The sequence below is a fragment of the Rheinheimera oceanensis genome (genome assembly GCF_018831085.1).
Taxonomy (GTDB): domain Bacteria; phylum Pseudomonadota; class Gammaproteobacteria; order Enterobacterales; family Alteromonadaceae; genus Alishewanella; species Alishewanella oceanensis.
In genome coordinates this window covers 1-115,343 of record NZ_JAGPNM010000009.1, presented here as the reverse complement: position 1 = coordinate 115,343, position 115,343 = coordinate 1, and the positions used below count along the sequence as shown (strand labels likewise).

Sequence of the window (115,343 nt, the reverse complement as noted above, 5' to 3'; positions counted from 1 at the left end):
GGCCTCAGGCATAGGGCGCTGGTCAATTTGCGCATAGTGCTGTTGTATCAGGCCGTCAACCATCGCCAGATCGGCCAGTCGCTCGGTTAATTGCTCATCGTCCAGCAGTTGCTGGCGCACGGTATCCATCTCTGCTGCGCTTAGCTGTGCGTCTAAAAACGCCGATAACATTTCATCTGACAGCATCATGCCAGGCCTCCGTTCAGTTTTAGTGCGTTAACCATAGCCACGCGGGCGCGGGCCAGGCGGCTCATAATAGTGCCGGCCGGTATTGCCAACACAGTGGCGGCTTCCTGATAACTTAAGCCCCGCACTGCCACCAGCGATAAGACCTCGCGCTGCTCATCGGGCAGGGTGTTCATGGCGGCGTTAACTTCACCTAGCTGAATTTCGTTCAGCATATCCTGTTCGCCGTCGCTAAAATTTTCCTGCTGTAAATCGACCTGTTGTGTTGCCTGCTGGCGCACCTTTTGCGCGCGGTAGTCATCGATCCACAAGTTACGGCAGACTTTAAATGCCCATCGTGGCAATGGTACGCCCTCGTCTGGCGGCGTATTTAGCAGCCGTAATACGGTGTTTTGCAGCAAGTCATCGGCGTCAGCCATGCTGCCTGTCAGTGAGTAGGCAAAGCGCCGCAGCGCCGGTAACAGCTGTTTTAGTTCTGCTTTCATGATTAGGTTATACTCCTGTTTACCCTGATAACGGTTCAACAGCAAAAGTTATTCCAGCCTATACGGAATTTTTTTTTCTACCAGCCGTTACTGTTGTAACTACTGACTTAAGTTGCAGGGCATAACATGCAAACACCACATTTTTCAGCGGCCTTATTGCTGATATCGGTCTTACCCGGTTACAGCCAGGTGTTGCCGGTTGAACCGCTACCCCAGGTGGTAGCACCCGTAACCGAGCGTGTGCAGCGTCAAGCTGAGCTGTTGCAGCAGCAAGCGCTGCAACAGACGCAACATCAACATCTGCTGCACCAGCTGGCAGAAAAGGCGGCTTTGCCAGATCCACTGACGATTTTGCCCAAAACGCTGGATGTGCTAAGTCATAGCGGCCAGCTGGGCTGGCGCGAGGTAGAAGTAGAGCTCGGCTTTCGCGCGGTAGAACGCGAGTGGTTGTTGTTGCTGTCGGCCCAGGAGTGGCAGCAGTTAAGCGCACGTTGGCCGCAGCTGCAGCAGTTTGTACATACTAGCACCGAGCTGCAGGCGCTGGGGTTGCTGCTACTGCAGCTGAAATTGCCGGCGGAGCTGGACTCGGCCACAGCCCTGAGCCGGCAATTTAACGCAGAGTTAGCCCGTTTTATCGGACGCAATCATCTGTATCAGCCGCAGCTGAGCGATACAGCAGATGGCACAGCGGCAGCCCTGCCAACTGCGATGTGCGAGCAACCGGTAACGCTGGGGATGGTAGATACCGCGGTAGCCACCGGGTTGCCGGCGCTGGCAACGGGACAATTTCGCCTGCTGCAGCAAAACTTCTTACCGGCCGACATTACGCCCACCTACAGCCATGGCACAGCAGTGGCCAGTGTGCTGGCCGCCCGGGCTGACGGTAACCCTGCCTTATTACCGCAGCTGACGCTGTACAGCGCCAGCGCCTTTTACGCCAGCAGTGATTTTTTGCAATCTGCCACTCTGGCGCATGTGTTAACGGCGCTGAACTGGTTAGCAGGTCAACAGGTTAAGGTGATTAATATGAGCCTGACCGGGCCGGATAATCCGGTGCTGGCATTGACTGTGGCGCAGCTGGCACAGCAGCAGGTAGTGTTGGTAGCGGCAGCTGGTAATGGCGGGCCGACAGCTGCGGCATTGTATCCGGCGGCCTATCCTGACGTGATCGCAGTGACGGCGGTCGATCAGCAGTTGCAGCTGTATCGCTGGGCAAATCAGGGTGACTATATCGATTATGCAGCTGTCGGCGTAAAAGTGCCGGTACTAAGCGTTAGCGGTGCTGTGACGCACCAAAGCGGCACCTCGTTAGCTGCGCCGGTCGTCAGCGCAGCGGTAGCCTGTTTACTGGCAGAGGTGCCGGAACTGACGCTGGCACAGATCAAACAACAATTAACGCAGCGGGCCCGCGACGTCGGCCCGCCAGGTAAAGACAGTCAGTTTGGTTTTGGCTTGCTCAGCGCGCCGTTAAAAGCTCAGTTGCAGTGACACCGAACTGCGGGTTTCGTGGTAATTGGCACTGTCCAGCGTTGAACTGAAGTCGCTGTATTCCAGCGCTGTCAGGATGGCAAACTGGTTATTCAGCTCAAATTGCCAGCGTGCTTCCAACTGGCTATGAGTGTCATTGCGCGTTGCCAGCTCTGCGCTATGGTGGTAGCTGCGCCGGCTGAGTTTAGCAGCCAGTTGCACTTGTTGGTTAAATTGCCACAGGATGAAATTATCCGACAGCCTGATACTTACGCCGGGCGCCTGGTAGCGAAATGTTACAGCACGGCTGTGTTCCTGCTCATACTGCAAACCGACCGAGATAAAACGTTTACCGGCATTAAAAAACCAGAAAGAGTCAGTACTGAGTTTCACACTGCTGGCATCACGCCCGGCTAGCTGGCTGAATGCTTTATCCGCTACGGTCAGTGCCGGGCGGATAAACCAGCTGTCATCAACGCTATGCATGGCGTAGACACTGGCCTGGCTCAGCGTTAATAACTTAACGTCAGCTAAGTCGGCCCGAGCGTAGTAAACATGGCTGCCAAGTACGGTTTGGCCTAACTGATAGCTGGCATCCAGATAAGCTAAATGCAAACGGCTGTCGAAGCTGTCCGACTGCTGATAATGCTTATCCCTTATACTGTAGCCGCTGCGCAGGCGCACCGCGGGCTTTGCTTGCCAACTGGCCGTCAGCTCAGCTTCCAGTAGGCGGGCGGTATCGGCCTGGCCACTGGCTTGCTCCAGCTCTTTAACGTTGACGTTAGACTGATGTTCAGCACCGGCGCGGGCCTTGCCGGAAAATGCCCAGCCGCTGGCATTGGCAGCCGCTGGTAGGTAAGGCAAGCAGAAAAGGGCAGCCAGAGCGCCAAGGCGGGCTGTTACTAGCATGATAACTCTCCAGAGCAGCAAAAAGCGCACCGGCCAGAGGCCGGCGCCTGATGATTTACAGACCGGTAGCCAGCGTAATGCTGCTACGCACAGTATTTGATACCTCAGCGCTTACGGCCTGACTCACGCTTTGCGCTACGCTGGCCGAGGCGTCTTGTTGCAATGCCTGATTAACGTTACCGAGAATTTGTTGCTGCACCGTGCTGGCAACGTCAGTAGCCTGGCTGGCATTTGCTGCAATATTACTGCTGATTTGCTGGGCGAGATCCGCCACATCAGTGGTTTTTGATAACAGATTAGTGCTCAGCTGCAGGCTGTTTTGTATTTGAGTATCCACGCTGCTATCAGCATGTGCTGTTGCTAGCAGCGTGGGCTGTACGGTTTGGCTGGCACCGGTGCCGGCCTGTAACTGGCTTTGCTGGTTAGTACTGGTATTACTGTTGGTGTTGTTGCCAACAATGGCCGGCTGGTTAACCGTCAGCTGCAACTGGCTGTCGTTAGTGCTTTGTGCCGATAGCGACATATCGGCGCTGGCGAAAGCAGAACAACAGGTAAGGGCGATCAGGCTTGGTGTAAGTAAGGTTTTCATCTTTAAGTCCTCTTTATGTCGTCAGTGACATAGCGATAACGCGACAGCCTGAGGTTTTATTCCGTAGCGGGTAAACAAATCTTGGCTATTTGGTCTTACCAATTTCGTTGCCCATTTTGTAATCAATCATTGTTGAGTACCTGAACATAACGCGCTAGGGTGGTGCAACGTGGGTAACAGAGGCAACGACAATGGATCATTACGCAGCACTGAAAGCCAATGTTGGCTTGCTGGGAACAAAGCTGGGCGACACCATTCGTGGTCAGTTGGGCGAGGCTGTACTGGAGCGGGTAGAGCAGATCCGGTTATTATCCAAGGCTGCGCGTCAAGGCGATGAAGCGCAGGCTGATAAACTTAAACAGGTACTACGCAGCTTAACCGATGACGAGCTTTTGCCGGTTGCACGGGCTTTTGCCCAGTTTTTAAATCTAGCTAACCTGGCCGAGCAACACCATACTGTCAGCCGTATTGGCCATGCCAGCATTGAAAAGCCGGAGCCACTGGATGAGTTGTTTAGCTTGCTGCAGCAAAAACAGCTGGAGCAAACTAAAGTTGAGCAGGCCGTGGCCAGCTTATCAATAGAGCTGGTGCTCACTGCACACCCGACCGAAGTATCGCGCCGCACTCTTATTCATAAACTTACCGAAATCGCTGCTTGTTTAACTGAGCTGGAGCAAGAACTAAGCGCAGCGCAGCAGCAAAAAGTAGAACTGCGCTTAAGTGAGCTGATTGCCCAGGCCTGGCACACCAATGAAATTCGCGAGCAGCGGCCAACACCGGTAGATGAAGCCAAATCAGGCTTTGCCGTGATTGAAAGTTCATTATGGCAGGCCATCCCGGACTTTCTGCGTGAACTGGATACCAAATTAGTAGATGCCACCGGCAAAGGTTTAGCACTGGATGCCGCACCGGTAAAATTTTCCTCCTGGATGGGCGGAGATCGTGACGGCAACCCTTTTGTTACCGCTAAAGTTACCCGTCAGGTGCTGTTGCTCAGCCGCTGGAAAGCGGCAGACTTATTCGCTAAAGATCTGGATATGCTCGGCAGTGAATTGTCTATGTATCAGGCTAACCCGGCACTGCGCGAAGCTGCAGGCGAGGCCAGTGAGCCTTACCGTTATATCCTGAATAAACTGCGGGCCGGTTTACTACACAGCCGTGACTGGTTAACCGAAGCATTAAAGCATGACCGTTTGCAGCGGCCACAGGATTTAATCTGGCATAACCAGCAATTACTTGAGCCGTTACTGCTGTGTTATCAGTCATTACTTGACTGCGGTATGGCGGTTATCGCCAACGGCAGGTTGCTTGATACCATCCGCCGTGCTTACGCCTTTGGCTTAACCCTGCTCAAACTTGATATTCGCCAGGATGCAGGCCGTCATGCACAGGTATTTGCTGAATTAACCCGGCACCTGGGGCTGGGTGATTATGCCGCCTGGGATGAAGACGCCCGCCAGGCGTTCTTGCTGGCCGAGCTGGCAAACCGGCGGCCGTTGTTTCCGAAAAGCTGGCAGCCGTCTGCTGATGTGCAGGAAGTACTGGACACCTGCGATATTGTTGCCCGCCATGGCAGCGAAGCGCTAAGCACTTATGTTATTTCCATGGCCGGCAAACCGTCAGATGTGCTGGCAGTACAACTGCTGTTAAAAGAAGCCGGTATCAGCTTTCCGATGCCGGTAGCCCCCTTGTTTGAAACCTTAAGTGATTTGCAAAATGCGCCGGATTGTATGCGCAAACTGCTTAGCATCGACTGGTACCGTGGTTATATTAACGGCAAACAGGAAGTGATGATTGGCTACTCCGATTCGGCCAAAGATGCCGGGGTATTCGCTGCGGCCTGGGCGCAGTACAGTGCTCAGGAAGCGTTGGTTGCCATTTGCCAGCAAGCCAAGGTGCAGCTTACGTTGTTTCACGGCCGTGGCGGTACTATCGGCCGTGGCGGTGGCCCGGCGCATGCCGCTATTTTATCGCAACCGCCCGGTTCACTGGCCGGTGGCTTGCGGGTAACCGAGCAGGGCGAGATGATCCGCTTTAAGTTTGGCCTGCCAAAATTAGCCGAGCGCAGCCTGGCGTTGTACGCCAGCGCCGTGCTCGAAGGTATGTTATTACCGCCACCGGTGCCAAAACAAAGCTGGCGCGATTTAATGCAGCAACTGGCAGATGACTCCTGCGAAGTTTACCGCGGTGTGGTACGGCACAATAAAGACTTTGTGCCCTATTTCCGAGCTGCCACGCCCGAGCAGGAGCTGGGCCAGTTACCGCTTGGCAGCCGCCCGGCCAAACGTAACCCCAGCGGCGGCGTGGAGAGCCTGCGGGCCATACCGTGGATTTTCGCCTGGTCGCAAAACCGTTTAATGTTACCCGCCTGGCTCGGGGCAGGCGGGGCTTTAGCCAACGCTGCCAAGCAGGACAAAGCCGCTTTGCTGGATGAAATGCAGCAACAATGGCCATTTTTTGCTACCCGCATGTCGATGCTGGAAATGGTGTTTTTAAAAGCCGACAGCGAAATAGCAGCTTATTATGACAAAGTGCTGGTACCAGATGAGCTGAAGCATTTAGGCCAAAGCCTGCGCAGCCAGTTGGCTGATGATCGCCAGTTGCTGCTCAAGCTTATTCACAGCGATACGTTGATGGCAAAAGAAAGCTGGATTAGAGAATCGATCATGCTGCGCAATACTTATGTAGACCCGCTGCATATTCTGCAAGCCGAACTGTTGTACCGTGTGCGGCACCAGCCCGAGCGGGTAAACCCGATGATTAGCCGGGCGTTAATGGTGACTATTGCCGGTATTGCCGCCGGTATGCGAAATTCAGGCTAGAGACTCGTGTGTTACCAGAAAAACCGGCATAATCTGCCGGTTTCTTTAGCTAAGGGATAACATTTACTCACACCGACACGCCGTAAATCTTATCCCTCCCCAAGCAGCAGGTTATCGTTACGATGGGTTTATACGTTTTTCTCGCGTTGGTATCAGCAGTAGCGATGGCCAGCAGCGGTATTATTGCCCGCTTTAGTGGCTTAGCGGCAGCAGAGCTGACCTTTTATCGTCTATTTGTTGGCGGCTTGTGTTTGCTGCTGTTTGTTACGCTTACCGGCAAGCTGGCTGCACTAAAAGGCAAGCCAGACTGGCGTATGGCGGTTAACGGCGTACTGCTGGCCGGTTTTATGCTGAGCTTTTTAACGGCTATTGAATATATCAGCCTGGCTAACGCCATTATGCTGGTGTACCTGGCGCCACCGCTGTCGGCTTTTATTGCCCATTGGTTGTTACAAGAAAGGCTCGATTTACCCGACAGCAGCCTGATTGTGCTGTCATTTCTTGGCTTTGCCATGTTGCAGCAATTTAAGTTTGATCTGGTGTTAGACACCGCGCAGCTGCCGGGCCTTATTTTTGGCTTGCTGTCGCTGTTTGCTTATAGCGGTTTTTTGCTGCTAAACCGCCGCGCTTTGCCTGCACATTCGCAATTATTGCGCACATTTTACCAGCTAATAATAGGCGCTTGTTGCGTGCTACCATTTCTTACCGGCATAAGCTTACCCAAACCGGATGATATTATCTGGATAGCACTGGCGGGTATTTTCCCCGGTTTTATCGCGATATACTGCGCCATCATTGCGCTGGAGCATTTACCTACCCGTGTTTATGCTACGCTGGCTTATCTGGAACCGGTTACGGTAATCATTGCCGGCTGGTGGCTGTTTAACGAAAGTTTAAGCACACTGCAGCTTGGCGGTGTGCTGTTGATTATTATTACCGGTTTGCTGCTGGCGCTACGGCATAAACCGGCGAAGGCTGTGGTGGCTGTAGCTGAGGCTGTCCGGCTATAAATTAACCACGCGGTACAAAGTCCAGTACAGTGGCGTTAATACAATAGCGCGGGCGGCCATTGGGGCCGTCGTTAAATACATGCCCCAAATGAATACCAGATACTTTGGCGCGAATTTCAGTGCGGCGCATGCCGTAGCTGTTATCCGGTTTTTCAATTACTGCGCCGTTTACCGCTTTGGTAAAGGACAACCAGCCGGTGCCAGAGTCAAAACGGTCACGGGTGTCAAACAGTGGCGCCCCGCTTAGCTTGTCGGTAAAAACGCCATCCGGGGTATTTTTAAAAATTTCATATTGCTGGCAAAAGCGGCTATCGGTGCCTTTATCAAATGCCACATCAAAGGCCTCGGTATTACCCAGCTTAAACTTACCCAACAACAGATAAAACTCGTCTGGGCTTAAGTAGCCCTGGCGGCCAAATACCTCTTTGCCGTCTTGCAGCAAAATAATAGTTGGCGTAGCCCAGGTTGGGGTTGTCAGCGTTAAGCCGTTAACTGCGTTGGCATAGCGAAAATGCAGCGGAATATCACCCTGATAATGGTTTGCCACCTCGGCTTTAAACTTTTCACAGTACGGGCAGTAGTTTTCAGCATCTATCACCAGTATGTGTTTGCCGCTGAGCAAAGTGCTGTTATCCACCGCTGCCGTTTGGCTTTTATTGTCGCTGTTAAAACGCACGCCGGTGGAATGATCAGGGCAGTAGCCGTTGGGGTTTTTCGCGATATAGTCCTGGTGATACTGCTCGGCCGGGAAAAATTCGCGCAGCGGTTTTATTTGCGTGGTAATGGCACCGTAACCGGCTTGGGTGAGCAATAACTGATACGCTGCCTGCACCTGCCGGGCGGTGTCAGCTTGTGCCTGGCTGTTAGTCAGGATAATTGAGCGGTACTGAGTGCCAATGTCATTACCCTGGCGGTTTAGCTGGGTCGGGTCGTGCATTTCAAAGTAGCGTTGCAGCAAAGTAGTCAGGCTGATTACTGCCGGGTTAAAGGTAATTTGCACCACTTCGGCATGGTTGTTGGGGTTATGCTGGTTGCGTTTTTGCGTAATGGCGCGGTATGTGGGCTGTACGCCATTACCATCGGCATAGCCGGATACGGCATCTATTACGCCATCCATAGCTTCAAAGCGTTTTTCTACGCCCCAGAAACAACCGGCGCCCACCACGATAGTGTCGGTATGGCGTGTGGCCGGCATAGTGTTGTCCTGTGCCTGTGCTGTACTACCAAGCAGCATTAACGCTGTAAAGAGTTTTAATAACGTGGATTGGGCCATAATTACCTCTGCCTGTTGTTACGTTTTGCTGCTTACGTAACAGACAGGCAAAAGGTGCATTTGCTTTCAGGCGTGTGGTTAATTCAGTCTGGCGAAATTGGTAACATGCTGCAGGGTTTGCTCAATATCGTCGCTGCTTATTTGTAAATGGCACACCCAGCGTACGCGTTTAATAGCACCGTTGGTGCTTTGGTAATTGCTGCTGGTAAGCCTGATACCGCATTCTGCCAGATAGGGTAATAGGCGGTCTGCCAGTTCAAGGCTGATGTCGGTAAATAAAATATTGCTCTGTACCGGCAAAACGCTAAGTTGGCCCTGCAGTGCCGGTAGCTGCGCCGCTAATACGGCCAGGCCATCGGCTAAACGGCGGCAATTGGTGTGATCGTCGGCCAGTCGGGTGATGTTGTTTTCCAGCGCATACAGACCGGCAGCGGCTAAGATGCCGGTTTGGCGCATACCACCGCCCAGCATTTTGCGCACCCGTTTCGCCCGGGCGATAAAATCAGTTGAGCCCAGCAATAACGACCCGACCGGGCAACCTAAACCTTTAGATAAACACAGCGATACTGAATCAAAACCCATGCACAGTTCACGCGCCATTTGTTGTGGCGTTAAGTTGTGTTGTGGTGCCAGTACCACAGCTGCATTCATCAACCTGGCACCGTCTATATGGCAGGCCAGGCCTTTGTTTTTTGCCAGTGCGGCCACATCACGCATATAGCTAAGCGGTAATACCTTACCGCCAACAGTGTTTTCGATGACAATTAAACGGGTGCGGGCAAAATGCGGATCGTCGGGTTTTATTGCACCGGCAATATCGCTTAGCAACAAGGTGCCATCGTTTTGCAGTTCCAGCGGTTGCGGCTGAATAGAGCCCAATACCGCCATACCACCGCCTTCCCATTTGTAGGTATGCCACTGCTGGCCAACAATGGCTTCATCACCACGCTGGCAATGGCTCATCATGGCCATCAGATTGGTCTGGGTACCGCTGGGCGCGAACAGTGCGGCTTCAAAGCCAAGCATTTCGGCAGCGTAGCGTTGTAATTCCAGCGTGGTAGGGTCGTCGTTAAATACGTCATCGCCTAAAGGCGCGTTAAACATACGCTCTTTCATGGCAAGAGAAGGTTGGGTTACGGTATCGCTGCGAAAATCCGGCATTTTATGCTCCGCGGTAACAGAAGGTGCTCAGCGTAAAACGATGTTGCCGCTTGTGCAATCAGAACAGGTTAAAGCGCAGGTTTTTTCGCCGGAAAGGAGTGACTAAAAGCAGAAGCAAGCCAGAAAGAATAGTACGAACCGGCTTGCCCACGTCAACGCGCCGTAAACCCTTCCGTGGGGGCTCGACTATGAACTTCATCCTGAAGTTCACCCTGCGGGCTAGCGGAGCTGTTCAAATTCGTTCCTGACGAATTTGTCAGCATCCCTGCCTTCAACGGTTGACTTAGAGCAAGTCGATTCGTACTAACTCAGCGATTAATAAAAGCTGATTTTAAAGTCGACACCAAAGGTGCGCGGTTCGTTAACAAAACCGGTCAGGTTGCTAAAGTCGATAGCACCTTTCAGGTTGTCCTGATCAGTAATATTGCGGCCAAACAGGCCTACTTCGTAATTACCGTCGTAGTTAACATAGGCTATGCGTAAACCGGCTTCGTAGTTATTGTTTGATTTAAACTCGGCTGATTCATACAAAAACAGGTTGGTTTTACCCTGTAACTGATAATCGCCGTAAATATAAATTTCACCACCCTGTACCGGGAAATCATAACGGGCGTTTAACGTCAGAATAGTTTCTGGCGCCTGTGGGAAGGGGTTACCATTAATTAAGGCTAAATCCTGCGCGTTAAGCGGGTCCAGCACGGTACACAGGCCAGAGCCGCATGGTGCTACTGTTAAACTGTCGTCTTTAAGTTCAGTTTTATTGTAGCTAAAACCACCGCCCAGGCTCAGGTTGGCCAGTACGCGGTAATCAAAATCAACCTCAAAGCCATAGCCTACGCCTTTGTCGGCATTAATCAGCTGGTTGCCCTGGGTTTCACCACCAATGGCAGATAACTGAATATCGTCAATAGTGTAGTAAAACACCGCACCGTTCAGGCGCAGGGTGTTATCCAGTAAGTCTGATTTGGCGCCTACTTCAAATGACGTAATGGTTTCTGAATCAGCAACTGACGGCGGTGCTTCAAATGCCACATCACGGCCCTGAATCGACTGGGCACGGAAGCCTTCAGCTACGCGGGCAAATAAACTGGTTTTATCGGTTAAACGGTAGTTGGCGCTTAATTCCCAGCTGATTTGGTCGTCAGATACTTTGATCGGGTCATACTGCTGAATTTGTGCAGCACCGATAACCAGAGCAAAGCCGTCAACATTCTGCTGGCCTACCGAGAAGGTTTTTACATCGTCGGTATAACGGATACCGGCAGTAACATCCAGTTTGTCGGTGAATTTATAGGTGGTTTGGCCAAACAGCGCCCAACTGGTATTGCCGTGGAACACTTCAGTGGCACCAAAGAAACCGTCAATGCTGTTTACACCAAAGGTTGAGTCGAAGTAAAAACCACCGGCTTGCCAGCTTAGCGGGCCAGAGGTGTCGCTGGCCAGGCGGATTTCCTGTGTGTACTGTTTTAAATCTTTTAACTGATCTTCAGTGACCGCATTGTCCGGGTTAGCAGGACCGGCCTGGCCGGGGTTGCCGCCGTCAATATCACCGATACCACCACCATCTGCGCGCTCCAGTGCTGAAATGCTGGTAAGTGTCATGCCATCAAAACGGAAGTCAAACTTCAGTGAGGCGCCCCAGGCGTCGTAGCTCTGGCGGTTATAGCCGGGTGCATCATAAGCCACAGTATCGCGGTCATAATTTTCGTTTAACTTGTCGCTACCCGGGGTCAGTATATTTTTGCGAAACAGGCTGGAAGTACCATCGTAGTTACGGGAATGTACATTTAACAGTGCATCGAAGTCGGCTGTTTCATATAAAAACTGCAACCGGCCGGCACGTTCATTGTAGCCGCCCATAACGTCGCTTTCGCCGGTGTAGCTGTTGCTTACCCAGTTGCTACGGTGTTGGGATAACAAAGAGATACGGGCAGAGAGTTCGTCGGTTAAACCGCCACCTGCCGCACCTTCGAGGTTAAACTGGCCCAGGGTGCCAGCAGTGGTTTTAACATAGGCATCAAAATCCTGGCTTGGCTTTACGCTGTCAAATTTAATAATACCGGCCGTAGTATTGCGGCCGAACAACGTACCTTGCGGGCCGCGGATCACTTCTACCTGCTGTACATCAAACAGCGGGAAGCTTTTTAGAATCACGTTTTCCATCACCACGTCATCCATAATAATGGATACCGGTTGCGATGCAGCTAAGTCAAAATCGGTATTACCTAAACCACGGATATAAAAACGTGGTGCAGCACGGCCGTTAGAGGTTTCGGCATACAGGCCCGGCACCTTAATGGCCAACGCTGTAATGTCATCACCGGAAGAGAAAATAGTGTCAAACTTTTCGCCGGACAGGGTGGCAATAGAGATTGGCACTTCCTGAATACTCTGGCTGCGCTTTTGCGCGGTAACAGTAATGGTTTCCAGTTCCTGTTGTTTGCCGCCTTGGTCTTTGTCACTTTCCTGTGCCATTAACACAGGAGAAAAACCAACAGCTGCACTAAACAGGCCGGCCTGAATGGCCGCTGACAATACCGACTTAGTAAATAGCTTCATTAAGGTGAACCTTTTATTGAGGATTACGATTGTTTTGTATGCTTGTTGTAACGAACACTTTGCTGGAGTGACCACAGCAGTTGTTACGTTTATACCGGCTTAATATAGCATTTTGTCGCAAAAAATACTCAACTTAGCGTAGTTTGACGGTTAATTTGTCGGCAGTTTGATCAAAAGCCGTGTAGGCTCGTATCGATACACAGATGCACTATGTGAGAGCGGTATATATGAGAGAGTTATATACGTGAGAGCTATATACGTAAGAACAATGCACAGGGTAATTTTTCTGCTGTTTTACTGCTGCATACTGATAAACGGGCATGCAGCAACCACTGGCTGGCAAACGGCAAAACACCTTAAAGCTGAACTGGTCAGTGAGTATCAGCAGGTAACGCCTGGGCAAACGGTGCGGCTGGCGCTGCATTTTGTGCCGGATGAACATTGGCATACCTACTGGCAAAACCCCGGCGACTCCGGCCTGGCTACCAGTTTAAGCTGGCAATTACCCGATGGTGTAACGGCTGGCGACATTCAATGGCCAACCCCACACGCTATTACCATACCGCCGTTGGTAAATTACGGCTTTGAGGGCAATACAGTTTTACTGTCTGATCTTAGCATTGCGGCTGATTATGCATCGGACACTATTGCTATTCAGTTGCAGGCCGACTGGCTGGTATGCGAGGAAGTTTGTATACCGGCTGAAGCACAATTTAGCCTGACATTAGCTGTGGGCAGCGACGCGATCTTGGCAGATGAGCAGAGCGCTTTATTTCGCCGGGCAGAGCAGCAACTGCCACAACCGCTGAATATCAGCGGCCAGTTTGATACCTCCGGTGGGGCTTTTTCTGCTCTGATTAACTGGCAGCAGCCGACAGACATAAGCGCTTTTTTTGTGGCTGCAACAGAGCTGGTTGATCACGCAGCTGCACAGCAAATCAGCCAGCAAGGGGCACAGTTGTTGTTGCAGCAACCGCTAAATACCTATTTTTCCGGCGTGGCTGATCAAATTGAATTGGTATTGGTAAGTGCAGACAACGCCTACAGCGTGCAACTGACAAAAAGCGTACAACCGGCAGGCAATGGGAAAACTGCAGCTGAAATTCTGGTAACTCAGGGCCAGCAAAACAGCACGGCGCTGTGGTTAATTTTACTGATGGCCGCTACCGGCGGCCTGATCTTAAACTTAATGCCGTGCGTATTTCCGGTGCTGTCGCTAAAAGCGCTGAGTATTGCCGCCAACAGCACACAACAGGCACAGCAAAAACGTGACGCGCTATTTTATAGTGCCGGTGTGGTACTCAGTTTTGTTGCCCTGGCACTGCTGCTTATTGTGCTGCGCGCCGCCGGGGCCGCGATTGGCTGGGGTTTTCAGTTACAAAGCCCTTACATGGTGGCATTGCTGGTGTATTTGCTGTTTGCGCTGGGGTTAAGTTTATCCGGCGTTGTGCAGTTTGGCCTGGGGCTGATGAATACCGGCGGCGCACTTGCCACGGCTAAAGGTGGCAAAGGCTCGTTTTTTACCGGCGTGCTGGCAGTAATAGTCGCCAGCCCTTGTACCGCACCCTTTATGGGCTCTGCACTGGGTTATGCGGTAACCCAAAGTGCGCCGGTGGCACTGTTAGTGTTTGCGGCCTTAGGGTTGGGTATGGCATTGCCGTTCTTGCTGCTGGCATTTATACCGGGCTTTGCCCGTATTTTACCCAAGCCCGGCGCCTGGATGGACACTTTAAAGCAGGTGCTGGCGTATCCGTTATATTTAAGCGCCGTCTGGCTGCTGTGGGTATATGGCCGCCAGGCCGGTGTTGATGCTCAGGCATTGCTGTTAATTGGCCTGGTGTGTGTGGCCTGTGCATGCTGGCTGTGGGGCCGTAAGCAACTGGCTCAGGCTGGCCGTGTTGGTGCAGGTATAGCGTTGTTATTGCTATTGCTGGCACTGGTGTTACCTGTACTGGCGCCACAACCGACAGCACCACAGGCACAAAACGGTGATACACAACACTGGCAGCCGTGGTCTGCCGCTACACTTAAGCAACTGCGGGAGCAGGGTAAACCGGTACTGGTTAATATGACCGCAGACTGGTGTATTACCTGTCTGGTAAACGAGCGGGTGGCGTTAAACACCGACAGCAGCAAAGCCGCGCTGGCACTGTACGATGTTACTTACTTAAAAGGCGACTGGACACTGCGTGACAGCGCCATAACCGAGTACTTACGTTTGTATCAGCGCGATGGTGTACCATTGTATGTGTTGTACTGGCCGGGGCAGCCGCCACAAGTATTACCACAGATTTTAACCCCTGACACTTTGCCGCAGACGTTAGCGCAGCTAAGTAGTCAACCTTAACGGCCTGACAGGCCAGGAAAATACAGGAGTAAGCACTATGAAATTACGTCATCTGGTACTGGCTGCTTCAGCAGCCTTATTGTCGCTGGGTTTAAGCGCTGCACCACAGGTGGGTGCTCCGGCCCCTGACTTTACCGTAGTGGACACCAAAGGTAACAGCCATAGTTTAAAAGATTTTGCCGGCAAAAATGTGGTACTGGAATGGACTAACCATGATTGCCCGTTTGTCGTAAAACACTACAGCGGTAATATGCAGGCACTGCAGAGTGACCTGACTGCACAGGATGTGGTATGGCTTACCGTTATTTCATCGGCACCGGGCAAGCAGGGCCACGTTAGCCCGGCCAAAGCAGATGAGCTTACTGCCAGCCGCGATGCAGTACCTACGGCTGTGGTATTTGATGAAAGCGGTGTGGTAGGTAAAGCCTATGACGCCAAAACCACGCCACATATGTATGTCATTGATAAAGCCGGTATGTTGCAGTATATGGGCGGGATTGACAGTATTCCGTCTGCCAAAGTAGATGATATCAGCAAAGCCACACCACTTTTTGCTAACGCCGCCAAAGCTGTGCTGGCCGGTGCAAAACCCGACCCGGCCGTTACCAAACCTTATGGTTGTAGTATTAAGTACTAATTAGCTGCCAACACAGACACCACAGCCAGATAAATGGCTGTGGTGTCTTTTTGATGGAGACTTTTTAATATACCGGGTTAATTTTGCTGGTATCGAACCAGCGTAAGCACTTGTTCTATACCCGCAAGCTCGTTGCGCTGCATAATCAGCTCGCGGCCCAGTTTCAGCGCTTTGCGTTCGCTTTGTCCGCGCAGGGTGTCGTCGCTGATACTGTCTAAATCGGCAACATGCGCCAGGCCAACTGTGCGGCGGATCAGCTCACACCCGGCATACCCCAGAGTATCGGTAAATACCTGCTGTATAAAGCGTTGCTGATACAAGCTGTTTTGCAGTGTCGGTTCGCGGCATTCATTGCTCATTAGTTGTTTAAACTGCTTCTCAAACTCCTGCCACAGAATTTGCACCTGTGATAGCAGGTAGTCCTGATGCTGCTGGCGTGCGGCGGTATCCTGCGTCAGGCCGAAATGACCAAGATAGTTCAACAGCAAATTACCGATCAGGCTACCAACATCAAAACCAACAGGGCCATAAAAACCAAATTCAGCGTCGATCAGTTTACAGTTATCATCATTAATAAAAATACTGCCGGTGTGCACATCACCATGCAGTAAAGCCTGGGGCTTAGACAGAAAACCGGCTTTTAGCTGTGCTACTTCGGCCTGTAGTGCGTCGTCATGCCATAGTTGCAGGGCATCGTTACGTATTTCACTGTGGATATTATTGCGCTCGTGGTTGCAGTATGGGTCGGTAAAGAATAAATCCTCGGTAATCAGGCACAGTTCCGGGTTTAAAAACTGGCCAACCTGCTGCTTCTTGTTCGGGCCTGTGAGTGCGAAATCACTGGTGTAGTAAAGCGTGTTTGCCAAATAGGTTGCCAGTTGTGGCGCCAAATGTGCAAATTGTTTACCGGCTATCAGCTCGGTACGTGCAATGCGGTAATCTTTTAAATCCTCCATCAGGATCGCGGCCAGCGCAACATCATAATGCAGTACTTCTACTGTATGGTCGGGGCACAGTTTGCGGTGTTTTAACAACACTTCGGCTTCAATGCGGGCGCGGTCTACAGTCAGCGGCCAGCTTTCGCCAACACAGCGGGCATAGGGCAGCGCCTGTTTAACAATCAGGCTGGTGCCTTTGTCGTTTTCAACCCGGAATACCAGGTTCAGATTACCATCACCGAATTCTTCGCAGCTTAATTTACTGTGATCGCCAAACAGGCCGCTGTGCTCATCGGCAAAGCGCATTGCATCGTCAGTGGTAAAGGTACGGTAATCTGTCATCCTGGCTCTCATTGCTTGTGTTGAAAATAGCAGGGCTGCATAATCGCAAACCTTATAGACGTCTGCAACGCCAAACAGGAATAAGCTATGAAAAACTTAACAGCACTGAGCCTGAAAACCAGACAAGGCGAGTTGTATGTGCTGGATCAGACCTTACTGCCGCAACAACAAAAATGGCTGCCTTGCCAGACAGTTAACGACATGGTTGTTATGATTAAAGCGCTGCAGTTACGTGGTGCGCCTGCTATTGGGATTGGCGCCTGTTTATTGCTGGCATATCGCGCCAGCGTAGGCGATAGCCGTGAGCAGTTGTTACGGGATGCCGAAGTGCTGCGCGCAGCGCGACCCACGGCAGTTAACCTGATGAATAACCTTGACAGCATGATAGCTGCACTGCAACAAGCCGATTTTAAAACTGCCGCCATTGATTGTGCCGGGCAATTGTTTGCGCAAGATGTGCAGCTATGTCTGAATATGGCGCGCCATGGCGCAGCACTGGTACAGGACGGTGAGCAGCTGTTAACGCACTGCAATACCGGTGGCCTGGCCACAGCTGGTGTAGGTACAGCGCTTGGTGTAGTTAATCTGGCACATCAGCAGGGTAAAAATATCCGCCTTTGGGTAGATGAAACCCGGCCATTGCTGCAAGGCGGTCGCTTAACTGCCTGGGAATGTCAGCAGTTGGGCATTGCATATCAGCTTATTTGCGACAATATGGCGGCGATGTTGATGGCCCGTGGCCAGGTTGATCGTATTTTTGTCGGCTCCGACCGCATTGCTGCCAACGGTGATTTTGCCAATAAAGTCGGCACTTACTCGCTGGCTGTGCTGGCGCATTATCATAAAGTGCCATTTTATGTGGTTGCACCGCACACCACGGTAGATTTAGCCTGTGCAGATGGCAGTGCTATCCCGATTGAGCAGCGTCATGCCGACGAAGTTCGTGGTGTTAGCGGATCTTTTGGCAAAACCATATGGGCACCGGAAGATGCGGCAGTATTTAACCCGGCGTTTGACGTAACACCCGCGGCACTGGTAACCGGCTGGGTGCTGGATACCGGCGTGTACTCACAAGCGGATATCGCCGCTGGGGTGTTAATGCAGTTTGCTTGAAGCGTGGTTGCGATAGCAAACGGCTGGAACCTCGAATTGGGCGGCACAGAGTGTTTGAGGGAGCGCGCAAGCGCGAGTGACAAATTCGTCCGGAACGAATTTGAACAGCTGTAGCTGGTTCGTGTAGGGCAGGAAGCCCGCAGTAGTTGCTGTGACGAGCCAAGGCGAGTGTTGTAGCCGTTGCTGTTACATTCACAAAGCTCAGATAAAAAAAGCAGAGTTACACCGGGGAGTAGTAACTCTGCATACACACGGGGGAGTGTAATCGTTTGCCGCAGTTAACAGGCGCTTACTCTGTTTACTGCCGGGGTTTCCTTACAGGTTAATGCAGGCGCTTACTCTGCAATAACCTTTGTTGCTGTTACATTGCAGAGGTTACTTACTCTGCTGACACCATCGCAATGTCCAAGCCATTGTTGGCTTTGTTCAGTGCTAACTCTAACCGTTGCAGGTTGTGCAGGTTAACATCGCTGCGGCTTAACTCAGCTGCACGGCTAAAATCAGATAGTGCGGCCAGGTTGTTGTTTTGCAACAGGCGCAGTACGCCACGATTAGTCAGTGCGTAAGCACGCATTTCGCGCTTGTCGCTGCTGCTAACGTGATGAAACTGTTGAGCTGCCGATACCGCTTTGTCGCATGCACCTGATGCCTGCTCCAGTTTACCGCTTTTGGTAAAGCCAACGCACAGGCTCATCTGGCGTGAGAAGTTGTCCACTTCAGCACTGCTGTTTAAGGTTTCGCTGATACCCTGATCGAATTGACCAGCCTGTAAAGCGGCTACGCCAGGAGTATCTTCAATAAGTACCATTTTATAGCCATTGGTGTTGGCTGATGCGAGAAATGAACCTGAGGCCATCAGCATCAACGCCAAAGAACTGCCTAATTTAACTGATCTCGCTTTCATAGTGTGTTGCTCCCAATTTCCCATCCAGGCAGCCGCTATCGGTCTGCAGGTGTAAGTTTGAGCAAAAGCACTAAACTTGACAAACGATAAAAAAAAATGCGACAGGTGAAAAAAATTCACCTGTCAGCCACTAATGTTTGTCATACAACCAGAACTGGCAGAGATTTACTTATCTAAATGAAAACTCTGTAGGATCCAGTCAATTAATAACTGAATTTCGTCGCGGGTAGGGTCGTTATCGTGGCGCACCAGATAGTAGCGGTCCCGGCTAAGCAATTCTTGCTCGAATAAGCGCTGCAGGCTGCCGTTGGTAAACCAGCCATTGCTGATGGGCAGTGGGATTAACGCTACACCTAAGCCCTGTTGTGCTGCGCGGGCGACACTGAACATACTGTCCAACTGAATAATTTGTTTTGGCCTGAAATTATGGTAACCAACGTGCTCTGCCCAGCGATGCCAGGCGTAAGGGCGGGCCTGATGCAACAGCAGCGGCACCTTTTCCAGAATGCGATAACCTTTACTGTGCCACTGCTGGTACTGCTGGGCATTACAGGCTGGCACATAACTTATGGGGAATAAATCGTAAGCGATGCTCTCTTCCGGCTTTTTACCCGACAGAATAATCGACAGATCGGTATATTTTTGGCTGTCGCGGCGTGATTTTACCGTTTCCAGTTTCAGGTTAATGTTAGGATATTGCTCTGACCAGCCAATAAGCCGCGGCACAAATAATTCGCTGGCAAAAAATTCCGGCATCGAAATACTGACTTCCAGCATGCGCTGTGCCTGGCTGAACTCGCCTATTGTAGCTGCCAGTTGTTGCATAAGAGGTTGAATAGACTGGTAAAAGCGTGTTCCGGTTTCTGTCAGCACTATGGCGCGGGTTTGGCGTTCAAATAATTGCAGGTTGAGGTTGTCTTCCAGTTGTTTAATCTGGTGGCTTACTGCAGAGGGTGTCAGGTACAGCCGTTTTGCTGTTTCTTTAAAGCTTAAACAGTCTGCCGCGACACAAAAACAACGCAGGCCGCGCATGGGTGTATGCATTGGCATTATGTGGCACTCGATCTCATTTGGTATCGCTGGTTTTAGTGGATGAAGGTTGCATTATCATTAACAACACTGAATTCTTGCTTAATATACTGCATAAACTGCACCAAAGCTGATCATCAGTAAAATCATAGCTTAGTGATTTGCGATGGTTGCTGAATGCGCCAGTTTAGCGCAGCGGCTGCATTAAAATACAGCTGCCGGCAACAAAAAATGTAGATGAATTGTTATTTAAATCAGTAAGCTGGTGCTGATTTATGCCAGTAACGGAAAATTACTGGCTATGGTACTGCCGGTAAAGTTTGCTACCCAGCCGTCGGCATTATTAAACAACCTGATGGCGGTAAATTCCGGCTCACTGCCCATGTCAAACCAGTGCGGGGTAGCGGCAGGTACGCTAATCAGATCGTTTTGTTGGCACAATACCTGGTAAACCTTACCGGCAATATGCAGACAAAACAGACCCTGGCCACGGACAAAAAAGCGTACTTCATCTTCACTGTGGGTATGCTCTGCCAGAAATTTTTGCCTGAGCGCGGCTTTATCCGGGTGGCTAGCGTTAAGTGAGATAACATCAACCGTAACATAACCCCGTTCGGCTTTTAGCCGCTGAATATCTGCTGCATAAGCCTGCAGGATGTCTTCATTGCTGCTGTGTGCGGTTATAAGGGCTCCGGCTTGCCATTGTTCGAAACGGATACCGGCTTTGGCCAGCTCAGCGCTGATATGCTGGCTGTTGCTGCTGTCAAACAATGGGTAAGCAGCGTTGTCGTTGTTATAAACAGTCAGGCGGCTCATGGTATTTGCTCCCGGATCTCGTTAAAGCTATGGGCGATGGGGTGATCGGCTGCCGGCTGGTCCTCGCGGATTAATTGCACTGTGGCAATACCCAGTGCTCTGGCAGCATCAAGTTCGGCTACAACATCAGACAAAAACAACACCTGTTTCGGCGGTAGCTGCAACTGCTGCAAAATAGCGGCATAAGATGAAATATCACGCTTGGCGCCAATACGGGTGTCAAAATAGCCATTAAATAACGTCGTTAAATCGCCATAATCGCTATACTGAAACAACAATTGCTGAGCCTGCACAGAACCCGAGCTATAGACATAAAGCTTAATACCCAGGTTATGCCAGTGCTGTAACTGTTCAGCTGCATCTGCATACAGATGGCCGGTAAAAGCCCCGCTCTGGTAACCATGCTGCCACACCATACCCTGTAAGGTTTTTAACGGTGTTACTTTTTTATCTTCGCTTATCCATTGCAGCAACTGGGTAATAATTTGCTCTGTACCGGCGGCAGGCTGCTGCATCAGCTCGCGGCAGGCCGCCAGAGCTGTTGCAACGTCTGGCTGTGTAGCATTAGCCCGGATAAAGGCGGGCAATTCACGGGCGGCATAGGGGAAGAGTATATCGGTGACAAAACTTATCCGGCTGGTAGTGCCTTCAATATCAGTAATAATGGCGGAATACTTCACGGTTTACCTTGCTAGCTTTAATCGTTCCAGCTCGCAGTTTATAAGAAACTCCCAGCCTTCTAAATGCCTTTTTGCCTGTTCCAGGCTGTAACCCCAAACATACAGGCCATGGCCACGCACCAATAAAGCAAAATTCAGTGGTTGCTGTTGCCAGCGCTTAGCTACTTGTTGTGCCAGTGCCGGTATATCCTGGGTATTGTCAAACAGCGCCAGCGGGCAGGGGGTTTCGTGGCTGTTATTACCGCTAATGGCTTTTTGCATTTCGTAGCCCTGAAAGTTATAGCTGTCGTGGTTTATCAGCCGCGAAAACACGGTAGCGTGCACGGAGTGTGTATGTAACACGGCTTTAATCCGGCTGTCCAGCTGGTAAAGCTGTGCATGCAGGGCCGTTTCGGCAGAGGGCGTGCCCGGGCACGTTAGCTGGCCGTTCAGCCAGCTAACGGGAAGTAAATCGTGCGGGCTTAACTCGCCTTTGTCCTTGCCTGATGCAGTAATCAGGGCACTGTGCCCGGTACTGCGGACGGAAAAATTACCGCCGGTAGCAGGCACCCAGTGCCTGCTGGCGATCCACCGGCCTAACGTGCATAAAGCTATGGCATTGGGGTTAAGCTGATGCTGCTGCGCAGAGTCGTTCATTATTCTCAGACCTGGTTATTACACGTTTAAACGTTTAGATGTCTATACATAAAACGGGCTAAATGATAGCATTCAAGCCGGTTTTCGCAACTTTTTCTTGCCCGCATGACATTCAAAAGCAAACTGCCAGCCGTTGGCACTACTATCTTCAGCCAGATGTCGCAATTGGCTGCGCAGCAACAAGCTATTAATTTATCCCAGGGGTTTCCCGATTTTGCCCCCGACAGTTTATTGCTGCAGTACCTGAGTGATTACAGCCAGCAAGGGCTTAATCAATATGCGCCGATGCCGGGTATAGCACCGTTATGTGAGCAAATAGCGGCTCTGGTACAGCGTTGTTATGGCCGCATAATATGTGCCGGGCAGCAGGTAACGGTAACCAGCGGTGCGACAGAAGCCTTGTTTGTTGCTATTAGTGCCGTAGTAATGCCGGGGGATGAAGTGATTGTCTTTGATCCGGCCTATGACAGCTATGCACCGGCCATTCAGTTAAACGGCGGTGCAGCAGTGCATATTGCGCTTAATGCACCGGACTACCGCATTAACTGGCAACAAGTCGCTGAGGCAATAACACCGCGTACCAAACTGATTATTGTTAATAGTCCGCATAACCCGACCGGTATGGTCTTTAATAAAGCAGACTGGCTGGCCCTGCAGCAACTGGTTTTAGCGCATAATTTGTACTGTGTCAGCGACGAAGTGTACGAACACATGGTGTTTGATGGCATACCACAGCTAAGTGCTAACAATTTTGCTGATCTGGCGCAGCGTAGTTTTATCATCTCGTCTTTTGGTAAAACCTTTCATGTTACCGGCTGGAAACTGGGTTACTGTGTCGCGCCCGAGGCGTTGACAGCAGAATTTCGCAAAATTCATCAGTATGTCACCTTCTCCAGTTTTACTCCGGCACAGCATGCTATCGCAGGCATGTTGCAGCATCAGTCACAGCAGGTTAGTGGTCTGGCGGCGTTTTATCAGCATAAGCGTGATCAGTTTGCCAGCCTGTTACAAGGCAGCCGGTTACAACTATTGCCTTGTCAGGGTACTTATTTTCAGCTGGCCGATTATAGCGCTGTTAGTGAGTTGGACGATGTGGCGTTTTGCCGCTGGCTGACAATAGAGCACAAAGTTGCGGCGATCCCGTTGTCAGTGTTTTATAACCAGCCCTCACAGCGCCGAATTGTCCGTTTTTGTTTTGCAAAACAGAGCAGTACCTTAGAAGCTGCGGCGGAGGTGTTATGCCGGATATAACAACAGTACTTAATATTGCGCTGGTGCAAACGGCTCTGGTCTGGCAAAACCCTGCAGCAAACCGGCAACAACTGGCCGGGCAAATAAGCCGCATTCAGGGAGCCGATATCATTCTATTGCCGGAAATGTTTACTACCGGCTTTTCGATGCAAAGCCAGCATATAGCTGAACCTGAAGGCGATACCCTGTACTGGCTGCAGCAGCAGGCTCAGCGGACAGGCGCTGCACTGGTGGGCTCGGTGGCAACCCGCACCGGCAACGGCTGTGTGAATCGCTGCTACTTTGTTACGCCTGAAGGCAATATCAGTTTTTACGACAAAAAACATCTGTTTCGCATGGCAGGTGAACATCAGGCTTATGTTGCCGGTGAGCAGCGGGTAATAGTGAACTGGCGCGGCTGGCGCTTTTTGCTGCAGGTGTGCTACGACCTGCGTTTCCCGGTATTTAGCCGCAACCGTAATGATTATGATATCGCACTGTATGTTGCTAACTGGCCAGCCGCACGACGGCATGCCTGGCGTACATTGTTGCAGGCGCGGGCAATAGAAAACCAGGCCTTTGTGCTGGGTTGTAACTGTGTTGGTACCGATGGCAATAGTGTGGAATATAGCGGCGACAGCCTGATTGTCGACTACCAGGGGCAGATTGTCGCAGATCATGCCCCGGCACAAGCCGGTGTGTTGCGTGCTGCGCTAGACTATGCGCAGCTTAAACAGTACCGGCAACTATTTCCGGCCCATCTTGATGCTGATACTTTTGTGCTGAGCTAAGCTTTTACAGTCCTGCAATATTTTCATTTACCGGTATTACAAGGAGCGGCTATGTCGCGCTTACACCCCACCGCAGTGATCTTCAGCGGTTTTTTCTTATTGGGTAACCTGATTATTCTCTGGGGTATGCTACTACCCGACATGGCAAAAGCGTTAAAAATGGCACCGGCGATCAGTGGCGTGTTTTTCAGCTTAATGTCAGCAGGTACTATTGTTGGTGCTATCATTGGCGGAAAATATGTGCAGAAGTTTCATTTTCTGCGCCTGTTTGCATTTTTAGCCATTACTGAATCGATTTTGTTAAGTCTGTTATCGGTAGTGGCTAACTGGCAGCTGTTGCTGCCACTGATTGTACTGGTGGGGCTGACTTATTCGGTAATGTTTACCATAGGCCATACTCTTATAGCCCGGTTGTTTGCCAATAAACGTGCTGCCATGATGGGATTAATGGATTTTATGTTCAGCCTTGGCACCTTAACTGCGCCGTTATGGGTGGTGATGCTGTACTGGGTGCTGGATGACTGGCGTTGGCCAATCCGCATTATTGCACTGTGTTTACTGCTGGTTGGCTTGTACAGCTGGCAGGTTGCCAGAATGCAGCCTGTGCTGGCCGGGCGCAGCCCTGGCGGTGGTAAAAGTCTGTCTTATATTACTGTGCTGCGCCAGCCTGTTTTTTTATTACTGTTACTGGTGATGGTTGGCTACGGCGCGGCAGAATGGGGCCAGGGCAACTGGTTTGTCAGCTACGCGGTAGATGGTTTAGGCTATCAGGCTGAAAATGCCCGTTTACTATTAGCCTGGTTTACCGGTGGTATGGTGTTAAGCCGGCTGGGTTTTGCGCTGCTGTTGCGCTGGTTAAGCAGTGCCCGGCTAATGTTGCTGTTAGGCGCTTTTACAGTAGCCGGCGCTTTTGTAGTTAAGTTAAGCGCGGGTAGCGAATTGCTGGCACTGGGTAATTTGCTGCTGGGGCTTGGTGTGGGTGGTTTATTTCCGCTGATGCTATCTACCGCTATGGATCTGGACAGCGACAACGGTCCGGTGTTATCCGGCATTGCCAGTATCGGTAGCTCAATTGGTTTCCAGTTTGCCGGTTTGTTAACCGGAGTTTGGGCGCAGCAAGCAGGTATTGCACAGGCATTTTGGCTGATACCACTGGCCAGCCTCTGGTTATTTGGCTGTTTGTGGCTGTTTCAGCGGCGCTTAGACAGGGCTTGACCACAGCGGTATTCGCAGTAACACTATACGGCCATAACTAACATGAGTTTAACCAGTGAGCGAAATTAACTGGGCTGCCCTGCAACAGGCAGCACAACAAGCCGCCGCACAGGCTTATGCGCCTTACAGTAAATTCCCCGTTGGCGTAGCAGTGTTGGCCGAAAGTGGCAAAATTTATACCGGCTGCAATGTTGAAAACGCCTCATACGGAGGGACAGTGTGCGCTGAGCGCAACGCTATAGCTGCCGCCGTGGTAGCAGGCGAGCGCAAATTTACGGCTTTAATGGTGTACACACCACAACAGATGTTAACGCCGCCTTGCGGTATCTGTCGTCAGGTTATCGCCGAATTTTTCAGTCCCAATGCACCTATAGCCAGTTGCAACCATTTGCACCAGCAACAAAACTGGAGCTTAGGCGAATTATTGCCAGCCGCTTTTACGCCAACCTATCTGGCCAACAGCACTAAAGTTGGAGCTTAATAGATGATCCCGCAGGAAATTATTAAAACCAAGCGTAACGGCGGCAATTTAAACCAGGCTGAAATTCAGCAGTTTGTCCGCGGTTTAACTGACGATAGCTTCAGTGAAGGCCAGGTAGCTGCGCTGGCGATGGCTATTTATTTAAATGGCATGCAAACCGACGAAATTGTTGCGCTAACACTGGCGATGCGTGACAGCGGCACTGTGCTTAACTGGCAGGGTAAGTTAAATGGCCCGGTGGTAGATAAACACAGTACCGGCGGTGTCGGTGATAAAGTTACTCTGATGCTGGCACCTATGGTAGCCGCCTGTGGCGCCTTTATGCCCAGCATTGCCGGCCGCGGTTTGGGCCATACCGGTGGTACGGTAGATAAGCTGGAAACTATTCCCGGTTATAGTTGCACCCAACCGCTGGAGAAAATTCAGCAGTTATTGCCTGAGCTCGGTTGCGTTATCGTCGGCCAGAGCAGCCAGTTGGCACCGGCCGACCGGCGTTTATATGCTATTCGTGATGTTACCGCTACGGTGGAATCGATACCGCTTATTACCGCCTCTATTTTGTCGAAAAAGTTATCCGAAGGTTTAGATGCGCTGGTAATGGATGTAAAAATAGGCAACGGCGCCATTATGCGTAGCGTTGATGATGCTTCGGCACTGGCCACCAGTATTGTTAATGTAGCAAATGGTGCCGGTGTGCCCACGCGGGCATTGCTGACCGATATGAACCAGATCTTAGGCACTACAGCCGGTAATGCGCTGGAGGTGATCGAAACACTGGATTATTTAACCGGCAAATACCGTGAGCCAAGGTTGCATCAGGTTACGCTGGAGCTGGGTGCCAATATGTTGCAACTGGGCGGGCTTTATCAGGACAAAGCCAGTGCTATTGCTGCGCTGGAGCAGAGCTTAAGCTCTGGTAAAGCCGCAGAGATTTTTGCCAGAATGGTAGCCGCTTTAGGCGGCCCGGCCGACTTAATTGAAAAACCACAGCAGTATCTGGCTGCTGCGCCTGTGGTACAGGATATTATTGCCCCACAAGGTGGTTATTTGAGTTACCACAATACTGTGGGCCTGGGTATGGCGGTGGTGCGTTTAGGCGGTGGCCGTTCGCACCCCAGCCAGCAAATTGACCCTGCGGTAGGCTTTAGTCATATTCTGCCCGCAGGCAGCAAGGTGCAGCAGGGCGATGTGATTGCCAAAGTGCATGCAGGTAGTAAAGAAGCTGCGACAGGTGCAGCAAATGAATATCTGGCTGCACTGAGTGTGGCAGCAGCAACAGAGCCCTGTCCGCTGGTACATCATACTATTGGTTGAGAGAATGGCCGAATGAGCAGCTGATTGACGTTGCGCCCCGTTATTGACTACAGTTAAACCAGTCAATAACGGGGCGCATTCATGTTATTACGTTGTTTGCTTCTGCTGCTGATCAGCAGTGCATACGCTAAACCACAACTTACCTGGCTGCAAACCGACTGGCCGCCGCATCAGATCGTCAGCGGCCCGTTTCAGGAGCAGGGCACCTTTGACTTGCTGCAACAACACATCATGGCGGCGCTGCCGCAGTTTAGCCATCAAACCCGTTTGGTTAGTCTGGCACGATTGGAGCAGATTTTTCAGCAGTCAGAAACCGGTAGCTGTGCGTTGGGAACCTTATATTCAGAAGAACGCGCGCAAAGCCGGTTGTTTTCCGTACCAATGGCAGTAGGGCCGGCGCTGGCAGTAGGTTATATTGCAGGTAAATTAACGGCGCATCCGGCTATGCAGGCTGAGGGTGTTGATATCCGTATGCTGGCGCTGGATAAATCCATCCGGGGGGCGTTTCAACCCAACCGGCTTTATCCCGATGTCGTTGCGCCGCTGCTGCAGCACCCCGACAGTAATCTGAGCAGCCACGCCTTTACCAGTGAGATCAATGCTGCAGGCTTGCTGCTTGGTAACCGGGTAGACTATGTGGTGGAGTATCCGGAACGGATGCAGTATTACAATCAGTTGCTGCCTGAATCCGCTAAGCTGGAACACCGGGCAATAGTTGGGGCTAATGTTGCCAGCGTGTCTTATATTACCTGCAGTCAGGATAGCATTGGCCAGGCGGCAATTGAGGCAATTAATCAGGTGTTGCCGGTATTGTGGCAAAGTGCTGAGTATCAGCAGGCGATGCAGCGCTGGCTGGACAGCAGTGCCCAACGCAGATTGAGCACTGATCTGCAGCAAATGTTAATGCAGTTTAAGCCGCGGCCGGACGATGCGGTTGATACGGGCCACTAAACTGACCACCAGCATTTTGATCCAGCCGTGCAGTGCGACCTGATGCATACGGTACAATGAGATATAAGCCAGCCGGGCAATACGGCCTTCTATCATCATTGCGCCGCCCACTAAATTGCCCATTAAACTGCCGACGGTACCAAAACGGCTTAATGAAATTAGCGAACCGTGATCTTTGTAGCTAAAGTCGCGCAGGGGTTTGGCATTCAGCTCAGCCAGAATATTTGTCGCCACCAGGCTGGCCATCTGATGGGCCGACTGGGCCCGTGGCGGCACCCATTTATTGTCTGGCAGCGGGCAACCGGCACAATCGCCAATGGCGTAAATGCGGTTATCCAGCGTGGTTTGCAGTTTGCTGTTTACCAGCAGTTGATTAATGCGGTTATTTTCCAGACCGGCTAAATTATGCAAGAAATCCGGGGCTTTAATGCCGGCTGCCCACACCATCAGTTCAGCATCCAGGTGCTCGTCACCCAATTGCAGCCCGTTAGCATCGGCAGCGGTCACTTTTGTACTGGTGCGCACTTTTACACCGAGCTTTTGCAGCTCCTTTAAGGCTGCTGCGGCAATACGCTCCGGCAACGCCGGCAAAATACGGGGCCCGGCTTCTATTACACTGATATTTAACCGGTCTTTGCGTAAATCGGCAAAGCCATATAAATTCAGTTCAGCCGCGGCATGATACAGCTCTGCTGCCAGTTCAACCCCGGTAGCACCAGCGCCTACGATAGCGATATTCAGTTTATCTTTGGGATGGCCGGGTGAATTCAGTTTTAAATAGGCATCCAGCAAATGACGCTGAAAACGCTGCGCCTGGGACGGGCTGTCTAAAAAGATACAATGCTCCGCCACACCTGGCGTATTAAAGTGGTTAGATACGCTGCCAATGGCCAGTACCAGGTAATCATAGGCAAGCTGGCGCGCTGCCAGTACCTCTTCGCCATCATCGGCATATACCGGTGCTAACGTAACGGTTTTTTGCTGCCGGTCCAGGCCGTAAAAGCTACCCAACTGAAAATCAAAACCATGGCTAGCGGCATGAGCCCGGTAACTAAGCTGGTCAATTTCCACGTCCAGTGTGCCGGTGGCAACTTCATGCAGCAGCGGCTTCCAGATATGAGTATGGTTGCGGTCAATCAGGGTGATATGCGCTTTGCCTTTACGGCCAAGTTTATTGCCTAAGCGGGTTGCCAGCTCGAGGCCGCCAGCCCCTCCGCCAATAACCACTATGCGCGGGCGTGTCATATGCTACTTCCTTCTGTGAAAAATAAAGCTGTACAACGTCTTGCCGTTAAACCACAGGCAAGAAAAAACCGGCACGAAGGCCGGTTTTGTCAGTTAACTTTTTTGCCGTTTCATGGCTTCGAAGAACTCGTCATTGGTTTTGGTCATGAGCAGCCGATCTATTAAAAATTCCATACACTCGGTTTCATCCATCGGGTTGAGAATTTTGCGCAGGATCCACATTTTTTGCAGCTCTTCCGGCGACGCCAGCAACTCTTCACGGCGGGTACCGGAGCGGTTAAAGTCGATAGCCGGGAATACACGGCGCTCGGCAATTTTACGCGACAGGTGCAGTTCCATATTACCGGTACCTTTAAACTCTTCGTAAATTACTTCGTCCATCTTAGAGCCGGTATCGACCAGCGCAGTAGCGATAATAGTTAAGCTGCCGCCTTCTTCGACATTACGTGCTGCACCAAAAAAACGTTTCGGTTTATGCAGAGCGTTGGCATCAACACCACCGGTTAATACTTTACCTGAGCTGGGAATAACGGTGTTATAGGCGCGGGCTAAACGGGTAATAGAGTCAAGCAGGATAATAACGTCTTTTTTGTGCTCAACCAGCCGTTTTGCTTTTTCGATAACCATTTCAGCAACCTGCACGTGGCGGCTGGCAGGTTCGTCAAAGGTAGAGGCAATAACTTCACCTTTAACCAGACGCTGCATTTCGGTCACTTCTTCCGGGCGCTCGTCTATCAACAGCACCATCAATACGCAATCCGGGTGGTTAGCGGCAATAGACTGGGCGATGTTTTGCAGCAAAATCGTCTTACCGGCTTTAGGTGGTGCCACGATTAAGCCGCGTTGGCCTTTACCGATAGGTGAAGCTAAATCCAGTACCCGGGCGGTAATATCTTCGCGGCTGCCGTTACCACGCTCCATACGCAAACGGGAGTTAGCATGCAGTGGGGTTAAGTTTTCAAATAAAATTTTGTTACGTGCCTGCTCCGGGCGGCCGAAGTTAACTTCGTTTACCTTTAACAGCGCAAAGTAGCGCTCGCCTTCTTTGGGCGGGCGGATAAGGCCGGAAATGCTGTCACCGGTGCGCAGGTTAAAGCGACGGATCTGGCTGGGTGAGACGTAAATGTCATCCGGGCCCGCTAAGTAAGAACTGTCGCTGGAGCGCAGAAAACCGAAACCGTCCTGCAGGATTTCCAGTACACCATCACCGAAAATTTCTTCGCCGTTCTTGGCGTGGGATTTTAAAATGGCGAAAATAATGTCTTGTTTGCGCAGACGGGCCATGTTTTCCTGGCCCATAGACTCAGCCAATTCAACCAGCTCGCTAATTGGCTTCAGTTTCAGTTCTGTTAAATGCATATTGATTGGGTTTCTTGTTGATATATAAACAGGGTAATGCTTATCGGTTCGATAAAATAAGGTTTGGAAGTGGTTTTTTCGACAGACAAGCGTGGTTTTGAACGTTTAATTGGCTACACAATAGCAGTTGGCTACTGGTGCGTCCAGCATTGAAACAGAAAAAGGCGTATAAAAATACGCCTTTTTTCAATTTATTCAGATGTTACCGTCAAGAAACTCTTTTAACTGAGTTTTTGACAGGGCACCAACCTTAGTGGCAGCAACCTGACCGTTTTTAAATAACAGCAGGGTAGGAATGCCCCGAATACCGAATTTGGGCGGTGTGTTCGGGTTGTGGTCAATGTTCACTTTGGCCACGGTGACTTTACCGGCATATTCTTTTGCCACGTCTTCCAGAATAGGAGCGATCATTTTACATGGACCACACCATTCCGCCCAAAAGTCGACTAAAACCGGTGCATCGGCTTTTAGCACGTCGGTTTCAAAACTATCATCAGAAACCTGTAAAATATTTTCGCTCATTAATGTCTCCGCTAGTACGATGCAGCCCGGCTGCAAAAAAGTGTTATCAATTTAAACGTGGCTGTTCCTTATTGCAAGCGTAACGGTTATGCTTAGCGCCGTATGAATAAAACTCACTTAACTTCACATAAATTCGCCGATTTCGCATTGGCGCCACAGGTTCTTGACGCGTTAACTGCGCAAGGTTACGGCTATTGTACGCCTATTCAGGCCCAATGTTTACCACTAGCGCTTGCCGGTAAAGACATAGCCGGCCAGGCCCAAACGGGTACCGGTAAAACACTGGCGTTCTTAACCGCTACTTTCCACCATTTACTTACCCATGAGCCCAAAGGTTCTGGTCAGCCGCGTGCCATTATTATGGCTCCTACGCGTGAGCTGGCAGTACAGATCCACCAGGACGCAAAAATACTGGCCGACAAAGCCGGTTTACGTCTTGGCTTAATTTATGGGGGCGAGGGCTATGATACTCAACGGCAGTTGCTGGAAAATGGCGTAGATATTTTAATTGGTACCACAGGCCGCTTAATAGATTATTTAAAACAGGGCCTGTACGACTTATCCCAAATTCAGGTAGTGGTGCTGGATGAAGCTGATCGTATGTTCGATTTAGGCTTTATTAAAGATATCCGCTTTATGTTTAACCGTATGCCGCCGGTGACAGAGCGCTTAAGCTTGTTATTCTCAGCTACCTTGTCTTATAAGGTACAGGAACTGGCGTTTGAAAAAATGAACCAACCGGTGCATATCCATATTGCACCGGAAGAAATGACCGGCAGCCGCATCAGTGAAGAGCTGTTTTATCCATCAGACGAACATAAGCTGCCGTTGCTGCTTACGTTAATGGAAGAGGAATGGCCGGATAAAGCCATTGTATTTGCTAACACCAAACATTGGTGTGAGGAAGTATATGCCTGGCTGGAAGCCGATGGCCATCGCGTTGGTTTGCTTACCGGTGATGTGATACAGAAAAAGCGTCTGCGCATTCTGGAAGACTTTACCAGCGGCAAGCTGGATATTCTGGTAGCGACAGACGTTGCGGCGCGTGGCCTGCATATTCCTAAAGTAAGTCATGTATTTAACTATGATTTGCCGGACGACTGTGAAGATTACGTACACCGGATTGGCCGTACCGGTCGGGCTGGCGAAAGCGGGAAAGCCATTAGTTTTGCCTGCGAGCGTTATGCGTTAAATCTAACTGCGATTGAAGATTATATTCGTCACCCTATCCCGGTAACTCAGTACGATGCCAGTGCCCTGCTGGATGATATTAAAACGCCGAAGCCGCGGGTTCGCCGCCGCGCCGGTCAGGCCAGAACCGGCAGCCGCAGTGGTCCGGGCGGACGTAGCAGTAATGGCGCAAGAGCTCCTCGCAACCGTCCTCGTTGAGCCGGCGCTGTCTGCCGACCAATCACCGCATCAGGATATCTATGCGGTGATTGATCTTGGCTCCAACAGCTTCCATATGCTGATGGTCAAGGTTGTCGGCGGCTCGGTACAGGTAATAGGTCGGGTAAAGCGCAAAGTACGCTTAGCTGCTGGTTTAAACGAAAACCTGGTACTGAGCCGCAAAGCAATGAAGCGCGGCTGGGAATGTTTAGCCCTATTTGCAGAACGGCTGCAGGATATCCCGCCGCAAAATATCCGCATTGTTGGCACCGCTACCTTACGACTGGCCAAGAATGTTAAAATCTTCCTCAAAGAAGCCGAGGCCATCTTAGGCCAGAAAGTTACGGTTATCAGCGGTGAAGACGAAGCCCGCATTATTTATCTTGGTGTAGCCCATACCTCAAACAGTGACAGTAACCGCCTGGTGATCGATATCGGCGGTGCCAGTACTGAAGTGGTTATTGGGGCTGGTTTTACGCCGCAACTGTTGTCCAGCCTGAATATGGGCTGTGTTACATATCTGGAACGCTATTTCAGTGATGACGAGCTAAGTGAAGATAATTTCGGTCAGGCCATAGCTGCAGCAGAGCAAGAGGCCGCTTCTATTGCCGAACAGTACCGGCAAACAGGCTGGCAACTGGCAGTAGGTGCATCCGGTACTGTGCAGGCGATGCAGGAAATACTGGTTGCCCAGGGCAAAGATGAAGTGATCACCTTAAGCCGGCTGGAAGATATTATGCAGCAGGCTCTGGCGTGTGGCAGGATGGAACAATTGACCATTGTTGGCCTGGCGCAAGAGCGTAAGCAGGTATTTCCGTCCGGGCTGGCGATTTTAATTGCGTTGTTTCGTAAACTGCATATCAGTGGTATGACTTTGTCTGGCGGTGCGTTGCGTGAGGGCGTGTTGTACAGCATGTTACCTCAACTACAACATACTGATGTACGCAACCGCACTGTGGCCAGTTTGATGGTGCGTTATTTTATAGATCAGCGCCATGCCGAGCGGGTAGCTGAAATGGCCTGTGAGCTGGCAAATCAGCTACAAAGCCGCTGGGATTTACAGAAGTTTGAAGGCCACAGCATGCTCAGAAGTGGTGCTTTATTGCATGAGCTGGGTTTGCTGATTGAATATAAAAATCACCATCACCATGGTGCTTATATTATTAATCATTCCGATTTACCCGGTTTTACCCGCGCCCAGCAGCAGTTGGTAATGGCATTGGTGTACAACCACCGCGCCGATATCAGCCGCGAAATTATTGCCCGTCAAACAATGACATCGGTACTGTTAACAGTACGTTTAACGCGTATTTTGCGTCTGGCAGTGATTTTATCTATGCGTCGGCGGCATGAAGTATTACCGCAGGTGAATATCAGCAGCAAAGGCGAGCAACTAACGTTGAAAATGCCAGACGGCTGGCTTGAACAGCATCCGCTAATGCGGGCTGAGCTGGAGCAGGAGATGCAGTACCAGCAACAAACTGGCTGGGAGCTGATGATTAAGTAGGCTGCTGAGCGGGTAAATATTACCGTAAAGTGTGTAATTTTTGCGTAGCAGCCCGCTGCCAGAAGTCAGAAAAACGGGCTGCTAAATAAGTGCTAACACATCAGGATTGATCATTTTACAGTATGATTCCGCACGCAATTGGGCTCCCGCTGTTGCCTGAAGGTGCGGTTGTGTAGTCATCAGCTTGTTGATGCACAACCAATGAGCGATTTTTCAAGTCATCCAGCGTCATCCGTCCGGCGGTTACTTGCTGTTGGTTACCATTATTATCAACACGAATCATCGGTAAATCGCCAAGGTGGCCTTGCCCGTCCGGGCCGGCATGCTTATTCGTATCCGCCGGATCGAAATGGCTGCCAGCACTGGCGGCTGCCTGGCGTTCGCCATCTTTTATTGCCGGCTCACAGCTGGGATTCTGGTGAACATGAAAACCATGTTCACCCGCCTGCAGCCCCTTTAATTCGGGCTTAAACACCAAACCGTCTGCTGTTTCAGTAATGGTAATACTACCTGCACTGTCACCCACACCCTCTGCAGTGACTTTATTCATCCGTACTTTAATGCTGTTGCCAGCGTGCCCGCCAGCATTGCCGGGCACCGGTGCCGGCGTGCTAACACCACCTGGTGCCGACGGTGGGTTTGGATCCGGGTTGCAGCCCAGTAGCAGGCCAGCAGCGAGTAACGACAGGGGCAATATCCGCAGTTTCATAATACCTCCTTCAATATTGGTTAAGTAACAAGAATCCTCGTTATCAGGTGCAAATTTAGCGCCAATACTGGTAGCCGCAAAAATGGCATGAGCTTTGCCTTTTTACAGAAATAGCAGATAGAGCAGCCAGGAGACATGTCATGCCTTATAACACGCGCAACGAATTACCCGATAGTGTGAAGGACACTTTACCCGGCCACGCTCAGGATATTTATCAGGCGGCGTTTAACAATGCCTGGGATGAATATGCTGATCCGGATAAGCGCCGCGGCGATGACAGCCGGGAAGAGGTTGCTCACAAAGTAGCCTGGGCAGCGGTAAAGCAGAGTTATGAAAAGAATAAGGCAGGGAAATGGGTGAAAAAGTAACTGACATTGAACGGAGCCCGGATGCCTTATCTTAACGTGGGTGATGGTCATCAGTTGTACTATGAGCTGCAGGGTGACCCTGCAGCAGACGTACCGCTGTTGTTCATACATGGCGGCCCCGGCGCCGGTGTCAGAGCTGATGATAAACAGCTGTTTGCCAGGTTAGAGCGGCCGGTGATTTTCTTTGATCAGCGGGGCTGCGGCAAAAGCAAATTTGAACACCGCCTTAGCGCTAACACGACCAGGCATTTAATTGCAGACATAGAATTGCTTCGCGGTACTCTGGCAGTAGAGCAACTGATACTGGTTGGTGGTAGTTGGGGCAGTACTTTGAGCTTGCTTTATGCCATCCGCTATCCGCGACATGTAGTAAGGATGGTGCTGTGGGGGATCTTTTTATGCCGCCAGCAAGAATTGGACTGGTTCTACCTGCATGGTGCAAATCAGTTGTATCCGGAAGAGTATCAGCGCTTTATTCAGCAGGTAAATTATGCCAGTGACCCTGTCGCCGCTTATTTTGAAAAGTTATCCGATGCTAGTCAACAACAGCAAGCCGCTGCCAGCTGGGCCAGGTGGGAAGCAGTGAATTCTTTTCTGATGCCAGACGAGGCCCAAATAGCACGTTTTAGCGAAACAGACAGTTGCCTGCCGATGGCGCTACTTGAAAGCTATTATTTTAAACAACAGGCATTTTTGCCACCAGACTATATTTTACGTAACAGTATACGCTTGCAGGCTATACCGGTAGATATTGTACAGGGCCGTTACGATACCATTTGCCCGTGTGATGCGGCCTGGCGGTTGTCTAACCGGCTGGCGCAGGTTCAGCTGCATATTTCACCGCTGGCAGCACATGATGCTGCTGAGCCGGAAAACTTCCATATTTTGCGCGCCCGGTTACTGGAGCTGGAGCCGGTAACCGGATGCTAACGGCATAGGTTCATCAGACGTACAGCTTGGCAAACTATAACTGTTAATGAAGAGTAAATATGTAAGGCGGCAATATAATCTTTAAAGGATCTGTCATTGTGACATCAGACACTGCGCAAAGCCGTAAAACGGCTAACAGCAATGTAAAGCCTCACGGCAAAATGCCAGCGCTGCTGGGTGTGGCCGGCAGTTTGTTGTTCGTAGCCGTAGTGCTGCTATTGCTGGTGCATTTCGGTGTGCACAAAGAAGTGTTGCATCTGCTGGAATGGTTTAAGCAACAGGGCGTCTGGGCACCAGCGCTGTTTATGTTAATTATGGCCGCTGTAGTGGTATTGCTGCTGCCCGGAGCGCTATTTACCGTTGGTGCCGGTTTTGTTTTCGGTGTTGTGGCCGGCTCAGTCTATGTGTTGCTCGGCACCACCTTGGGCGCAGTGCTGGCATTTTTGATTGCACGCTACTGTTTTGGCCAACGGGCCAGAGAATTTGTTATGGCGCGGGCGAAGTTACGGCTGGTAAACGACGAACTGACACCAAACGGCTGGAAGATAGTACTGCTAACCCGGCTGATCCCATTTTTCCCGGGTAAAATTTCTAATTACTTTTTTGGCTTAACCCAGTTCTCGCTACGGGGGTATGTCGGTGGATCCTTACTGGGGTTTATTCCGTTTACTGTGCACAACGTTTATCTGGGCTCATTGATTGCTGATATCTCCAGTTTTGATTTTGCCTCACGCGAGCGCTCAGTATGGGAGTGGGGGCTGTATGCCGGAGGTTTACTGGCTGCTGTGGTAGTGATTATTTATCTTAACCGTCTGGCCAGCCGGGCGCTGGCGCAGTATACCGAACAAGATACACAAAAGGAGCCTGACTGATGACCTGGCTAAAATGGCTGCCGTGGCGTTATGTGGTGCGCTATGTTGCGCACAAACATGGCTTTATTGATCCTGTTGCCTTGCTGGCGAGGTTGCATAACTTTGCCCAGCCGTCAGAAGTCGGTGAGCCGATTGAGCTGCTGCGGGCCGGTGTGGTGTTTCATGCCCGCGGCCTGATTAACAGCCGGGTAATCCAGCATAACCTGGATTGGGTGTGGCCGTACTGGATTGAGCGGCAATTTGACCCTTATGATATGTCGTTTATCCCGCGGGCCTTTTCCATTACCCATATTAACCTGACCCATCGTAACTGGACGGCGATAGGTTTGCCGGATTGCCCTGAACTGCCGATCGTTGACCCCAGAGGTTTGCTTACCCCCTTTCTGGATGGCTGGTCGCTGGACACCTGGATTATGCCACAGCAAGGTGAGTATTTGTTGCCGTCCAGGGCTGTGCAGTGCCAGCAGCAACTGCGGATGGCCGGCGATATCAGTATCCGTACAGAAACGATATTGCAGGGTATGGCGCTGGTGAGCCAGGCATCAGTTGAGCTTGAAGACGGCATTGCCGTATGTAAATTGCGGGTGCGGGCGAAGTCTGATAAGCCGGGCTACCTGGTGCTGGCGCTGCGGCCACAAAACCCGGAAGGTATCAGTTTTATTCACCGTGTAAGGCTAGATCCAGAGCGGACTGCCTGGCAGGTTGATGACAATAAGCGGGTAGAGTTCAGCCGTAAAGCTGAGCGGCATCATGTCTCAACCTATCGGCAGGGTGATGTTTATATTCATCTGAACGATGCGCAGGAACAGAACGACGGTGTTTGTGATGTTGGCATGGTTACGGCTGCGGCGCTGTTTCCGCTGCCGGCTGACGAGTGGCAAGAGCTGGTCGTGTCTGTACCGCTGACAGCAGAACGCAACGAACAACTGCAAACAAATGCCTGGCGGCAGGAGCAACAGAAAACCTGCAAGCTGACATGTCCGGATGCACACTATCAGTTTTTATATGACGCGGCTGTCACGTCGCTAATTTTGCACTCGCCGGCAGATGTTTATCCCGGCCCTTATACCTACAAAAGGTTTTGGTTCCGGGATGCAGCTTTTATTATTCATGCCTTACTGTGTGCTGGCCTGACTGAGCGTGCCGAGCGGGCACTGAATCAGTTTCCGCCGCGCCAGACATTGCTGGGCTATTTTCGTTCGCAGGAAGGCGAGTGGGATGCTAACGGAGAGGTATTATGGATCCTCAGACGCTATTTTGATATGACCGGCCGTAAAATGCCTGCCGACTGGTATGGTCCGGTGCAAAGTGGCGCGCGCTGGATTAGCCGTAAACGTTTGTCGGATAACCTCGATGCTCCACATGCCGGCTTGCTGCCGCCGGGTTTTAGCGCCGAACACCTTGGACCAAACGATTATTATTACTGGGATGATTTTTGGGGCGTAGCCGGTTTACAGGCTGCTTCGGCCTTATTTGGCAGCGCAGAAGAGCTGCAGCAACAACAGGAGTTTAATCAGGCGGCTACCCGCTTTAGTGCAGCGATAGATAAAAGCCTGGCGCAGTGCGAAGCGCGCTTAAAGCGTCCCGGTATGCCGGCATCGCCCTATCGCCGGCTGGATGCCGGAGCCATTGGTTCACTGGCAGCAGGTTATCCGGCACAGTTATGGGCGCCTGACGACCCCCGCCTGCTCGATACAGTCGAATTTTTGTTGCAGCGCTGCTTTGTTAAAGATGCTTTTTATCAGGATATGATCCATTCAGGGCTAAATGCCTATTTAACCCTGCATGTGGCACAGGTGTTATTACGGGTGAAAGATCCGCGCTATCTGACATTAATGGATGCGGTAGCCGCACTGGCGTCCCCTACCGGACAATGGCCCGAAGCAATCCATCCGGCTACCGGCGGCGGTTGTATGGGCGATGGCCATCACGTCTGGGCGGCTGCAGAGTGGTTGCTGATGATCCGTAACTGTTTTGTCCGTGAGGAAGGACAGCATCTGGTGTTATGTGGCGGTGTGCCACAGCGCTGGCTGGCTCCGGAGGCACCTATCTACTTTGGCCCGGCCCCCACCAGCTTTGGCAGTATCAGTATAGAGATCACAACCTGTGCAGAAGAGGGCGTTGTAGTGAAATGGCAAGCTGACTGGCATAACGGCAGTGTACCTGCAATGGAAATAGCTTTGCCCGGGTATCAGACAGAAACAGCACAGGCTGTAGCAGGCTCTGTGACCCTAAGTAAACAGGAGTCGTAGCAGATGAATATTGCAATATTCACCAACACCTTTACCCCGCATGTTGGTGGGGTGGCACGCTCAGTTGAAGCCTTCGTTGCCGAGTATCGCAAACTGGGGCACAAAGTGCTGGTGGTAGCGCCGGAATTTGCCGATATGCCCGAAGATGAAACAGATGTAGTACGTATTGCTGCAATCCAGAATTTTAATGCCAGCGATTTTTCTGTAGCCCTGCCGTTCCATGATCAGCTCAGTGCAACACTGGATGCGTTTGCGCCAGACATTATTCATTCTCAGCATCCGTTCCTGTTAGGTATGACAGCACTGCGCACGGCCCGGTACCGCAAGCTGCCCTTGGTGTTTACGCACCACACTTTATATGAGCAGTATACCCACTATATACCCGGTGATTCTGTCACTATGCAGCGCTTTGCCATTGAGCTGGCAACCCGTTATGCCAATTTATGTGATCAGGTTATAGCCCCCAGCCTGAGCATTGCTGAAATGTTGCAGCAGCGGGGTGTAACTACCCCTGTTACTGTGATCCCTACCGGCGTTTGTACCGGGCGGTTTGCCAAAGGGAACGGTGATGCAGTACGACAGCAAAGCGAGATCCCGCCAGATGCTTTTGTTATAGGCCATCTTGGGCGGTTGGCACCAGAGAAAAACCTTGAGTTTTTAGCCCACGCAGTGGCAAATGCTGCCGTTGAATGTGCGCCAGTGCATTTTCTGGTGGTGGGCCAGGGCCCGTCTGAAGAGGCGATCCGGCAAGTTTTTACTCAGGCCGGTATTAGCAACAAGTTGCATATGACAGGTATTTTACAACAACAACAGTTAACAGATGCACTGCATGCCATGAACATATTTGCATTTGCTTCAGGCAGTGAAACTCAGGGCATAGTACTGGCTGAGGCTATGGCTGCCGGCTTGCCAGTGGTTGCATTAGATGCATCCGGTGTGCGTGAAGTGGTAAAAGACGGTAAAAATGGCGTGCTGTTGTATGACAAAACTACCGCAGTATTCAGTGCTGCGCTGCGCCGGTTAGTAGAAGCACCGGTGCAGCAACTGGCAGAACTGCAGCAAGGAGCCAGAGAAACTGCTGAAACATTTTCCATGGCAAGTTCGGCTGAGAAAGCGCTGCAGTGTTTTAATGCTTTGCTGGAAGATCAGCCCGTTGCCGGCAGAGCAGAGCGGGACTGGGAAGATGTTCTGGAATGGGTCAAAGCTGAGTGGGATATCCTGCGCAGTGTAGCGGTGGCGGGTACTACTGCCGTCGGCAGCACCTTGTTTGCTGACAGTAAAGAGTAAGGATGTTGGGGTGACATTATAACAAGCTGATAAAAAGGAGATTTATGCTTAGTCGTATCGAAGTTTGGTTCCGCTGGGCCCGGCGCAGCCTGAGCCGCAGCCACTGGCTGGCAAAGCTGTTACAGTTACCTGTTTCAACCGGCTCGGGGGTACGGCCAGGACTTCTTATGTTGCAGGTTGATGGACTGTCACAGCCGGAATTGCAACGCGCCTTAGAGCGGGGTGAAATGCCCTTTTTACGCCGCCTGCTAAAGAAAGAACATTACACCTTACATGCACATTATTCCGGCTTACCTGCTACCACACCAGCGGTTCAGGCTGAACTGTTTTATGGTATTAAAACTGCCGTACCGGCATTTTCATTTTGCGACCACTGCTCTGGTAATAGCGTAAAAATGTTGCAACCCGACACTGCGGCTCAGGTGGAGGACGCACTTACGAAAAAAAGTGCCGCGGCACTGCTAAAAGACGGCAGCGCTTATTCAAATATTTATACCGGGGGGGCTACAGAGTCGCACTTTTGTGCATCGGCTTTGGGGTGGGGGCCGGCACTGCGCAGTGCAAACCCTTTAGTGTTGATGGTACTGATTATTACCAACTTATACAGTGTGCTGCGGATTATTGGCCTGTTTTTCCTTGAGCTGGGGCTGGCATTGGCCGACTTTTTCCGCGGCTTAATCAAAGGGCATGATTTTTTCAGTGAGCTGAAGTTTGTGCCTACCAGGGTAGCAATTTCTATCGTGCTGCGTGAGCTGTGCGTTATCGGCGGCAAAATTGATCTCAGTCGGGGCATGCCGGTGGTGCATATCAACTTTCTTGGTTATGACGAACAATCACACCGGCGCGGACCATCGTCTTTGTTTGCACACTGGACACTAAAAGGCATTGACGACAGTATCGCCAGGCTGTGGCGTGCGGCTAACCGTTCTAAGTGGCGCAAATATGAGGTTTGGATCTATTCCGATCATGGGCAGGCAAAGGTGCGGCCTTATCATCAGCTACGGGGTTATTCGTTAGAGCAGGCGGTAGATCAAAGCTTTGCCAGGTTACATCCGCAGCCTGTCAGGCCCAGTGTACGTAAAGCTGACAGCATTCAGACGCAACGGGTCAGATTACTTGGTGGCAATAAAGTACAGCGCTTACTTGCGGTGCATGGAAGCCATACCAATGTTGCCCGGCCTAAAGCAACAGAGAGCGCAACGGAGAACGTTGCTGAGGCAACAATTCAGGTTACTGCGCTTGGTCCGGTAGGGCATATTTATTTTCCCGTGCCACTGACAGAGCAAGACAGCCGCTTTGTTGCTACTGCATTGACGAAGGAGCATAAAGTGCCGCTGGTACTTCAGCTTGAGGCGCCTGACCGGCTAAGGGCGACAACAGATGACGGTGATTTTTACCTGCCACAGGATAGCGCGAGGCTATTCGGTGCTGAGCATCCGTTTCTGGACAGCCTCAGTGACGATCTACTGCGGCTGTGCCAGCATGCTGATGCCGGAGATCTGGTGGTAATGGGTTGGCGCAAAGGCGTAACGGCGCAATCATTTGCTGATGAAAATGGCGCCCATGCCGGTGCTACGCCAGAGGAAACCAACGGCTTTGCTTTATTACCGGCAGATACGTCTTTAGTGTCTGGCAATAACAGCTACCTGCGCCCGTGTGATTTGTATCATGCCGCTTTGCACTATCTTGGTCGTTCGCAGCAACCGCAAGCGCCCAGCCGCTCTGTACGGCCGGCAGAACAAACAGGCACCTTAAGGGTAATGACTTACAACGTACATAGCTGCATCGGCCTGGATGGCAAAGTGGATGTAGAGCGTGTGGCCAGAGTGATTGCGCAGGCTAATCCTGATGTGGTGGCCCTGCAGGAATTGGATGTTGGGCGTGACCGTAGCCTGGGTTTAGATCAGGCTCAGCTTATTGCCCGTTATCTGGAAATGGAGTTTCATTTTCATCCTGCCATGCATATGGAAGAAGAGCGTTACGGCGATGCCATTTTAACCCATCTACCGCTAAGGTTAATTAAAGCCGGGCCTCTACCGGGGCTTGCTGACAAGCCGAAACTGGAACCGCGGGGGGCTATTTGGGCTGCAGTGCAGTTTAATGGGCAGGAAGTACAGATTATTAATACCCACCTGGGGCTGCAACCCCGCGAGCGGTTGGCACAGATTGACTGTTTGTTAGGCAACGACTGGCTTGGCCATCCAGACTGTCGTGGACCAGTGGTACTGTGCGGTGACTTAAACGCGCAGCCCAACTCGCAAGTGTGCCGGCGTATTTCCACCCAGCTGAAGGATTCGCAAACTTTGCTGGCGCAGCACCGGCCAGCAGGTACTTTCCCCAGCCGGTTTGCGGCATTACGTATCGATCATATTTTTATCAGTAAGACACTGGCAGTAACTGCTATTGACATACCCGGATCGCAATTGGCCAGGGTAGCGTCGGACCACTTACCCTTGCTGGTGCAACTGCAGATCCCGCGCGGTGCAGGCGCTGCGGTTGTTTAAGCTTGCTTGAGCCAAATGGCTGCTTTTTTAGCGAAATAGGTCAAAATGCCATCAGCTCCGGCACGTTTAAATGCGAGTAATGATTCCATAATAACCGGTTGCTCCGCCAGCCAGCCATTTTGAATGGCAGCCATATGCATAGCATATTCGCCGCTTACCTGATAGGCGAACGTTGGCACGCCAAACTCATCTTTTACCCGACGTACTATATCCAGATAAGGCATACCGGGTTTCACCATTACCATATCGGCGCCTTCTTCCAGATCCTGTGCCACTTCGTGTAAGGCTTCGTTACTGTTAGCCGGGTCCATCTGGTAGGTTTTTTTATTGCCACCTTTTAAATTACCGGCAGAACCCACTGCATCGCGAAACGGGCCATAATAGCTTGAGGCATACTTGGCTGAGTAGGCCATAATGCGGGTGTTAACAAAGCCTGCGTCTTCTAGCGCTTCACGAATAGCGCCAATGCGGCCGTCCATCATATCTGAGGGGGCAATTACATCTGCGCCAGCTTGGGCGTGCGACAATGCCTGCTTTACCAGTGCCGCAGTGGTAATATCATTCATGACATAACCGTTGTCATCGATAATGCCATCCTGACCATGAGTGGTAAAAGGGTCCAGTGCTACATCAGTGATAATACCTAGCTCTGGCACCTGTTGTTTTAGCAATCGCACCGCGCGTTGTGCTAATGCATCCGGGTTCCATGCTTCTTCAGCCTGCAGTGACTTTTTATCTGCTGCGGTAACCGGAAACAGTGCAATAGCCGGAATACCCAATTCGGCCAGTTCTTTTGCTTCAACCAGCAACAGGTCGAGGCTAAGGCGCTCAATACCCGGCATAGAGGCTATGGCCTCACGTTTATTATCACCTTCAATAATAAACATCGGATAAATTAAGTCGTTCACCGTCAGTTGGTTCTCCGCCATTAAGCGGCGACTGAAATTATGTTCACGCATGCGGCGTAAACGGCTGGCGGGGAAAAAACGGTTAGTATTCATGTAGCTCTCCTGTACGCTCAGGGCTAATTCTGCGTTGCCCGGGCGGATAACTCTGTACCTGATTTCTACCGTTTGCTTTAGCACTGTATAAGGCTTTATCGGCGAAATTTATATATTCGTCACAATCACTTTGTGTCGTCGGAATCGCACTGTAACAGCCTGCGCTGAGGGTAACTGCGGGCTGCTGCGTACTGTTGTTCAACTGCTGGCGAATGTGCTCAGCTAAATCTGCTGCGCCATCCAGATCGGTGTTGGGTAGTATCAGGGCAAACTCTTCACCGCCATAACGGCATAGTTTGTCGCCAGGACGTTTGACCCATTGCTGAATTAACCGGGCGACGGTTTTTATCACCTGATCTCCGGCCAGATGACCATGGTTGTCATTAACTTGTTTAAAGTAATCAATATCCAATAAAACCAACGCAAGTGGACGTTGTTCGCGGCGGCTACGTTTCAACTCTGCCTGCATCTGCCGGTTAAAATAGGCGCGGTTAAATACACCGGAGAGTGCGTCAATTTCAGTTTGTTGTTGTAGCAACCGGTTTTTTTCTGCTAATTCTTCCAGCGCAATTTGCAGCTCAAAACTGTGGCTGCGTAATTGCCTTTCCAGTTCTGCGGCGGTGCGTTGCCAGCGCGTTAGTTTAATCGCGCCGAATATGCCGGTTATACCAATGCCGGTTATGATACCTATAAAAAAGTACGGCAATAGTTCAGGCATAAGTAGTACTCAATCCGGGCTGAAAACCAAACAAGTGCTGGCAGTTTTGCCTGGTCAGCGTTGCCAGCTCATCCATAGTACAGCCGGTTAGCTGTGCCACCATTTTAGCAATTACCGGCAGGTAAGCGGGTTCATTGCGCCGGCTTTTGGGTTTAGGTTGCATAGTGCGGGGTAGCAGATAAGGGGCATCGGTTTCCAGCAGCAGCCGGTCAGACGGTATGTAGCGTAGCGCCTGCTGCAGTGCTTCACCGCGGCGTTCATCACATACCCAACCGGTAATGCCGATATAAAGCCCCAGCTCCAGATAGGCTTTTAGCTGTAATACATCGCCGGTAAAACAATGCGCTACGCCATGGCTTATTTGTTGCTCCTTTAACATGGCAAGCTGAGTAGTAAAGGCGTCACGCTCGTGCAGATAAACCGGCTTGTTACATTGTCTGGCCAGTTGTAACTGTTCAGCAAAAACATGCTGTTGCTGCTCGCGGGGTGAAAAATCACGGTTAAAATCGAGGCCGCATTCGCCAATAGCTATCACTTCAGCTTGTCTGCTTAAAGCTTGCAGCTGTATCAGCCAGTCAGGGTTAACATTAGCTGCCTGATGTGGATGTACACCAGCGGTACTAAAACAACTAAGGTGCTGCTGGCAAAAAGTAATATTTTGCCTGCTCTCATCAATATCGCTGCCAATCAACAACAATTGAGTTACACCAGCCAGTGCTGCACGCTCAACTACAGCTACTCTGTCGCTGTCGAACTGGTTGCTGAACAGGTTGACACCGATATCACACCACATTACTGTTCGCGCCGGACACGAATAGTGCGGTTATTGCTATCGTTACCGAGGAAAAAAGAGCTAAGCACGCCACGTTTTATATAATGTTGTTCACCGGCAGCGATTTTATAATAGTCTGTACCGTTCTGACGCCAAATCTGGCCATTATCAAACTCGACAATCAGTTCTTTGCGCGGGCTGTACCGTACCTCTTTAACACTCAGATAAATTTGACTTGGCGCGTCTTCGTCTACTTTACGGTGTTCAATACCAAAGTCTGCTTCAGGCTGTTTTTGTACTGCAGTGTTAGCGGCCGGTACAGCTACACTTGGTGCAGCAGCAGTTACTGTTACCGGTGTAGCAGTATTACTTGGTACTGCAGTACCTGCTGTAACTGTCGAAATAGCGTCATAACAATTTAGACGACGTAAAGCATTTTGCTCAGCCCGGCAAAGTTCCAGCGCCTGATCTAACGGTATAGCCGCTACCGGCAGGCTGGTAACAGCAATTAAAGCAGCTAATATTAATTTCATAGTGAATCTTCCTGTTTTTCTTCTGTTTTTTCGGTGGTGGTTGGTTGATAAAAGCGGCTGAGTACAAGGCCAAGTTCAAATAGTAACCACATAGGTACCGCCAATAAGGTTTGTGACAGCACATCAGGCGGGGTTAACAGCATACCTAAAACAAAAGCGCCAACGACAATATAAGGACGCTTTTCTGCGAGCTCGGCGCGGGTGGTCACGCCGGTCCAGACCATCAGCAAAATGGCTACCGGGATTTCAAACGACAGGCCAAAGGCAAAAAATAGCTTCAGCACAAAATCAAGGTAGTTGCTGATATCGGTAGCTACTGTAACGCCTTCAGGTGCAACGCTAGTGAAAAAACCGAAAATAATAGGAAATACAATAAAGTACGCAAATGCTATACCGCTATAAAACAGGAGTGTGCTACTAACTACCAGTGGCGCCATCAGCCGTTTTTCACGGCTATACAGCGCCGGCGCTATAAACTGCCATACTTGCAGCAGGATATACGGAATGGCAACACATATCGCTACGATAAAGGTTAATTTAAACGGTGCAAAAAAGGGCGCGGCAACATCGGTTGCAATCATGCTGCTATGTTCCGGCAATACTGCCATTAACGGCTGTGCCAGTATGTGATAGATATCCTGCGCAAAAGCCGCCAGGCCAGCGAAGACAATTATCACCGCCACTACGCAGCGCAACAGACGATTGCGTAGTTCGATTAAATGTCCGAGTAAACTGTCGGGGCTGGCGTTAAGGCTCATGTTTATTGTCTTTACTGCTGGTTATCGAAGAAATGGGCCTGTTTACATCAGCCGCCGCTTGTTTTAACTCAGCCAGGGCAGCTTTTTCCTGCTCTGTCAGGTTAAGCAGGCCTTTGGCTTCAGCATCTTTTAACTTCTGATGCAGTTCATGGGTTCGTAAATCATCATTCAGTTCTGCCTGCATTTGTTGTCCAAACTGCTTAATACTGCGCACGGTTTTATGCACCGAGCGAATAGCACCGGGCAGCCGTTCTGGCCCCAGTACCAGCAAGGCGACAACGCCAATAACAACCAGCTCCCAGAAACCCATTTACACTTTATCTTTAGTGTCGCCAGCCTGACCAGCCGCATTTTTATCAATGCTGGTACTGGTACCCGCTTTACTTTGTTCGTTTAGCTGTGCTGGCTGATTTGCTGTGTCATCGTCAGATGGCGAGTCTTTAATTGAACTGCGAAACCCCTTTATTGCCGAGCCTAAATCTGTGCCTATACCACGCAGCTTTTTGGTGCCGAACAGTAAAACGATGATGGCTAAGACGATAAGTAACTGCCAAATACTAATATTGCCGAACATGCTGTTTCCTCTGATTAATGCCTGACACTGTCTGTGTCTGGCGCAGTATATGTCGTTGTTATGACAAATCTGTTATTGCACTAACGCTTTAATACCAAAGCCTGCACTTACTGCCAGCAGTATTACTGCCAGAGTGTGGCTGCCGATACTGAACACTATACTAGCACTGATCAATGCTGCTGCAGCAAAGGTCGCCGCAACTATTTGTTGCCTGGCTTTTTGCTGTTGCCCGGCCAGTTGTTGCAGCTGTTGTAACAGTTGTCTTTGCTGCCTGGGACCTTGCTCCAGATATTGATGCAGCAGATTTGGCATCTGCGGCAGTTTTTCTGCCCAAAACGGCAGGTTGTCTTTAACCTGACGCCATACAGCCGGCAAACCAACCTGCTGTTTGACCCAGTTTTCCAGAAATGGTTTGGCTGTTTTCCATAAATCCAGTTGCGGATACAACTGGCGGCCCAGGCCTTCAATATACAACAGTGTTTTCTGTAATAACACCAGCTGTGGCTGAACTTGCATATCAAAACGCCGTGCCGTGCTGAACAGGTTTAATAGCACATGGCCAAAAGAGATTTCGGCCAGCGGTTTTTGAAAAATAGGCTCGCAAACGGTGCGAATGGCGCTTTCAAACTCTTCTACCTTGGTATGAGCTGGCACCCAGCCGGAGTCAACGTGTAACTGGGCCACTTTTTTATAGTCGCGGTTAAAAAAGGCCACAAAATTTTCTGCCAGATACCGCTTATCTTCGGCATTTAACGTGCCGACAATACCGCAGTCAATACCAATGTATTTCGGGTTCGCCGGGGTTTCGCGCGAGACAAAAATATTGCCAGGGTGCATATCAGCATGAAAGAAGCTGTCGCGGAACACCTGAGTAAAAAATACTTCCACGCCACGTTTGGCCAACAACTCCATATCAGTGCCTTGTGCCTTAAGTGCTGCAATATCTGCTACCGGTATACCGTAAATACGCTCCATTACCATCACATTGGCACGGCTGTAATCACTGTAGACAAAGGGAATGTATAGCGAGTCTGAGTCTTCAAAATTACGTCGCAGCTGAATAGCATTCGCGGCTTCGCGCTGCAGGTCCAGTTCATCCAGAATCGTTTTACGGTACTCTGATACCACTTCGCGTGGCCGTAAACGCTTACCATCAGGTAAAAAGCGTGCTGCCGCATCAGCCAGAGTATCCATCAGTGCTAAATCTGCCAGAATTTGTTGCTTAATGTCTGGCCGGATAACTTTAATCACGACATCTGCCAGGCTGCCATCTGCCAACAGCAGTTGTGCGGTGTGTACCTGAGCAATCGAAGCTGATGCCAGCGGAGTCTGGTTAAAGTCAGCAAACAGCTGGTTAATGCTGTCCAACTCCAATGCCTGTTCAATTAGTTGTTGCGCCTGGGCGCCGTCAAAGGGCGGTACTTTATCCTGCAGCTTGGCCAACTCGTCGGCCAGCTGTGGCGGAAACAAGTCGCGTCGTGTTGATAACATCTGGCCGAATTTAACCCAAACCGGGCCCAGGCTTTGCAGCGCCAAACGCAGCCGCACACCAACTGGCTGGTCCGGATGGCGGTTGCGCAGCCAGAACAAGCTGCGACGCAACATCCGTGCATACCAGGGTTGCCATTGTGCGGGGATAAGTTCATCCAGGCCGAACTGCAATAAGGTTTTCTGGATTTGATAAAAACGGCTGATACGCACTATAACTCCTGAAAAGCTTGCAGTTGTTGCTGCATCACATCAACTCTGGCTGCCAATTCACTGACTGCGCCACTAAACCGGGTCATCTCAATAGCTGTGGGGGTTAATTGCAGTTCATCTTGCGCCAGTTCAGTGCTAAGTTGTTGTAAAATTATGGCTTTATCACTCAGATACTGGTGTATATGGTGTAAGCTCAGCGCAATTTTATGTGCGGCGGCATCACCAACATAAGCAGACAGTGTTTGCTGCCAGTCCGGTTCCAGTTGCTGAAAAAAATGGCTGTACTGCTGCGCAACCTGAATATCGCCGTCTATCTGTAGTGCATCGGCTTTTATCAACCGGGTCAACTGGCTGGGGTCGCGTAATAAACGCAGGCTGGCTAGATCCGTTGCGATGGTACAATCTACAGCTTCATCATGTTGATTAAATAAAATGCCCTGTGCGCTGGCACTGAGTACCAGTGTCACGGGCCACTCCCGTAGCCGGAACGATAACTGCTTACCATGCAGGCGGTTAAGCCTGACTGCGGCGTGTGGGTCCATTGCAATTAATCTGGCCATGGTTTTTTCTGCCACGGCGCACAGCAGCTGGGGCAGCAAAGGCAACATCAGAATTTATAGCCCCGGTGCAGTGCCACTATGCCCCCGGTCAGGTTGTGGTAGCTGACTTGCGCAAACCCTGCGTCCTGCATCATGCTTTTCAGCGTTTCCTGATCCGGGTGCATACGGATAGACTCTGCCAGATACTGATAGCTGTCTTTGTCGTTGGCAACCAGTTGGCCAATAGTGGGTAGCAGTTTAAACGAGTACAGATCGTATACTTTACTTAGCCATTGCTGTTCTGGTTTGGAAAACTCCAGCACCAGCAAGCGGCCTCCTGGCTTTAATACCCGGAACATAGAGCGTAGTGCTGCGTCTTTGTCAGTCACGTTACGCAAGCCAAAACCAATGCTGATAATGTCAAAACTGTTGTCGGCAAAGGGCAGCGCTTCAGCATTGGCCTGCACATACTCGATATTGTTCACCAAACCCATATCACGCAGTTTGTCGCGGCCTACATTAAGCATAGAGGCATTAATATCTGCCAGCACCACTTTACCGCCTGGCCCGACCCGTTTTGAAAACAACGCTGTGATATCACCGGTACCGCCGGCCAGATCAAGCACCTGCTGGCCCGGGCGCACGCCGCTGCAATCGATGGTAAAGCGTTTCCACAGCCGGTGAATGCCAAGTGACATTAAATCGTTCATCACATCGTATTTGGCGGCGACTGAGTGAAACACATTCGCTACCAAGGACACCTTCTGCTCGGCGGCAACAGTTTTATAGCCAAAGTGCGTAGTGTTGGGGTTCTGATCTGTCATGCTGCTGGCCTGTTGGCGAAGAAATGTGGCTAGTGTAAAAGATAAAGCTGCATCAGCCAACTTATCTGTTGGCTTTTATAACCTAAGCGGGCAGTGCCAGCATAGTTTCGCTGGCAACCTGATTCCGGCCGCGCTGTTTGGCCAGTGTTAATACGTCGGTAGTGCGTGCTAAAAACTGATACCAGTTTTCACTATGCTGATACAAAGATACGCCCAGTGAAATAGTTACTTTGGGTAAGGCTTTCTTGCTGCGGGCTGAGACAAAACGCAGTTTTTCCACACCGCGGCGCACCTGTTCAGCAATTTCGCTGGCGCTGCGTAAATCGACATCCGGCAGCAGGATCAGAAACTCTTCTCCGCCTGCCCGCACCGGTAAACCGCTACTTTGCACATAACTGCTGATTTTACGTGCTACTTTCGACAGGATAACATCGCCGATAGCGCTGCCATAATCCTGGTTAAAACGGCTGAAATGGTCTAAATCAATGGCAATGGCGGCAACACGCCGACCAGGTTGTTCGGTAAACCATAACTCCAACTGCTGTTGCATTGCCGAGCGGTTATACAAGCCGGTTAGCGGGTCCAGTTGGCGTTGTAACTTAAGTTGCTCCAGCTCATGCCGTAACTGATGGCTTTGTTGATTAGCTTGCTCCAATTGTTGCTGCAACTGATACTGGCCGGTACGAAACTCCAGAGTTTGCTGGCGCAGCTGCTCAACTATCGAAAGGATATTTTCGCCATTTTGCTGTTGTTGTAGTTGCAGTAAACTGAAATCCAACTGCTGCAGGTAATCGGCAACCTGTTCAGCCGCCAGATCGGTATAACCGGTAAGGCGGCTAACAATACCTGAGGCATCTTGCAGCAGTTGTTCTTGTTGTGGGTTCGCCGGGGTCAGGTAGCGGCTATACAAATCCGCCATAATAAAATCGTCAAACGGAGTTTTGGCACTCAGCTTATGCTCAATTGCAGTGCACAGCCCAGCGTGATGACCGCTGATATAGTCGTAGCACACGGCATAATTTACCGGATGAGCTGCAAGGCCGGCACGCTGTAAAAATACTTTTACCTGCGCCGCTTTCTCGCTGGCTTGTTCCAGTGAATCCTGATACTTCATAAGACCACGTATAACTCCGCTGACAGGTAGACACTGGGGTTACCTGAATTGTTAACGAATACTTCGCTAGCCCCATAGTACGCGATTCTATGCGACAGGCAACAGCTCTGTCTGACAAAAAAATACAGCTGTTGAATTTAACATCAAATTGACCGGATTATCGACACCCGACAGAGCATACTTTGGTAGTAAAAACGTTAAAAAGCAGCTTTGTCTGGTTTAGTTGCCTGTAATCTGTGATTAAAGCAGATACAATCGAAGCGTCTTTTTTGTGGGAATAATCAAAATGAAAACCACTGTAAATATTAAATCACTGTTTTTAGTTGTAATGTGTACAGTTTTGTTGTCGGCTTGCGCAACAACAACGCGCAACAGCGATAAACAGTTTACCGAACTGGCACAACAACTGTGGCAGGCTCAGCAGCAGTTAAATGAAACGCCGCCGGGTGAGCTGACCGATATGTCGCCGCAGGCACTGGAGCAGCGGCACCAGCAGCGTCTGGGTTGGCAGTCCAGATTACAACAAATTAATGTGAAAGCACTGTCAGAGCAAAACCAGATTAATCATGCCATTTTAGCGTATCGTCTGGCCGATCAGATAGATGAATACCGTTTTGGCGCACATTTAATGCCGTTGACATCCGAATCCGGCTTTCATACCAACCTTGGCTTTATGGTGCAGCGTGGCAGCTTTAAAACGGCAGCAGATTATCAGCACTATCTGCAAAAGCTCGCTGCTATTCCCCGTTATATGCAACAACAAACGGACTGGATGAAACAGGGCCTGGCCAAAGGCGTAACCCAACCTAAGGCTGTGCTGAAAGGCTTTGAGCAAAGCATTATTTCGTATGTGGTACAAGACCCGACACAAAGCGTGTTTTATCAGCCATTTAACCGTAAACCGGCATTTATCAGCGAAACCGAATGGCAGCAGCTTAGCGCCCAGGCTGTTGAGCAGATTATGCAGGCAGTAAACCCGGCCTATCAGGCATTTTATGATTTTATGGTGAATGAGTATTTGCCCGGTGCCAGAGAGACTATTGCCGCCAGCGCTTTACCAGATGGCGCAGCGTTTTACCAAAACCGGTTGGAGCATTACACCACGCTAAAGCTGACACCACAGCAGGTACATCAAACCGGCCTGGATGAGGTAAAGCGCATCCGGGCACAAATGCAGCAGGTAATTGATCAGCTTGGCTTTACCGGCAGTTTTGCTGAATTTATTCAGTATTTGCGTACCGATCCGCAATTTTATGCCAAAACACCTGATGAGCTGATGCGCTATGCCGCTTATCTGGCAAAAAAAGCTGATGCTGAACTGCCAAAGTTATTCAAAACCTTGCCCCGTACCCCTTATGGTGTGGTTCCGGTACCGGCAGAAATTGCCCCTAAATACACTACAGGGCGTTATTCCGGGCCTGCCCGTGATGATCAGGCCGGTTTCTATTGGGTAAATACTTACGCGCTGGATCGTCGGCCATTGTACGAAATGGAGGCACTAACACTGCACGAAGCCGTGCCCGGCCACCATTTGCAAATTGCACTTGCCCGTGAACATGCCGAATTGCCGGATTATCGCCGCAGCTTTTATACCTCAGCTTTCGGTGAAGGCTGGGGGTTGTACGCTGAATATCTGGGGTTGGAAATGGGCTTTTATCAGGAGCCTTACAGCAATTTTGGCCGTCTGACCTATGAAATGTGGCGTGCTGCGCGGCTGGTGGTTGATACTGGCATGCATACCATGGGTTGGAGCCGTCAGCAGGCAATAGATTTTCTGGCTGAAAATACCGCTTTATCAATGCACAACGTAACGACCGAAATAGATCGCTATATCAGCTGGCCGGCGCAGGCGCTGTCTTATAAGTTAGGTGAAATTACCATTAAACAGTTACGCGCCGAAGCGGAACAGGCATTGGGCGATCGCTTCAACGTGCGTGAGTTTCATGACGTAGTGCTGAGTAATGGCAGTGTGCCACTGGCGGTGCTGGAGCAGCAGGTGCGTGCTTACATTGCCCGGCAGCAAAAGGGTTAGCTTATACAGTCTGGCAACCGGGATAAACAGGAAGTAAAGCTGCATGGTGTGGATGTTGTTGATAGGCGTGTTAGTTTTGGTGCTGCTGTACATACTGTGGCAGATGGAGCTGATTGGTAAAACAAACAAAAGCCTGCAAATTAAGTTACAACAACGCGAGCAAGAATTGCTGCGTATGCAGCAGGCAGTGTTTCAGCTGGCTGAGCAGCAAAAAATGCTGCTTGAGCAGCGGCTGGGTAAGTTGGGGGCTGAGTCACGCTTAAGTAAACAGGAAATGGCGGCGATACAATTGCTATGTCAGTTATTACCGCTGGTTACCCGCGAGTCTTGTAACAAGGCTATACCGGCACAACAAACCATCAAATTGTATTTACGCCAGCATAAAACGCTGGAATTTGGTCAACTGGAATTGATGATGATCAAACATAGCAGGCTTACGGCATTGTGGCAGAACAATAGCCTGATATCATATTTGCAGTTATGTACCGTTGCCGTAGCGCTGGCAGAAGAAACTCAGGCGCAGCTTAACAGCGCCTGAGTCCGTATTTAGTGTCTTAGAATAACTTGGGGCTCGGTGTCTATCTGTCCTTCAATATCAATAGCGGCTAATTTGCCATCGGCTGTCAGCACCGCAAGGTTGCCCTCGGCCATATGGCGAACGAACAATAAATCGTACCCAAATCGCTGTAATTCAGCGACAGAAAACTTTTGTGCCAGATTCAAATCTTCCCAGAAATAATGTATATCCTTATCCATCTGGCGCCGTTCGTGTGTCATGTCAGGCTCCAACTACCAGGGATAACAGGTTTCAGGTTACATCAGGTATGCGGATCAGACAAGCTGCATTATGGTTTGCCATTGCGCTTCGTTAACCGGCATAACAGAAAGCCTGCTGCCTTTTTGTACAACAGGCAGCTCACTGAGCTTAGCGGAGCTTTTTAGTTTGTCCAGCGAAATTATCGCTGGCAGTTTGCGTTCAAATACCAGATCAACGGCTATCCAGCGTGGTTTATCTGTTGAAGATTTGCTGTCAAAATAAACACTTGCTGAATTAAACTGGCTGGGATCCGGGTAACCAGAGCGAACCACTCTGGCAATGCCAGCTACTCCGATCAGTTTGCAACTGGAGTGATAGATAAATACCTTGTCGCCTGCTTTTACACCGTCGCGCAGCATATTACGTGCCTGATAATTGCGTACACCCTCCCATACTATTGCGGTGTCGGGTGCGTTGGCAAAATCATCAATACTGCATTCAGAAGGTTCTGTTTTAAATAACCAGTAGGCCATCTTTGCTGATCTCCTTAGTTTGCGGCAGAATACCATTATATTTTACCGCAACGGAACAGAAGGTGAGGCTATGAGTCAGGTATTACAGAATTTGCTGACATTACTGAAACTGGAAACCATAGAGCAAGGCCTGTATCGCGGCCAAAGCCAGGATCTGGGTTTTAAGGCGGTATTTGGTGGCCAGGTTATGGGGCAGGCTTTATCTGCCGCGAAAGAAACGATGGCTGAAGAGCGCAAGGTGCACTCGTTTCATTCTTATTTTTTACGCCCCGGAGACGCTGGCAAACCGATAGTATATGAAGTTGAAAATATCCGTGACGGTAAAAGTTTCAGTACCCGGCGGGTAAGTGCCATTCAGTTTGGTAAACCGATATTTTATTTAACGGCATCGTTTCAATCCGAAGAGAGCGGTTTTGAGCATCAGGACCAAATGCCAACAGTACCTGGCCCGGAAGAGCTGGTATCCGATCTGGAGTTCTATCAGCAGCATGCTGAGCTCATTCCTGACAGTTTACGCAGCAAGTTTATCTGTGAAAAGCCCATTGAAATGCGCCCGGTAGATTTTCAAAACCCGTTTAAACCACAAATAAGTGCTGCTAAACGCTATGTCTGGTTTAAAGCCAATGGCGCTATGCCGGATGATTTACGTGTGCATAAATACTTGCTGGCTTATGCGTCTGATTTTAACTTTTTACCAACAGCACTGCAGCCACATGGTAAGTCGTTTATGGCGCCGAATATGCAGGTAGCCACTATAGATCATGCCATGTGGTTTCATCAGGATTTCCGCTTCGACGACTGGTTACTGTATGCGGTAGACAGCCCCAGCGCGTCAGGCGGGCGTGGGCTGGTTCGCGGCCAGTTTTTTAACCGCGATGGTGTACTGGTGGCTTCTACTATACAAGAAGGTGTGATCCGCGCTTACCCAACCAGCCGCTAAGACGGCTTGGTGGGGATAATGCTGTGGATACTTTGCAGCACGTCGTTGCGCAGTAAGCGGCTGACGGTGTCTTTTAACAGGGGCAGTTGTACGGTTGAGCTGACACGGCTTTGCTCATCGGTTTGAGTGTAGCCATTGTCTTTTAGCGCATTGAGCAATGTACTAAAGAGCTGTTTATCGTAGTATTCCGGCGCAGTAATGCCATGCAGGCTTAACAGACGCTGTGCCAGTTCATGGCTGTGTTTTTCCAGATCCGCACGGCTTTGCGGGCTCTGATTTTCGATTAGCTGTAACACCATGGCATAGCGCTGTAATGTGTGTTCGGCGTTATTGGCCAGCAGGCTCAGCATAAAGTAACCATTACTGTGCTGTGTTGGGGCCCGGTAATTGTCGCCGTCTTGCTCTGCCAGGCCGCCATCCACCAGATGCTGCAATATAGCTGTGCAGTAAACCTCAACTGAGCTGATGTTGAGAAACAGTTCCTGCTGTAGCAATGGATACAACTGCTGTATCACCGCATTTAACTGCTGGCGGCTGATATCGCGCTGATGCAGAATACTGCAGGCAATAATGGCTGGCAGCATAAATAAATGCAGTACGTTGTTGCGATAATAACTGAGTAATATCGCATTGTTGTCTGTCAGGCTGATTAGCTGGCCAAAACTGTCATTGTGTTGCTGCACTTTTTGCAGGCTAAGCGCATGATCGAGCAACTGCCCGGCAGGCTCTTGTGGCAGTGTCACTTGTTTGTGGTACGGTGCGCAGCGCTGCAACGACAGATAGAAGTCAATTTGCTGTTCCAGTTCTGTGCGCGTTAGTGTGTGTTTGTCAGTTGCCAGTAAACACAGGGCGATCAGATTTATGCTGTTCAGCGCGGCAGCCTGATTAATACGCTGCATCATGTTATCGGCCAGTTGTGCAACTACCGGGTTTAGCCATTGCGGTTTTTGCACTTCCAGCGTGTCTATATCCTGTTTCCAGTCAGGTACCTGCTGATTCAGATAGTTATTCAGTGTTACAGGCTCGCCAAAGTTGACGTAACCATAGCCGTAATCACGCAGGTTGCGGATGGCTTTTATCACACCCAGGGCCGATTCTTTCTGCTTGCCGGAGCCTTTTAATTCGTGCAGGTAAGTGTTTACTTCCATTACATGCTCATAACCCAGATAAACCGGTACCAGGGTCACCGGCCGTTCTATACCGCGCAGCATAGACTGTAACGTCATCGCCAGCATGCCGGTTTTGGGTTGTAGTAAGCGGCCTGTGCGGCTGCGCCCGCCTTCGGTGTAGTATTTTATTGAGTAGCCTTTACTGAAAAGCTGGCACAAATACTCACGAAATACCGCAGAATACAGTTTATTGCCGCTGAAACTACGACGGATAAAAAATGCACCGCCACGGCGGAAGATGGTACCGGCAGGCCAGAAATTCAGGTTAATACCGGCAGCGATATGTGGTGGTGCCAAACCTTGCTGGTAAATAACATAACTTAGCAGCAGGTAATCCATATGGCTGCGATGGCAGGGGATATAGACAATTTCATGGCCTTTTTGTGCCAGATCGCGCAGCACATCAGCATTATTTACTTTAATGCCGGTGTAGAGTTTATGCCATAGCCAACGCAGCACTCTGTCACCTACACGCAGCGTTGATGCCCGGTAGTCAGCGGCAATTTCCAGCAGCAGTTTACGTGCTTCTTGCCGGGCGGCTTTTACCGGTATGCGCTTGGCTTTGGCTTCATCATCAATGGCTTTTTTCAGCGCGGGTGCTGCCAGCAGAGCATTAAACAACTGTGGGCGGTTAACCAGCTTAGGCCCGTTTGCAGCCAGACGCTGACGATAAAAGTGAAACCGCGACATACGCAATAGCTTGTGTGCCGTTTGCTCTTCGCTGCCAAACTGTGCTGCCATTTGTTGTAACGATACCGGATGGCTAAACCGTGCCAGGCTGTGGCGGCCGGACACCAGTACAATTAATAGCTTGGCCAGCCAGTTAGGCGCATGCGCTTCACCTATCAGGCCTTTTATACTGTTTTCCTTACCCGGTGCCCGGCCCCACAATAATGATACGGGTACCAATTGTGCATTTAAGGCCGGATCAGCCAGATGAGCCTGCAGTAATGCCTGGCCCTGAGCCAGAGCAGTGGTTTTACCGCGTTTAAACAGCAGAGTATGTGGTTTTTCCAGAAATAAAGTACGTGGGTGCATGCTGCCGCTCAGGCTGACATTATCATTTGGATCCGGCAGCGCCAGCTTGGCACAAATACGCCTGATTGCAGCCAGATCTGCAGCAGATTCGGTGGTGCAGATATAAAACAGCGGGCGGCTGGTGTCCAGTGCCAGCTCAGCAACCGGATGCTCCGGAACAACTTTGTACTTCAGCAATGGCCACATCGGCCATTTTAACAAGGCAGCAAATAACTTAACTGGCCGAAACATACCTGACCCCCTGGAAAAAAGGCGTTTAGCATAGCACGGAAGCGTTAGCGGGAAAATTGCCAGCTACAGGCCACACTTGCATTTGCACTTTGGCTGTATATACTGACAGTATTCACTGTACAGGTAACCAGCACTATGAGACCTCTGACACCAAGACAGGCAGAAATTCTGCAATTGATAAAAACCTACCAGCAAGATAGTGGCATGCCGCCAACCCGGGCTGAAATTGCCCAGCAGTTAGGCTTTAAATCGGCCAATGCTGCTGAAGAGCATTTAAAAGCGCTGGCAAAAAAGGGTGTTATTGAAATGATGCCGGGTACGTCCCGCGGCATTCGCCTGGTAGACACAGACGAGCCAGAGCAATTGGGTTTGCCATTAATTGGTAAAGTGGCTGCAGGCCAGCCAATTCTGGCAACTGAACATGTGCAGGATTATTATCAGGTAGATGCCAACCTGTTTAAACCGCATGCTGATTTTTTGCTACGGGTACAGGGTATGAGTATGCAGGATATTGGTATTCTGGACGGTGACTTGCTGGCCGTGCATAAAACCAGTCAGGCGCAACCTGGTCAGGTTATTGTAGCCCGGGTTGATGAAGATGTGACTGTTAAACGGTTTCAGCGCGACGGTAACACCGTATTACTGCAACCGGAAAATAAAGACTTTGATGTGATCAAAGTAGACTTACGCGCTCAGCATTTTGCCGTAGAAGGCTTGGCTGTAGGCGTTATTCGTAATGGCAGTTGGTTATAATTTGTACTAACCTCAATAGGTTATTTGTTAACGGGCGCTGGTATGACCACTAAGGTTTGCCGGCGCTTTTGTTATTTAGGGGTTTACACTGAGACAGATTTGGATAATTCTTAGGCTGAAACTGATTAAAAAATAACAACAGAGTCAGTTTTTGGTTTCAGCGCTAGCCCCGAAACCACAGGTAATAATAACAATAATAAACTGATGAAACTTCATACATGGGTTCGGTGTGGGTGGGTAAGAACCGTGTAGTACTGTGTACTTAGTTTCTGCAGTTTGCTTTGCAAAATGACAGAGGAGAAGTCCAGTGACGAAAACGCGCAGTCTTCGTTGGTCGCTGCCAACCCTGCTTTTAGCTGCAACCGTTAATGCAACAGATATGCCTTTAAATATGACCAGAGGCGTAACAGAAATCAGTCAGCAGGTTTATGACTTGCATATGACCATTTTCTGGATTTGTTGTGTAATTGGTGCAGTGGTGTTCGGGATCATGTTCTGGTCTATCGTTCGCCATCGAAAAGCGCGGGGCGTGCAGCCAGCCCAATTCCATGAAAGTACCAAAGTAGAAATACTCTGGACCGCTATACCGGTATTAATTCTGATCCTTATGGCCATTCCGGCTACTAAAACCCTTATTGCTATGGAAGATACCACAGAGGCTGATGTCACTGTGCTGGTAACCGGTTCGCAGTGGAAATGGCATTACAAATACCTGGAGAACGATGTGGAATTTTACTCTTTGCTGGCCACGCCCAAAGAGCAGATTACCAACAGGTTTGCCAAAGGAGAGAACTATCTGCTGGAAGTTGACCGGCCGCTGGTGATCCCCACCGGTAAAAAGGTGCGTTTTCTGATGACCTCTGACGATGTGATCCACTCCTGGTGGGTACCTGCTTTCGCTGTGAAAAAAGATGCTAACCCCGGCTTTATTAACGAAGCCTGGACCCGGGTAGATGAGCCTGGTATTTACCGTGGTCAGTGCGCTGAGTTATGTGGCAAAGACCATGGTTTTATGCCAATAGTGGTGATTGCCAAGAGCCCGGCTGACTACGAGCAATGGGTTAATGGAGAGGCCGAGCGCATTGCAAAAGCAAGAGCAGAAGAGCAAGAACTGCTGGCAATGAATATGAGTATGGAAGAGTTGATGAGCGTAGGGGCGCGCACCTACACCGCTTATTGCGCTGCCTGTCATCAACCTAACGGTGAGGGCTTGCCGGGTATTTTCCCGGCGCTTAAAGGCAGTGCCATGGCATTGAATGATATGCCGGGCCATATCAATATCGTACTCAATGGTAAAGCCGGAACCTCTATGCAGGCTTATGCCAGGCAACTTAGTTTAAAAGAAATTGCTGCCGTAATTACCTATGAGCGTAATGCCTGGGGTAACAATACCGGTGAACTGGTGCAGGCTGCTGATGTGCATGCCGTCATGCAAGGTAAAGGGGAATAGCCGATGAGTGCAGTAGTGACAGATCATGAGCACGAACATCATGACCACAAACCCAGCGGTATAAAGCGCTGGTTATATACCACCAACCATAAAGATATTGGCACCATGTACCTGGTGTTTGCGCTGATTATGTTTTTTATCGGCGGCGCTATGGCAATGGTGATCCGCGCTGAGTTATTTCAACCCGGTATGCAGTTTGTTGAGCCTAACTTTTTTAACCAGATGACGACAGTGCACGGCCTGATCATGGTATTTGGTGCGGTAATGCCGGCCTTTACCGGGCTGGCAAACTGGATGATACCAATGATGATTGGCGCGCCGGATATGGCGTTACCGCGGATGAATAACTGGAGCTTCTGGATCCTGCCGTTTGCATTTTTAATTCTGTTGATGTCACTGTTTATGCCAGGTGGTGGCCCCAGTTTCGGTTGGACGTTCTACGCGCCGTTATCAACCACCTATAGTGGTGACAGCACGGCGTTATTTGTGTTTTCAGTGCACATTATGGGTATATCGTCCATCATGGGTGCCATCAACGTTATCGTGACCATCTTTAACCTGCGCGCACCGGGCATGACCTGGATGAAGATGCCATTGTTTGTCTGGACCTGGCTGATTACCGCCTTCCTGCTGATTATGGTGATGCCGGTGTTAGCCGGTGTGGTGACGATGGTACTGACCGATAAATACTTTGGTACCAGCTTTTTTGATGCTGCCGGTGGCGGCGACCCGGTGCTGTTTCAGCATATTTTCTGGTTTTTCGGCCACCCTGAAGTGTACATCATGATATTACCGGCCTTTGGTATAGTGTCGAGCATAGTGCCCACCTTTGCCCGCAAGCCGCTGTTTGGCTATGCCTCTATGGTATATGCCACTTCTAGTATTGCGTTGCTGTCGTTTCTGGTATGGGCACACCATATGTTTACCACTGGGATGCCGGTAGCCGGGGCGTTGTTTTTTATGTACTGCACCATGCTGATAGCAGTGCCCACCGGTGTAAAAGTATTTAACTGGGTGGCCACGATGTGGCGCGGCGCTATGACATTTGAAGTGCCAATGATGTTTGCGCTGGCATTTATCGTGCTGTTTACCATCGGCGGTTTCTCGGGTCTGATGCTGGCGATTACTCCGGCAGATTTCCAGTACCACGATACCTATTTTGTGGTGGCGCATTTCCATTATGTACTGGTAACCGGCGCAGTGTTTTCGATTATTGCGGCGGCTTACTACTGGTTACCCAAATGGACCGGGCATATGTATGACGAAAAGCTGGGGCAATGGCATTTCTGGTGCTCACTGATTTCAGTCAACATGCTGTTTTTCCCGATGCACTTTGTCGGTTTGGCCGGTATGCCGCGGCGTATTCCGGATTACGCGCTGCAGTTTGCTGATTTTAATGCCTTTATCAGCATTGGTGGTTTTCTGTTTGGCGCTTCACAACTGATTTTTGTCGCGGTGCTGGTGAAATGTGCCCGTGGTGGTGAAAAAGCCACAGCGCAGGTATGGGAAGGGGCTGAAGGACTGGAATGGGAAGTACCCTCACCGGCGCCGTATCATACCTTTGAAACGCCACCGGTAATTAAGTAGGAGCGTGTTATGGCACTAAAACATAAACCGTTAACCTTTAAGCTGGCTGTAACCGCTCTGGCGATGTTTGGTTTTGGTTTTGCGCTGGTGCCGTTATATGACGTGTTCTGTGATCTGACCGGTTTAAATGGTAAAACCGCCGCGACGGCTGCCAGTGCCGATGCAGCAATGATTGATACCAGCCGTGAAGTGGTGATTGAGTTTATTGCCCGGCCAAACAAACAAATGCCCTGGGTGTTTAAGCCAGAGGTGCGCCGCATGACGGTGCACCCCGGGGAAATTCATATTATGAATTATCTGGCTGAAAACCCAACGGGGCGCATGATTGTTGGCCAGGCGGTACCGTCAGTATCACCCGGTCAGGCCGCCTTGTACTTTCACAAAATAGAGTGTTTTTGCTTTACCCAGCAACAGTTAGCGGGCGGTAAAAACATGCTGATGCCGTTACAGTTTTATGTCGACCCGGCACTGCCCAGCCAGTTTTCCACCATTACGCTGTCGTATACGCTTTATGACGTAACCAGCGCCTGGACCGGTGATACTGCTGCGTCGTCACAACTTGGGGAATAACATGAGTAAAACCTACGAAAAATATTATGTTCCCGCCCAAAGCCCATGGCCGATAGTCGGCGCTGTGGCGCTGTTTTTAATTGCCTTTGGTGCAGGTAACTATGTTAACGAAGTGACCAGACAACAACCAGGTTATGGCGGCTATATGCTGGCAGCCGGTTTTGTCGTACTGATTTTTATGCTGTTTGGCTGGTTTAAAAACGTTATCGACGAATCGATGAGTGGTTTATACAGTGTGCAGATGGACCGCTCATTCCGCCAGGGTATGAGTTGGTTTATTGTCTCTGAAGTCATGTTTTTTATGGCATTCTTCGGAGCTTTATTCTATGGCCGGGTAATAGCGCTGGATTGGCTTAGCGGTGGCAGTAATAACGCCATGACATTTGAAATTTTGTGGCCAAGCTTTGAAGCTATGTGGCCGCTACTGAAAACGCCGGGTGGTATTGAAACACAGGCTATGCCTGCTACCGGCTTGCCGCTTATCAACACTGCCATTCTGGTTATTTCCTCGGTTACGCTGCATTTTGCCCATACCGGCTTGGAGCAGAGTAAACGCGGCCAGTTAAAAATAATGTTGCTGGTAACCTTATTGCTGGGTGCAACGTTCCTTGGTTTACAGGTGTACGAATATATTCATGCTTACCGTGATTTGGGGTTAACGCTGGCATCAGGGTTTTACGGCAATACGTTCTTTTTGCTGACCGGTTTTCACGGTATGCATGTCACGTTGGGCGCCATTATTTTGCTGTTTGTGTTTTTCCGCGTGCTTAAAGGCCATTTCACGCCAGAGAAACACTTCGCCTTTCAGGCTGCAGCCTGGTACTGGCACTTTGTTGATGTGGTTTGGTTGTGTCTTTATGTATTCGTTTACGTGATCTGATGTTAGTAAGGCCTGGGGTTCTGATCTAAGAACCCCAGTGCCTGAGCGATAAAAATCAGTATCAGCACCAGAGCAGAAAACATGACACGCCGACCAAGATAACGCGACATTTTTACCTCTGGCTGAGGCTGGCGCAGCATCACCAGCCCTGCACGCACCAGATTAGCAATAATAAAAAGTAGTAGCGCTATGATAATAATTTTAAGCAACATGAGTAACACTCTCCGGGCTAGGTGTTATGCGCGTTAAACTGGCTAACCAGATTTTCGCACTTAATACGCTGTGGGTCGTTCTCACTTTGACCGCTTTTGCCATTTTAATCAACCTGTCGTGGTGGCAGCTAAGCCGTGCTGCTGAAAAAACCGAGCAGCTTGCGCGTCTGGCACAATTACAGGCAGATGGTGCCGTTACGCCAGCACAATTAACCCGGTTGTCGGCCACTGATATTGATGGTGTACCGCTAAAAGGTAAGGCCAGTTGGCTGGCGCCTTATGTCTGGTTGCTGGACAACCAGATTGTTAACGGCAGAGTGGGTTATGACGTAATAGTGCCGGTACAGGCGGTGGGTATGACCCGGCCATTGTTGGTCAATCTGGGCTGGCTGGCCGGGGCTGACAGCCGTGAAACATTGCCGCAGCTTGATATTGCCAGCGAGGTTGTATTGGATGGTTTACTGCGTACTAAGGTAGATGGCCTGTTGTTACTTGGTCAGAATGCTGAAGATAACGGCCAGTGGCCAATGCGGATCCAGCAGGTAGATTATGCTGAACTGGCGCTGCAAAGTGGCCTGGAGCTTTATCCGGCGTTGTTGTACCAACAACATGCCAGTGATTTTATACCGCATTATCAGCCAGTTGTATTATCACCAGAGAAGCACCGCGGCTATGCACTGCAGTGGTTTTTACTGGCAGTTGCCGTAGTAGGCGTAGCATTGGCTGCCAGTCATCAGGGGAAAGCAAAACATGAATAAGAAAAAATTTCTGCTGTTATTTGTTTTGTGCTGCGCATTGCCATTGCTGGCTGCCAAACTGGTGCTGGAGTTTGGCTGGTTTAATAGCGGCGTTTCCAGTAAAGGCGAGTGGCAGCAAAGCGAAGTATTTCTGTTAGATGCAACAAATGCTAAAGCGCACTGGCGGCTGGCTGTCGCTCCCAAAGCTGAGTGCGATAAGCCGTGTCAGCAGGCGTTATTTACCATTCAGCAACTTTATGTCGGGTTGGGGCGCAAGCAGGTGCAAGTACAGCCTGTACTGATCAGCGAGCACAGCCCGCCGGAAGCTTACACGGCTTTTACCCGATACAGCGCTGTTCAGCCTGTACCAGAAACACTGCAAAACCGCATTTTACTGATTGACCAGCAAGGGTTGGTACTGCTGAGTTATCCGGTGCCGCTGGTACAAACTGAACTGGCCAATACCGCCAGAGCTATCCGGCAAGACCTACTTAAACTACTTAACTATGATCGGACTAGCGTATGAGATCGGATCAGCGTATGAAAACACAACAATGGCTGGCGACTATCGCCGTTTTTCTTACCATGGGCGTTATTTTACTCGGTGCTTACACCCGTTTGACAGATGCCGGGCTTGGCTGCCCGGACTGGCCCGGTTGTTATGGTTTTTTAAAGGTCCCCAAGCAAGAGCATCATATTGCGGCAGCTATGGAGGCATTTCCAGAGCGGCCACTGGAAGCGCATAAAGCCTGGAACGAAATGGTGCACCGGTACTTTGCCGGTAGCCTGGGGCTGTTAATTTCGGCAATATTTTTCGTCGCCTTACTGCGCAAACAAAGTAATAAGTTAATACCCACTGCTTTGTTGGCGCTGGTGGTGTTTCAGGCGGCACTCGGCATGTGGACAGTAACGCTGAATTTACTGCCGCTGGTGGTAATGGGGCACTTGCTGGGCGGCTTTACGCTGCTATGCCTGCTGGCCGTGTACTGGCTAAAGCTGCATCCCGACTACCGGGTGTATGAACCACAGCTTATATCACTAAAGCCATTTGCTGTGCTGGCGGTTGCTGTTTTAACGGTGCAGATAGCCCTGGGCGGCTGGACAGCAGCAAATTATGCGGCGCTGGCCTGTATAGAATTACCGGTATGTGAAGCCGGTTGGCTGCAACGTATGAATATCAGCGAAGCCTTTGATTTACATCTGGGGCATGACGACTACGAGTATGGTGTGATGTCGGCGGAGGCGCGCCAGACAGTGCATGTGTTCCACCGCTTTGGCGCAGTCGTAACTTTAATTGTGTTGTCAGCTTTTCTGCTACAGCTGTGGCGCCGGGTGAGCAGTACGTTACTCAAGCGGCTTACTTTAGCGGCTGCAGGGTTATTGCTGCTACAGTTTAGTCTGGGTGTACTTAATGTGGCGCTGCATTTACCACTGGCTAACGCGGTGGCGCATAACTTCGTGGCTGCTAATTTATTAATGTTGCTGGTAATAATTTGCATGCAATTGCGTACAACTCAGCCTACCGGCAAGGAGAGCTTATGACTGCTATTACACGTTCACGCGCTGGCATCAGCCGGGCACGCGACTATCTGGAACTGACCAAACCTAAAGTCGTGGCCTTGCTGGTACTGACAGCCTGGGTCGGCATGATGTTGGCAGTGCCAGGCTTACCCGATTTAATCACCTTACTGGCTGCTACGCTGGGTATCGGTTTGTTATCTGCGGCGGCGGCTGCAATAAACCACGTGGTAGATAAACGTATTGATGCGCAGATGGCCCGCACATACAGCCGGCCTGTGGCTAAAGGTCGCGTTAGTGGCGCCGAAGCGACCGCTTTTGCGTTTAGTCTGGCACTTACCGGTTTTGTGCTGTTGTATCTGACAGTAAATGCGTTAACGGCATGGTTAACGCTGGCCAGCCTGTTTGGCTATGCCGTGGTGTACACCATGTTTTTAAAGCGCGCTACACCACAAAATATCGTTATAGGTGGCCTGGCCGGTGCTATGCCACCTTTGCTGGGCTGGACAGCTATAACCGGCGAAATCCACAGCCATGCGTTGTTGCTGGTGATGATTATTTTTGCCTGGACACCGCCGCACTTCTGGGCGCTGGCAATTCACCGCCGTGATGATTATGCCAAAGTAAATATGCCGATGTTGCCGGTAACGCATGGCATTGAATTTACTAAAAGTGTGATTTGCCTTTATACGGTGCTGTTGTTTATTGTCTGTTTAATGCCTTACCTGGTAGGGATGAGCGGTGCTATTTATCTGGCAGGCAGTGCGCTGCTAAACCTGCGTTTTATGCAGTACGCCTGGAAATTGAAATTTAATGCCGATGCCGGTACTGCCATGGCAACCTTTAAGTTTTCTATTGTCCATCTGATGGTATTATTTCTGCTGTTATTAGTGGACCACTACTTTAAGGTATCGCCAATCTATGTTTCGTAATCTGATGTATGTTTTACTTGCTGTTGCGGCAATGGTTGCCGGTGTGTTGTTGTATCAGTTTTCGCAAACCAGCGCTGAGCCGGAGCTGGCACTGGTTTATCCGCAGCCAAGAGCCCTGGCAGACTTTACGCTGACCGACCAGCATGGTGAAACAGTCAACCGTGAGCGTTTGTACGGCCAGTGGACGCTGGCCTTTGTTGGTTACACCTACTGCCCGGATATTTGCCCGTTAACCCTGGCTAAACTGGCCGGTGTGCAGCCCGATTTAGCGGCAATGGTAAAGCAACCGCTTAAAGTATGGTTTATTTCGGTCGACCCGAACCGGGACACCACCGAGCAGCTAAATAATTACGTCAGTTATTTTGAGCAAGCCAATGTGCTGGGCATGACAGCAGGCCATGATCAGCTATTTCCTTTTGTACGCCAGCTGGGGCTGATGTACGCACTAAGCAGTACTACACAGGCCGATTATCTGGTTGATCACAGCGCATCTGTGGCGCTGATAAACCCGCAGGGGCAATTGGTGGCCATGTTTAAACCACCGATGCAGGTGGGGGAGCTGCCGGTTATAAACGCCGAACAGCTGTTAGCAGATTTTCCGTTGGTGCTTAACAAGCTTAAGGCTAATTAAGCCACGGCTGGGAATACCAGTAAAAATAGCCTTTTTTACTCAGCGACGGTGCGGTGCAGTTGTAGCGGCTGCGGCCGCGGTTCAGCGCTTTGCCGGCGCTAACGCTAAAGGTGTTGTCGTCCAGCCACTGTGGTTGCAGCACTTCGCTACCGGCAAAACATTGCAGCTGGTTGCGGTTGAAATCTTCTACTTTTAATGACAGCTTCAGTTGGGGCGGGTTAGCACTGATAACCGGGTTAACGCCATGATAATCGGTAATGTTAAACGCCAGAGTACGTAATTTTTGCGCCAAATCTTTTAAATCAGCATATTGCCCTGCTGCCGGATAACGCGGAATACGGGTTAAGACGGTATGGTTACCAATAGCGCCGGATTGCTGGCCAATACCAATAAAACCCAGCTCAGTAACCAGCTGTTCCAGTTCACTACTATATTCGCCATAAGGGTACGCCAACCATTGATGGCGCTGGCCGGTAACCTGCTCAATTTTATCTTCGGCTGCCAGAATGCTTTGCTTCATCCGCTCACGCCACTGCGCCTGGCTTTCGCCCGCTTCGGGCCTGGCCATATGCTCATGCCGCATAGCATGGTTTGCCACCAGTACTCCGTCGTCAGACATTTGCTTTACCTGCTGCCAGTTCAGCAAAGGGCCGTCACCTTTATCTATACTGCCGGGGCTGATAAAAATAGTGTACGGATAACCAAATTCCTGCAGGATAGGGTGTGCCGTGGTAAAGTTATTTTCATAGCTGTCGTCAAAGGTAATCACTATGCTGTCAGGCGCAACCGGCTCACCTTTTCGCAGCTGGCTGATAAGTACGTCAAGGCCGATAACCTGAAAGTTATTATCTTTAAAGTACTGTAAATGGCCGCGCAGTTCCTCGGCGGTAACACTGCTTACACGCGGAGTATCGCTGGCAACATGGTGGTAAATCAGCATTACAGCGGCCTGCGCCGACAATGTCAGGCTAAGCAGCAATGCAACAAAACAAAAGAGTTTTTTCATAAACAGGACACCCGCGTGGCAATAAAACGAAGCCGTTTTATAGCACAAGCGGGCGTTAAACGCAGCTTTAGTCAGGTAAGCGGCTTGGATCAGTAGTAAGAGTGCTCGCCACGCTGGTGCTCGGTGATATCACGCACGCCTTTGAGCTCACCGCTAAAGCGGTTTAGCAGCTCTTTCTCGATGCCTTCTTTCAGTGTTAAATCAACTTGAGAACAGCCATTACAACCACCGCCGAATTGCAAAATAGCGACGCCATCTTTGGTCAGCTCCATTACGCTGACTCTGCCGCCGTGATTAGCCAGTTGCGGGTTAATTTCGCTGTCAATCACGTACTGCACCCGTTCCATCAGTGAGGCGTCGTCACTCACCTTGCGTACTTTGGCGTTTGGCGCTTTTAATGTCAGCTGCGAACCCATCTGATCGGTAACAAAATCAATATCGGCATCCACTAAAAATGGTTGGCTTTCGCTGTCCACTACCGCATCAAAACCGTTAAAGTTCAGGGTCAGGTCGGTGTCTTCTACGGCGTCCGGCGGGCAGTAAGATACGCCGCACTCCGCTTGGGCTGTGCCTGGGTTAACGACAAACACCCTGATATTTGTGCCTGCCGGTTGCTTTGACAGCAGCTTGGCAAAATGCAGCTGTGCCTGTTCTGAAATCGTGATCATAATAGTACCTGACTAAATTACTAGGTTAATGCCTATGATACTCCTCCTGTTTCTTTGAAGCCAGCCCCGCTTGAGTTTTGCCGCCTGATCTGGCTAACTTAGCCGCAGCCAAAAGGATATCATTTATGAAATATTACATTACCCTGAGCGCTTTTCTGCTCAGTTTTTGCAGTGCCGCAGCTACTACATATGTGCCAGCGGTGACAGATTCAAGCCTGCCAACACCTCAACAGGTACTGGGGTTTCAGGTTGGCGAGTGGCATGCGCGCCATGATCAGATCCAGCGCTACTTTGAGCAACTGGCGGCCGCGTCTGGCCGGGCCCAGCTGGAAGTGATTGGCTACACGCATGAGCAGCGGCCTTTGCTGCAGATGATCATATCATCTGAGCAGAATTTGCAGCGGCTGGATCAAATCCGCCAGCAGCATATTGCTGCCGCACGCCGGGGCGAAGAACTTAGCAGCGATGCTCCGGTGATTATCTGGCTGGGCTACAGCGTGCATGGTAATGAACCCAGCGGTGCTAATGCTGCTGTTTTGCTGGCACAGTATCTGGCTGCTGCCGATAATGATGAAGTGCGCAACTGGCTGAATAATGCTGTTATTCTGCTACAACCAACATTAAACCCTGATGGACATGATCGCTTTGCACTATGGGCCAATATGCACAAAGGTGCATCGCCGGTAGCAGATCCACAGCACCGCGAGCATAACGAGCCGTGGCCAAACGGCCGGCCCAACCATTACTGGTTTGACTTAAACCGTGACTGGTTATTATTGCAGCACCCGGAAAGCCGGGCCCGTATCGCCCAGTATCAGCAATGGCTGCCCAACGTGGTAGGTGATTACCATGAAATGGGCACCAACAGCAGTTACTTCTTTCAGCCGGGTATTCCCAGCCGCAATTACCCGTTAACGCCTAAGCGTAATTTTGAGCTGACCAGTGCACTGGCAAAATATCATGCTGCGGCTTTAGATCAGGCGGGGCAGCTGTATTACACTGAAGAAAGTTTTGACGATTTTTATATTGGCAAAGGCTCTACCTATCCTGATATTCAGGGCAGCGTTGGCATTTTATTTGAGCAGGCCAGTAGCCGTGGCCATTTGCAGGACAGTATTAATGGCCCGCTAAGTTTCAGTGCCACTATTCAAAACCAGCTTACCACCTCTTTATCGACTATCCGCGGTGCGGTAGAAAAACGGCGTGAGCTGTTGTCTTATCAGCAGGAATTTTATAAATCAGCACTGCAGCAAGCGAAAAACAGTAAAGTTAAAGGCTATATACTGACTGAAAGTGCGGATCAGACAAGATTGGCTGCACTGCTGGACGTACTGCAACGCCATCATGTCGAGGTATATCAGTTAAGCCGCGACTGGCAGGACGACAACGAAAAATACCCGGCTTTCAACAGCTACTATGTGCCATTGCAACAACCCCAATACCGGCTGATTAAAGCGATGTTCAGCACAGAAAAAAACTTTCCGGATAACACCTTTTATGATGTATCAGCCTGGACCTTACCTCACGCTTATAACATCAGTTTTGATACGGTAAACCGTGAACCGGCGCAATCGGGCCTGACCGAAACCTGGCAAAGCCGCCCGGCTGAACCTGCAATGCTGCCCACCGGGGCCTATGCTTATGCGTTTAGCTGGCAGGATCAACAGGCACCTTTGCTGTTACATGCCCTGCTGACAGAAAAGCTGGTAGTGCGCTCTGCCATGGCAAACTTTACTGCACTCAGTGGTAATGGCGAAGTTAGCCTGCCTGCTGGCACCATGGTAATTGCTGCAGGCTTGCAACAGCAAACCGACTGGTTTGACCGTTTGCAACGTATACAGCAGCGCTTCTCGCTGCCGGTGTATGCCATTAATTCTGGCTTAACGCCGCAAGGCAGCGATTTGGGTAGCAATAATTTTGCGGTAGTTAATTTACCCAAGGTATTACTAATGGCTGGGCCGGGTATTAATTCGACTGAAGCCGGCGAGGTCTGGTACAACCTGGAACGACTGGCGGGCGTGTCGCCATCAATGGCTGAGCCTCAGCAATTAAAGCAACTGGATCTCACCCGCTACAGCCATATAGTGCTGCCGGATGGCAACTACAATAACTGGCGCGACAGTGAAGTGGGTTTGTTAAAACAGTGGCTGGATAACGGCGGTGTACTCTGGGGCCATAAGCGTGGTGCGGCCTGGTTGGCACAAACCGGTTTGCTTAAAGCCGATGTATGGCAGGGGGCGGAGATGAGCAGCCTTATTCCAGGCAACGACCTGAGCTACAAAGACAAGGAGCTGCTGGCAGGCAAACAGCGTATTGCCGGGGCTATTTATCAGGCCGAGCTGGATTTAAGCCACCCGCTGACATTTGGTTTAACCCGTACCACCTTGCCGGTATTTAAAAACAGCACCTTCCTGCTGCAGCCATCAGGATTCCCTTTTGTTAATGTGGCATTGTACAGTGCTGCGCCGCAACTGGCTGGTTACACTGCGCCAGAGTATGTACCACGCATTAGTCAGAGCGCAGTTTTACTGGCACACAACGTAGGTAAAGGCCGGGTTATAGCCATGTCAGACAACCCGGTATTTCGGGGTTATTTTTATGGCTCCAGCCGCTTATTAGTGAATGCATTGTACTTAGGTAGCAGTTTCAGCACGGCGATAAATTAGTCTGCCAGCGTCACCGCTATGGTCCACAGGCTGATCTGCTTAGCGCCATGGCGGCGTAGCAAACGGCATAGTTCATTGGCAGTAGCGCCGGTGGTAACAACATCATCCACCAACGCCAGATGTGCAGGTACAGCAAGCTCAGGGTGCAGGGTAAAGGCATAACGCAGGTTAGCCTGGCGCTGTTTGCGGCCAAGGCCAACCTGGGCTTTTTGTTTGTCTGGGCGTTGCAATAACGGCAGCAGCGGTATGCCGAGGGTTGTTGCCGCAGTTTGTGCCAGTAGCTCTGCCTGATTAAACCCCCGTTTACGCTGTCTGGCGGGGTGCATGGGCACATACACTACCGCTTCAGGCAATTGCGGGCACTGTGCTTTGTATAATGTCAGCAATGCCGCAAATTGCTGTTGCAGCAGTTCTGCGGCAGCATAATCCTGCTGAAACTTCCAGCGTTGCAACCAGTGCTGATAAGGTTGCTGGTAATACCCAAGGCTAAGCAGGGCGTCAAACCCCGGGTTTTTCAGGCCTCTGGCTACCTGCGGCAGCCACAGCAAATTAAAATGGCAAAGCTGATACGGCAATTGTGGCAATGCTTGCCGGCAACAGTGGCAAAGCTGGCAGCCAGAGCTGTGCACCGGTAAACTGCACCACAGGCAGGGCGAGGGCAGCAACAGGTGCCACACGCGGCCAAACTGAGACAAAAGTTGGTTTAGCAAATCAAACTCCATTTTAATTTACAATTTTGTAACTATGGCAGAGAAAATGACTTCAGACAAACCGGTATTAGTATTGTTACATGGCTGGGGAGTAAACCAGGGCGTCTGGCACGGTGTGGCGCAGCAACTGGAAGGCCAACTGGACGACAAAATACAGTTGCTAACACCGGACTTACCGGGCTTTGGCTTATGCCGCGACTATCCGCAGCCTTATCAGCTGGATGCTGTGGTGGAGATGCTGGCAGCGCAGATCCCGGCGCAAAGTTATGTTTGCGGCTGGTCGTTAGGCGGCCTGCTGGCTATAGCGTTGGCGCACCGTTACCCGCACAAAGTCAGGCAACTGGGTTTAATTGCTGCCTCGCCCTGCTTTATGGCGCAACAAAACTGGCCCGGCATGGCAGAAGCCACTATGCAGCAGTTTGCCCGTGCGTTAAGTGAAAACCTGCCACTTACTATTGAGCGTTTTCTGGCCATTCAGGCTATGGGCAGCAGCAGCGCCCGTGCAGATATAAAAGTGCTGAAACAGGCCATAATGGCATATCCAATGGCAGATATCGTTGCGGTGGAAGGTGCACTGCAATTGCTTAAACTTGATTTGCGACAGCAGTTTGCTGAATTAACCCAGCCGGTTGCAGGCTTTTTTGGTCGCTTAGATTCACTTGTGCCGGTAAAAGTAACTGATTTGCTGCAACAGTTGCAACCTCAAGGCCGGTTTGTCGTGGCAGCCCATGCATCACACGCGCCTTTTATCTCGCATCAGGACGAGTTTATCCAATGGCTCAGGCAGTGGCTTAACTAAAGGTGGTATACCGCTAGCCTGCTGCTTTAGGTGGCTTTCTTTTTAACGGGTTTTGGTTAATAATTAGCCACTATAGCTAATGTTGCAGGAGTTGTACCATGGACATTCAATCCGCGTTGTATTCAGGCATGCAGGGGTTTCAGCGTGCCAGTGCCGGTGTCACGGATGCAACAATTGATATTAACCGCCAAACCCGTGCTAACCGGCTGAATGAAACTGAGCAGGCTGTTGTTACACCAGCTGTAGCCGCAGAGCAGCCGCGCCAGATACAAACCGCTGAACAACCCGGCTCACTAACCAGCAGTTTAGTGCAGTTAGGCCAGGAAGAGCGTAACGCTCAGGCCAATGTAAAAAGTATTCAAACCGCTGACGAGGTATTGGGTACTGTGATTGATATCCGGGTCTGAGCAAAATGCTGGTATCAAATTATCCTAATGTCAGTATTAACACCGCCAATCCGCCAACGGAGATGGCGCGGCGTGATGCTGTGCGGCGGGATTTATTTGAACCGGTAAAGGAAACTGCCAAGTCCGGTGCAGAAAAACCGGCGGCTACCGATGAAAAAGCCCGGCCAGGTGGCAGCAGCGGGGCTCAGGTTAACCTGTACGATGCCAGTGGCAAAGAAACAGAAACGCAACAGGCGATAGATGGCCGTAGTGAAAGCTCTGATAGCCAGCAGCAAGATGAAAAAGGCGAAAACGCGGCACAACAGCAGGCCGAACAGCAGGAACAGCAAGAGATCCGCGAGCTTAAAGCGCGGGATCAGGAAGTAAAAACCCACGAGCAGGCCCATGCGGCAGTGGGTGGCCGTTATGCCGGTGCGCCAAGCTACACTTACGAGCTGGGCCCTGATGGCAAACAATATGCTGTCGGCGGTGAAGTACAGATCGACATTTCGCCAATACCCGGCGATCCGCAAGCAACAGTGCAGAAAATGCAGCAGGTACGCGCTGCAGCCTTGGCCCCGGCAGAGCCTTCGGCGGCAGACAGACGTATTGCAGCAGAAGCGGCTCAGCGCCAAATTCAGGCGCAGGCCGAACTGGTTAAGCAAAATTCTGCCGCAGGGCAGAGCAAGGATACAGAAAAAACTGCAGCCGGTACCGGCTTTGCCGAGCAGGTCGCCCAAACCGATATTAGCTACAGTGTGTCAGATAACAACGGTGGCAGTGCTGTGGTGTACCCGCAGCGCGATACTCTGGCCAGTTCCGCACAAATGCAACTGCGCCGCAGCGTTATCGCCGGTTATTATCAGGCAGCTACAGAGCCGCATATCAAACAATCTCTGCAACAGGTTTAACCTTGTTTTATTTTGCTAAACAGCTAAACCAAAATTTATAACCAATGAATTTCAAGATGCACGTAGGCGGCAAGTGAGTGAATCCCCATGAGCATAGCAATACTATGTGATTGGGGTGAGTGAGCGCAACCAACAACCGTGCATCTTGAAAGACGAAGGTTATATAACCTACTGAATAATATTAAATAGATTAACAATAGATAATAAAACGGCTGAAAATAGTGCTGTCAGCACCGGCTGTTGATTGTTCCGCCTGCCTTCTTACTTCATGCTGCCTGCCACACTGCCCGGCATGCTCTGGCTTACGTCAGCAACGAGTCTGGCTATATGGAAATATGGCAGGCCGATGCTTATATGGAAAACCGCCAGCAACTTACGCGCCTGCACGGCATGGTTAAATATCCGCAGTGGTCTAATAACGGCCGTTATATTGCTTTTGTTGGCCGTTTTCCGGCAGAAGAGGAAGATAAACTGATGCTGCTTGAGGTAAAAACCGGTCAGTTAACTCAGTTGAAAACCGGTGCCCGCTGGCATGGCCAAATTAGCTGGTGGTATGACGATAGTGCAGTAATTTTCTCGCATGGCAGTAACCTGTTCAGCATTAATCTCAGTAGTGGCGATATTAACCAACTGACAGTAAAAGGCGGTATTGGCGCACAAATGCCGGCTGCAGACCGGTTTTATTTTAGTAAAGGCCGCAACCGGGGCTTATGGCAGCTATTGCCCGATGGTAGTGAGGTGCAACTGCTGCCCGGCAGTGTGTTCAGTTCCAGAACGGCCTGGACTGTCGCAGAGCAGGGGATCTACTTTTTGCAGCAAAAGCCAGACCAGCTACTGGTAAGTTACTATGACACTGCTAACGGTCAGCTGAAGGACGTTATTTTGCTACCACCGGATTTACTGCATTTGCTCAGTATTATGAGCTTTGATGCAGAGAATCAGCGGTTGCTGTTTGAACTCTCTATGCACCCGCGGGCAGATATTCATAAGCTTAGCCACCCGTTGTTGCATTAAATTGCAGCTCTGCCGTTATTAAGCAAAGCTGCTTAGCGGCAATATTATTTCTTCAGTTTGGCAAAGGCTTCGGCAAATGCATTACCCATTGCTGCGTTATTGTCTGCCGGTTTAGCCTGGCGCGGTGCGGCAGCTTTATTGTGCTGTGGGCGTGCGCCGGTTTTATTGGCTGTTTTATCCGCATTTTTCGGCGCTGGTTGTTCGTCCATCCGCATGGTAAGCGCAATACGTTTGCGTTCAATATCCACATCCAGCACTTTTACTTTTACTACATCACCGGCTTTGACTACCTGATGCGGATCACTGACAAATTTGTCGGTCAGCGACGAGATATGCACTAAGCCGTCCTGATGCACGCCTATATCAACAAAGGCACCAAAGTTAGTGACGTTAGTTACCACACCTTCGAGCAACATGCCGTCTTTCAGATCTTTTAATGTTTCTACACCATCTTTAAAGCTGGCGGTTTTAAACTCCGGGCGCGGATCCCGGCCGGGTTTATCCAGCTCTTTTAAAATATCGGTAATGGTGGGTACACCGAAATGCTCGTCGGCAAAGGCTTTGGCATCAATACTTTTTAAGAAGCTGCTGTTACCAATGATCTGCTCAACCGATTTCTGATGCGCGCTGATAATTCTTTCTACCAGCGGATAAGCCTCAGGGTGTACTGATGACGCATCCAGCGGGTTTTTGCCGTTGTTAATACGTAAAAAGCCTGCGGCCTGTTCATACGCTTTTGGCCCCAGCCGTGGTACTTTCAGCAACTCTTTACGCTCGTTAAAGCGGCCGTTGCTGTCGCGGTAAACAACAATATTTTGCGCCAGGGTTTTATTTAACCCCGCCACGCGGGCCAGCAGGGGTACCGAGGCGGTATTTAAATCTACACCGACCGCGTTTACGCAGTCTTCTACTACGCCATCGAGAGATTTAGTCAGCAGGCTTTGGTTAACGTCGTGCTGGTACTGGCCCACGCCAATGGCTTTGGGTTCAATTTTTACCAGTTCGGCCAGCGGGTCCTGCAGGCGGCGGCCAATAGAAACCGCACCGCGCAGCGATACGTCTAAATCAGGGAACTCCTGCGCTGCCAGCTCAGAGGCGGAATAAACAGAGGCGCCGGCCTCTGACACCATAATTTTCTGGATTGGCTGGCCCGGCAACGCTTTGATCACATCGGCGGCCAGTTTGTCGGTTTCACGCGATGCGGTGCCGTTACCTATGGCAATCAGTTCTATTTTATGTTGCTGACACAGTGCTACCAGAGTGCGCACTGATTTATCCCACATATTTTGTGGTGCATGCGGAAATATAGTGGTTTGGCTGAGCAACTTACCGGTTTCGTCAATGGCGGTTACTTTAACGCCGGTACGCAGGCCGGGGTCCAGTGCCAGTGTGTTGCGCATACCGGCCGGTGCGGCCATAAGCAGGTCTTTTAAGTTACGGGCAAATACTTTAATGGCTTCTTCTTCGGCTTTTTCGCGCAGTTCGCTCAGCAGGTCATTTTCTAAGTGCAGGTGCAGTTTTACTTTCCAGGTCCATTGTACTGCTGTGCGTAAAAACGCATCGGCAGCGCGGCCTTCGTCTTTAATATTAAAGTGGCTGGCTACCATTTGTTCGCACAGGCTGTGGGCAGTTTCTTCGTTGGCATCGGGTACTAACTGCAGTTGCAGCACGCCTTCGTTGCGGCCGCGAAACATGGCCAGTGCGCGGTGCGAGGGCGTGGTTTTCCAGCTTTCTGTATGGGCAAAGTAATCGCGGAATTTGGCGCCTTCCTGCTCTTTACCGGCAACCAGGGTGCTTTTTAATACGGCATGCTGTGCCAGATGCTGGCGCAAGCGGGCCAGCAGGTTAGCGTCTTCGGCAAAGCGTTCCATCAGAATATATTTGGCACCATCAAGCACGGCTTTTACATCAGCAAAACCGGCCTCAGCGTTAATGTAGGCTGCGGCTTCTGTTTCGGGGCTCAGGCCGGGGTTCGCTAATAAGGCGTCGGCCAGCGGCAATATACCCGCCTCAATGGCTATCTGGCCCTTGGTGCGGCGTTTGGCTTTATACGGCAGATATAAATCTTCCAGCCGGGTTTTATTGTCGGCTGCCAGTATGTCTTGTTTTAACTCAGCGGTTAATTTGCCTTGCTCGTCTATGGTTTTTAAAATTACCTGGCGGCGTTCTTCCAGTTCACGCAGGTAAGTTAAACGCTGTTCCAGATGCCGCAGCTGGGTATCATCCAGGCCGCCGGTTACTTCTTTACGGTAACGGGCAATAAAAGGCACTGTTGCACCTTCTTCCAATAATGCGATAGTTGCTGAAACCTGCTCTGGACGGGCAGCAATTTCTGCTGCAATTTGTTTAACAATCATAGACATAAACAAGGAATTCCTGATTAAAAAGCACCGTTAAGGTGAAAAACATCAAACTAAAAACACGGCAACATTTGCCGATTGTCCACTTTGTGCGGCAAAAAATCCAATCCGGCGCTGTTGTGTTGCTATTATTTGTAGCGTATTTGGGTAATAAACCACAGTTTGTTGCCGGTAGGCGTATGTACCAGCACTTCATCATCTACGGCTTTTTTCAGCAGTGCCCGCGCCATGGGTGAGTCGATAGAGATGTAATCTTTGCGGCCGTATATTTCATCCGGCCCGACAATACGAAAGCCAAGCTGCTCGCCCTGTTCGTTTTCAATTTCAACCCAGGCGCCAAAAAACACTTTGCCATCCTGCTGCGGCGAATAGTCTACCACGCGCAGCACTTCCAGCCGTTTGCGTAAAAACCGGATACGGCGATCCGTTTCACGCAGCAGCTTTTTATTGTACTGATAATCGGCGTTTTCACTGCGATCACCCAGGCTGGCGGCCCAGGCCACTTTGGCGGTAACATCGGGGCGTTTTTCCCGCCATAAATAGTTCAGCTCATGTTGTAAGGCTTCAAAGCCCTCACGGGTAATTAAGTCGGTGCGCATGGTGTTGGTGTCGTCCGGTAAAAGCAGGGCGGAATGTTAGCAGCTTTTGCCGCCGACCTGCCAGCGATATGCCACTGTTGTATAACAGACAAACTTTGTAACATAAAGAAGCGCCAAGGTTTTTCGCCGTGGCGGTTTTTTCGTTTATAGTGAAGCAAATATTGTGGAGGCTTCACTATGGCCAGTTCAGAAACCCCGAAAATTCTGGTAGTTGATGATGACATGCGTTTACGTGCCTTGCTGGAACGTTATCTGGTTGAGCAGGGTTACATAGTACGCAGCGTAGCAAATTACGAGCAGATGCAACGCCTGATGGAGCGGGAAAACTTTCATTTGGTAGTGCTGGATTTGATGTTGCCGGGTGAAGATGGCTTGTCTATCTGCCGCCGCCTGCGCCAGCAGGAAAATGAAATTCCGATTATTATGCTAACGGCAAAAGGCGATGAGGTAGACCGTATTATCGGCCTGGAAATGGGCGCCGATGATTACCTGCCCAAACCCTTTAACCCGCGTGAGTTGTTGGCGCGTATCCGCGCAGTAATGCGGCGCAAAAGTAAAGAGTTACCGGGGGCTCCCAGCCAGGCTGAGGGTATAGTGGAATTTGGCCCGTTTAAATTTAATCTGGCTACGCGCGAAATGCGCAAAGGCGAGCAGTTACTGCCGTTAACCAGCGGCGAATACGCGGTACTAAAAGTGCTGGTAAGTCACCCGCGGGAGCCGTTATCGCGTGACAAGCTGATGAATCAGGCGCGGGGCCGCGATTATTCCGCTATGGAGCGCAGTATCGACGTGCAGGTATCGCGATTGCGCCGCATGTTAGAAGACGACGCCGCTAACCCGCGTTATATTCAAACGGTATGGGGCCTGGGGTATGTGTTTGTACCGGATGGCAGCGTCAGTTAAATGCGTTGCCTGCCGCGTAGTGCCTTTGGCCAGACTGTTTTCCTTATCGGCCTGTTGCTGCTGATCAATCAGTTAGTGTCTTATCTTTCGGTGGCGTTTTATGTGATAAAACCCACCACCCAGCAAATTAACCACCTGATTGCCAAACAAATTAAAGTGGTTTTTATTGATGTTGGGCATCAGCAACCGGTGCTATCCCATGAGCTGACAGAACGTTTTCGCGAAGCTACCGGCATTGAGGTGTATACCGAGCAGCAGGCACTGCAACAGGGCCTGGCAGAGGCCAGTTACTATGGTTATTTTTCTGATCTGATGTCGCGTGAACTGGGCGGTGCCGCTGAAGTGCGCGTAGCGCAGGGCGAAACCTATGCCTTTTGGGTAAGGCCGCCACAGGCACCGCACTACTGGGTCAAGGTACCGCTGACCGGGTTGGATGAAACCGACTTTTCGCCGCTGACATTTTATCTGCTGATGATAGGTGTGCTCAGTGTCGGCGGCGGCTGGCTGTTTGCCCGCCAGTTAAACCGGCCACTAAAAAGCCTGCAGCAGGCAGCATTGCAGGTAGGCGGCGGCGAATTCCCGCCTCCTTTGCCAGAGCATAAAGGCTCTACCGAAATTATTGCGGTAACCAAGGCTTTTAATTATATGGCGCGCGGCATCCGCCAGCTTGAGCAGGACAGAGCCTTACTGATGGCCGGGGTATCGCACGATTTACGTACCCCGCTAACCCGTATCCGGCTGGCGTCGGAGATGATGCAAGAGCCGGATAACTGGATCCGTGAGGGCATTATTAACGATATCGAAGATATGAACGCCATTATCGACCAGTTTATCGACTACCTGCGCCATCACAAAGAAGAGCCCGGCCAAAAAGAAAACCTTAATACCCTGGTACGTGAACTGGTGCAGGCTGAGCATTTACAGCAACGCCATATTGCTACCGTGCTGGCAGACAATTTACCCGACGTGATATTAAGGCGGATTGCTATAAAGCGCCTGCTAAATAACCTGCTGGAAAACGCCCTGCGTTACAGCGATGGCGATATTGAAATAACCACCGGCTACGAGCGCAACCGCAAGCGTATCTACCTGCAAATCCGCGATCATGGCCCCGGCATACCGGAAAACCAGATGAAAGCCATGTTTGAACCCTTCACCCAGGGTGATGTAGCCCGTGGCAGTGGAGGTTCGGGCCTGGGGTTGGCTATTATTAAAAAAATAGTCGATATGCACCATGGCGACATCACTTTGCATAATCATGCCTACGGTGGCTTAGTGGTAACGGTGTATTTGCCGTTGCGCTAGAGTGTTGATTTGTAAAGCTTGTTGCAAAATTGGCTAAAAACAACTTGTCAAATTGTAATTATTTGTATATCTTGCAACCGTTCAGCTTGAGTTCACACTTGAGATAAGTGTTTCTTCCAGGCTAAGACAATTAAAAGGCAAACTGCACCGAAAGGGCAGGACGCAAAGCCGCTGGTCTAACAGTATTGTTTAAATACTAATGATGGCAGAGGCTACATTAGCTTAGTCGCATCCTTCAGATGTACTGCAACGCTGCTTATGCAGCAGTACGCATTTGCGCTTCCTATGTAGTTTGTCTTTTATGCAACCGGAAATTTATTTTTCAGTATCTGTGCGCGTTTAACGCTCTGGCAGATTATTGCAGGGAAGACTTAACAGTGATGTTGTTGCGAAAAATACCCTTGGGCGTATCTGAGATACTGCTTATGTATGTGCTGGTTGCGCTGGGATTGATGGCAACTGCTTTGCATGCGCAGGAAGCATCACTATCGGATCACGAGAAGATGCTAAAGCAGGGGCTGGATCGTCTTGAGCACCAGCTGGCGCCTTTGCGTGAACGGCCAGACGTTCGTCTGCAGCAGCCTAAGCAGGCCATAACAGACTTTTCTGATATAGAAACCGCAGGTACGTGTTTTAACATCTCTGCTATCAACCTTAAGGGCGCACAGATAATTTCTGCTGCCTTAATCGAAAAAGCAACCTTACCTTATCTTAATCAATGCCTTGGTCTTGAGCATATTAATGTGCTGCTGGGCGTAATATCCAATTTGTATCTTGAACGCGGCTATGTCACCAGCCGTGCCTATATTGCCCCACAGGATTTGTCTGACGGCAGTTTAGATATTGTTGTTCTGGAAGGCGTGATTGAAAACATCAGCTCTGCTGATGGCAGTATCAGCACTACCCAGCTGCAATTGGCTTTCCCGGCATATGCGGCAACGGTGCTTAATATCCGCGATATTGAACAGGGCGTAGAAAATTTAAATACGCTTGGGCAAAACAACGCCACGGTAGCGCTTAACCCCGGCGCTGAACAAGGCGGTACCCAGGTGGTAATAACTAATCAGTTATCCAAAGCCTGGCGCGGTTCGCTGGGCATTAATAATAGCGGTGTTGACAGCACCGGCGAATATCAGCTGGATGGCAATCTGGTGCTTGATAACCTGTTGGGGGTAAACGATACGACCTTTTTCTCTGCATCAACCAATATTGGCAAGCATGAGTTGCCGCATGCGTTATCCCGCAGTTATGCCGTGTCCTGGTCAATGCCGGTGGCGTACTGGCAATGGTCATTACAAAATAGTTTTTATGAGTATGAACAAACAGTTATTGGCAATGTTGTTAATTTTTCCATTCATGGCTCTTCACTTAACAGCAGTGTGCAGCTGAACCGCACGCTATACCGTGGCCAAACCGGCAAACTGGATCTCTCTGCCAGTTTTATCCGCAAAGACAGCAAAAACTATATTGAAGATGTGTTTTTAGAAACCTCATCACGCACGCTTTATATCTGGGATCTGGCTGGCAGTTACCGGCATTTTTTACCTCAGGGTACCCTCAGCGTTAATGCTCATATTCATAAAAGTGTGCCCTGGTTTGATGCCAAACAACAGCTGGTGGCTGCTGAGGATGATTTTCAGTTTACCAAATATCAGCTGAATCTGGCTTATAACACGCAGTTTCACCTGGGCTCCGTGCCGCTGCTCTATGCCGTTGCGGCAGATTTTCTGTATTCCCCCAAAGTGATCCTGGCATCAGAAGGCCTGACAGTAGGCGGCCGTTACTCGGTGCGGGGCCTATCGCAAAGCAGCTTGTTTGGTTACAAAGGCGGTTATGTCCGTAACGACTTCAGCCTGCCCGCAGAAACCTCATTACCCTGGCTGGACCAGGTGCAGTATTACGCCGGTGTTGATATTGGTTCATCAAATTTACCGGAGTATCCGGACAGAGGTTCTGAGTGGGTGGCGGGTTCTGTCGTTGGTATTAAATTGTACGACCGTAATCTCAGCGTGAATATTTCATATGCCAGAGCACTACGGGTACCTGATTTTTTGCAGCAAAAACAACAGGAAATTGATTTTTCTGTCCGGCTCAGTTTTTAAACAAGACGTTTTTAAATAAAAAGTTTTTTAAGGTAGGGAAGCGAGCATGTTAACCATGAAATGGCGTGTCATAGTGGCAAGAACCCTGATCCTGGTCATGGCGGGTAATCCGGTTATTTTTGCTGCGCATGGTATGGAGCGCACAGCTAACGAGCATCTTGTAAAACAGGCGGCAGAGCAGCGCGAGATGGCCCGTTTGCGCCAACAACTTGCTGCAGCACAGGTGAGCGCTGCCCAAACTGTAGCCCAGGCAGCAGCGCCGGTAAGCACAGGTGTCAGCCTGGCAAATGGACAACAAGCTGGCATTAAAACATCGGCTAATGGTACCACCGTTATTGATATTGCTGCTCCCAGCCAGCGCGGTGTGTCGCACAACCGGTTTAATCAGTTTAATGTGCCGACCGAGGGCCTGATCCTTAATAACAGCAAAGATCCGCTTATTTCTGTACTCGGCGGCTGGACTGACGGTAACCGTCGTCTTAGCGGCGGTACCGCCGGCCTTATTCTGGCCGAAGTAACCGGCACCGGCCGGTCCAGTTTATTGGGTTATACCGAGGTTTTGGGCGATGCGGCCGAGTTTGTGCTGGCAAACCCCAATGGTATTACCTGTAACGGTTGTGGTTTTATCAATACGCCACGTGTTGTGCTGGCTACCGGTATCCCTGAGCTGTTAAACGGTGAGCTTGCGGGCATTAATATCTCCGGCGGTGATGTGCGTATTGAAGGCGCAGGCCTTAATGCAGCGAATGTCAGCAAGTTTGACATCCTTACCCGCGCCATGCAGCTAAATGCTGCACTATACGCCGACGAGCTGAATATCCGTACCGGCAGCAATTACTACGATTTTCGCACCGGCGAGGTGCAGGCAAATGCAGATCAGGCTGCGGGTAGCTCTGCTTATCAGTTTGCGTTAGATGCCTCAGCGCTGGGTGCCATGTATGCCAACAGCATCAGCCTGATTGGCACCGAAAAAGGCCTGGGAGTGCGCAGTGACGGGCTGATTAACAGTGTTGATAGCTTACAACTAACCGCCGACGGCCAACTGCAGCTGAAAGATACCGTTGCCGGCGGTAACCTGACACTAGGCTCGCAGCAGGCCGATATTATTACCAGCGGTACCACCTATGGCCAGAATGTTAGTATTGAGCTGGCGGGTACACTGCATAACAGTGGTGTTATAGCCGCTGCAGACACTATGCAGGTGGTTGCTTCCGGCATGCAGCAAGGTGGCGATCTGATTGCCGGCGTTAATCTGCAGGGCGAGTGGCAGCAAACTGCCGCGCAGCAACTTAATATCAGTGGTGATCTGGTTAACCAGGGCCGCATTATCAGCCAGGGCCAGCAAACGCTGGCAGCCGCCCGGCTACAGAACGATGCGGGGGCGCTGGTGCAGGGCGATATTGCTAATATCAGCAGCCTGTCGCTTGCTAACCAGGGCATTATCAATAGCACCAGCCTGGCATTAGCTACCAACAGTGCCCAGAGTTCCGGCCATATTCAGGCGCAGCAACTTAATATCAATGCCCGGCAGTTTAATTTGCTTGATGGCATGATTTATCAGTCCGGCGCAGACGGCCGTTTTAACTTCAGCGGTGAAAACCTGCTGTTAGCCGGTGGCTTACTGGCGGCTGATGGTGCCACAAAGGTTAATGTTGCAGGCGAAATACAGAATAATACCAACTGGTTAGCTGCCGGTAATGCCAGCATTAGCGCTACAAATATTATCAACAGCGGCACCTTGCAGCTGCTGGCCGGGGCTGACGTAACGGCAGATACATTAAATAACAGCGGTAATATGCTGTTTGCCGGTGAACAGGCGGCTGCACTTAACATTAGCAAGACGCTGGATAATCAGGCGGGTTTACTGCAATTTAGTAGCAACGCCATGCTGTCCGGCGCAACTATTAATAACGATGGCGGGCAAATTTATCATCTGGGGCAGGGGGATCTTTCACTTAAAGCTGCCGGGCAGTTAAGCAACCGCAGCGGCGAGATACTGAGCAACGGCAGTATGCAGCTATCTGCTGCACAGATAGAGAATCAGCAAGGTACCCTCAGCGCAGAGCAGCTTGCGCTTAGCGCAACCAATATTAATAGCCAGGCCGGTAATATCCAGGCAGGGTTGCTGGACATAACCGCGCAGCAGCTGAATAACCAGCAGGGCAGTATTGCTGCACTGGGCGGATCTGGCCAGAGTTTGCAGTTAAACATTACTGATACACTGGATAACAGCCAGGGCTTTATATTGGCGAAAGGCCAGCAGTTAAGCCTGAGTACTAAACAGCTTATTAACGATCAGGGCTCATTGCTGTTATCCGGCGCTGATGGTTTAACCATTAATGCCAGCGGGCAGTTGCGTAATCAGCAGGGCTTGATCCACAGCGGTGGCGGCCTGTTGCTTAATACGCCGTTGCTTAACAATAATCAGGGTGAGATCAGCGCCAGAGATATTAATATCAGTGCGGCAACGCTGAATAACCGGCAAGGTGTCATTGGTGCACAGCAGGTAACACTGGATGGCGCTTATCTGGACAACCGCGCCGGTAATATTGGCGCATTCTCAGCCGCCGGTCACAACCTGACACTAAACTTCAGCCAGGCTATTGATAACAGCGCACAGGGTATTATTCAAAGTGCCGCTGACGTTGCAGTGATAACCAGCCGGCAGCTTAATAATACTGACGGTAATATTGTACTGGCAGGCAGCAATGGCAGCCTGCAGGTAAGTGCCACTACACTGCAAAACCAGCAGGGGCAAATTCAAACTAACGGCCAGTTGCTGTTAACTGCAGACAATGTGCAGAACCAGGCGGGGTATATCGCTGCGCTGGGCGATGTCAGTATTAACGCAACAAGTGTCAACAACAGTGCCGGTCAGATCCTGGCAGATAAGCTGCTATTAAACACAGCGCAACTCACTAACACCGACGGCATGATTCTGGTGCAGAATGAGCTGAATTTACACAGCCCGTTGCTGGCCAACCTGCGTGGCATTATCTCAGCACAAACCCTTAATATAACCGGCAATACACTGGATAACACCGGCGGGCAACTGCTGGCAGCGGAAGATCTGAATATCAGCACCGGGCAGTTAACCAATCTTGACGGTGTTATCAACAGCCAGCAGACGCTGCAACTCAGTGCGGCAGAGCTGAATAACCGCTCTGGCGTAATACAAGGTGTTAATTCGTTTCATGCGCAGGTACAGGGCAGTACCGATAACCACAGTGGCCAGTTACTGGCCGGTGCTAACCTGCAACTGCACAGCGGGTTACTTGATAATACGCAAGGCACAGTAGCCGCCGGCGGGCAGCTGAATATAGACACCACAGAGCTGCAAAATAGTGAGGCTGGCGTAATCAGTGGCACAGCATTAAATATTACTGCAACCACGCTGCGCAATGAGGCACAGGCCAGAATAGAAGGGCAGCAACTTCAGTTAACCAGCCGGGTTATTGATAACGCCGGCACCCTGCTGGCAGCGGGCCAGCAGGGTGATTCTCTGGTTCTGCTAACAGATGTACTGAACAATCAGGGGCGTATCGAAAGCCATGGTGAAAACCTCAGCCTGACGAATGTGCAGCTAAATAACCAGCAGGGGCAAATTTACCATCTGGGTACCGGCGTGCTGCAACTGGAATTTCTGGCTGAGCTGAATAATAGCAGTGGCGAAATGTATTCTGCGGGCCGGCTGAATATTCACGGCGGTAATATTAACAACAGCAACGGTTCGCTGATAGCGCAGCAGGCTTTGCTGCTTAACGCAGCACAACTGGATAATAGCGAGGGGGCGATACAAACCTCGGGTAGTTTGAATTTGCAGGCTACGGCGTTAAACAACCAACAAGGGTTGTTATTAGCTGCGACAGATATGCAGGTGACTGTACAGCAACTGGATAACACTGAAGGGCAATTGCTGAACTTAGGTTCTGGGTTGCTGCATATCGACAGCCAGCAGGTATTAACGAATGATCACGGCACGATATACAGCGCGGGTAATCTGGCGATACAAACTGAAACTATGGCCAACCGCAGTGGTGAGTTACAGGCACAGGCTATTAGTTTAAGCAGTAACCAACTGGATAACCGTAGTGGGCAGATATTATCGTTGGCTCAGCAAGGTAGTAGCCTCAGTGTTGCAGTAACAGAGCAGTTAGATAACCGCGCAGGTGTAGTGTACAGCGCAGGTGGTGAAGCGGTAATCAGCGCTGATAGTTTACTCAATACCGCAGGTAACGTGGTGCATGCCGGTAGTGGCCGTTTGCTGGTAACAGCGCAAAGTATAGCTAATGGTGCAGACGGTGTTATCGCCAGTAATGATGCACTATGGCTTGAAGCGCAGCAGCTTGAGTCGGCAGGCCAGCTAAGTGCGCAGGAATTACATATTCAGGCAGATACGCTGGTTAATAGTGGTGCTATTGAGGCGGCTAATCTGCAACTGAGGGCAAACAATACTAATAGCAGCGGGCTGATTGCGGCCCAGCAACAACTGATGCTGAACGGCACAGCTCTGACCAACAGCGGCACTATTTTTAGTGAAGGTAACTTAACCCTTACCAGCGATCGGGTAACCAATTCCGGCACGGTAGCGCAATCGGGTATTGGTGTGCTGCATCTTGACGTGCTGGATAGCCTGAACAATCAACTCGGGCAGATTATCTCTGAAGGTGCCTTATTATTGGCTGCCGGCACTGTTAATAATAATCAGGGGCTTATTCAGGCCGGACAGGCAGACATCACTGTTACCGCATTGAATAATAATAACGGCCGCTTATTCAGTGACCAACTGCAAATACAAGCAGCTAATCTGAGTAATAATGCCGGCCTGATAGTGGCCAACGACAGCCTGTTACTGCAGGTAGATCAGACACTGGATAACAGCCGGGGCGAGCTGATTATAACTGGCGGCAACGCCAGCATCACTGCAGACATCCTCAATAACGATGACGGTATTATCAGCCAGTTAGCCGAGAGCCTGCAGCTTAACAGCGGTGTTATAACAAATAACGGCGGGACGCTACATAGTGCACAGCAGTTAAACATCAATGCAGCGCAGTTTGACAACAGTGGCCTGGTAGATGCCGCTACGCTGATGGTGGTAAGTGACAGCCTGACTAACAGTGGCACTATTCAAGCGGAAAATGCCCGGCTGAGCAGCACGCAACTGGTAAATGACGGCCTGTTACTGGCCACCGGTACTGTGGGTGAGTCTTTGCAGCTTGATGTGGCGAATGGCATTGTCAACCGCGGTCATATTCAAAGCCATGGCCAGAATCTGCTATTGCGCGATGCACTGGATAATGATGCCGGCACGCTGGTACATGCCGGTAACGGCGAATTGCAGCTGGCACAGTTATCCAACCGCCAGGGTACGGTGTATGCAGGCAATGCACTAACAATCGCCGGTAAGGTGTTAAACCGCGAAGGTATACTGCAAGCGCAGGGCACAGTAAATATCAGTGGCGCAGAGCTGGACAACCGCAGTGGCGTGATCCGTAATGGTGGCAATTTGCTGCTGGATGTAACTGCACTGGATAATCGCGACGGCGAGCTAAGCACTGAAGGTGAGCTTGCGCAGTTGCAGGTGGCTGGTAGCATTCTTAATGCCAGCGGTATTATTGTCAGTGCTGGTTCGCAGTTGGATGTACACTCTGCAGAGGTGGTGCTGGCTGATGGCGTTATTGCCGGGCACGGTCTGGTAAATATCAATGCCGGGCAGCTTAACGTCAGTGAGGGCGGGCAAATCAGCGCCGGGCAAACATTAGCGCTAAATGCGGACACACTGAGCAATCAGGGCTTGTTAAGTGGGCAAAATGTGCTGGTACAGGCAAGCGTACTGGATAACCAAAGCGGGGTAATCGAAGCGGCAAGCAGCCTGCAGGTGGCAGCAGGCTACGTTAACAATATCGCAGGTACTCTGGTAAGCCAGGGGGAACTCAGCCTGGATTTGCAAGGCCAGCAAGATGGTATAGCCCTGAATAATAATGAAGGCAAGATTATAGCGACCGGGGCTTTAGCACTGGTAACGCCTTACGCGGTAACTAACACTGCCGGACAGTTGTTAAGCGAGCAACAGCTACAAATACAGGCAGGTGCCCTTAATAACAGTAGTGGTGAGATACTGGCAGGCAACGGCTTAGCAGTTAATCTGAATGCAGCGTTAGATAACAGTGGCGGTGTGCTGTATAGCCGCCAGGGTGATCTGACACTGACAGCCCAGAGCCTACTTAACGATGCTGGTGGCTTAATACTGCAGCACGGCACCGGCCAGATGCAACTGACGCTGGATACCTTGCACAACAGTGGTGAAATAGGAGCCGGAACCGTATTAGCCGTAACGGCACAGCAGTTAACCAACAGCGGTTTAATACAAGCTGCAAGCGTTGAGTTGGCGGCACAGCAACTACGCAACAGCGGGAATTTGCTTGGTGATAACCTTTTTATCAGTGCTGACCAGCTTAATAATACCGACGGCACTATAGCTGCACTGGCCAGCGACAGCGTGCTGCAAATCAATGCCGCTGCATTAAACAACCAGCGCGGCCTGATCCAAAGCCGTGGCAATACTTTGCAACTGAATACCGTGCTGAATAATCAGCAAGGCGATGTGGTTTTGCTGGGTAATGGCACGCTAAATATCAGTGCACTGGCGAATAACCAACAAGGGCGTATCCTCAGTGAGGGCGCGGTAGCATTAGCCGGTGTAGTGAATAACAATCAGGGCATCGTGCAGGCGGCGACAGATCTGCAACTTGCGGGCACAGACATCAGCAATATTGCCGGTGTGATCCATGCCGGTGGTGCGCTGAACATCAGTGGTACCAGCCTGATTAACCAGGGCGGTAAAATTTCTGCTGCCGGGCAAAGCTATCAGCTGGCTATCAGCGGTGCAATAGACAACAGCCTCGACGGCATACTGACCACTGCCGGTAATATGGCAATAACGGCAGCGGGTTTAAATAATACCTCCGGCCTGATTTACCAGCAGGGCGATGGCAGTTTACTGCTGCAGGTAGATAACACGCTGAATAATAACGACGGCACTATTGCTGCAACTGATCTGGCAATAACGGCAGACCGGCTGAACAACAATACCGGCCTGATCCAGGGCGGGGCTGTGGATATCAGCACGGCGCTTTTGAACAATAACGCCGGCACGATTTACCAGCAAGGCAGTGCCGGTCAGCTGAATATTAGCACTGGCAGTTTAACTAACGATGCCGGCCAAATTTCAGCGCTGGCTGATGCCAATATCAGCGCAGGCCAGCTTAGCAATAATGCCGGCCGCATAGAAAGCGGTAGCGCACTGCACCTTAGCGGTGGTGCCCTGAACAACGATAGCGGCAACCTGGTTGCCAATAATATCACTATGCAACTGACAGGCGCCCTGAGCAATAATCAGGGCACCTTGTTTGCTGCAGATACGCTGACTATTGCCGCAGACAGTATTGATAATACGCTGGGCACCTTAGCCGCTAATGCTGATATACAGCTGACAGTAGCTACCGCGCTTACCAACAACCAGGGCTTATTGCAAGCCGCAGGCAACCTTGTAGCCAGCGCACAGCAAATTGACAACAGCGCCGGCACCATACAGGCCACAGCGGCCCAGCTAAATGCCCGGCAAAGTATCAATAACGCAGCAGGGGTGATTAACGCGCAGACACTGGCATTAAGTACTGCCGCGCTGAACAACAGTTACGGTGTTATTCTTGCCACCGACACCAGCGACAACTCGTTGCAGCTAACCGAGGTTAGTCAGTTAAATAACAGCAACGGTACCCTGGCCAGCCATGGCCGCAACTGGGACTTCACTCTGGCAGGCCTTAACAACGACAACGGTAAGCTGTTACATCTGGGCACTGGTACTTTTACCTTGTCGCAGGCGGGCAATTTAGCCAATACCGGTACTATAGCGTCTAATGCTAATCTGGTAATAAATGCCGGTAATGTCAGCAACAGCGGTACTTTGCAGGCACAGCAACAGCTGCAGCTTAACTCCGCCCTGGCGAACCAGGCCGGTGCCGTACTGGTTGCCAATAATATTACGCTTAATGCTGCCGGCAATAGCATTACCAACGCGGGTAGCATTTCTGCTGCGAATAACCTGCAACTGGACGCTGCCAGTGTAACTAACAGCCATTTACTCTATGCCGGCAATAATGCGCTGGTAAATGCTGCTAACGTTAGCAACAGCGGCACCTGGTCAGCCAATAACCTGAATGTATCCGGCTTTAATCTGTTGCAAAACAGCGGCCGCATTGAAAGCAATACGGCAACTTATACCGGTAATACGCTGCAAAACCAGGCAAGCGGTGTGCTGATTAACGCTGCCACTGCAGCCAACAGCCTGCAGCTTAATGTGGCACAGCTCAGCAACAGCGGCACCTTGTATAACAATGCCCGTGATATGAGCCTGGGCGGCAATCTGAGCAACAGCGGCAGTATTATTCATGCCGGCACGGGTAACCTGCTGCTTGGCAACAACGGCAGCATCAACAACGCCGGTGGCAGTATAGCCAGCGCCGGTACGGCCACCATGCAAAACAGTATTATCGGTGCCGGCACCGTGTATGCTGAGCAAGGCATGCTAATTAACGGCAGTGGTACCTTTACCAACAACAGCCAGCTGTATACCAAAGGCAATATGCAGGTAAACAGTGCGCTGCATAATCAGGGCGGCAGCCTGCTGAGTGACGGCAACCTGACCATTAATACCGCAGGTAGTGTAACGAACAGCGGCAGCCTGCAAGGGCAAAACCTTAGCCTGACGTCGGGGGTGCTAAACAATAATGGCGGTGTTATTACATCGACGGGTACTAATAATGCGCAAATCAGTGCAGCCAGCCTGAGCAATAACGGCGGGGTTATTCAGGCAACCAATAATAACTTTACTATCAGTACCCGCAGTGGCGAGCTGAATAACAGTAATGGTCAAATTAAGCACGGTGGTAATGGTGTTCTGACACTACAAAGTGCCAGCCATTTAAACCAGCAATCAGGCCTGGTGCAAAGCGCCGGCCAGTTAGTGGCAACGGCACAGGGCAACCTGGATAACAGCTATGGCGTGTTATCTGCCAGCCAGTACCAGCTTACCAGCAGTGGCACCCTTAACAATAATAACGGCCAGGTCATTGCTACGAGCAGCGGCACCGGCAGTGGATCAAGCAGTATTCAAAGCGGCACTTTGCTTAACCGCAGCGGACATATTGCTGCCAATGGCACTAACCTGACACTGAATACCGCTGCACTGGATAATAACAATGGCAGCATCCTGTTAGCCGGTAGCGGTAATCTGGCTATTACGGCAAGTTCAGTTACCAATGATGCAGCAAATTCACGGATTATCAGTAATGGCGGTATCAGTCTCAATAGTGGCAGCGCGCTTAATAATGCCGGGGTTATTTCTGCTGCCAACCTGCTTACGTTAACGGGTACTAACCTCACCAACAGTGGCACCCTGGCCAGCCGTAGCGGTAAGGTGGATATTGACAGCAGCGGTACTCTGACCAACAGCGGCATTATAAGCGGAGCAACAGCCGTAGATTTGGACGTGCGTACATTGAACAACGCCAGCGGCACAGTGCAGTCTGACGGCACTGTTGCGGTTACGGTAAACAGCCTGTCTGTTGGCCAGATTTATGGCCGGGACCTGCTGCTTAGCAGCAATAACAGCATTGCACTGCAAAATGGTGAGCTGCTAAGTGCCAGCCGTAACCTGCAGTTAAACAGCAATGGCAATATCACAAACAGCGGCAATATTATTGCCAGCGGTATGTTAAATGTAGACGCTACAGAGCTAACCAATAATGCCACTGGTGTGATCCGCTCTGGTGGTAATGCTGTGCTCGACCTTAACCGGCTAACCAATAACGGTATTGTCAGCAGTAATGCGGTATTAACGCTAAATGCAGCGAATACTACCAACACTGGCACCCTGGCTGCGGGTAACCATTTAGATATTAATGGCAATATCGACAACAGCAACCTGCTGTTCGCCGGCAGCCTGCTAACCATCGACGGTAATGTCAGCAATACCGCCAATATTTACTCCAATCAGGATGCAGTTATTTCAGGTGCCACGGTAACCAATACCGGCGGTACTATCGCCGCAGCTCAGGATTTAAGCATTAGCGGCACCATCTTAAATGACTTTGTGGGAACTTTGTCGTACACAGAAGGTGAAGTAACGCGGTGGAAGCGTTACCCAAATGTTGACGACCCACGTGATTATATCCTTGGTCATTACTATGGTTGGGGGCAAAATCTTTGGATTTACGCTGAAAGCGTTACTACACAGCACTATGAAGCCAAACTTACCGGTAAAGTTGGCGTAATTGCAGCAGGGCGGGATCTTAGTCTCGATGGCGATATTACCAATAATTACAGTGCTATTTCCGCTGGACAGGATATTAGCCTTACCGGCACCAGGCTAAAAAACAACAGTGCAACGAATAAGCAAGTTAACACCGTCACTGTAACACAGGAAGAGTGGGATGACGGTTGTATGCAGTATTTTATGGGAGACAATGGACCTGCAGGGTGCGCAGAGCCTGGTTATTCCACACCCACTGGGCAGGTAATGTCTGTTGGTTCATACGAGGAAACTACCTATACCGGCGGGGTTTATGGCAGCATTGTTGCTGGTCGTAATATTTATGGTAACTTAACCGAAGACGTTACTTTAGGTGATGTTTCTCCGGTAGCGTCAAACACACCAACCACCATTGCCAATGGCAGCAGCGGCAGTGCTTCTCGTGGTAGCAATGCCGGTGCCAGTAATAGCAGCAACGTTACGGTTAACCGCAACAATGGTACTAGCCAGAATACCAGCGGTGCTAACCGCTCTGCCAATGGTGTTACCGCCGGTAATAGCGGTACTGTTGATGCCGAATGGCGTGACAGCAATGTTAACCATACCGGCGTACAACCGGGCAGCCAGCCTGATAATGTAGGCATTGGTCAGGTAGTTGGCACTACCGCCCGCCAGATTAATACGCTGGACGCTGCAGGGCAGATAATAGTCAGCAACGCCGAACTACAAGGCCAGCAACAGCAAGCCGGGCAAGTTGGTAGTGCAACCTTGCAATCTAAGCAGCAGGCCGGGTTGAACACTGATGTCAGCGGCGCTGACGCGGTGCAACTGGTGGTTAACCCTGATGCCGGTACGGCAGCTGATATCGCTGTAAGTAACCCCACCCAGCAAATAACGGCTGTTAGCAGCGACAACCGCCAGCTTAATGCCGGTGATCTGTTGCATAAAGGCGGTACAGACACCGGCCCGGCGCAGTTAGTGGCAACACAGGGCGATGTGCGCAATGTACAGGTAACCGACCCTGCACGGCAGCAGGCTGATGCTTTGCAAACCGGTATCGGTGTGCAGGGTATTGGTTTTATGTCACCGGATATGGCCGCCAGCTTGCGGGTGTCGCAAGGCAGTGCACCACAGGGCCCCGGCCAGCAACAAGGTGGCGGCCTGGTGGGCAACGGTAATATCGCAGGCTCCGGCGACTATAACCCTGATCTTATTATTAAAGGCCTGGTAGATAACCAGCAGGGCACGCTTGCACAGCAGAAAAATAGTGCGCAGCAACAAAGTGCTACACAAGCTGCTACCCAAGGCAATAGCACTACCGGATACAGCACCGGGCAGCAGGTTGGCCAGAATGTGTTTATTACCGACGAGCAAATGCGCGTGCTCACTGAAGATTTGGGTTTTGACGCCAACGCCATTAATAAAGGCCAGCAAGCTCTGTATGCTGCTATCAGCCAGAACGATTTACTGGCCGACGGCGTAACCTTAAGCGCAGGCGGCACTATCGATATTACCGCCGATGCCGGTTTTAATATCAACAGCGGCATCGCTGCCGGTGAAGGTTTAATTCTGCGCAGCGAAGGCGGCCTTAATATGGGCAACTTCGGCTTCTTCGACAGCGAAAATCTGCTGGGCCTGCAACTGGGCGGCGATTTTACCAACAATATAAACCTGCAAAGCAATACGCTATGGCTGGATATTAGCGGTGACTTTACTAACCTTGGCAGCTTAACCGGCAATAATGTATTAAGTATCAGCGCCGGTAATAATCTTATTAACCAAAACCTGCTAAGCGGCGGCCATGTGCTGTTAAATGCCGGTGGCGATATTATTAACCGTACCGAGTTTAGCCAGCACACGGTGGAGTTTGCCAACGGCAACAGCAAAACTTACACCACAGTAGGCAATGCGCCGCAAATTATTTCCAACGACAGCCTGAGCATGACAGCCGGCAATAATATTGACCTGCAAGGCAGCAAATTCAGCGCCGCAGGCGATATTAGCCTCAATGCCGGTAACGACGTACTGCTGGGCGCAGTAGAAAAGCTCAGCGGCCATGAAACCTACTTTAAAGGCGGCCACGATATAGAGCTGCACCGCACTTATGATGTCGTCAGCTTTGATGCCGGTGGTAATTTAAGCGTGGTAGCGGGCAATAATTTGCAGTCTGAGGGGGCGGTGTTTGCCGCTGCTGGCGATGTTGAGCTGGCTGCCGGTAATGAGATGAACTTGCTGGGTGTAGTGGAATACCACGAAGACCGCGAGCAGCGCACCAAAAAAAGCACCTTTAAGAAGACCGTTTATATTGATGAAACCTACAGTGCCGAGCATCAGGGCTCGGTCATTGTTGCCGGTGGCAATGTCAGCCTGAATGCGCAGCAAGGCGCTGATGGCCTGCAACTGCTTAATTCCGGCAATGTGTTGCTGGAAGGCACTTACATTCAGGCTGGCGGCAATATGGTGGCCTACAGCGGCGGCGAGTTAAATATTGTCTCCGGTGAAGAATGGCAGGCTGAAAACCATGTGAAGAAAAAAAGCATGTTCGGCGGTTTGTTCGGCTCTACCAAAATCAGCGAAACCGATGTGCAGTACCTAGGCCATGCTGAGCTAAATGCCGGTGGCGATATGGTGTTGTTAGCGCAAAACGATATTAACGTGCTGGCCGGGCGTATTAACGCCGACAATATCGTGGCGCAGGCCGGTTTTGGCAATGAAGGTGCCAAAGCGGCAGATATTAATATTCTGGGCGATACCGAAACAACATCGCTGTACCAGGAAACCCGCCGTAACGGCCTGGCGCTGGGCTTTAGCGATAACTTTTTATCGGTCGCCAAAGAAACTGCGAATGAAAACCGCACTATTCAAACCGATTATGTTGGCAGCGTGTTTACCGCGAAAGACAATATGGCACTGACTGCCAGCCGCGATGTAAATATAGTAGGCTCAGAGCTGCATGCCGGGGGCAATTTGCTGCTGGATGCCGGGCGGGATATTAATGTGCTAACCGGCCAGGGCAGTGGCAGCAGTTACAGCCGCCAGACTGAAACCAAAACCGGTATCGCCATCAGTGCAGACCGCAATACCTTAAGCGTATTTGCCGGTGACGACACACAAAAAGACGCCTTAACCAGTAACAGTACAACGCAAACCGGCAGTGTATTAACGGCAAATAATGTGCAGCTAAATGCCGGTAATGACCTGCTGATATCAGGCAGTGATATTGCTGCGGTAAATGATATCCGCCTCAGTGCAGTAAAAGATATCAGCATTGTTACCGCACAAGAGCTGTTTAACCAGCAAACCGAACATAGCCATATCCGTGACGGCTTAACGGTAAGCGCCAATTACAATATTGGTAATACTGTCGATGCCATCAGCAATTTAGGCCAGGGCGGTGATGCGGTTAGTGTTGCCAGTTCGGTAATGCAGGCTGCCGACACCCTGAATAACGCTGGCCCAAGTGCCAGTGCGCATTTAGGCCAAACCACCACAACCACCACGAATACCGTGCAGCAAGGCGTGGCCAAAGGCAGCAGCTTAACGGCCGGTGGCAATGTTACGGTTAACGCCGGTGGCGATGCCTTGTTTGAAGGCGCCCAGGTAAATGCGACAGGCAATATTAACGTTGATGCAGAAAACATCAGTGTTATCGCCGCGCAAAACAGCAGTGGCAGCAAACATAATACCGAATATCTGCAAGTAGGCTTAAGCCTGAATGCCAGCACCACTAATGTCAGCTTAACGGCCGGGTTCAGCCAGTCAGACAGCGAGCTGAATAACCAGAACACCGATGCAATGGGCAGCAGCCTGAATGCCGGTGGTAACGTTAACTTAAATGCCCGCAACGACTTAGCCATTATAGGCAGTGACATTAACGGCGATGACAGCGTAGCGCTGACAGCCGGTAACGACATTATTATCAAAGCGGCCGAAAGCCAGTTTAGCAGTAACAGCCAGGACAGCCATTTAAGCGCCGGTGCCGGGGCTAACTTTGGCTCTAACGGCGTGGGCTTTACCGCCAATATGGCGATGGGCGAAGGCGAGCTGGACCGCGAAGGCACCACCTATAGCAACAGCCATATTACCGCGGGTAAAACCTTAACCGTAAAAAGTGGCAATGACACCACTATAGCCGGTGGTAACCTGGCCGCAACCGATGTGGATATGGATATCGGCGGTAACTTAACCGTGGCGTCTGTACAAAACACCAGCCAGGTAGAAGGTAGCCGCTGGGATGTCAGCGCCAATATCACGGTAGGTGCCGGTGCCAGCGGTGGTGCCAGTGCCGGCTATGGCGAAACCGAAGGCAGCAGCGCCTGGGTTAATGAGCAAAGCAGCATTATTGGCAGTGGCTCAGTCAATATCCGCACCGAAGGCCATACCCAGATAGACGGTGCCGTGATTGCCAATATTGATGAAAACGGTAATGACCTGGGTAACTTAACCCTGGACACCGGCAGCCTGGCCTATACCGACATTGCCGACCATGACAAAGAGAAAAGCTACTACCTGAATGTTGGCTTCACCATGGGTGATGACACCAACACCAATCAAACAGAGAGTGGTAACAACTACAACGCCAGTGGTAATTACAGCAACCACGACAAAGAGCAAATTAACCGCGCTACGGTAGGCGAAGGCAACATTATTGTGCGGGATAACCCACAACAAGACCTGAGCGACTTAAACCGCGACACCAACATTGCGCAGGAAGTGACCAAAGACGACAGCAAGGATGTGAACCTGTATGCCAGCACCACAGCGCTGGATAGCCTGGGGAATTTGGTTGAGAACCCAGAGCAGCAACTGAATAAGTGGAAAGATAATGTTGCCAGTGTCGGCAGTACCGAAGCCTGGGGGCAGGTGGTTGATAACGTCGAAAATGCCGCTTATGTCGCGCTGCTTGTGGCAACAGATGCGGTGACAGTTGAGGAATTCAACAACAATGTAGCCAGACAAAAGACGTTGCGGAAAAGTATCCTGACTCTGACAGATACTGAAGCCTCTCCTGAAGAGCGTAAAGATGCAGTGGAAGGCTATATCTTTAACGCTCTCCCCTGGAACGAAGACAGCCCGGATGCCATTGCAGCCAGAGACGCCATAGCAAATGAGATTGGGCAGCTAATGCTGACTGATCCGGCCAAGGCTGAGCAAGCTTTGGGAATGTTGGGTTCAGTAATGCAGCCAGGTCAGGCTGATGCATTGCAAACGGATTTCTTGCCGGTGGTGCTTGGCTTGCCGGAGTTATTGGTCTTCCTGGGGGTAGGAACCGCGGTTGTAGCCGGTACTGAGGAAGGGCGTCAGGCTGCATCTGACGCAGCAAAAGGAATTGGCAGCCTGTTTGGAAAGGATGCAGCACCTGCCTGGAGTGAAAGTGAGGTTTTTGGTAAGACGTTAACCGAGCCTTTTGACATTTTTAATATGTTGGAGGTTGGACAGGCTTATCAGATGGCAGATGGCCGGATAGTGGTTAAGTCAAACAGCACGTATATGACCATGAGCGATGCAGGCAGTGATTTAGGTGGCCTGCAGATGGTGAGTGCTGAGCAATTGGGCCAGCAGGGTGGTTATCAGGCAGGCGAGAGGATATCATCGAATACCGAAACCACAGCGCAGGGCGGGTTATCATCAAATACCGGAACTATAGCGCAAGGCGGTTTGTCATCAAATACCGAAACCACAGCGCAGGGTGGGCTCTCATCAAATACCGGAACACCAGTGCAGGAAGGGCATCTGGGTGATACTGTTTACTTGAGTGAGAATGGGAATGATGTTGAGAAAATTTATTCAGCATCTGGGCAGTCAGAGCTAAGAGAGACCAGACGGCCAGCGTTTGATACATGGCGAGCAGAAGGTATTCCTGGCACAGATTACACGCTTAATCCACATGCTTATAATAGTTTATTCAAATCAGGTCGAAAGGATATTATGCCTGACGATGTTTTGGATGCGCTCTCCAGTAGTTCAATGCCTGGTGAACAAGGCAGCTTGAAATTTGTAAATCCGGTCACGGGAACGCGAGTATTTGTTAACCCAGAGACTAAACAAGTTGTGGGCATCCAACCTGGAGATTTTGGAGACTAATATGGACAATCCTGAAAATGTTGTTAATGAGTTCAGTTGTTACAGGGATGAAAGTGTTCCAGTGTATGGAATAGAATCAACACTGATGAATGACTCTGCAACAGTAAAAAATGTTGGGTATGGAACAAGCGTTTGGGTCTCTGATAGTGGGAAAATATTGGAGGTGGAGAGCCTGTATCCATCACGCGTGTTTAAAGAAAAGAGTGCTTTTCTAATTGAAAAAAGTGAAGTGCCTATATTTACCTTTCCAGTAGATAGAGTTAACGATTACTCTATCGATATTTTTGACAGCGAATCTGTATTCTTAATTAAATGGGGTGATGGGAAGTTTTACAATTATGAATCTAATGGGATTGTTATTGTTAATGACAATGTCGTTATGGGTATCGGTGTTGTCCCGTTGTCCCGTTCATATCGTTCACACGCCAGGGTTGTATAAAAACAACCCTTTTCTGTTTGGAATTTAATCAATTTCCGGTTGTTAACCATAAAAAATCTGGCATTGTCGCCGGATTTTTTTATGTCTGTTGCCTTTGGTTAGCCGCTTTTCTGTTTTTCAGGCAGGGTAAGGCGGCATTCTATGTGAACGTTGTTTTTTCCTGCCAGAAAACACCTTCGGCTAATCAGGCAAATAATATCCACACAACACTCCCTGCCATGCGCCTAAAAAGGGGTCCGCCTAAAAAGGGGTCGGAGACAATTAGAGGTAGGTCTAGCTAATCCATTATGTTTCAGTGATTTGCATAAGAGATAGTGATTATTAGCTCCGACCCCTTTTTGCTCTTTTTGCTTGACCCCTTTTTGCTTTTTGAGGGGAATGTAAGCCCGGATATCGAACTGCTAAAAGGTGCTGGTATAGTAGGTCTGGAAATTCTTGCTGCGAAGGTGGGCGGCAAGGTTCTGGATAAGGTGGTAGATAAGTATCAGGATGTTAAAAGTGGTCAAATAAATCATACTGATGACATGATTCCAGGGGCTGATTCTGCTGGAAATATTGGCAATATTCCTAACAGTGTAACCAGAAAAGACAATGATTTTTCTGCGACAACAAATACAAAAAATCAGAAAAAATCTTATATTGATGAAGAGGGTAATTTAGTTCCCGCTAATCCATATGGTGATATTACAATTCAGCAGCATGTTAGAGGCGCTGATCCGGCTAAGAGCAATAGCCAGTATACGTCTACCACTGCTGTTGATGGTAACACCACTTCAGGCGTTAAAAACTATGGCGAAAATACAATAGAAATTGATACCAAGCGTTTACAGCAGGATATCAATGCTGGCAAAGTTAACGATGTTGAAATTATTCCACCTAAGCGAGTTCAGGCGGAACTGCAAAATGATGTTGATCAGATTCAGATTCGTTATGATGCAAATCCGTCGCCTAAAAATGCCCAAAAGCTTGAACGAGCCAAGCAGGATTTGGAAAATGCGACAAGAGATAATGAATGTCTAATCAGAGGTTGTGTGCCTAGTGAATATATTAAAGGAGGGCAGTAATGGCGACCTTGAAAGAATTAATGGGGCAGGAAGTTTACGATCTAATTTATAAACATTATGATAGAAACGGCGAATTAATCGGAGATATGGAGGATGTTTTTTATTGTGATGATGATGAGATAGATCAAGATCGCATCCCCAAATTGGAAGCTTTGTTAACACCTATTGCCGATGCTAAAAATTATTTGGTTCCGATAGAAGCTGCAAAACTTTTAGCTGCATGGGGTTCAGAAAGGTCTATTAAATACTTTGAGGATTGCATTAATGAACGTATTGATCTTTTAGGTAATTTAGATCCACATCGACTTCACACAAATTACGATACTACTTATGAGAGGATCATTAATTCTCTTTTTCAATACTACTCAAGATATGCTGAAAGAGATTACATTCAATCCGGAACTTATGATGGCGATCTAAGTAAGGCAGCTAAAGAACGGATTAAAACACCTTTGGTAAAAATAATTGGATTGTCCAAAGAGCTTGTTTTAGATATGGGATATTTGATTAATATTTTGAAGCGACAATGCTGGAAGGAGTATCTTCCTACCTTAAAAGATTGTTATCTTAATTTTATTAAACGGCCTGAAAGTGATCTCAATCGGCAATGGAACTTGCCAGCTTTAAAGGCTCTCTTGCAGGATTGGGAGCCAGATTTTTTGCGACAAAATCGATGTCCCGTCCAAGTGTCCAACTAAGTAATCCCACCATTAATCACCGTCATTTTGCTGAAAAATCCAGCAAGGTGGCGGGTGGTTTATCTTAGAGTTAGCCAAAATCTTTGTGCTAACCATGTCCCGTTCGTATCGTTCACATGCCAGGGTTGTATAAAAATAACCCGTTTTCGCTTGAAATCTCATCAGCTTCCGGTTGTTAACCATAAAAAATCTGGCATTTTCGCCGGATTTTTTTATGTCTGTTGCTTTTGGTCAGTAGTTTTTCTGTATTTCAGGCAGGGTAAGGCGGCATTCTGTGCGAATGCTGTTTTTTATCCTGCCAAGAAACAGTGGCTGCTAATCAGGCAAATAATAACCACATAACACACCCTGCCATGCGCTAACCCTCCGCGCCTGCTCTGCATTTTTATTCCGTTTGCCGCGCCAAACTTCGGCTGGCGTTAAGCCACCTAAACCCTGATGGGTTCGGATTTGGTTGTACCAGGCGCGGTAAATATCCAGTTCGGTTTGCAAATTGCAACCGGTTAAATCCAGTTGCCTGAACTTCTCCTTGAATGATCCGAAGAATCGCCCAATGCGACCATTTTGCCATGGACTGGCAATATCTGAGGTTTGGTGCCGTATTCCCAGCAGCTTTAATGCCAGCTTAAACGTCGTGGAGGTAAAACACCTTTCGTTATCGGTACGGATAAACTTCGGCAAGCCGAATTGTTTTATCGACTGGCAGATTTCCAGAAGCAGCATATCGGAGTGTTTAGATTTCAGCTCCCGCAGCGCAATGCTCAATCTTGAGCCGTGATCGACAATTCCAAGAATGAGTTTTTGCTGCTTGCTTAGCGTGATCGTAGTTAAGTCCATGCCCCAGGTGTGGTTAACCGGCACGGCTCTGGGCGGAGTGTTTTTAATATCCCGCCGCAAAATGCGTATCTGATACTGTTTTTCTTTTATCTGGTAATACACAAAGGTTTTGCCAACGCTATCACCGTTATGGCCGTAGCGCTGGTTAAATAGCTCCGCCACTTTACCGGCCCCGTAGCCGGATATCGCTGCCAGATAGAGCACCTTGTCCACCACCCATTGCGGCTTTTTACGGTTTTTGCAATAAGGTTTGGCAGGCAAAACTGCGGTAATGGGTTTGGCATAAAAAGGTTTTGCTGGTTTTGCAGTAAAGCGGCTAAACCAGCCAGTCAACACCAGCAATAAGCTGAAGCTTATATAAATTAATAACGTTAAAAGCATGTTGTTTGTAGTTCGTTGCACAGGGTTCTGAGTATACACATCCCTGATGATCGTCCTCCCGGCTCGGACGTCCTTTGTCCTCGCGTTCACGCCTGAATGAGCTGCGCGCTCTCGCTCATTCCGGGCGGCGCTCACCCAGCCAGGTAGAAGGCAACCGCTGGGATGTCAGCGCCAATATCACCTTAGGTGCCGGTGCCAGCGGTGGTGCCAGTGTTGGCTATGGCGAAACCGAAGGCAGCAGCGCCTGGGTCAATGAGCAAAGCAGCATTATTGGCAGCGGCTCAGTGAATATCCGCACTGAAGGCCATACCCAGATAGACGGTGCCGTGATTGCCAATATTGATGAAAACGGTAATGACCTTGGCAACTTAACCCTGGACACCGGCAGCCTGGCCTATAGCGATATTGCCGACCATGACAAAGAAAAAAGCTACTACCTGAATGTTGGCTTCACCATGGGTGATGACACCAGAAAAAGGGGTCCGCAGAAAAAGGGGTCGAGAAAAAGGGGTCGGAGACAATTAGAGGTAGGTCTAGCTAATCCATTATGTTTCAGTGATTTGCATAAGAGATAGTGATTATTAGCTCCGACCCCTTTTTCCCATTATTATTAGCTCCGACCCCTTTTTCCCATTGCGGCGACAAGCCCTAATCAGAGAGAGCAGAAAATGAAAACGCTGATAATAATTTTTATTACCGTGGTCTTGTTTGGGTGTGCCGGATCTAATCGTATTCTTATGCAGCCAAAGCAGATTTACATTATTGAAAACGACGGTAAACCACTTTTTTCATTAGGTCCCCCTAAGGATGGAAAATGGTATATCAGTACGGCAGAAACCATGAAATGGGGAACCGTTAATATCAAAGGAGCCCCCGATAATCCCTATTTGGGATATGCGTTAAGATTTCGATTTATAACCCAAAATGAGCATCCTAAATTTTTAAGTAGTGTTATCCCTGTGTTAAAGACAGGTGACTATGAGAAGTTTTTAAGAGACAGTCTGGATTTTTATACGCCTGAGGTTTTGGCTGAACAAAAGAAAAGCAACCCTGGGGGTAAAGTTATAGATATTCGTGGAATACGTTGCAAAAATTTCTGGGTCAGTGAACATATTGGTCCGAACATCCATAATCCGCGTTACGGTGGTCAAGGAATATCGGTACATAGCAATTACATAATCTGCCCGCTGGTAATTGATGGCGTGATTAATCAATTTAATGTCAGTGAAAAAGGGGTCGGAGCTAATAAAGTAAAATTGAACTACACTGGTTACAAATAAATAGTACGGTAATCAGCGATGGCCCGTGAAAAAGGGGTCGGAGCTAATAAAGTAAAATTGAACTACACTGGTTACAAATAAATAACACGGTAATCAGCGATGGCCCGCAAACCCCGCTTTTACGCAAAAGGTATTCCTTGTCATGTGGTACAACGCGGCAATAACCGGCAAGCTTGTTTTTACTGCGACGATGATTTTGGTTTTTACATGCAAAGCCTGGGTGAGGCTTTAAAGCGTTATCAGGTTGAATTACATGCGTTTGTGCTAATGACAAATCACGTACATTTATTGATGACACCGCAAGATAGCGAGGGTATTTCGCGGGTAATGCAAAGTGTTGGGCGGGACTACGTGCGTTATATCAACAGCCATTACCGGCGAACAGGCACGTTGTGGGAAGGACGGCATAAAGCCAGCCTGATAGACAGCGAACAATACTTGTTGCTGTGTTTACGCTACATAGAATTAAACCCGGTAAGGGCGTTAATGGTAACGCACCCAGGCGAGTATCACTGGTCGAGTTTTCAATATCATGGTGATGGCAAGACGATAAAGAGCCTGACACCGCATCCGTTATATCTTAACCTTGGCACAGAAGCTGAAACGCGCAGAGAAGCCTACAAAGCATTATTTAGTCACGATATTACTAATGAGGATATGCGGGAGTTACGGCAATGTTTAAAGCATAACTACCCGTTGGGTGGCGAGCGTTTTCGGGCAGAGATAGAGCATATGCTTGGTGTGCGGTTAGGGCGGCTGGGACCGGGTAGACCGACAAGGGAATATTAGCTCCGACCCCTTTTTCCGGACCCCATTTTTCGAGCTGTTGAAAAAGGCAGGGTATGAAGGATTTTAAATGGCAAAGAAAGTGAAGCAGGGCGATGTTTTGCAGATTTTAACATCGCAGGGGATTGCATATGCGCAAGTCACTCATAAACACCCTGAGTTTGGCTATTTGATACGGGTTTTTTCTGGGTTTTACGGCAAGAAGCCTGCAGATTTCTCATCTGTTGTAAGCGGCCCCGTTCAGTTTTCTGCCTTCTTTGTTGTTCAGAGCGCAGTTAATCAAGGGTTGCTATCTGTGGTTGCAAACGTTCCTGTTTGTGAGAGTTTGCAAGTATTCCCCACGTTCCGCTCTAGGAACGGAGGCCAAGGCGGCTCTATTTGGTTGTGGAACGGAGGTGATGCTGTCCGTTTGGGGAGAGGCCTGATCCCAGAAGAGTTGAAGTATCCAACAGAAGGAATTATTAGTGCTCCTCTGCTAGTTGAGCGAATTGAAAAAGAATATAGAGCAGAAACCCATGAAATTTGGTAACTCCGAAAAAGGGTTAATGTTAAATAAAGATGAAATTATCAACTTGTGCAAATTGATAGTTCAGGATTATCCTGGTTGGGAATTTAGTGCTGGTGCATTCAAAAATAAGAAAGAGCTGAAGCACAGTGTTAAAATTGTTGACCCTACGTGGTCTTTTAGTCCCGGCAGCGCTTTAATGCAACCAGTTGCAGGTTTTCTAAATAAAGAGGCTGGTAAGGTTATCAAGCATATATATGGCGAGCCTTTCGAGTTGACGAGTTGGGTTCGCTTGGAGAGCTTGAATAGAGATTATGTTGGGGGTATTCGTTTTTATGATATAGAGAGTGATAAAGCGGAAGACGTTATTCGCCAAATGTTTGATGAAGGGCTTTCTGTTTTAGATAAATATTATGACTTTTCTTCTGAGGAAAACTTGCTGCGGAGTGCCCCAAAAAACATTGAAGGGCAGTTTGGTGTGCAATATTGCATTATGATGGCAATTTTGGGTGATTATGATTTTGTTCGAAAATATCGATCGAATGAAATTAAGACAGATATCCCGAAGCTGATGAATAGAATAGATGAAGTGATGCGATATTTTAATATCGTTTAATGTGTCCTGTTCGTATCGTTCACATGCTTGGGTTGTATAAAAACAACCCGTTTTCGCTTGAAATTTAATCAGCTTCCGGTTGTTAACCATGAAAAATCTGGCATTTTCGCCGGATTTTTTATGTCTGCTGCCTTTGGTCAGCAGTTTTTCTGTATTTCAGGCAAGGTAAGGCGGCATCCTGTGCGAATGCTGTTTTTTTATCCTGCCAAAAAACAGTGGCCGCTAGTCAGGCAAATAATAGCCACACAACACTCCCTGCCAAGCACTAACCCACCGCGTCTGCTCTGCATTTTTATTCCGTTTGCCGCGTCAGACTTCGGCTTGCGTTAAGCCACCTAAATTCTGATGGGTTCGGATTTGGTTATACCGGGCACGGTAAATCGCTTGCTCGGTTTGCTGGTCGCAACTGCCGAAGTCCAGTTGCCGGGATTTTTCTTTGAATGACCTGAGAAATTCGCTCATTCTGTAATTCTACATCGGTAGAAACCGGCATAATAAAAGTAGCGTTTTATTTACCGGGAAGAATAGCTTGAGTGCAAAGAAGTGTTGTAATATCGATACCTCGAACTTCCGTTAATTTAAAAGAGCTTACGTTACTATAAAAAATTAAGAGTGGTTTCCGACTTTATCAGGCCAATATAGATGGTATTAGCATAGAAAGAACGGGTTTGCTTTTACGATAGTGCGCCTTCGCCGAAAAATTATAAGTAGAGTTACATTATGGATAAAAGTCTACTAAGTAATCTTGAAATAGCTTTAGCTCAAAGTCCGGACAATCTGGCATTGCGTTTTACACTAGTTCAAGCGTATTTTGATATAGAAGAGCTGCAGCATTCTTTAGAGTTGTTGGCTGGCATTGATTTTAATTCCTTAGATAAGAAGCAACAATTGCTGACAGCTAAAGTGCTTCTCGCCGTAAATGAGCCTGAAAATGCTTTGAAGGCGCTTGTTCTAGACTCACCTGAAATTAACTTTATTCGTGCCAAAGCTTATTACGCTCTTAACGATATTGCTAATGCAAAAGTGTTGTACGAAAACTCCGTTATTGAAAACCCTGCTTTGGAAGATATTGACTTTGCGAAACTCTTAAACGCGTCAGGCTTAACGTCTCTAAAAGACAAACAAATTAAATTGCGAGTCATTTCAAACGATAATACGGATTCAGTTGAAGTAACTCGCCTTATTCACCCAACGAAAGACAAAGTGACATTTGCCGATGTAGGTGGTTTGGAACAAGTTAAAAACCAAATACGGAAAAAAATTATTACCCCATTTCAGAAACCCTCGCTGTTTAACCGATTTCGAAAGAAAATTGGCGGAGGTATCCTTCTGTATGGTCCACCAGGATGCGGGAAAACACTTTTAGCACGAGCTACTGCGGGTGAATGTAATGCAGAGTTTTTTAATGTTGCCATTTCAGACATATTGGATATGTACATCGGAGAGTCTGAAAGAAAGCTTCATGCTATTTTTGAGCAAGCGCGCTCCAAGACTCCTGCGGTTATATTTTTTGACGAGATAGAAGCTTTAGCTGCAAAACGTCAACATACACGAGAAGCAACATCATCTAAACTGGTAAGCCAGTTTCTGTCTGAATTGGATGGTTTTTCCCAAAATAATCAAGGAGTTTTGATTCTTGGTGCGACCAATGTACCTTGGGCTCTTGATCCCGCATTTCGTCGTCCCGGCCGTTTTGATCGGGTTGTGTTTGTTGCTCCGCCAGATCAACTAGCCAGAGTTGATATTCTAAAGCAGCTTCTGAAAGACAGGCCCGGTGGGAATTCAATTAACGTCGAAAAATTGGCAAAACAAACCAGTGGGCTTTCTGGTGCCGATTTACTGAATCTGATCGAATTGGCAGTTGACGAAGCAATCGAAGAGTCGATCTCCAGCGGTGAAGAAGTCCCGTTGAATAAGAGACATATTGATGAAGCAATTCAAAATAGTAAATCGACTGCATTGGAGTGGCTCACAATGGCCCGAAATTACGCAAAATACGCGAACGATGCGGGACAATATGATGAGGTTGTGGAATTTTTAAAGAAGTATGGGAAATGACGGCATGAACACTTATCAGATAATGGACGAGCCTCGTGGTAGCAAGCTATCCAAGGTAACGGTAGATCCTATGTGGCCGTTATTGGGTTTTATGCTGGGAGGCGCCCTATTTAGCTGGACTTGGTCGGTAATAAACAGCTTTGCATTAAATAGCCCCAGTCGTAACAAAGAATTAATTACAGTTTTCATAGCATTATTCATTTTTACTCTGATGTATTTGGGCTTCGGAACTCTTTATAGCAAGGGGTATCTTGATGGCATCAATACACAATACATAAAGATGGTAATTATCAGCGTTGAACTGATTTTTTGTTATAAAATTTTTCTTATGCAGCGAGATAGTTTTGATGTTTATGAATATTTCAATGGGCAAGTTGCCCACCCTGTTATTGGATTGCTTATAGCGTTTGTGGTAGGAAGGAAAGTAGAATCATTTGTTATTGGCGCTCTATTGGCAGAGGTAATGCAATGAACGATAACGTGATTTCAATTGATCGTTTTATTGAAATAGCCTCACAACGTTACCGTTACGGTGATTTCAGTGGTGGTATTGACGCTCTTAAATCTGCTTTAAGCATCGAGCCTGATAATGGATTTTTGCATAGCTACTTGTCGTTCGGTTTAATCAAGCAAAAACGTATTGTTGCTGCACAATATGAGGCTGAAGTAGGCTTAAAGTTAGAGCCAAACTCTTCATATGCACATTACGCTTTAGGAAAGATATTTCATGTAAAAAGAGACTTCAACGCAGCAATAACGCATTTAAAGCAGGCTCTTGCTATCGAACCGGAAAATGTGAGTTTTTTGGAGCTTCTTAGCTCTGTGTATTTAGGCAAATCTCAATTTGCTGAAGCTAAAGTAATATTGGACCGTGCGCTGGAGTTGGCGCCTGATGACCCTGATATTCTTGGACAGTACGGTGACTACTGGTACGAAATGAATGAACAGTACAATGCCGAAAAATATTATAACGAAGCACTTTCAATAGAGCCGCAGCATTTATACTCATTAATTGGTAAAGGCCAGGTTCTTTTGAGAAGGGGGAATATTGCTGAGGCAAAGGAGCATGCTGTTTGGGCTTTGCAACAAGACCCTAATAATAATTTAGCCCTGGGGTTATTAACCAATATAAAGGCTCGGCAGAATCCCTTGATGGGGATCTGGTGGCGTTTAAACACTTGGCTGATTAGTGGAAATAAAGCCAGAACTATTATGCTGTTGCTTGCCGCTTATATTTTTTTTAATGTCTCAGCAATTGCACTCGCTGATGCAGGACTTGAGCTTATGAGCTCTACGGTTTCTATACTTTGGTTTGGGGTTGTAATTTACATGTGGGTTGGCCCAAGCTGGTTTAGTAAGAAGTTAAAGGAAGAACTAGAAACTGTAGTTTTAGACAAAAGCTTTTAATGGTAGGTATTGAATGAGGTTTAAGTTATTCTTTGGAGTATCTATTTTTAATATTTTTATAGTTGTCCTCGTTGTTATATTCGGGTTATTAAAAGAATATAATGTTCTGGCTGAGCCCACTATGGTGTTCTCTAAATTTATTATTTTAGGGTTGGCTTTGGCAGCTTTGGGGGTATGGTCATTATTGGGTTGTTTTGTAAATTGCCCTCATTGTGGGAGGCAAGCGTTATTATTCAATATGGATCAGGAAAGGGTGAGGATTGCAAAGCCGAAGGTTCCATTTTTGCTTCGCCCATTTTCTTTTCTGATTGATGATGAATATTTTGCAGGGTATTGCCACTGCCAGAGTTGCAACGAAAGAATAGAATTCAAGTGATAGTTTTATGAAGTTATTTGAAAAAGGGGTCGAAAAAGGGGTCGGAGACAATTAGAGGTAGGTCTAGCTAATCCATCGAAAAAGGGGTCGGAGACAATTAGAGGTAGGTCTAGCTAATCCATTATGTTTCAGTGATTTGCATAAGAGATAGTGATTATTAGCTCCGACCCCTTTTTCCTAGCTTTTGACTCCGGCAAAACATCAGGACAAAACATGGTTATGAGTGTTTCTGGCAAAGATGTCTGTGGTTATTGTCGGGGCGATGTGGCGGCGGCAGCGGAAAAAGCAGGGCTAAAATCACTACTTGTCAACGCCTTTGACAATGAGACAGGGTTGCCAAAAACATATTACTGGCAACCCGGTATGAAGTCATTGAAGGAGGGCGATTAATGTTTTTTTTAAGTGTTGGTGGCTATTATTTAGACCAAAAAGGGAAACGGCAGCAATTTCCGGTTGTCGAGTCACCAACTTTGTCTGAAATAGAAAAATATCTGGAATACTCTCAATTCTGTGGTGTTCTTGTCTGTAAAAAAAAGGGTAATAGTAAAACCGTTAAACTGATAATTCATTTTGATAGTGGGAAATTTCTGCCATCACTTGAAATTTCTGATGGTGAAGATTTCAAAGTTTTTATGTTTGAAAATAGAAATCATACAATCTTGGGGTATGAATATTTTCAAGGAGAGCCCTTCCCGAGGGCTAATACTGTTTTTGATAAGAATCTCGTGATCTCGTTGTTGTCCGAGTTTATTACTGAGGATATGAAATTTATTCCGTCGAGGTTTGAGCAGGTGTGAATGTTGTTGTCCCGTTGTCCCGTTCATACCGTTCGCACACCGGGGACGGATAAAAACAACCGGATTTTGTTGGATATTTAATCAGCTTCCTGAAAAAGGGGGCGGAGCTAATAAAGTAAAATTGAACTACACTGGTTACAAATAAATAACACGGTAATCAGCGATGGCCCGCAAACCCCGCTTTTACGCAAAAGGTATTCCTTGTCATGTGGTACAACGCGGCAATAACCGGCAAGCTTGTTTTTACTGCGACGATGATTTTGGTTTTTACATGCAAAGCCTGGGTGAGGCTTTAAAGCGTTATCAGGTTGAATTACATGCGTTTGTGCTAATGACAAATCACGTACATTTATTGATGACACCGCAAGATAGCGAGGGTATTTCGCGGGTAATGCAAAGTGTTGGGCGGGACTACGTGCGTTATATCAACAGCCATTACCGGCGAACAGGCACGTTGTGGGAAGGACGGCATAAAGCCAGCCTGATAGACAGCGAACAATACTTGTTGTTGTGTTTGCGTTACATAGAATTAAATCCGGTAAGGGCGTTAATGGTAACGCACCCAGGCGAGTATCACTGGTCGAGTTTTCAATATCATGGTGATGGTAAGACGATAAAGAGCCTGACACCGCATCCATTATATCTTAACCTTGGTACAGAGGCTGAAACGCGCAGAGAAGCCTATAAAGCATTATTTAGTCACGATATTACTGATGAGGATATGCGGGAATTACGGCAATGCTTAAAGCATAACTACCCGTTGGGCGGCGAGCGTTTTCGGGCAGAGATAGAGCATATGCTTGGTGTGTGGTTAGGGCGGCAGGGGCCGGGTAGACCGACGAAGGAATATTAGCTCCGACCCCTTTTTCAGGTAGACCGACGAAGGAATATTAGCTCCGACCCCTTTTTCATTTTTCAGTGCGCCGGTTCAAGCTGGAACCATGGAAAAAACTGTTGAAAAATTGGATTTTATCTTCTCGGGCTCTGCGGCTAATCCCAATGATTCAGTAGCGGAATTACTGGGGCGAAATCGCGGCACTTATATTCCCTCTCTGAACCAGGGTAGTGCCGATCCGGTATCGATACCAGATAGTATTTACAACGGTTTAAAAAATCTACCAAAGCTGGGGGATGATAAATATCCAAAATACGATTCCAATGGCACTCAAACCAATGACCTGTCAACGCACTCGACTTATGACTGTAAGATGAATTGTGGCGACAAGCCCTAATCAGAGAGAACAGAAAATGAAAACGCTGATAATAATTTTTATTACTGTGATGCTGTATGGGTGTGCCGGATCGGGTCATCCGCTGATGTCTCCAGATAAAACTTATGTGGTACAGAATGAAGGGAAAGCATTATTTTCACTGAGGGTGCCTGAAAGTGGAGCGTGGTATCATGTTGCACCTGATACAGTGCAGCATGGATTCATAAACATAAATGGTAGGCCAGATAATGCTTATGTTGGATATGCATTAAGATTTGGATTTATAACCAATAATGCGCATCCTAAGTTTTTGAGCAGTGTTATTCCTGTGTTAAAGACAGGTGATTATGAGAAATTTTTACGAGACAGTCTGGATTTTTATACGCCTGAGGTTTTGGCTGAACAAAAGAAAAGCAACCCTGGGGGTAAAGTTATAGATATTCGTGGAATACGTTGCAAAAATTTCTGGGTCAGTGAACATATTGGTCCGAACATCCATAATCCGCGTTACGGTGGTCAAGGAATATCGGTACATAGCAATTACATAATCTGCCCGCTGGTAATTGATGGCGTGATTAATCAATTTAATGTCAGTATCAGAAGTTCCATATTGGATAAGCTCTATCTAGAAAAAGAAGCCTACGATCAGAACAAAAAGCCCGACGACCCTGAGTTTATTATTGATCCCGAGGCAATCATGCGAGAGTTGGGCGAAAATGTTGTGGAAATGTTCAGTACATTGAAAATCTACGGCAACATCAGTCAGAGCTATGAAGACGTAACGATAAAATGCCATCCGACTTTAGGTGATGAATGTTAAGGGGCTGCATCACCCGCGAGACGGTTGTCCCGTTCATATCGTTTGCACACCGGGGATGGGTAAGAACCATGGAAAAAGTGAAAAAGGGGTCGGAGACAATTAGAGGTAGGTCTAGCTAATCCATTATGTTTCAGTGATTTGCATAAGAGATAGTGATTATTAGCTCCGACCCCTTTTTCCATATTCATGACTCCAGATACTTCTGGGAGCGCTGGCAGGATCGTCAAACTCGGCCTGTTTATCACCCTATAGGGGGCTCTAATGAAAAAGATTAACCTGATTATTATTTGTGGAGCATTTTTAATAGGGTGTTCAAATGTTCGACACAATATAACTTTTAAGAATTATAGTAATGAGCAAATTTATGTTGAAAGTGGAGTGTGGGGTGAGTGGCTTGTAAGAGGAGGTCATATAAATGGGCTGTTAGAAGACAGAGTATTTCCATCAGGGAGAACTCATGCCTCTCTTCCAGGACCTATTCCGCAATCCATAACTGTATCTTGGAAAAATGCTAATGATGAGCTGATAGAAGAGCATGTTGAGATTAGAAAAAGTGATATTCCTAATTTACAACGTAATGAGTGGTATCAGTTTGTAATTATTTTAACACAATCAGAAATTTATCAGGTTGAATTAGTCATTCATTCATCGGAAAACGTTAGGCAGAAGAAGAGGAAGTCTATGCTCTACTGCTCAGAAGTTGAGGGGCAGTGTGAATTTATGACGCCGTTTACCACGGATACCTATTACGATCCAGATAAACTTACGGAAGTGCAAAAGGAAAGGCTGGATAGGCAGAGGCAAATTACGGATACATTTAGGGATGGGTTAAAAGAAGACTTGGAAGAAATCAGGCGCAGGAAAAATTAAAGGTGTGTCCCGTTCATACCGTTCGCATGGTTTGGACGGATAAAAACAACCTGTCCCGTCCAAGTGTCCAACTAAGTAATCCCGCCATTAATCACAAGAAAAAGGAAGAAAAAGGGGTCGGAGACAATTAGAGGTAGGTCTAGCTAATCCATTATGTTTCAGTGATTTGCATAAGAGATAGTGATTATTAGCTCCGACCCCTTTTTGCGTTACCACACTGACAATAGACCTGAAGATATTTTTTTGGGATTGTATGCCAGAGGCAAGTTGCAGAAAGATTCTTATAACTTCTGTTTCCTTAAGAGAATTTGATGTTGTCCCGTTAACGTTAATAAATGGGGTTGCGATGGCTGTGCGGTGGACATCAAAGGCGACACGATTACGGTAGTGGTGGTAGATGCGAAGTCTTCGGTCAATGGGGTAGGCGGAGCGAAAAGTGCAGTAGGGGATCCGCGCACAAGGTTGGAGGGGTGGTTGAGCAATAGCTCAATTGCCAAATCCGATCCTGCTTTGGCTGACGCTTTGCGAGAAGCATTAGATTCTGGAAACGTCAAAGTTCAAGGCGTGACCGTCAAAGTCGGTGTGCCCGCTCCCGGCACAACTGGCGAAGCAACGTTCAAGGTGGAACCATGGCCCAACAAATAATGCAGTGCGAGCGCATGGGCGTGAACCCAAAGTGGCCCTCTTACAAAAGTGTGTTAGGGCGTATCGCCAAGGGACCTCATGTTGAGGACGCATTCTTTGTAGACGTAATACGCGAGTACATCACTCGCGAGGATGCTTTGCAGACACGTCCAATGAAGGTTCCAAACAAAGACAACATAACGAATAGCACAGCGGAATGGATGGTGCGCGACCGACTTCACAAAGTATTAGCTACAGCCCCAGACAACCCGCGATGGCTGTCCGAATTGGCCCACTGGATGCGCTACTACCAAGTGGGCATTTGGCAATTGTTCTTTTGGGCGGGCCAGTTTGATATCTTGGCCAAAGCCGTAGGCAATGACAGAAGACGCCAAAACTACAGCACCCAAACCGCCACCAACATGATGGCGGCCATGGCGATTTTGGGCTGGAAAGATGCTGTCATTCACCAAGGCTATTTGACGCACGCCGCGCTCAACCGTGGGCATCAACTGGTGATCGAATACGAAAACGAACACCGCCGCGCCCAAGCCTTTATGCTACGTGTCTTCGCCGACTGGGTGGGCGATGTGTCGCACCAATGGCCCGCGTATGCGTATGACGAACCTATTTACGAAACCTTGCTGGCTAACTGGCGCACTCCTAACCCTGACGACCTGCGGCCCTGCTTGCTGGCCGCGTGTGACCGCCACACCTGGCAAACTGGCAAAGAGAGCATGAAAAACTCTTACGATTTCAACCAAGACTGGCACCTGGAACGTGTGCCGGTGGAAATCCTCTACCTGCTGCGCCTGCGCCAGTGGGAAGGCTTGGCCAACCCGCAAAAAATAGACCACCCCCTGATGGCCGCCCCCTTTGACCAATTGCCCCCCGAACAACCCGTGCCCGAGCTGGATGAACTCATGCAAGGCGTGCTCAAACGCGCCCGTGAGGACTGGCCGCAGTACGACCAAGTGCTGTCGCTGGAGGCGCTTAAAGTTTCGAAAAAGGGGGCGGAGCTAATAAAGTAAAATTGAACCATAATGTTCTGTGCCGTAGTCCCGTTCCTATCGTTCACATGGCTTGGGCTGGTAAAAATAACCGGATTTTGTTGGATATTTACTCAGCTTCCGGTTGTTAACCATAAAAAATCTGGCATTTTCGCCGGATTTTTTTATGCCTTTTGCTTTTGGTTGGCTGCATTACTGTTTTTCAGGCAGGGTATCACTGGTCGAGTTTTCAATATCATGGTGATGGCAAGACGATAAAGAGCCTGACACCGCATCCATTATACCTTAACCTTGGTGCCCCCCATTTTTCTCTATCCTTATTAAGTTTTTATCTTTGAACTGTGTATTTAAAAAGCCGCGATTAAGCGGCTTTGCTTTGCATAACTTGCTGGTGCAGCATCAG

Annotated in this window: 101 protein-coding genes and 1 riboswitch (1 of these 102 running past the window's edge); of the genes, 62 read left to right on the top strand and 39 right to left on the bottom strand. The window is 49.5% G+C overall.

What is annotated here, in order from left to right; genetic code table 11:
• Both J3B89_RS17485 and J3B89_RS17480 read right to left on the bottom strand, forming a co-directional pair.
• Positions 1 to 189, bottom strand: the start of a protein-coding gene (locus tag J3B89_RS17485) for an anti-sigma factor family protein (RefSeq protein WP_215398870.1). 552 nt of this gene lie to the left of the window's left edge; the window shows 189 of its 741 coding nt (coding positions 1-189); its start codon is at positions 187 to 189; the stop codon falls past the left edge of the window.
• Positions 186 to 671 carry an RNA polymerase sigma factor gene (locus tag J3B89_RS17480; protein WP_215398871.1) on the bottom strand — a complete coding sequence of 162 codons (486 nt, stop codon included), beginning with the start codon at positions 669 to 671 and terminating at the stop codon, positions 186 to 188. The genes J3B89_RS17485 and J3B89_RS17480 overlap by 4 nt, the downstream gene beginning before the upstream one ends.
• Before the next feature lie 126 nt (positions 672 to 797).
• On the opposite strand from J3B89_RS17480, the gene J3B89_RS21275 reads away from it, so the two are divergent.
• Entirely contained in the window at positions 798 to 2,159 is a 1,362-nt protein-coding gene (locus J3B89_RS21275) for a S8 family serine peptidase (protein WP_251372521.1), read from the top strand.
• On the opposite strand, the gene J3B89_RS17470 is transcribed toward J3B89_RS21275, so the two are convergent.
• Both J3B89_RS17470 and J3B89_RS17465 read right to left on the bottom strand, forming a co-directional pair.
• Positions 2,139 to 3,047: a surface lipoprotein assembly modifier gene (locus J3B89_RS17470; protein ID WP_215398872.1), complete on the bottom strand. Its 909-nt coding sequence runs from the start codon at positions 3,045 to 3,047 to the stop codon at positions 2,139 to 2,141. The two genes, J3B89_RS21275 and J3B89_RS17470, sit on opposite strands and share 21 nt — an antisense overlap.
• A gap of 55 nt (positions 3,048 to 3,102) precedes the next feature.
• The gene (locus J3B89_RS17465) at positions 3,103 to 3,636 is read right to left on the bottom strand and encodes a hypothetical protein (protein WP_215398873.1); all 534 of its coding nucleotides are present in this window, start codon (positions 3,634 to 3,636) and stop codon (positions 3,103 to 3,105) included.
• A gap of 191 nt (positions 3,637 to 3,827) precedes the next feature.
• On the opposite strand from J3B89_RS17465, the gene ppc reads away from it, so the two are divergent.
• Positions 3,828 to 6,458: a phosphoenolpyruvate carboxylase gene (gene ppc, locus J3B89_RS17460; RefSeq protein WP_215398874.1), complete on the top strand. Its 2,631-nt coding sequence runs from the start codon at positions 3,828 to 3,830 to the stop codon at positions 6,456 to 6,458.
• A 122-nt stretch (positions 6,459 to 6,580) separates the two neighbouring features.
• A complete protein-coding gene (locus tag J3B89_RS17455) occupies positions 6,581 to 7,468 on the top strand; it encodes a DMT family transporter (RefSeq protein ID WP_215398875.1) in 888 nt (295 codons plus the stop codon).
• A gap of 1 nt (position 7,469) precedes the next feature.
• Here the strand turns inward: J3B89_RS17455 and msrA are convergent, their stop codons facing one another.
• The 3 genes from msrA to J3B89_RS17440 form a co-directional block, all read right to left on the bottom strand.
• The gene (msrA, locus tag J3B89_RS17450) at positions 7,470 to 8,741 is read right to left on the bottom strand and encodes a peptide-methionine (S)-S-oxide reductase MsrA (protein ID WP_215398876.1); all 1,272 of its coding nucleotides are present in this window, start codon (positions 8,739 to 8,741) and stop codon (positions 7,470 to 7,472) included.
• A 78-nt stretch (positions 8,742 to 8,819) separates the two neighbouring features.
• On the bottom strand, positions 8,820 to 9,902 hold the full coding sequence (ltaE, locus tag J3B89_RS17445) for a low-specificity L-threonine aldolase (protein ID WP_215398877.1): 1,083 nt from the start codon (positions 9,900 to 9,902) through the stop codon (positions 8,820 to 8,822).
• Positions 9,903 to 10,217: 315 nt separating this feature from the next.
• Positions 10,218 to 12,461, bottom strand: coding sequence for a TonB-dependent receptor (locus tag J3B89_RS17440; protein ID WP_215398878.1), 2,244 nt, complete (start codon positions 12,459 to 12,461; stop codon positions 10,218 to 10,220).
• A 268-nt stretch (positions 12,462 to 12,729) separates the two neighbouring features.
• Here J3B89_RS17440 and J3B89_RS17435 point away from each other — a divergent pair, with 268 nt between their 5' ends.
• Together J3B89_RS17435 and J3B89_RS17430 are read left to right on the top strand one after the other, a co-directional pair.
• Entirely contained in the window at positions 12,730 to 14,808 is a 2,079-nt protein-coding gene (locus tag J3B89_RS17435) for a protein-disulfide reductase DsbD family protein (RefSeq protein WP_215398879.1), read from the top strand.
• A 37-nt stretch (positions 14,809 to 14,845) separates the two neighbouring features.
• Positions 14,846 to 15,445, top strand: coding sequence for a redoxin domain-containing protein (locus J3B89_RS17430; protein ID WP_215398880.1), 600 nt, complete (start codon positions 14,846 to 14,848; stop codon positions 15,443 to 15,445).
• A 77-nt stretch (positions 15,446 to 15,522) separates the two neighbouring features.
• Here the strand turns inward: J3B89_RS17430 and mtnK are convergent, their stop codons facing one another.
• Complete coding sequence (gene mtnK, locus J3B89_RS17425) at positions 15,523 to 16,725, bottom strand: S-methyl-5-thioribose kinase (protein WP_215398881.1); 1,203 nt, start codon at positions 16,723 to 16,725, stop codon at positions 15,523 to 15,525.
• Positions 16,726 to 16,812: 87 nt separating this feature from the next.
• Here mtnK and mtnA point away from each other — a divergent pair, with 87 nt between their 5' ends.
• Positions 16,813 to 17,838: an S-methyl-5-thioribose-1-phosphate isomerase gene (gene mtnA, locus J3B89_RS17420; RefSeq protein WP_215398882.1), complete on the top strand. Its 1,026-nt coding sequence runs from the start codon at positions 16,813 to 16,815 to the stop codon at positions 17,836 to 17,838.
• Positions 17,839 to 18,217: 379 nt separating this feature from the next.
• On the opposite strand, the gene J3B89_RS17415 is transcribed toward mtnA, so the two are convergent.
• The 5 genes from J3B89_RS17415 to J3B89_RS17395 all read right to left on the bottom strand — a co-directional run bounded on the left by J3B89_RS17415 (position 18,218) and on the right by J3B89_RS17395 (position 21,903).
• Positions 18,218 to 18,742 (bottom strand): tetratricopeptide repeat protein, encoded by a 525-nt coding sequence (locus tag J3B89_RS17415; RefSeq protein WP_215398883.1) that lies wholly within the window; start codon positions 18,740 to 18,742, stop codon positions 18,218 to 18,220.
• A gap of 165 nt (positions 18,743 to 18,907) precedes the next feature.
• Positions 18,908 to 19,792, bottom strand: a complete 885-nt coding sequence (locus tag J3B89_RS17410; RefSeq protein ID WP_215398884.1) for a LysR family transcriptional regulator — start codon at positions 19,790 to 19,792, stop codon at positions 18,908 to 18,910.
• 252 nt (positions 19,793 to 20,044) lie between these two features.
• Complete coding sequence (locus J3B89_RS17405; protein WP_215398885.1) at positions 20,045 to 20,587, bottom strand: 1,2-dihydroxy-3-keto-5-methylthiopentene dioxygenase; 543 nt, start codon at positions 20,585 to 20,587, stop codon at positions 20,045 to 20,047.
• The gene (gene mtnC, locus J3B89_RS17400) at positions 20,584 to 21,267 is read right to left on the bottom strand and encodes an acireductone synthase (protein WP_215398886.1); all 684 of its coding nucleotides are present in this window, start codon (positions 21,265 to 21,267) and stop codon (positions 20,584 to 20,586) included. Before mtnC ends, J3B89_RS17405 begins: the two co-directional genes overlap by 4 nt.
• A gap of 3 nt (positions 21,268 to 21,270) precedes the next feature.
• Complete coding sequence (locus J3B89_RS17395) at positions 21,271 to 21,903, bottom strand: methylthioribulose 1-phosphate dehydratase (RefSeq protein ID WP_215398887.1); 633 nt, start codon at positions 21,901 to 21,903, stop codon at positions 21,271 to 21,273.
• A gap of 105 nt (positions 21,904 to 22,008) precedes the next feature.
• Between J3B89_RS17395 and J3B89_RS17390 the strand changes: the two genes are divergently transcribed.
• The 6 genes from J3B89_RS17390 (at position 22,009) to J3B89_RS17365 (ending at position 27,885) form a co-directional block, all read left to right on the top strand.
• A complete protein-coding gene (locus J3B89_RS17390; RefSeq protein ID WP_215398888.1) occupies positions 22,009 to 23,154 on the top strand; it encodes a methionine aminotransferase in 1,146 nt (381 codons plus the stop codon).
• Complete coding sequence (locus tag J3B89_RS17385) at positions 23,142 to 23,924, top strand: amidohydrolase (RefSeq protein WP_215398889.1); 783 nt, start codon at positions 23,142 to 23,144, stop codon at positions 23,922 to 23,924. Before J3B89_RS17390 ends, J3B89_RS17385 begins: the two co-directional genes overlap by 13 nt.
• Positions 23,925 to 23,975: 51 nt before the next feature.
• A complete protein-coding gene (locus J3B89_RS17380) occupies positions 23,976 to 25,139 on the top strand; it encodes an MFS transporter (protein WP_215398890.1) in 1,164 nt (387 codons plus the stop codon).
• Positions 25,140 to 25,194: 55 nt separating this feature from the next.
• Entirely contained in the window at positions 25,195 to 25,620 is a 426-nt protein-coding gene (locus J3B89_RS17375; RefSeq protein ID WP_215398891.1) for a cytidine deaminase, read from the top strand.
• Positions 25,621 to 25,623: 3 nt separating this feature from the next.
• Positions 25,624 to 26,934, top strand: a complete 1,311-nt coding sequence (deoA, locus tag J3B89_RS17370) for a thymidine phosphorylase (RefSeq protein WP_215398892.1) — start codon at positions 25,624 to 25,626, stop codon at positions 26,932 to 26,934.
• Between the two features lie 81 nt (positions 26,935 to 27,015).
• Positions 27,016 to 27,885, top strand: coding sequence for a hypothetical protein (locus tag J3B89_RS17365; RefSeq protein ID WP_215398893.1), 870 nt, complete (start codon positions 27,016 to 27,018; stop codon positions 27,883 to 27,885).
• On the opposite strand, the gene J3B89_RS17360 is transcribed toward J3B89_RS17365, so the two are convergent.
• From J3B89_RS17360 to trxA, 3 genes are all read right to left on the bottom strand, one after another.
• Positions 27,835 to 29,130, bottom strand: coding sequence for an NAD(P)/FAD-dependent oxidoreductase (locus tag J3B89_RS17360; RefSeq protein WP_215398894.1), 1,296 nt, complete (start codon positions 29,128 to 29,130; stop codon positions 27,835 to 27,837). The genes J3B89_RS17365 and J3B89_RS17360 overlap by 51 nt on opposite strands.
• A 93-nt stretch (positions 29,131 to 29,223) precedes the next feature.
• Positions 29,224 to 30,489, bottom strand: a complete 1,266-nt coding sequence (rho, locus tag J3B89_RS17355) for a transcription termination factor Rho (RefSeq protein ID WP_215398895.1) — start codon at positions 30,487 to 30,489, stop codon at positions 29,224 to 29,226.
• A 195-nt stretch (positions 30,490 to 30,684) separates the two neighbouring features.
• On the bottom strand, positions 30,685 to 31,011 hold the full coding sequence (trxA, locus tag J3B89_RS17350) for a thioredoxin TrxA (RefSeq protein WP_068237566.1): 327 nt from the start codon (positions 31,009 to 31,011) through the stop codon (positions 30,685 to 30,687).
• Between the two features lie 102 nt (positions 31,012 to 31,113).
• Here trxA and rhlB point away from each other — a divergent pair, with 102 nt between their 5' ends.
• Positions 31,114 to 32,400, top strand: coding sequence for an ATP-dependent RNA helicase RhlB (rhlB, locus tag J3B89_RS17345; RefSeq protein ID WP_215398896.1), 1,287 nt, complete (start codon positions 31,114 to 31,116; stop codon positions 32,398 to 32,400).
• Positions 32,366 to 33,907 (top strand): guanosine-5'-triphosphate,3'-diphosphate diphosphatase, encoded by a 1,542-nt coding sequence (gene gppA, locus J3B89_RS17340; protein WP_215398897.1) that lies wholly within the window; start codon positions 32,366 to 32,368, stop codon positions 33,905 to 33,907. Before rhlB ends, gppA begins: the two co-directional genes overlap by 35 nt.
• Before the next feature lie 115 nt (positions 33,908 to 34,022).
• Here gppA and sodC read toward each other — a convergent pair whose 3' ends face one another.
• Positions 34,023 to 34,616 carry a superoxide dismutase family protein gene (sodC, locus tag J3B89_RS17335; RefSeq protein ID WP_215398898.1) on the bottom strand — a complete coding sequence of 198 codons (594 nt, stop codon included), beginning with the start codon at positions 34,614 to 34,616 and terminating at the stop codon, positions 34,023 to 34,025.
• Positions 34,617 to 34,756: 140 nt separating this feature from the next.
• On the opposite strand from sodC, the gene chaB reads away from it, so the two are divergent.
• The 6 genes from chaB (at position 34,757) to J3B89_RS17305 (ending at position 42,829) form a co-directional block, all read left to right on the top strand.
• Positions 34,757 to 34,984, top strand: coding sequence for a putative cation transport regulator ChaB (chaB, locus tag J3B89_RS17330; RefSeq protein WP_215398899.1), 228 nt, complete (start codon positions 34,757 to 34,759; stop codon positions 34,982 to 34,984).
• A 21-nt stretch (positions 34,985 to 35,005) separates the two neighbouring features.
• Positions 35,006 to 35,914, top strand: a complete 909-nt coding sequence (pip, locus tag J3B89_RS17325; RefSeq protein ID WP_215398900.1) for a prolyl aminopeptidase — start codon at positions 35,006 to 35,008, stop codon at positions 35,912 to 35,914.
• 98 nt (positions 35,915 to 36,012) lie between these two features.
• Positions 36,013 to 36,786 (top strand): TVP38/TMEM64 family protein, encoded by a 774-nt coding sequence (locus tag J3B89_RS17320; protein ID WP_215398901.1) that lies wholly within the window; start codon positions 36,013 to 36,015, stop codon positions 36,784 to 36,786.
• Positions 36,786 to 39,038, top strand: coding sequence for a hypothetical protein (locus J3B89_RS17315; protein WP_215398902.1), 2,253 nt, complete (start codon positions 36,786 to 36,788; stop codon positions 39,036 to 39,038). Before J3B89_RS17320 ends, J3B89_RS17315 begins: the two co-directional genes overlap by 1 nt.
• 3 nt (positions 39,039 to 39,041) lie before the next feature.
• On the top strand, positions 39,042 to 40,325 hold the full coding sequence (locus J3B89_RS17310; RefSeq protein ID WP_215398903.1) for a glycosyltransferase: 1,284 nt from the start codon (positions 39,042 to 39,044) through the stop codon (positions 40,323 to 40,325).
• A 44-nt stretch (positions 40,326 to 40,369) separates the two neighbouring features.
• Entirely contained in the window at positions 40,370 to 42,829 is a 2,460-nt protein-coding gene (locus tag J3B89_RS17305) for an endonuclease/exonuclease/phosphatase family protein (protein ID WP_215398904.1), read from the top strand.
• On the opposite strand, the gene hemB is transcribed toward J3B89_RS17305, so the two are convergent.
• The 11 genes from hemB to J3B89_RS17250 form a co-directional block, all read right to left on the bottom strand.
• Positions 42,826 to 43,830 carry a porphobilinogen synthase gene (gene hemB, locus J3B89_RS17300; RefSeq protein ID WP_215398905.1) on the bottom strand — a complete coding sequence of 335 codons (1,005 nt, stop codon included), beginning with the start codon at positions 43,828 to 43,830 and terminating at the stop codon, positions 42,826 to 42,828. The genes J3B89_RS17305 and hemB overlap by 4 nt on opposite strands.
• Entirely contained in the window at positions 43,820 to 44,548 is a 729-nt protein-coding gene (locus tag J3B89_RS17295; RefSeq protein ID WP_215398906.1) for a GGDEF domain-containing protein, read from the bottom strand. Before J3B89_RS17295 ends, hemB begins: the two co-directional genes overlap by 11 nt.
• Positions 44,541 to 45,341, bottom strand: a complete 801-nt coding sequence (locus J3B89_RS17290; RefSeq protein WP_215398907.1) for a TatD family hydrolase — start codon at positions 45,339 to 45,341, stop codon at positions 44,541 to 44,543. The genes J3B89_RS17295 and J3B89_RS17290 overlap by 8 nt, the downstream gene beginning before the upstream one ends.
• Positions 45,341 to 45,853, bottom strand: a complete 513-nt coding sequence (locus J3B89_RS17285; RefSeq protein ID WP_215398908.1) for a hypothetical protein — start codon at positions 45,851 to 45,853, stop codon at positions 45,341 to 45,343. The genes J3B89_RS17290 and J3B89_RS17285 overlap by 1 nt, the downstream gene beginning before the upstream one ends.
• Positions 45,850 to 46,611, bottom strand: coding sequence for a twin-arginine translocase subunit TatC (gene tatC, locus J3B89_RS17280; RefSeq protein WP_215398909.1), 762 nt, complete (start codon positions 46,609 to 46,611; stop codon positions 45,850 to 45,852). The genes J3B89_RS17285 and tatC overlap by 4 nt, the downstream gene beginning before the upstream one ends.
• Positions 46,601 to 46,921 (bottom strand): Sec-independent protein translocase protein TatB, encoded by a 321-nt coding sequence (gene tatB, locus J3B89_RS17275; RefSeq protein WP_215398910.1) that lies wholly within the window; start codon positions 46,919 to 46,921, stop codon positions 46,601 to 46,603. The genes tatC and tatB overlap by 11 nt, the downstream gene beginning before the upstream one ends.
• Complete coding sequence (gene tatA, locus J3B89_RS21590) at positions 46,922 to 47,185, bottom strand: twin-arginine translocase TatA/TatE family subunit (RefSeq protein WP_215398911.1); 264 nt, start codon at positions 47,183 to 47,185, stop codon at positions 46,922 to 46,924.
• A gap of 72 nt (positions 47,186 to 47,257) precedes the next feature.
• Complete coding sequence (ubiB, locus tag J3B89_RS17265) at positions 47,258 to 48,886, bottom strand: ubiquinone biosynthesis regulatory protein kinase UbiB (protein ID WP_215398912.1); 1,629 nt, start codon at positions 48,884 to 48,886, stop codon at positions 47,258 to 47,260.
• The gene (locus J3B89_RS17260) at positions 48,886 to 49,446 is read right to left on the bottom strand and encodes a ubiquinone biosynthesis accessory factor UbiJ (RefSeq protein WP_251372522.1); all 561 of its coding nucleotides are present in this window, start codon (positions 49,444 to 49,446) and stop codon (positions 48,886 to 48,888) included. Before J3B89_RS17260 ends, ubiB begins: the two co-directional genes overlap by 1 nt.
• A gap of 47 nt (positions 49,447 to 49,493) precedes the next feature.
• A complete protein-coding gene (gene ubiE, locus J3B89_RS17255; protein ID WP_215398914.1) occupies positions 49,494 to 50,249 on the bottom strand; it encodes a bifunctional demethylmenaquinone methyltransferase/2-methoxy-6-polyprenyl-1,4-benzoquinol methylase UbiE in 756 nt (251 codons plus the stop codon).
• A gap of 82 nt (positions 50,250 to 50,331) precedes the next feature.
• Positions 50,332 to 51,363, bottom strand: a complete 1,032-nt coding sequence (locus tag J3B89_RS17250; RefSeq protein WP_215398915.1) for a GGDEF domain-containing protein — start codon at positions 51,361 to 51,363, stop codon at positions 50,332 to 50,334.
• Positions 51,364 to 51,649: 286 nt separating this feature from the next.
• On the opposite strand from J3B89_RS17250, the gene J3B89_RS17245 reads away from it, so the two are divergent.
• Positions 51,650 to 53,395: a DUF885 domain-containing protein gene (locus J3B89_RS17245; protein ID WP_215398916.1), complete on the top strand. Its 1,746-nt coding sequence runs from the start codon at positions 51,650 to 51,652 to the stop codon at positions 53,393 to 53,395.
• Between the two features lie 43 nt (positions 53,396 to 53,438).
• Positions 53,439 to 53,933: a hypothetical protein gene (locus J3B89_RS17240; RefSeq protein WP_215398917.1), complete on the top strand. Its 495-nt coding sequence runs from the start codon at positions 53,439 to 53,441 to the stop codon at positions 53,931 to 53,933.
• Between the two features lie 8 nt (positions 53,934 to 53,941).
• On the opposite strand, the gene J3B89_RS17235 is transcribed toward J3B89_RS17240, so the two are convergent.
• Entirely contained in the window at positions 53,942 to 54,172 is a 231-nt protein-coding gene (locus J3B89_RS17235; protein ID WP_215398918.1) for a hypothetical protein, read from the bottom strand.
• A gap of 54 nt (positions 54,173 to 54,226) precedes the next feature.
• Positions 54,227 to 54,685, bottom strand: coding sequence for an EVE domain-containing protein (locus tag J3B89_RS17230; RefSeq protein WP_215398919.1), 459 nt, complete (start codon positions 54,683 to 54,685; stop codon positions 54,227 to 54,229).
• A 70-nt stretch (positions 54,686 to 54,755) separates the two neighbouring features.
• On the opposite strand from J3B89_RS17230, the gene tesB reads away from it, so the two are divergent.
• Positions 54,756 to 55,625 carry an acyl-CoA thioesterase II gene (gene tesB / locus J3B89_RS17225; protein WP_215398920.1) on the top strand — a complete coding sequence of 290 codons (870 nt, stop codon included), beginning with the start codon at positions 54,756 to 54,758 and terminating at the stop codon, positions 55,623 to 55,625.
• On the opposite strand, the gene plsB is transcribed toward tesB, so the two are convergent.
• On the bottom strand, positions 55,622 to 58,063 hold the full coding sequence (gene plsB / locus J3B89_RS17220; RefSeq protein WP_215398921.1) for a glycerol-3-phosphate 1-O-acyltransferase PlsB: 2,442 nt from the start codon (positions 58,061 to 58,063) through the stop codon (positions 55,622 to 55,624). The two genes, tesB and plsB, sit on opposite strands and share 4 nt — an antisense overlap.
• Before the next feature lie 135 nt (positions 58,064 to 58,198).
• Between plsB and lexA the strand changes: the two genes are divergently transcribed.
• The 5 genes from lexA (at position 58,199) to J3B89_RS17195 (ending at position 63,303) form a co-directional block, all read left to right on the top strand.
• Entirely contained in the window at positions 58,199 to 58,816 is a 618-nt protein-coding gene (gene lexA, locus J3B89_RS17215; RefSeq protein WP_215398922.1) for a transcriptional repressor LexA, read from the top strand.
• A gap of 379 nt (positions 58,817 to 59,195) precedes the next feature.
• The gene (coxB, locus tag J3B89_RS17210) at positions 59,196 to 60,266 is read left to right on the top strand and encodes a cytochrome c oxidase subunit II (protein ID WP_215398923.1); all 1,071 of its coding nucleotides are present in this window, start codon (positions 59,196 to 59,198) and stop codon (positions 60,264 to 60,266) included.
• 3 nt (positions 60,267 to 60,269) lie between these two features.
• Positions 60,270 to 61,853 carry a cytochrome c oxidase subunit I gene (gene ctaD, locus J3B89_RS17205; RefSeq protein WP_092795264.1) on the top strand — a complete coding sequence of 528 codons (1,584 nt, stop codon included), beginning with the start codon at positions 60,270 to 60,272 and terminating at the stop codon, positions 61,851 to 61,853.
• A gap of 9 nt (positions 61,854 to 61,862) precedes the next feature.
• Positions 61,863 to 62,423 (top strand): cytochrome c oxidase assembly protein, encoded by a 561-nt coding sequence (locus J3B89_RS17200; protein ID WP_215398924.1) that lies wholly within the window; start codon positions 61,863 to 61,865, stop codon positions 62,421 to 62,423.
• Between the two features lies 1 nt (position 62,424).
• Positions 62,425 to 63,303 carry a cytochrome c oxidase subunit 3 gene (locus J3B89_RS17195; protein ID WP_215398925.1) on the top strand — a complete coding sequence of 293 codons (879 nt, stop codon included), beginning with the start codon at positions 62,425 to 62,427 and terminating at the stop codon, positions 63,301 to 63,303.
• A 2-nt stretch (positions 63,304 to 63,305) separates the two neighbouring features.
• On the opposite strand, the gene J3B89_RS17190 is transcribed toward J3B89_RS17195, so the two are convergent.
• Positions 63,306 to 63,515: a DUF2909 domain-containing protein gene (locus J3B89_RS17190; RefSeq protein ID WP_215398926.1), complete on the bottom strand. Its 210-nt coding sequence runs from the start codon at positions 63,513 to 63,515 to the stop codon at positions 63,306 to 63,308.
• A gap of 26 nt (positions 63,516 to 63,541) precedes the next feature.
• Here J3B89_RS17190 and J3B89_RS17185 point away from each other — a divergent pair, with 26 nt between their 5' ends.
• From J3B89_RS17185 to J3B89_RS17165, 5 genes are read left to right on the top strand one after another with little or no spacing between them, the layout of a single operon-like run.
• Positions 63,542 to 64,273, top strand: coding sequence for an SURF1 family protein (locus J3B89_RS17185; protein WP_215398927.1), 732 nt, complete (start codon positions 63,542 to 63,544; stop codon positions 64,271 to 64,273).
• Positions 64,266 to 64,778 carry a redox-active disulfide-containing membrane protein gene (locus J3B89_RS17180; RefSeq protein WP_215398928.1) on the top strand — a complete coding sequence of 171 codons (513 nt, stop codon included), beginning with the start codon at positions 64,266 to 64,268 and terminating at the stop codon, positions 64,776 to 64,778. The genes J3B89_RS17185 and J3B89_RS17180 overlap by 8 nt, the downstream gene beginning before the upstream one ends.
• Before the next feature lie 14 nt (positions 64,779 to 64,792).
• Positions 64,793 to 65,794 (top strand): COX15/CtaA family protein, encoded by a 1,002-nt coding sequence (locus J3B89_RS17175; RefSeq protein ID WP_215398929.1) that lies wholly within the window; start codon positions 64,793 to 64,795, stop codon positions 65,792 to 65,794.
• Positions 65,791 to 66,702: a heme o synthase gene (cyoE, locus tag J3B89_RS17170; RefSeq protein ID WP_215398930.1), complete on the top strand. Its 912-nt coding sequence runs from the start codon at positions 65,791 to 65,793 to the stop codon at positions 66,700 to 66,702. The genes J3B89_RS17175 and cyoE overlap by 4 nt, the downstream gene beginning before the upstream one ends.
• Complete coding sequence (locus J3B89_RS17165; RefSeq protein WP_215398931.1) at positions 66,692 to 67,333, top strand: SCO family protein; 642 nt, start codon at positions 66,692 to 66,694, stop codon at positions 67,331 to 67,333. Before cyoE ends, J3B89_RS17165 begins: the two co-directional genes overlap by 11 nt.
• On the opposite strand, the gene J3B89_RS17160 is transcribed toward J3B89_RS17165, so the two are convergent.
• Together J3B89_RS17160 and nfuA are read right to left on the bottom strand one after the other, a co-directional pair.
• Complete coding sequence (locus J3B89_RS17160; RefSeq protein WP_215398932.1) at positions 67,326 to 68,339, bottom strand: polysaccharide deacetylase family protein; 1,014 nt, start codon at positions 68,337 to 68,339, stop codon at positions 67,326 to 67,328. The genes J3B89_RS17165 and J3B89_RS17160 overlap by 8 nt on opposite strands.
• A gap of 89 nt (positions 68,340 to 68,428) precedes the next feature.
• Positions 68,429 to 69,007 carry a Fe-S biogenesis protein NfuA gene (gene nfuA / locus J3B89_RS17155; RefSeq protein ID WP_215398933.1) on the bottom strand — a complete coding sequence of 193 codons (579 nt, stop codon included), beginning with the start codon at positions 69,005 to 69,007 and terminating at the stop codon, positions 68,429 to 68,431.
• Positions 69,008 to 69,132: 125 nt separating this feature from the next.
• On the opposite strand from nfuA, the gene J3B89_RS17150 reads away from it, so the two are divergent.
• Positions 69,133 to 71,673: a M14 family metallopeptidase gene (locus J3B89_RS17150; RefSeq protein WP_215398934.1), complete on the top strand. Its 2,541-nt coding sequence runs from the start codon at positions 69,133 to 69,135 to the stop codon at positions 71,671 to 71,673.
• On the opposite strand, the gene J3B89_RS17145 is transcribed toward J3B89_RS17150, so the two are convergent.
• Positions 71,670 to 72,383, bottom strand: a complete 714-nt coding sequence (locus J3B89_RS17145) for a ComF family protein (RefSeq protein WP_251372523.1) — start codon at positions 72,381 to 72,383, stop codon at positions 71,670 to 71,672. The genes J3B89_RS17150 and J3B89_RS17145 overlap by 4 nt on opposite strands.
• Positions 72,384 to 72,429: 46 nt before the next feature.
• Between J3B89_RS17145 and bioH the strand changes: the two genes are divergently transcribed.
• From bioH to J3B89_RS17125, 4 genes are all read left to right on the top strand, one after another.
• Positions 72,430 to 73,182: a pimeloyl-ACP methyl ester esterase BioH gene (gene bioH, locus J3B89_RS17140; protein ID WP_251372524.1), complete on the top strand. Its 753-nt coding sequence runs from the start codon at positions 72,430 to 72,432 to the stop codon at positions 73,180 to 73,182.
• 98 nt (positions 73,183 to 73,280) lie between these two features.
• Positions 73,281 to 73,589 (top strand): excinuclease ATPase subunit, encoded by a 309-nt coding sequence (locus J3B89_RS17135; RefSeq protein WP_215398937.1) that lies wholly within the window; start codon positions 73,281 to 73,283, stop codon positions 73,587 to 73,589.
• 5 nt (positions 73,590 to 73,594) lie between these two features.
• Positions 73,595 to 74,479 (top strand): putative metalloprotease CJM1_0395 family protein, encoded by an 885-nt coding sequence (locus tag J3B89_RS17130; RefSeq protein WP_215398938.1) that lies wholly within the window; start codon positions 73,595 to 73,597, stop codon positions 74,477 to 74,479.
• Between the two features lie 240 nt (positions 74,480 to 74,719).
• Complete coding sequence (locus J3B89_RS17125; protein ID WP_215398939.1) at positions 74,720 to 75,493, top strand: TolB family protein; 774 nt, start codon at positions 74,720 to 74,722, stop codon at positions 75,491 to 75,493.
• 44 nt (positions 75,494 to 75,537) lie between these two features.
• On the opposite strand, the gene J3B89_RS17120 is transcribed toward J3B89_RS17125, so the two are convergent.
• Complete coding sequence (locus J3B89_RS17120) at positions 75,538 to 77,856, bottom strand: Tex family protein (protein ID WP_215398940.1); 2,319 nt, start codon at positions 77,854 to 77,856, stop codon at positions 75,538 to 75,540.
• Positions 77,857 to 77,981: 125 nt separating this feature from the next.
• On the bottom strand, positions 77,982 to 78,452 hold the full coding sequence (gene greB / locus J3B89_RS17115) for a transcription elongation factor GreB (protein WP_215398941.1): 471 nt from the start codon (positions 78,450 to 78,452) through the stop codon (positions 77,982 to 77,984).
• A gap of 177 nt (positions 78,453 to 78,629) precedes the next feature.
• Between greB and ompR the strand changes: the two genes are divergently transcribed.
• The 7 genes from ompR (at position 78,630) to J3B89_RS17080 (ending at position 101,362) form a co-directional block, all read left to right on the top strand.
• A complete protein-coding gene (gene ompR, locus J3B89_RS17110) occupies positions 78,630 to 79,355 on the top strand; it encodes an osmolarity response regulator transcription factor OmpR (protein ID WP_215398942.1) in 726 nt (241 codons plus the stop codon).
• Entirely contained in the window at positions 79,356 to 80,660 is a 1,305-nt protein-coding gene (envZ, locus tag J3B89_RS17105) for a two-component system sensor histidine kinase EnvZ (RefSeq protein WP_215398943.1), read from the top strand. It begins immediately after the preceding gene.
• 126 nt (positions 80,661 to 80,786) lie between these two features.
• Positions 80,787 to 80,880, top strand: a riboswitch (cyclic di-GMP riboswitch).
• A 166-nt stretch (positions 80,881 to 81,046) separates the two neighbouring features.
• Entirely contained in the window at positions 81,047 to 82,762 is a 1,716-nt protein-coding gene (locus J3B89_RS17100; protein WP_215398944.1) for a ShlB/FhaC/HecB family hemolysin secretion/activation protein, read from the top strand.
• 46 nt (positions 82,763 to 82,808) lie between these two features.
• The gene (locus tag J3B89_RS17095; RefSeq protein WP_215398945.1) at positions 82,809 to 99,161 is read left to right on the top strand and encodes a hemagglutinin repeat-containing protein; all 16,353 of its coding nucleotides are present in this window, start codon (positions 82,809 to 82,811) and stop codon (positions 99,159 to 99,161) included.
• Between the two features lies 1 nt (position 99,162).
• On the top strand, positions 99,163 to 99,600 hold the full coding sequence (locus J3B89_RS17090; RefSeq protein ID WP_215398946.1) for a hypothetical protein: 438 nt from the start codon (positions 99,163 to 99,165) through the stop codon (positions 99,598 to 99,600).
• A 314-nt stretch (positions 99,601 to 99,914) separates the two neighbouring features.
• Positions 99,915 to 100,664 (top strand): hypothetical protein, encoded by a 750-nt coding sequence (locus J3B89_RS17085; protein WP_215398947.1) that lies wholly within the window; start codon positions 99,915 to 99,917, stop codon positions 100,662 to 100,664.
• Entirely contained in the window at positions 100,664 to 101,362 is a 699-nt protein-coding gene (locus tag J3B89_RS17080; protein ID WP_215398948.1) for a hypothetical protein, read from the top strand. Before J3B89_RS17085 ends, J3B89_RS17080 begins: the two co-directional genes overlap by 1 nt.
• A gap of 315 nt (positions 101,363 to 101,677) precedes the next feature.
• Here J3B89_RS17080 and J3B89_RS17075 read toward each other — a convergent pair whose 3' ends face one another.
• Positions 101,678 to 102,535 carry an integrase core domain-containing protein gene (locus J3B89_RS17075; RefSeq protein WP_215796722.1) on the bottom strand — a complete coding sequence of 286 codons (858 nt, stop codon included), beginning with the start codon at positions 102,533 to 102,535 and terminating at the stop codon, positions 101,678 to 101,680.
• Positions 102,536 to 102,654: 119 nt separating this feature from the next.
• Here J3B89_RS17075 and J3B89_RS17070 point away from each other — a divergent pair, with 119 nt between their 5' ends.
• The 5 genes from J3B89_RS17070 to J3B89_RS17050 all read left to right on the top strand — a co-directional run bounded on the left by J3B89_RS17070 (position 102,655) and on the right by J3B89_RS17050 (position 105,767).
• Positions 102,655 to 103,155: a hypothetical protein gene (locus J3B89_RS17070; protein ID WP_215398950.1), complete on the top strand. Its 501-nt coding sequence runs from the start codon at positions 102,655 to 102,657 to the stop codon at positions 103,153 to 103,155.
• Between the two features lie 93 nt (positions 103,156 to 103,248).
• Positions 103,249 to 103,860: a hypothetical protein gene (locus J3B89_RS17065; protein WP_215398951.1), complete on the top strand. Its 612-nt coding sequence runs from the start codon at positions 103,249 to 103,251 to the stop codon at positions 103,858 to 103,860.
• A 99-nt stretch (positions 103,861 to 103,959) separates the two neighbouring features.
• Positions 103,960 to 104,649, top strand: coding sequence for a transposase (locus tag J3B89_RS17060; RefSeq protein WP_215398952.1), 690 nt, complete (start codon positions 103,960 to 103,962; stop codon positions 104,647 to 104,649).
• A gap of 67 nt (positions 104,650 to 104,716) precedes the next feature.
• Positions 104,717 to 105,175 (top strand): hypothetical protein, encoded by a 459-nt coding sequence (locus tag J3B89_RS17055; RefSeq protein WP_215398953.1) that lies wholly within the window; start codon positions 104,717 to 104,719, stop codon positions 105,173 to 105,175.
• Positions 105,162 to 105,767, top strand: coding sequence for a hypothetical protein (locus J3B89_RS17050; protein ID WP_215398954.1), 606 nt, complete (start codon positions 105,162 to 105,164; stop codon positions 105,765 to 105,767). Before J3B89_RS17055 ends, J3B89_RS17050 begins: the two co-directional genes overlap by 14 nt.
• A 309-nt stretch (positions 105,768 to 106,076) precedes the next feature.
• Here J3B89_RS17050 and J3B89_RS17045 read toward each other — a convergent pair whose 3' ends face one another.
• Positions 106,077 to 106,229, bottom strand: a complete 153-nt coding sequence (locus J3B89_RS17045; protein ID WP_215398955.1) for a hypothetical protein — start codon at positions 106,227 to 106,229, stop codon at positions 106,077 to 106,079.
• A gap of 258 nt (positions 106,230 to 106,487) precedes the next feature.
• Between J3B89_RS17045 and J3B89_RS17040 the strand changes: the two genes are divergently transcribed.
• The 12 genes from J3B89_RS17040 to J3B89_RS16985 all read left to right on the top strand — a co-directional run bounded on the left by J3B89_RS17040 (position 106,488) and on the right by J3B89_RS16985 (position 114,961).
• Entirely contained in the window at positions 106,488 to 107,825 is a 1,338-nt protein-coding gene (locus tag J3B89_RS17040; protein ID WP_215398956.1) for an ATP-binding protein, read from the top strand.
• A 4-nt stretch (positions 107,826 to 107,829) separates the two neighbouring features.
• Positions 107,830 to 108,297 (top strand): hypothetical protein, encoded by a 468-nt coding sequence (locus J3B89_RS17035; RefSeq protein WP_215398957.1) that lies wholly within the window; start codon positions 107,830 to 107,832, stop codon positions 108,295 to 108,297.
• Complete coding sequence (locus tag J3B89_RS17030) at positions 108,294 to 109,232, top strand: tetratricopeptide repeat protein (RefSeq protein WP_215398958.1); 939 nt, start codon at positions 108,294 to 108,296, stop codon at positions 109,230 to 109,232. The genes J3B89_RS17035 and J3B89_RS17030 overlap by 4 nt, the downstream gene beginning before the upstream one ends.
• Positions 109,233 to 109,245: 13 nt before the next feature.
• Positions 109,246 to 109,608 (top strand): hypothetical protein, encoded by a 363-nt coding sequence (locus J3B89_RS17025; protein WP_215398959.1) that lies wholly within the window; start codon positions 109,246 to 109,248, stop codon positions 109,606 to 109,608.
• A 150-nt stretch (positions 109,609 to 109,758) separates the two neighbouring features.
• Positions 109,759 to 109,998 carry a cytidine deaminase-like fold-containing protein gene (locus J3B89_RS17020; RefSeq protein WP_433915373.1) on the top strand — a complete coding sequence of 80 codons (240 nt, stop codon included), beginning with the start codon at positions 109,759 to 109,761 and terminating at the stop codon, positions 109,996 to 109,998.
• Positions 109,998 to 110,405, top strand: a complete 408-nt coding sequence (locus tag J3B89_RS17015) for a DUF6911 family protein (protein WP_215398961.1) — start codon at positions 109,998 to 110,000, stop codon at positions 110,403 to 110,405. Before J3B89_RS17020 ends, J3B89_RS17015 begins: the two co-directional genes overlap by 1 nt.
• A gap of 163 nt (positions 110,406 to 110,568) precedes the next feature.
• Positions 110,569 to 111,258, top strand: a complete 690-nt coding sequence (locus tag J3B89_RS17010; RefSeq protein WP_215398962.1) for a transposase — start codon at positions 110,569 to 110,571, stop codon at positions 111,256 to 111,258.
• A gap of 88 nt (positions 111,259 to 111,346) precedes the next feature.
• A complete protein-coding gene (locus tag J3B89_RS17005) occupies positions 111,347 to 111,637 on the top strand; it encodes a hypothetical protein (RefSeq protein ID WP_215398963.1) in 291 nt (96 codons plus the stop codon).
• Positions 111,638 to 111,653: 16 nt separating this feature from the next.
• A complete protein-coding gene (locus J3B89_RS17000; protein ID WP_215398964.1) occupies positions 111,654 to 112,436 on the top strand; it encodes a hypothetical protein in 783 nt (260 codons plus the stop codon).
• A gap of 261 nt (positions 112,437 to 112,697) precedes the next feature.
• Positions 112,698 to 113,306: a hypothetical protein gene (locus J3B89_RS16995; protein ID WP_215398965.1), complete on the top strand. Its 609-nt coding sequence runs from the start codon at positions 112,698 to 112,700 to the stop codon at positions 113,304 to 113,306.
• Positions 113,307 to 113,663: 357 nt separating this feature from the next.
• Complete coding sequence (locus J3B89_RS16990; RefSeq protein WP_215398966.1) at positions 113,664 to 113,951, top strand: hypothetical protein; 288 nt, start codon at positions 113,664 to 113,666, stop codon at positions 113,949 to 113,951.
• A complete protein-coding gene (locus tag J3B89_RS16985; RefSeq protein WP_215398967.1) occupies positions 113,936 to 114,961 on the top strand; it encodes a hypothetical protein in 1,026 nt (341 codons plus the stop codon). The genes J3B89_RS16990 and J3B89_RS16985 overlap by 16 nt, the downstream gene beginning before the upstream one ends.
• The last annotated feature ends 382 nt before the right edge of the window (positions 114,962 to 115,343 follow it).

Bases quoted from the DNA above. Each gene is read 5' to 3' on its own strand.
- J3B89_RS17385 (WP_215398889.1), top strand. From the start codon at position 23,142: ATGCCGGATATAACAACAGTACTTAATATTGCGCTGGTGCAAACGGCT.
- cyoE (WP_215398930.1), top strand. From the start codon at position 65,791: ATGACTGCTATTACACGTTCACGCGCTGGCATCAGCCGGGCACGCGAC.
- J3B89_RS17095 (WP_215398945.1), top strand. From the start codon at position 82,809: ATGTTAACCATGAAATGGCGTGTCATAGTGGCAAGAACCCTGATCCTG.
- J3B89_RS17030 (WP_215398958.1), top strand. From the start codon at position 108,294: ATGAACGATAACGTGATTTCAATTGATCGTTTTATTGAAATAGCCTCA.
- J3B89_RS17165 (WP_215398931.1), top strand. From the start codon at position 66,692: ATGTTTCGTAATCTGATGTATGTTTTACTTGCTGTTGCGGCAATGGTT.
- J3B89_RS17240 (WP_215398917.1), top strand. From the start codon at position 53,439: ATGGTGTGGATGTTGTTGATAGGCGTGTTAGTTTTGGTGCTGCTGTAC.
- J3B89_RS17025 (WP_215398959.1), top strand. From the start codon at position 109,246: ATGAGGTTTAAGTTATTCTTTGGAGTATCTATTTTTAATATTTTTATA.
- J3B89_RS17045 (WP_215398955.1), bottom strand. From the start codon at position 106,229: ATGAGCGAATTTCTCAGGTCATTCAAAGAAAAATCCCGGCAACTGGAC.
- J3B89_RS17310 (WP_215398903.1), top strand. From the start codon at position 39,042: ATGAATATTGCAATATTCACCAACACCTTTACCCCGCATGTTGGTGGG.
- J3B89_RS17235 (WP_215398918.1), bottom strand. From the start codon at position 54,172: ATGACACACGAACGGCGCCAGATGGATAAGGATATACATTATTTCTGG.
- coxB (WP_215398923.1), top strand. From the start codon at position 59,196: ATGCCTTTAAATATGACCAGAGGCGTAACAGAAATCAGTCAGCAGGTT.
- J3B89_RS16985 (WP_215398967.1), top strand. From the start codon at position 113,936: ATGGCCCAACAAATAATGCAGTGCGAGCGCATGGGCGTGAACCCAAAG.
- rho (WP_215398895.1), bottom strand. From the start codon at position 30,489: ATGCATTTAACAGAACTGAAACTGAAGCCAATTAGCGAGCTGGTTGAA.
- J3B89_RS17365 (WP_215398893.1), top strand. From the start codon at position 27,016: ATGTTATTACGTTGTTTGCTTCTGCTGCTGATCAGCAGTGCATACGCT.
- J3B89_RS17435 (WP_215398879.1), top strand. From the start codon at position 12,730: ATGCACAGGGTAATTTTTCTGCTGTTTTACTGCTGCATACTGATAAAC.
- ompR (WP_215398942.1), top strand. From the start codon at position 78,630: ATGGCCAGTTCAGAAACCCCGAAAATTCTGGTAGTTGATGATGACATG.
- J3B89_RS17050 (WP_215398954.1), top strand. From the start codon at position 105,162: ATGAAATTTGGTAACTCCGAAAAAGGGTTAATGTTAAATAAAGATGAA.
- ubiE (WP_215398914.1), bottom strand. From the start codon at position 50,249: ATGACAGATCAGAACCCCAACACTACGCACTTTGGCTATAAAACTGTT.
- J3B89_RS17285 (WP_215398908.1), bottom strand. From the start codon at position 45,853: ATGAAATTAATATTAGCTGCTTTAATTGCTGTTACCAGCCTGCCGGTA.
- J3B89_RS17455 (WP_215398875.1), top strand. From the start codon at position 6,581: ATGGGTTTATACGTTTTTCTCGCGTTGGTATCAGCAGTAGCGATGGCC.
- J3B89_RS17090 (WP_215398946.1), top strand. From the start codon at position 99,163: ATGGACAATCCTGAAAATGTTGTTAATGAGTTCAGTTGTTACAGGGAT.
- J3B89_RS17200 (WP_215398924.1), top strand. From the start codon at position 61,863: ATGGCACTAAAACATAAACCGTTAACCTTTAAGCTGGCTGTAACCGCT.
- J3B89_RS17160 (WP_215398932.1), bottom strand. From the start codon at position 68,339: ATGAAAAAACTCTTTTGTTTTGTTGCATTGCTGCTTAGCCTGACATTG.
- J3B89_RS17035 (WP_215398957.1), top strand. From the start codon at position 107,830: ATGAACACTTATCAGATAATGGACGAGCCTCGTGGTAGCAAGCTATCC.
- J3B89_RS17380 (WP_215398890.1), top strand. From the start codon at position 23,976: ATGTCGCGCTTACACCCCACCGCAGTGATCTTCAGCGGTTTTTTCTTA.
- envZ (WP_215398943.1), top strand. From the start codon at position 79,356: ATGCGTTGCCTGCCGCGTAGTGCCTTTGGCCAGACTGTTTTCCTTATC.
- tesB (WP_215398920.1), top strand. From the start codon at position 54,756: ATGAGTCAGGTATTACAGAATTTGCTGACATTACTGAAACTGGAAACC.
- J3B89_RS17465 (WP_215398873.1), bottom strand. From the start codon at position 3,636: ATGAAAACCTTACTTACACCAAGCCTGATCGCCCTTACCTGTTGTTCT.
- tatC (WP_215398909.1), bottom strand. From the start codon at position 46,611: ATGAGCCTTAACGCCAGCCCCGACAGTTTACTCGGACATTTAATCGAA.
- pip (WP_215398900.1), top strand. From the start codon at position 35,006: ATGCCTTATCTTAACGTGGGTGATGGTCATCAGTTGTACTATGAGCTG.
- J3B89_RS17060 (WP_215398952.1), top strand. From the start codon at position 103,960: ATGGCCCGCAAACCCCGCTTTTACGCAAAAGGTATTCCTTGTCATGTG.
- J3B89_RS17410 (WP_215398884.1), bottom strand. From the start codon at position 19,792: ATGCCAATGCATACACCCATGCGCGGCCTGCGTTGTTTTTGTGTCGCG.
- greB (WP_215398941.1), bottom strand. From the start codon at position 78,452: ATGCGCACCGACTTAATTACCCGTGAGGGCTTTGAAGCCTTACAACAT.
- J3B89_RS17290 (WP_215398907.1), bottom strand. From the start codon at position 45,341: ATGTGGTGTGATATCGGTGTCAACCTGTTCAGCAACCAGTTCGACAGC.
- plsB (WP_215398921.1), bottom strand. From the start codon at position 58,063: ATGTTTCGGCCAGTTAAGTTATTTGCTGCCTTGTTAAAATGGCCGATG.
- J3B89_RS17175 (WP_215398929.1), top strand. From the start codon at position 64,793: ATGAAAACACAACAATGGCTGGCGACTATCGCCGTTTTTCTTACCATG.
- bioH (WP_251372524.1), top strand. From the start codon at position 72,430: ATGACTTCAGACAAACCGGTATTAGTATTGTTACATGGCTGGGGAGTA.
- J3B89_RS17295 (WP_215398906.1), bottom strand. From the start codon at position 44,548: ATGCCTGAACTATTGCCGTACTTTTTTATAGGTATCATAACCGGCATT.
- J3B89_RS17150 (WP_215398934.1), top strand. From the start codon at position 69,133: ATGAAATATTACATTACCCTGAGCGCTTTTCTGCTCAGTTTTTGCAGT.
- J3B89_RS17405 (WP_215398885.1), bottom strand. From the start codon at position 20,587: ATGAGCCGCCTGACTGTTTATAACAACGACAACGCTGCTTACCCATTG.
- tatB (WP_215398910.1), bottom strand. From the start codon at position 46,921: ATGGGTTTCTGGGAGCTGGTTGTTATTGGCGTTGTCGCCTTGCTGGTA.
- J3B89_RS17005 (WP_215398963.1), top strand. From the start codon at position 111,347: ATGGAAAAAACTGTTGAAAAATTGGATTTTATCTTCTCGGGCTCTGCG.
- J3B89_RS17440 (WP_215398878.1), bottom strand. From the start codon at position 12,461: ATGAAGCTATTTACTAAGTCGGTATTGTCAGCGGCCATTCAGGCCGGC.
- J3B89_RS16995 (WP_215398965.1), top strand. From the start codon at position 112,698: ATGAAAAAGATTAACCTGATTATTATTTGTGGAGCATTTTTAATAGGG.
- ppc (WP_215398874.1), top strand. From the start codon at position 3,828: ATGGATCATTACGCAGCACTGAAAGCCAATGTTGGCTTGCTGGGAACA.
- J3B89_RS17470 (WP_215398872.1), bottom strand. From the start codon at position 3,047: ATGCTAGTAACAGCCCGCCTTGGCGCTCTGGCTGCCCTTTTCTGCTTG.
- J3B89_RS17180 (WP_215398928.1), top strand. From the start codon at position 64,266: ATGAATAAGAAAAAATTTCTGCTGTTATTTGTTTTGTGCTGCGCATTG.
- hemB (WP_215398905.1), bottom strand. From the start codon at position 43,830: ATGAATACTAACCGTTTTTTCCCCGCCAGCCGTTTACGCCGCATGCGT.
- msrA (WP_215398876.1), bottom strand. From the start codon at position 8,741: ATGGCCCAATCCACGTTATTAAAACTCTTTACAGCGTTAATGCTGCTT.
- J3B89_RS17360 (WP_215398894.1), bottom strand. From the start codon at position 29,130: ATGACACGCCCGCGCATAGTGGTTATTGGCGGAGGGGCTGGCGGCCTC.
- deoA (WP_215398892.1), top strand. From the start codon at position 25,624: ATGATCCCGCAGGAAATTATTAAAACCAAGCGTAACGGCGGCAATTTA.
- J3B89_RS17415 (WP_215398883.1), bottom strand. From the start codon at position 18,742: ATGAAAGCGAGATCAGTTAAATTAGGCAGTTCTTTGGCGTTGATGCTG.
- lexA (WP_215398922.1), top strand. From the start codon at position 58,199: ATGAGACCTCTGACACCAAGACAGGCAGAAATTCTGCAATTGATAAAA.
- J3B89_RS17230 (WP_215398919.1), bottom strand. From the start codon at position 54,685: ATGGCCTACTGGTTATTTAAAACAGAACCTTCTGAATGCAGTATTGAT.
- ctaD (WP_092795264.1), top strand. From the start codon at position 60,270: ATGAGTGCAGTAGTGACAGATCATGAGCACGAACATCATGACCACAAA.
- tatA (WP_215398911.1), bottom strand. From the start codon at position 47,185: ATGTTCGGCAATATTAGTATTTGGCAGTTACTTATCGTCTTAGCCATC.
- J3B89_RS17010 (WP_215398962.1), top strand. From the start codon at position 110,569: ATGGCCCGCAAACCCCGCTTTTACGCAAAAGGTATTCCTTGTCATGTG.
- mtnA (WP_215398882.1), top strand. From the start codon at position 16,813: ATGAAAAACTTAACAGCACTGAGCCTGAAAACCAGACAAGGCGAGTTG.
- J3B89_RS17055 (WP_215398953.1), top strand. From the start codon at position 104,717: ATGGCAAAGAAAGTGAAGCAGGGCGATGTTTTGCAGATTTTAACATCG.
- J3B89_RS21275 (WP_251372521.1), top strand. From the start codon at position 798: ATGCAAACACCACATTTTTCAGCGGCCTTATTGCTGATATCGGTCTTA.
- J3B89_RS17250 (WP_215398915.1), bottom strand. From the start codon at position 51,363: ATGAAGTATCAGGATTCACTGGAACAAGCCAGCGAGAAAGCGGCGCAG.
- J3B89_RS17120 (WP_215398940.1), bottom strand. From the start codon at position 77,856: ATGTCTATGATTGTTAAACAAATTGCAGCAGAAATTGCTGCCCGTCCA.
- J3B89_RS17480 (WP_215398871.1), bottom strand. From the start codon at position 671: ATGAAAGCAGAACTAAAACAGCTGTTACCGGCGCTGCGGCGCTTTGCC.
- J3B89_RS17190 (WP_215398926.1), bottom strand. From the start codon at position 63,515: ATGTTGCTTAAAATTATTATCATAGCGCTACTACTTTTTATTATTGCT.
- J3B89_RS17040 (WP_215398956.1), top strand. From the start codon at position 106,488: ATGGATAAAAGTCTACTAAGTAATCTTGAAATAGCTTTAGCTCAAAGT.
- chaB (WP_215398899.1), top strand. From the start codon at position 34,757: ATGCCTTATAACACGCGCAACGAATTACCCGATAGTGTGAAGGACACT.
- J3B89_RS17430 (WP_215398880.1), top strand. From the start codon at position 14,846: ATGAAATTACGTCATCTGGTACTGGCTGCTTCAGCAGCCTTATTGTCG.
- trxA (WP_068237566.1), bottom strand. From the start codon at position 31,011: ATGAGCGAAAATATTTTACAGGTTTCTGATGATAGTTTTGAAACCGAC.
- J3B89_RS17195 (WP_215398925.1), top strand. From the start codon at position 62,425: ATGAGTAAAACCTACGAAAAATATTATGTTCCCGCCCAAAGCCCATGG.
- J3B89_RS17245 (WP_215398916.1), top strand. From the start codon at position 51,650: ATGAAAACCACTGTAAATATTAAATCACTGTTTTTAGTTGTAATGTGT.
- J3B89_RS17390 (WP_215398888.1), top strand. From the start codon at position 22,009: ATGACATTCAAAAGCAAACTGCCAGCCGTTGGCACTACTATCTTCAGC.
- J3B89_RS17185 (WP_215398927.1), top strand. From the start codon at position 63,542: ATGCGCGTTAAACTGGCTAACCAGATTTTCGCACTTAATACGCTGTGG.
- gppA (WP_215398897.1), top strand. From the start codon at position 32,366: ATGGCGCAAGAGCTCCTCGCAACCGTCCTCGTTGAGCCGGCGCTGTCT.
- J3B89_RS17065 (WP_215398951.1), top strand. From the start codon at position 103,249: ATGAAAACGCTGATAATAATTTTTATTACCGTGGTCTTGTTTGGGTGT.
- J3B89_RS17315 (WP_215398902.1), top strand. From the start codon at position 36,786: ATGACCTGGCTAAAATGGCTGCCGTGGCGTTATGTGGTGCGCTATGTT.
- J3B89_RS17015 (WP_215398961.1), top strand. From the start codon at position 109,998: ATGTTTTTTTTAAGTGTTGGTGGCTATTATTTAGACCAAAAAGGGAAA.
- J3B89_RS17395 (WP_215398887.1), bottom strand. From the start codon at position 21,903: ATGAACGACTCTGCGCAGCAGCATCAGCTTAACCCCAATGCCATAGCT.
- rhlB (WP_215398896.1), top strand. From the start codon at position 31,114: ATGAATAAAACTCACTTAACTTCACATAAATTCGCCGATTTCGCATTG.
- J3B89_RS17000 (WP_215398964.1), top strand. From the start codon at position 111,654: ATGAAAACGCTGATAATAATTTTTATTACTGTGATGCTGTATGGGTGT.
- nfuA (WP_215398933.1), bottom strand. From the start codon at position 69,007: ATGATCACGATTTCAGAACAGGCACAGCTGCATTTTGCCAAGCTGCTG.
- J3B89_RS17080 (WP_215398948.1), top strand. From the start codon at position 100,664: ATGGCGACCTTGAAAGAATTAATGGGGCAGGAAGTTTACGATCTAATT.
- mtnK (WP_215398881.1), bottom strand. From the start codon at position 16,725: ATGACAGATTACCGTACCTTTACCACTGACGATGCAATGCGCTTTGCC.
- J3B89_RS17130 (WP_215398938.1), top strand. From the start codon at position 73,595: ATGCTGGTATCAAATTATCCTAATGTCAGTATTAACACCGCCAATCCG.
- J3B89_RS17135 (WP_215398937.1), top strand. From the start codon at position 73,281: ATGGACATTCAATCCGCGTTGTATTCAGGCATGCAGGGGTTTCAGCGT.
- ltaE (WP_215398877.1), bottom strand. From the start codon at position 9,902: ATGCCGGATTTTCGCAGCGATACCGTAACCCAACCTTCTCTTGCCATG.
- J3B89_RS17305 (WP_215398904.1), top strand. From the start codon at position 40,370: ATGCTTAGTCGTATCGAAGTTTGGTTCCGCTGGGCCCGGCGCAGCCTG.
- J3B89_RS17260 (WP_251372522.1), bottom strand. From the start codon at position 49,446: ATGGCCAGATTAATTGCAATGGACCCACACGCCGCAGTCAGGCTTAAC.
- sodC (WP_215398898.1), bottom strand. From the start codon at position 34,616: ATGAAACTGCGGATATTGCCCCTGTCGTTACTCGCTGCTGGCCTGCTA.